Consider the following 115,343-nt stretch of genomic DNA (forward strand, 5'->3'; position numbering starts at 1 on the left):
CTGCGTTTCTTCCTGATGTCAGCCCATTACCGCAGTCAGCTGAGCTACTCGCAGGACAATATCACTCAGGCAAAATCAGCACTGGAACGTTTGTACACAGCCCTGCGCGGTGTGGATATAAACTCTGCCACTGATTTGTCTTACGGCGGTTACCTCGAGCGCTTTGAAACGGCAATGAACGACGATTTGAATGTGCCTGAAGCGATGTCTGTCCTGTTTGATCTTGCCCGCGATCTCAATAAGCAAAAAGCCGGTGCGGAAGAAGCCGGCAAACTGGCTGCTGTACTGAAAGGCCTGGGAGCGATTTTGGGTATTTTGCAAACCGCGCCGGAAACCTGGTTACAGGGCGGCAGCAATGATGATGAGAGCGCCGAAATTGAAGCACTTATCAAACAACGTAACGATGCCCGTGCTGCGAAAGACTGGCCGGCCGCGGACGCTGCCCGTGATGCATTAGCAGCAATGAATGTTGTCCTTGAAGACGGGCCGTCCGGAACGACCTGGCGGAAAGGCTGACAAGCTACAGCACCTTGCAATATGTGCTGAATGAAAGGGCCCGTCGGATTATTCCAACGGGCCTTTTGTTTGATTTTCAATGCCGGCATCAGGCACCGGCCGGTTCTTTTCAGCCAGTTCGGTTTTCCAGCGCTGCTGAGCCACATGGGCTTTCACCAACTCCAGACACTCGTTAATCACTCCCAGCACCTCTTTATCCAAATCATCTGTGACCGGTGTGTAATCGTGTAAACCGGCTTCTACAAAATGATCAATCTTGTGGGCGTCGATGTCAGAAAGTAAGTTAATAATGGATGTGGTCACGATGTCTGTAACAGCCGACTCCAGTGTGCTTTCAATGGTTTTTCCCACCACCGGAATATAGTGCAGAGTCGATACCTGCTCGTTACTTTTCACCGCTTTGCCTACCGACCGTCTGACGTGTTCGCGGATCGCTTCACCATAATGGCCGTCACTGATGGACTGACCGAAATGATTCAGCACACCGGCAACCCATTCAGTCAGAACAGGGCGGCGGGGGGCGAGCACCTGACGGGTGATATCGTCAACCAGTGGTGACCCTGCAGAAATGTCTTTTTGTGCATCGCTGAGCACTTTAACGACAATGCGGTCAGACAGCTCTTCCACAAAAACATCGTAATAAAAGCGGAAGAAACGAAAAATAGCAGTACGGTTTAAGTCGATGATGTCGAATTTATGCAGCCGGTGCAAAATCGAAAAGATACGCAGGAAACGGAAAATGCGGGTTGCCCCGAGAGGAATGAGGCCGACGATATCGTACCAGTGCAGAAAGGGGAAAAAATACCAGCGCAGATGCTCTTTCCGTACCACTGACACAACCCAGCGAAAGCAAAACTCAACAAAGAAAATACCAATGAATACCAGGTCGACAAGAATGAAATTTTTATGGATGGGGTCGTAGGTGCCGGTAAATCCCGGCAGCAGAATTTCCAGTTGCTGGTGGATGACGGCAGTGCCGTAGAGAGCATCGAAGAGCAGCCAGGCCAGGTTTACCAGCAATAAACCCAGCATAACCAAATCAAGAATTAACCAGGGCGTTTCATGACTTTTCCGTAAGTTGTCCCAGTTAATTCTCAGCATGGTGGCTTATCCTACATTTTTCAGTCTCGTCACATCCACGTGTAATTTGAGTTTCTGACCAGGCTGCAAATAGCGGTTTTTGCTCAAATTATTCCAGTTGGTGATGTCTGAGATTTTAACATTGAACTTACTGGCTATACGGGAAAGACTGTCTCCCGGTTTAACTGTGTAAGTCAGAGAGCGGATGATGGAAGCGGAGGACTTCTCCGGCGCATCGCCACCTTGCCAGATCACCAGGGTTTTACCGGGCATCAGCGGATCTGCCGGCGCCATGCCATTCCACTTCGCCAGGTCACGGGTGCTGACTTTGTATTTAACAGCTAAATCCCACAGGGTATCGCCGGAAGTGACTTTATGTGTCACTTTCACAGACGAACGGGGCTTGTTCTGTAACGAAGCCAGACGCTGATCCTGTGACAAAGAATAAGAATCCAGTTCTTTTAAAGCAACCGGTACCATGACATAGTCACCGGCGCGGATCATGTTCCCCGACAGACTGTTGACCCTTCTGATGATGTCAGCTGTCGTATGATACTTCTTTGCCAGGCGTAGCAGGCTGTCTCCGCTTTTCACTTTATGACGCACCCAGTTCAGACGGTCATGACGGTCAACGGACGCCAGTTCTGTAGTAAATTGTTCTGCTTTCTCTACCGGAAGCAACAACTGATGAGGGCCATCAGGATCGGTTGCCCAGCGGTTAAAGCCGGGATTCAGGGCATGCAAGTCTTCCAGTTCCATGTCTGCAAGATCGGCAGCAAACGCCAAATCTACCTGTGAGCCGATATCCACCAATTTTACCACTTCAACATTATCAACAGCAGGCCAGGCAAAGCCGAAGTGCTCTTTGTTTTTAAGAATGTCAGCAAGAGCGAGAAGTTTCGGTACGTAGGCGCGTGTCTCGCGGGGTAAATCCAGCGACCAGAAATCTGTAGGTTTACCGGCTTTACGGTTTTGTTTGATGGCTCTGAGTACGCGGCCTTCACCGCTGTTATACGCCGCAAGGGCATGTAACCAGTTGCCGTCGAACATGTTATTCAGGTAGGTAAGGTAATCCAGCGCGCCCTGTGTGGATGCCACCACATCCCGGCGGCCGTCGTACCACCAGGTCTGGCGGATCCCGAAACGTTTCGCTGTGCCCGGAATAAACTGCCACATACCGGCAGCGCGGCCATGGCTGTATGCGAAGGGGTCAAAAGCACTTTCCACGACAGGAAGCAGTGCGATTTCCAGCGGCATATCCCGCTTTTCAATTTCTTCAGTGATGTAGTACAGGAATGGACGTGCACGGTTAACCACACGGGCCATGTACTCAGGGTGTTTCAGATACCAGTTACGCTGGCTGGTTACCCGCTTGTCGTCGGGGATCTCAAAGGCCATTTGTGCAGCCGCGCGGGTCCACACATCATCAATGACAACGTCTTCAGGTTCTTCCGGTTCAACCGCTTCATCCAGCGCCTCGTCCACATCTTCAACAGGGTGCACAACTTCAATGACACCTTCTTTGGCGATTTGACAGTCCTGCTCGTCGTCAATGGTCGTCTGGCCTACTTCACAGGTGTCTGAGTCCTGAGGTTCGGTATACTCAGGCGGTTGCTCACTGGCAATGTCATTCTCACCGGTGGTTTCACAACCACTCAGCATGCCAGCAAGCGCGATACTGGCAATCAGGCCCAGTGCTGATTTCATTAATTAAGTGCCCCGCAAATAAACTTCGAACGTGATAGTGTAACGATTGTTGCCGTCAATTGCATCAAAACTCATCTTTCCAGCGCCGCAGCGCAGCAAATACCGCAGTATCGTCATCTAATTCTTCTCCCTGCCACTGTGATGCAGCGGCTGCCACAGAAGCTTTGTGACTGCGCAGAAAGGGGTTGATGGCCTTTTCTTTTTGCATGCTGGAGGGCAGGGTAATGTTGTCTTCAGACCGCAACTTTTCTACGAGGTTCGCATGTTGCTGTAATTCTTCGTTGTCAGGCTCTACAGCGAGGGCAAACTGCATGTTGGCCTGTGTGTATTCATGGGTACAGAACACACGGGTGTTATCGGGCAAGCGTTTCAGTTTGTTCAGTGAATGGTGCATTTGCGCCGGCGAGCCTTCGAACAGACGTCCGCAGCCACCGGAGAATAATGTGTCTCCGCATAACACCAGTCCGTGACCATAAAATGCAATATGATCGAGGGTATGGCCTGGCAGCTCCATGACCGTAAACGCACAGTTCACCACATTCAGATGAATATCATCACCTTCATCCACAGAGCGGGTAATGCCGCGAATATGTCCGCCAGCCGGGCCGATAACCGGTAATGAAGGATTGGCGGAGGCCAGTCTGGCGATGCCGCCGGTATGGTCGCGGTGGTGATGGGTGATCAACACGGCTTCCAGACTGAGTCCGTTCTGCTTACAAAATGCCAGTACAGGTTCTGCATCGCCCGGATCCACAACCACTGCATGGGTTTGATTGTGCAAACACCAGATATAATTGTCAGTAAAGGCGGGAATAGCGCTGATTTGTACACCGTCGGGAAGGGCGTCAGACATCCTGTTCATGGGGAATCCTGCTTGTTTATCAGTATTAATGCGATACTATAGAAATTAGATAGCAGTGTCGCAACTAATTGGATCAGCCTGAATATTAATGAGACTGGCATACCGTTCTAAACCGCCCGGTTACCCTGAATCCTGGGCTCAGCTACCGGCAGGTGAGGCAATTAAAGATGCTGTGCAGACTGTCAGTAACAGCTTTTCTGGCCGTATCTTCGGCTATCATCTGGTAAAGCTGGGAACACTCAGCAGTGAAATTGCGTTAAGCAAGTGCAACGTCAAACACCAAATCCGTCAGACACCCGTTCAGATCGACGCGACATCTGTGCTGAGTCTGTCTACCGAACTGCCTTACGTTGAGAACAGCATCGACGGCTTTCTGCTGGCTAACGAACTGGACTTTTGCCAGGATCCTCATCAGTTATTACGGGAAGTTGACCGCTGTATCACTCAGGACGGTTACATTATTCTGAGCGGTTTTAACCCTTACAGCCTCACCGGCATCGGCAAATATCTGCCACTGAAACGGGGTAACCTGCTGCATGATGCACGTTTCTTCTCGTCAAGCCGGGTAAAAGACTGGTTACAGTTACTGGGCTACGAAATTATTGAAACCCGCCATATTCTGTTTTCCATGCTGTTTATTAAAAAGCAGTTTTCTTTACCTGCCAGCTGGCATAACCGCATTACCCGCTATTTTCCCTGGTGCAGCTCGGTGTATGTGATCCTTGCCCGTAAACGGGTGATCCCGATGACCACCATCAAGCCCGCGTGGAAACTCAAGCCCCGGTTCTCCGCCGTGGGTGCCAGTATGCGGGTGCAGAATGCAACCCCTGCAGGCCGCGACGGAAGCCGGGGCTGACCGGCAGTTGTCAGAGGTAGAAGGGTTCTCCCTGCTGTGGAAAAATCAGCGTTAGACCATGCGAATTAAGCGCTTCCAGTTCGGATTTTATTTTCAACAGGGTGTTTTCCTGTTTGTTCAGAGACGGCTTTATGTGGGTGATAATGACCTTTAATCCCCGCAATGCGCTTGCCGGATTTTCACTGTCGGTAAGTGCTGCCAGTGTGTCCAGTTCCCGCATCAGCCATGCCGGTGTTAAATGACCGAACAGCGCGTTGTCCGCTCTGTCTGAAGGATAGGACGCTTCAATAAACACGCCTTTTAACCGGCCATTCTTTATAAGTGGTGCCGCGGATTTCCACAAGGGGGCTAACTGGCCGGTACCTTCCACTGCATCAGGCCCGGTATCTCCCAGATACAGCACAGCATTGTCATCACACTGGTATAAAAACGCTGAAGACTTGTCAGCACCGGCATGGGACAGCGGATAGGCGGTAAGCGAGCAGCCTGTGTCACCCAGTGTTTGCGCTTCACCGGCCTGCATGTAGGTATAACGGTAGCGGTTCAGTTTGTAGCCGCTTCCCTCATTGGCAAAGTTCGGCCACAGCGCCCAGTTAAATACATTTTCTTTCAGCGTTTTAATAGTGGAGGGCATGGCATAAACCGGTTTCGGCGTATCATCCGTTGCGTTAATCACCAGGCCGGCTACGTGGTCGAGGTGAGCATGGGAAAGTGCATAACCGGTGATATGACGGGTGAGCACATTTCCCTCAACAGTTAAATTCGTTTGTACAGGCAAAGTCGCAAAAGCACCGTTTGCCGCAGCCACTTTCAGGCCGGTCATTACCGAACCGGCATCGAACGCGATATAACGGTGGCTGTAACCGCGCGATATCAGATAGGACGATAAGTTGCTTTCATCCAGTCCGCCTGCCGTACCCAGCGGGATCACTTCAAATGCCGGAGCTGAAACTTTTAGTCCGGCATCAACGGAAGTGGCGGGAGAGGACGGCACTGTACTGCAGCCGCTTAAAAGAAATGTGAGAAGACATGCTGCGCCGGCCAGTACGTTGACTGAAATCCCGGCCCGTGGTTTTACAAAAATCATTGTGACTGAGGCAGAAGGGGTTTGCACAAAGCATATTATCTGCTGCCTTTGCTGTATACCTTTTTGAAAAGCAATGACCTGTGAATTTTATTCATAAAAAAACGGTGCTCATCTGAACACCGTTTTTCGTTTACTGTCGACGTCACCTTTTCAGTTGACCATAGCGCAGCGCATTATTTGACGCGCATACCCGGTTTGGCACCTTCGTGTGGCTCAAGGATATACAAGTCCTTACCACCCGGACCTGCCGCCAGTACCATGCCTTCAGACATACCGAAACGCATCTTGCGCGGAGCCAGGTTGGCAACCATCACGGTGTGTTTGCCAATTAAGTCTTCAGGGGCATAGGCTGACTTGATACCGGCAAATACCTGACGGGTTTCGCCGCCTAAATCCAGCTCTAAGCGCAACAGTTTGTCAGCTTTTTCCACATGCTCGGCATTAGCGATGCGGGCAATGCGGAAATCCACTTTCGCGAAATCATCAAACGTAATTTCTTCACTTATGGGATCTTTCGCCAGCGGGCTTTCAGGATCTAACTTCGGTGCATTTGCTGCAGCCAGGCTTTCTTTTGAGTCTTCTACCATTGCGTCAATCTTATCCATTTCGATGCGTTGCATCATGGCTTTAAATTTATTGATTTCATGACCGGTCAGAACAGTTTGAGTACTTTCCCAGGTCAGCGTATCGTTCAGGAAAGCTTCCGCTTTCTCTGCCAGCACTGGCAATACCGGCTTCAGGTAAGCCACCAGAATACGGAACATGTTAATACCCAGTGAGCACACATCATGGGTAAACTGCTGTTTGCTTTCGTCTTTAATGGTGACCCACGGCGCGTTCGCATCAATGAACTGGTTCGCTTTGTCAGCCAGCGCCATTATTTCACGTACCGCCTGATGATACTTACGGTTTTCAAAGTGCGTGGCGATACTCTCTGATGCGGCATGGAATTCTGCCATCAGCTCTTTATCCAGTACCGTATCTGACAGTTTGCCGTCAAAACGTTTGGTGATGAAGCTGGCACAACGGCTGGCGATATTGACCACTTTACCCACCAGATCTGAATTCACTTTCTGGGCAAAATCAGCAAAATTCAGGTCGATATCCGTTACACCGTCACCCAGCTTGGACGCGAAGTAATAACGCAGGTATTCCGGGTTCAGATGGTCAAGATAGGTACGGCCTTTAATGAATGTACCGCGGGACTTGGACATTTTCGCGCCGTTTACTGTCACGAATCCGTGAATATTCACACCGGTAGGTTTACGGAAACCGGCACCTTCCAGCATGGCAGGCCAGAACAGGCAGTGGAAATACGTAATGTCTTTACCGATGAAGTGATACAGCTCTGTGCCGGTGTCTTTGTTCCAGAAATCGTCAAAGTTAACGTCATTCTGATCACAGAAATTTTGGAAGCTGGCCATGTAACCAACCGGCGCATCTACCCACACGTAAAAGAATTTGTTCGGCGCGCCAGGAATTTCAAAACCGAAATAAGGTGCATCGCGGCTGATATCCCACTGCTGCAGGCCGTCTTCAAACCATTCCTGAAGCTTATTCGCCATTTCAGCCTGAATCGCACCGGAGCGGATCCACTCTTTAAGCATGCCTTCAAATTGCGGCAGGTCAAAGAAGAAGTGCTCAGATTCCTTCAGTATTGGCGTCGCGCCGGAAACTACACTGCGCGGGTTTTTCACTTCTGTCGGGCTGTATGTTGCGCCGCAAACATCACAGCTGTCGCCGTTTTGATCTTCCGCATTACAGCTCGGGCAAGTGCCTTTTACAAAACGGTCCGGCAGGAACATTTCTTTTTGCGGGTCATACAACTGATTGATGGTACGCTTGCTGATGTAGCCTGCTTCATCAAGACGGTTATAAATGGTTTCACACAACGCCTTGTTTTCCGGCGAGTGAGTCACATAATAGTTGTCGTAATCAACGTAGAAGTCCTGCAGATCCTGATGGTGCTCTGCACGGGTACGGGCGACCATTTCTTCCGGCGTAATACCCAGCTCCTGTGCTTTCAGCATAACAGGTGTGCCGTGAGCATCGTCGGCGCAAACACTGTAGCATTCGTTGCCGCGAAGACGCTGGAAACGGGTCCAGATATCGGTCTGGATATGCTCAAGTAAGTGCCCGAGGTGGATAGAGCCGTTAGCATACGGCAGTGCACTGGTTACCAGAATACGGCGTTTCGCATTGTTTCCGGCAACAGAAGTCGACGTGTTTTCAGACATAGTATTATGTTTCTGTTCTCAAGCGTTGAAAAATGGCTGCAAATACTAGCGGAATCGCGCTGCTTTTGCATTACGTAAATAGCGCGACCGCGCATTTTAAAGGTGAATTATGTTCTTTTCCCGAAAGGGTGACAAGCTGGCGCAAACCGCCGCACAGAGTCTGGCTGATTATTATGCCTTAAGCACAGAGCAAACCCAACCGTGGTGTGAGGTAGACAACGGCTGTTTGTCGGTCACACTGCCATTCTATGCGCTCACTCAACATGCCGTTATCAGAGAAACCATTACAAAAGCATTAACTCAAGCCGGTTTTCCGCTGGTGGAGCTAGCCATTTCCCAGCAGGTTCGCGGCGCTGAAACCGCTATCGCGCCGGTGACAAATATCCGTAACGTGGTTGCGGTCGCATCCGGCAAGGGTGGTGTGGGTAAATCAACCACCAGTCTGAATCTGGCATTTGCGCTGATGCAGGAAGGCGCCAGAGTGGGCATTCTGGATGCGGATATTTACGGCCCATCCGTGCCCATTATGCTGGGCAATCCGCAGGATCATCCGGTCAGCGGCGATAACAAACATATGCAACCGCTGAAAGCCTGGGGCATGGTGGCAAACTCCATCGGATACCTGGTGCCGGCAGAGGACGCGGCAGTATGGCGCGGCCCTATGGCGAGCAGGGCACTGAAACAGTTACTGGATGAAACTTTGTGGCCGGTACTGGATTATCTGATTGTGGATATGCCGCCGGGTACCGGTGATATTCAGCTGACCATGGCACAGCAGGTGCCCCTGAGCGCTGCCGTCATTGTCACCACACCACAGGACTTAGCCGTAGCCGATGCACAAAAAGGCATTTCCATGTTCAACAAGGTGAATGTGCCGGTGGCGGGTTTAATTGAGAATATGAGCTATTACCAGTGTTCTTCGTGCGGTCACACGGATTATTTATTTGCGCAGGACGGCGGTAAAGCGCTGGCTGAACGTTACAATTTACCGTTGCTCGGCGCTTTGCCGCTGGATGTGTCTATCCGCGAGCAGGCCGATTTAGGTAAACCGCTGGTGGCAGATAAACCGGACAGTGAACTGGCCGGAATCTACCGTGAAGCTGCCCGCGCATTGTCCATGCAAATGGCGCTTACATTACCTTCCCGCAGCTCTGAAAGTTACATTCGCGGTGAAACCATCGGGCTGACAAAGTTATAACTGCATAAAACGGTAGTTATGGCGGGTTGTGCGGCTTTAAGCAAAGTCGCATAATACGCGCTGTTTTCTTTCCCTCCTCAGGACATGTGTTATGCGTTTATGCGATCGTGATATTTACGATTATCTTCAGAAAGGCAAAATTAAAATCGACCCTACACCCGGGTATGAGCAAATCAGCGGTGTGACGGTGGATATGCGCCTGGGGAATAAATTCCGCGTTTTTGAAGACCATCAGGCACCTTACATCGACCTGAGCGGACCTAAAGCCGAAGTTCAGGAAGCCCTTAACTCTGTGATGAGTGATGAAATTGAGCTGCCTGAAGGCAAGGCATTCTTTCTGCACCCAGGTGAACTGGCTCTGGCCATTACTCATGAGTCAGTAACCTTGCCGGACAATATTGTCGGCTGGCTGGACGGACGTTCTTCACTGGCAAGGCTCGGCCTGATGGTGCATGTGACAGCGCACCGCATTGATCCCGGCTGGTCCGGTAATATCGTGCTTGAGTTTTATAACAGTGGTAAGTTACCTCTGGCTTTGCGTCCGATGATGAAAATCGGCGCGTTGAGTTTTGAAGTGTTGTCTCAGGCGGCAGAAAAACCGTATAACGCCCGTGCTGATGCCAAATACAAAGGGCAGGCCGGTGCCGTTGCCAGCCGAATTACATCTGATGACGATAAATAAGCCTGTAATCGTTTAATCCCGAATACTCTGTCAGTTTTCGTCTTAAAAGAAACGGAGCCCGGTAATGATAAAAAGCAGTCTCACCCTATTCATTGCCGCGCTGATAGCGTTGCTTTCAGGCTTTGGTCTGCATTTCGCCGGCCAGCCCGCTGACATTGCGTCCACAACTGCAATCACCGCTTTTGTTGCCATATTATGGGTAACCGAAGCGTTGCCTATTCCTGCTACATCACTCATTCCTTTTGCGCTTTTTCCGCTCGCCGGCGTAGTCAGCCATGCCGAAGCGGCATCAGCTCTTGGCAGCCATGTCATCATACTGCTGATGGCTGCATTTATGCTTTCGAAGGGTCTGGAAAAAGCGAATCTGCATAAGCGGTTCGCGATTTATATGTTGCGGCTTACCGGCACGGGAAGCGGTATGAAACTAATTTTGGGCTTCATGCTGACCACAGCTGTTTTGAGTATGTGGATCAGCAACACCGCTACCGTGCTGATGATGCTGCCCATGGCAATGGCCATCATCAACGCAACCAAACATACCCGCTTCGGTATTGTGCTGATCCTTGGTATTGCATACGCAGCTAGCCTTGGCGGTGTCGGTACGCCCATCGGCACGCCGCCGAATATTATCTTTATGAGCGTTTATGAAGAAACGCAGGGCAGTGAATATAACTTCATTGAATGGATGAAAACCGGTGTACCCATTGTGCTGCTGGCAATTCCGGCTATGGCCATGTGGCTCGGACGGGGTCTGGGCAGCATCGGTAACATTGATTTACCGCAGCCCGGCGCCTGGACTACCGCTGAGAAGCGGGTACTGGCGATATTCGGCACAGTGGCAATGGCCTGGATTTTCAGGCCTTTCTGGACAGGCTGGCTGGGGATCACCACCGTCAGTGACAGCACTATCGCTGTAGCTGGTGTGGTTGCCATGTTTATGGTAAACAGTGGCAAGCCGGACAATGACAAGTTGCTCGACTGGCCCACTGCCAACGATATTCCCTGGGGTATGCTGCTGTTATTTGCCGGCGGTATCTGCATCGCCAAAGCATTTAAAGCCTCAGGGTTAAGCCTGTTTATGGGCGAGTGGCTGACAGGTCTGTCTACTTTGCCTGTATTACTGCTGGTGTTTTCTATTTGCCTGTTCGTAACGTTCCTGACAGAAATTACCTCTAACACCGCTACAGCCACATTGCTTATGCCCATACTCGCTGCTGCCGGCACCGCCGTGGGCGTTGATCCGAAATTGCTGATGATTCCTGCCGCCATCAGTGCCAGTTGTGCTTTCATGCTGCCTGTAGCCACAGCACCAAATGCCATTGCCTATGCCAGCGGAAAATTCGATATTAAAACCATGGCGAGAGAAGGGATGGTGCTGAATGTGATCGTCGCCAGTGTCGTCACCGTGGTGTGTTACTTCACATTACAGGGCTAAAAGCGCAGTCCCGGCAGGGATTTGCTCATCATTTAGACGTTCAGTCTTCAGGGTGCATATTTGTCGTTGCAAAGTGAAGAAAAATAAGTAGACTTGTCGGCTCTTTCGGTCGGTGTGTGGCGCAGCTTGGTAGCGCACTGTCATGGGGTGTCAGGGGTCGGAGGTTCAAATCCTCTCACACCGACCAATCTCTCCTACTTTTCAATGACTTACCCTAATCATTGATTGCTCGTAAAAAGAGCGTCCCAAAACTGTCCCATAATTGTCACAATATCCAGTAGTCGTTAGTCTATCGATATTCGCTTTTGACTCAGTGGTTTTACTCGTAATCCAATAGTTCTGTCTTTCAGGTGTGCGAGATGTATGCGGGTTTGAATTAGGTAATTTCTCCGAGGGCGAAACAAGTTATCTCTGAGGTTTACCAACTGAGGACTTAACTATGTCTAAGAAGACAAATAAAACTGATCTGCAAATCACGTTTATACATGAATTCAAACGCAGTACACGAACTGAGTGGCCTGACAAATTTCGAATAGCTTGGTACTTCAATTCAGATACTCTTGATTACATCTATGAGCACAAAGATGAGAAGTTCAGAACGTACGGCTTTGTATTGTCAGACCGACTTGTTGAGCAATTGCCCACTGAGTTCAAGAAAAAATATTTCTTGGCGTCTTAGCGCTGTTTGCTGTTCTTGCTTTTTGAATTTCAGATAAACCAGTTCATCAATTCCGACTTAGTTGATGACTTGGAATTTGAGCGGGTGTTCGGAGTAAGTAAACGACGATACTTCTCTGAAGAAGCGATTGATGAGTAGACTGAACAGATCGAAAAACTTTGAGGGCTGCTTTGCAGCCCTTTTTTTAGTCAAATTAAGATTTTCTAATACAAATCAGGTTCTATTACATCAAAACACTTTGCATTTCGACTTGGTTCATAAGACAGCGTAAAGTCAACTTTCCTATTATTATAAGTATTTAGATCTTTTAGAGGAACAACTTTGAAACATTGCTTGAAGTTGTCAGGGTAATTATGATCTTTTTCATCGTAAACCCCTGCCCAATTAAATTCACGTAACGTTCTAGGAATTTTTTCTAATCTGAATAAAAGGCTAGAGTGAACTTTTATTGTATTTAAATCAGGATGCACTATTGTATTCATATATTTTACAATTTCTCTATTCCTATTCCGATACAATCTACCACTTAAGATCGAGTCTTCACCAATATGGGACTCCGCAAGAGGATTCTCCGGCACCTGAGTGTTGGTGGGGATAATTGGATTGTCTAATTTAGCGAGCTTTCTGAGCATCCAATTCAGTGATACACCACTTAATGATTCGACCTCTTCGTCCTTATATCCGCCTCCTACATCTGAATGTGCGCCAGCAAACCAAACTTCATCTACTCTACTGCCTAGATATTGGCCAGCAACCTTTCCGTCAATAGGTTCGCCATCTAAGTCACAATATGCTAAAAGTGCAGGAGTTGTCATTAATTCAGGGGTAAAGCTCCGCGCTCTGTTATCATCACTTGAAATAGCATGTGCGACTTGTTCGATATTACAGACTTGATCAATATAAATTTTTGAAACCGTGCCTAGCAAGTGTTCATTATTTCGTTTCAAACTTAATGCTGAAACTGAATCCCACACTCCAAGAAATTTAACTATCGGTTCAATTTTAGATTTTTTATATCCATTGACAGAGCGGATAAATTCTTTTTTTTCGTCTAACGTTCCTTTTTTAAGATACGCAGTGATTATTTCTTTTGCTAGTAAGTTAACTCTTTCATTAGTTAAACCACTAATATCTGCAAGTCCCGCCGAATAAAGAAGTCCAGCCAGAACTCTTGCGTTGTAAGCACCTCGACTGAAACCAAATAGGTATAGTGAATTGTCATTACTTTTATATTGATGTAATAAAAATTTGTAAGACTCGATCAGTCTAGGTTTAAAACCCTTCCCAAGAACACTTCCCGAAACAGAACGACCATCCTCAGTTCCCACTCCCTCAATATACATAGACGGCATGGCAGAAATTTCGTTAGATGAGACTAGCCTATAAAGCTTATATACATTTGTATTATCAGACGGAGTATTCCCTGTTCCGTCGAAAAATACAGCTATGTTTTTAGAGCTGTTAATATTATTACATTCCTCATTATCTGGGCTGTTACAATAATTTTCATATTGGTAAGTTGTTGATTTACATGAGGTGAGCATTGCGATACATAGGCACAATATCAAATATTTCATACCCTATCCTTGTGGTCGAATGGTAGATAAAATTATTTTTTGTTCATAAATTGTACTAAACACTAACTGTATTTTAGTTAAAAATCTATACTCGACTTCTTAGATTTTCCCCTCTGAACAGATTTATTTGTCAGTAAGGTTATCAGACTTCTTTTTTGACTATCACTTATATGTTTTTGAAACTAAAAAAGCTCCCCAAATCGGGGAGCTAGTGTCATTCACTTCTAAATTTTCTTGCTGCAATAAATGAAGTCGTTGCGAAAACTAAAGCTATCGTGCCAAACGCTACCAGATAGAGCCGATCGAAACATTGATGCCCGTTTACGTAATCTGTATGACCCGAGAACAGAAATGCAAGATTCCAAAGCGTATTAATCACTGCTACAGCAACGACCGTATTGCTCATCGAAACCCAGCGATTGCTCATTTTGATGCAGAAGTTGAAAAGTCTTTTGTAATTGATGTTCACATTTATCTCCTGTTATTAGTCCTGCCTGTAAGTAGGTCTAACGTCGAAGAAATGTGTCGATCTGGATGGTTTACTTAAAACGAGCAGGCGAAAGCGTGCCTCGACGTATGTCGATGCACTTTTGGTGTGTGCGCCTTGTAACGCTGAAATAAAAAGGACGGTACGCCTTATTGGATGAAGCTAAAACTTCATCTGTGTGCCGAGGTTTATAGACGCTCTGCGAAGTCTAGCCCACTAATCTAGGGGAAAGGGCCAGTACCCAAATTAATCTTTTCTAAGTCATATCATTGTTCCCGTTCGTGAAAGAAGCTAGGCGTACCGTCAAAAGTGCTGATTGTTCATGTGTCGCGACCACATGAACTCTCAACACGAAAAATTTTACTTCATCTAAAATTTCCAATGTCACTTAAACTTGAATTTTGCTAAAAAATTTCCTTAGCCTGTGACTATGTACTGATAGTTGAGTCAGCAAATCTTTTTCTTACACTGCTTAGAATTCATGAAACTGGGCGGGCACACTATTGAAAGTAATGTAAACCTCATCAGTGCTTTCCTCGCTGTCTCGATACACATGGAGGTGTGTGTATTAAAGTTGCACTGTTTATCATCGTGATACTCAATGTTTCTTGAAGCTATAAGGCATTACTAAGAGGGGAGGTTTACATTTACATCTCGTCGTTGATATCGCATAGGTGTTCTCCTTACTAAAAGAACACCATGCCGGAGCGGCGTCACTGTTTGAATGTGGGGATTACCGGACGGTTACGATAAAGTATTCGATGAAAAAAGAAAATGGGACTCACCTTTAGCGCTGGCATATAGACAGTCAATAAATAATTTATCTGTAGAAGCTCTTAATAATATTAATTTAAGAGACTTGTTGATGGCAGGGTTGACTTTAGAATATGCGATATCAGTACTAGACTATATAAAATACCCACGAGAGAAATATTGGCAGAGTTTACTTTCACCACTTGAGCCCTTTTTTACTGCATGTGATCAGCACCATCAACAAAAAGATGAAACAGAGAAAACATTAGAGTCAAGTTCTACAAGAGATAAACTTAGTGACGGCTGTGAGCTCTCGTGCTTGAAAGACACTGCTTCATCAAAATTAAATAAAAATTAATATAATTAAAATTTGAAACGTAACTTTATATAAATCATCACTATTTTGCTAAAAAAATGAGAAATAAATAAGAAAAAAAGGTGCTGAAATATATAACGGTATCTTTATTTTTGAAATAAAACGTGAGAGTTTTTCAAGAAAGCTATCTGTAATTGATTCTTTGCCATTTAGGTTGAATGAATCTAAGTTACTACTGGGTTCTAGTAAAGGTATCCAATATTTTTTCATTATTTCACAGTCATTTTCAAAGAAAATGCTATGACCTCCTTGATAGCCTCTGTTAACAAACCTTTCACTCATAAGTCCATTGAAACCAAGCCTACCACCCATGCCTGTCCCAATTACAAGAGAATTACTTAATAAAAGCGCTAAATCTTGTTTAGCACACTCATTTACTAATCTTACATTTTTTAATGACATAAGATTTCTGAAGTCATAATTTTGCTTTAGTACACTTCCTGAAAGTACGATTAAATCTAAATTATCTAGTTTACCTTTTTGTAAAATGTTCTCTAAAGATTTAATTAAGATATAGGTGCCAAAACTGTGTGCAAAGCAGACTATCCTTTTTGTTTCATTTTTTGAAATCCAAACATCTAAGTCTTCTTTAAATTTATTTACCATTTTATTTCTAAAATAAGGTATTACGAACCTAATTAAAGGAAACTTTTCGAATTTAAATTGTAGATGAGATATTCTTGCATCAGTATAATTTTCATTTATCAGTTTATGTAATTTGCTTTGCCATGAACCAGAAGTTTCAATTCCATGTATACTAACTACAGCAATATCAATTGGCATCTTGTCATAAGATTTCGCAGCATTTAAGCTATACTCTATTTGTAATAGTGCTTTCTCTAACCAGCCATAATTAGCTCTAGTGGCTTCATATAATTGAAAACCAAGAATGGAAAAACTTTCCTCCAATTCTTTTTTATTCTCTATTAGTGCGGTGAAGCCGATAACTCGATTTGGTGTTTTAAATCTCCCTCTTCTCAGTTCATCAAGTATATTAATACCTGCTTTAGGATTTATTTCTTTTTCACCACTTCTGAGCGGAAGAGCCATATCCAATAAAACAGCAAAATAATGATTTTTTCTTAAATTTATTTTGGCGGAGTTTACACTATCTGATATTTCAACTTCTAGATTTTTAAATTTTTTTAGTATCTCTCCTTTAATTTTTTCACAACGAACCGGATCGTCATCAATAATTAATACTTTATGACAGATCATCCAACAACTCCTTTAATGACTCTTTCCACTTGAAACCTGAATGTTCATAATAAACTGATCCTAAATATAAATTTCCATAATCTTCCCTCGCTTGTGAATCTATATCAGATAATTTTGAAATTTTAGAATTTTCAGAGAATGACTGATGCTGTGTTAAAAAAATAAATGGACATTTAATATTTCTTCGTTTTATTTGTCTTGCTATATCAAGTCCTCCATACATTCTTTTATCACCGCCTCCTTGACCTTTTACTTCATCAAATGTTGGTAAACTCATGTCAAGTATTGCAACATCGAAAGAATTATATATTAGTGACTTTACTCCTGAAGAGTATGAGATAGATACTGTTACTTCAATGTTCTCATATACGGATTTTAGAAAATCTTCTACTCTTTCGCTCTTATATAATCCATCTTCAACCAGTAATATTTTCATTGATTTCTCACAGATTAATAATTTGTATAAATTTATTAGGTATAACACTGACTTTAAATTCTGAATTGATATTAAAATCTTTCACAAATCTGAATATCTTATACAAGCCAGTGCCACCTTCTCTAGTCAGTAATTCCTTTTCATGGTCACTCTGGTATGAATCTACACGTTCTTCAATATTTAAAGCTTTAAGCTCATCGAAATGTTCATCTGTTATGTAGTTGCACACCATAATAGTTTTGTACTTACTTGTTTGTTCAAAATTCACCGTTATGTCCAAACCATTAAAGCTTCTTCCATGAATTAAACTGTTTTGGAAAGCAGTCGCAAGTGCTCTTGACAGTGATAACATTTTGCTTCTGTCAATGTCTATATCAAATGGCACATGATCAACTTCAAAACTTATTTGTCTTGGGCTAAATATGCCTTTTGTATTTGTAATCGCAACTTTAATAACATCAATAAGATCAACTTTACCGATATCATTAATTTCAGGTCGACAAAACCATCCTTCAATAATACTTATTGCTTCAATAGTTTTACGTCTCGCATCATTAATTTCCGTTTTTATGAGAGTTAGTTCTGGAGCTAGTGAATTTATTTTTACCAGTAACTCATCAAATATTGAATTGAAATTTGATTTTAATTCTTTATTTAGTAGGTTCTTCATTATTCTGAAACATTCGTCAAGTTTACTCCAAATAAACTCACTACAAATGTCAAAGAAGTTGTCAACGGATGTCGCTGAACTTGTATCATTTTTAAATTTTATCAAAGTTTGTATGTCGTAATAAAAATTAAATGCTACACTTCTATTATTTTTGTCTCTGGTGACTTGAGGCCAAGAGTTCGCAGTAGATATAAGCTTATCTACTTCCGCCGAAAACCAGGAAAATACTTCATCTAATTTTATATAAAATTGAGGAGTGAAATTTAGTTCGTAGATTTTTCGCCAATGTTCAGATTTTTGATAATTTTGGTCTGCACCTAGTTCTGTAACTAAGTGATGACTTTCAAGAACACTTCTTATTTGGTTAGGTAGCCATCCGTGACGAATCTCTGAGCTAAGATATCTTACTAATCCAAGGTCCTCACTAAAAATGAAGTCTTCTAATATTTCTTCATAAATTCTTCCGCAAAAGTGAAGTATAGCATTATCAGCTCTTGATAAACCATCTTCGATATTCTCTTGAAATAAGCTTAAAAGATCTTCTGGTACATTTTCTTCAAATTCACTTAATATTGAATAATATGATTCATATTCTATAAGTTTGGATTTTTTTATACCGTTTATGTTTATATCAATTTTGTTTGTTGTATGTTCTATACTTAGAGTGTCTATATATAGCTTTTCGAAAATTTTATATTCTTCAGATTCGTATATGTGTACAAGTTCATTGTTATTTTTTTCCAAATATTGAAGTAATTTGAAACGTTCAAATAATAGTTCTTGGAAACTATTTATTGTTACTAATATACTCATTATTTCCGTATTACATACATCAGATAAAAAATACAACTCCGAAGGTGATGGTTTTTCCCATTGCAAAAGTAGTTCACTAGGTAAATTACAATTTTTTGATGTTAAATAATCCTCAAAGAATTCGCTCATTTGATTCTTTGATTCAAAGCTTATAAGTCTGAAGTATTTGTAATATAAGATTACTGAATGTATGTTTCCGATATAGTAATCACTATTTTCTTGAATACTATTTATTATATTTTCAAGAGGGAAGAATAGCTGATTTTTATCATTTTGAATTAAAAGTTTTGATACAACCTCTATTATTTCATTGAACTCACGGCATTTTAATTTCGATTTGTACCATAACGACCAAAATTCACTTTCTAAAATGTCATCTTCATTTTTTAATTCATTTAAAAAATTATTTATTTGCTCAGGGTTTGAATTTTCTTTATCTATTTCGTTCTTGATCTGAGTTCTTAGTAATCTACTTTTACTTAATTCATCTGCATCGACTAATGTATCTTTAGTTTCTAAACTTGTATCTTTATCTAACAATATTCTTATGAATTTTGGGGATATGCTATAGTCACTACAGAATAGTTCAATACAAGAATTTTTCAATTTTTCCTTATTTTTAAATGGAAATGCTGAGTATAGGTGTGGCTTGATTGAATTTATAAAGTCAAAACAGATGTATTTAAATAGGAGGGTTTCAAAAAAGTCTATTGTTATTTCATAATCTTCATTAGAATATATTAATGTAAGAAATGCTTCGAAGGTCTTTTGAATGTTGTCACTATTTTTTAAATCTATTGCATTTAAAATTTCATTGTTATTTTCATAAATCTTGCTTCTTGCGGATATATCCAATATACCTAGATCAGTTGGTTTGTTTTTTAGTATTTTTTCACTTAATTCTATTGTTTCACTATAAAAACCTTTTGAGTATAACTTAATCGCCTCTTCACCTAATAAGCTTATTCTAGGTTCTAATGTATTGTTATAATAAATCGATATGTTTTTCCAAGTTTCATTATCAGATATTTCTGCAATATTTGTTACAAATTCTTTTATTTCTAATTTTAAATTATCCGTAACATTATCTATATATAGTGACCTTTTCGAGATTCTACTAAATAGAATTAATCTATCTATAGGAGTTAATCTTTGACTAAATATTATTAAATCTATTATGTTAATTTCGTCACCAACAAAGTCGGGTATCAATATGGTTGAAAGAAATTCAGCATATCTATGTACAGATGCACACCTATATTCTAATAATAAGTTTTTCAAGAACTGGTTATAGAACGTGTTTAGGGAGGTTGATTGATGTTTTCGATTTATAAGAGCAGCAATATGATTAATATCTTTATTGTTATTGAGTTCTTCAACGAATTCTTTTCGCTCTTCTACAAAGCTAGGCTTACTGTAAATGCTTATTCTTGTATCTATTGCCCATATACTTCGACCAAATTCATTCTCAATTTTGTCTAATATAACTTTAGCTCTATCCACTTCCCCTAAAACAAAATTTGTTTCTAGTTCATTTTTTAGTTCATAAAATTCATTTATTTCTTTAATGTTAGAGGTATAAAATTTTTCGAATGCTTTCAGGATAAGTTTAGTTGGTAGTATGCTCTCTTCATATTTATCAATGTAGACTTCAGAAGTCATATCACTCGTATTTAGTGCTGATAATATGATTTGGTTATTGGTTGCAACCGCAATAACATTATCTATCTCTCTACTGGGTAAATTTTCAATGTATTCAGCGAGTTTTTTTCTAATGAATGCGCGATTTGACTTTCTTCTTTTTATCGAAGATGTCAATTCTTTTAAGTCAGATATGTAGCGTAACTGCCTGAATCCTTTCAACTTATTTTCACTTTTCATTTATTCAATATAATGAAAAATATCAAAAAAGGTTATTATAAGTAAAGTGACTTTTACCCCATATTGAAGACTGTCATTTTATCTAGATGTTGAGTGCGTACCTTTATACAGTAGTTTTAGTTTAATAGCTATTGAGTAACTTACTGATATTATTATAATTCTATTTTTTCCAACACTAGCGATTTTTCATGTTTGTCTTATGCTAGCAATGTTTGTAAAGTACTGAAAAGTATATTATTTCTTTATCACCAAACCAACATGGGGTGTCAGGGTTCGGAGGTTCAAATCCTCTCACATCGACCAACTTCCTCTCTTTTAGTGATATCCCAAATCCTTGAGAATCGTCATCACCAGGGCATACGCAAACTAATCCCTAACCATCTCAATCTCTCTTATAGATAAACAAACTTTGGATTGCATCGTATTCTTTGACAGAAGATAATCAGCAACAGGATACGTATTTCTTCCCAGCGGCGACTTCTTTGAGGAAAATGCTTTTTCCAGTGATGGCACTACCAGCCAGAATTCTAATTTGTCACCCTCATAAATTTTCGTCAGAAATGACGAAGCTTTGTATAAAATGGACTCAATCTTTCTGTGGCTCAGTTTCGATTGTGCCGTAAACTTGCATTGGATGAATATCGAGCTTCCTGATTTTTTTGCGATTAAATCAATTCCGCAATCACAATAACCTTTTTCCAACCCTTGCGCTAAAACATCGTACCCTTCGTTAGTTAAAACTTGAGCGACATACTTCTCGTAAACGAAACCCCAGTCAGACTCTTTCATTTCATAGAAATAAACAAAATCCTCCTGTGAATCGGAAACAATTTTTATACGAGCAAAATCAGGCTCAATGGTTAAAGTGCCACTCCCGAGCCTACTACTTAAACCTTTCATATTTACTCACTTTAAAACCAGTCCTTTCAAACTTAAGGTATCATGCGATGCTCGAGTCGACTATGAAACGGTTTGAAGTTAAACACTTCTTATTGTCGCATGTTTACCGTCAGGGATTTCTTGCATCCCTGTACGCGCACTATTGGCAAATGGTGGAAAAGATGTAAATTGAGATTATTGAGAACCACTATTATCGGTTTTCTGGCAGCGAAGATGCACAATTTGTTAGCTTTCCCTAAGTAATAAACTCACGACAGGATGTCATATGAACCTATTACCATACTCAAAAATAGAAACTAGGAACCTGCGTATTTTGCTTTACTCAGCAAGGTTCATTGCGCTGGCCGCTGCGGCCGTGTTTGTATTGGGCGTACCGCTGATTGTTTTTAATATTGCTATGAACCTGTCTGCACCACTTCCTCTTGAGGACGACGGCAGCGGTCTTCGCGTAGTCGTATCTCATGAAGGTTTTGGTATGGCTTTCGGAGGCATTGTGGCAATTTTCGTTTCTGTACTGGCTTTTGTTTTCTCAGGTTTCTGTGCTGCTGTGGTAAGTTGGGAACACAAGTTGTCTTTAAAGTAGTCGTCGCCTTGATAGTGCAATGTTTCGCGGCTAAATACATGCAAGGTTTGTTTCATGAGTCTGGAAAGTCATTTCTGCTTACTGGCGGAATATAATCAGTGGATGAATTTAAAGGTCTATGAATCTGCCGGGCGTCTGAGCCGTGAAGATTTAACGGCAGATCGCGGTGTTTTTTTCAGATCTGTGCTGGGCACGCTGAATCATATTGTTGTAGCGGACATTATCTGGCTGAAGCGATTCGCCACACACCCATCCTGTGGGTCTTTGCTGCGCGAGATTGTTGACCTTTCAAATCCGGCAAGCCTTGATCACATTCTCTATGACGACTTTGAGGCATTGTCTGAACGCAGGTATTGGTTGGACGAACAGATAATCAAATGGACTGGCGCGTTGGCCGCTGATGATCTGAATTTTGTGCTCAGCTATCGGAACACAAAAGGCATTGCCGCTAACAAGCGGTTTGCGAGTCTGCTTCTTCATTTCTTTAATCATCAAACCCATCACCGTGGTCAGGTATCTACTTTATTATCGCAGGCGGGCGAGGATGTTGGTGTTACCGATTTACTTGCGCTGATCAAAGAAGAAATTTAAGTGGAATATCTCAGGCATCCGCAAAAAGGTATCTGATAAACCCCATGGTTTACTCAGCTAATCCGAATGAATTGCCAGATGCGTTCAGAACCGGAAACTGGTAACTTGAAGCAGAGCGCGATTAATCAGAATTCACAGATGAAGGAACCAGGCAAATGCCATTCACGGAAGAAGAAAAAAGTGGTTTACTTTCAGTCAAAGGCGTAGGTCCAACAGTGCTGAAGCGATTTGAAGAAGTCGGGCTGGATTCCTTTGAAAAACTTGCCAGCCACAATGCTTCAGAAGTCGTCGCACTGGTATCTTCCATGCTGCAATCGAGATGCTGGACAAATACTAAAGCGGTGGAGGCGGTGGATGCCGCTATCCAACAGGCAAGAAAAGAAATCAGCAGTTGAACCGTGTGAAAGCATGCCAGTTTCAGACATTACTTTAACCTCCCGGCCGCCTGAAGCAAAAGCATTTGCTGACTTGCGGGAGACTGCAGGGTGGAACAACCCTGCAATGGCAGTCATTCAGAAGAGTATTGATAATTCGTTGTTCTGGGTTTGTTTGTATTCAGAGGAAACGCTAATTGGCTGCGGGCGTCTGATTGGTGACGGGGCGATGTACTTTTACCTTCAGGATGTCATTGTGCACCCTGATTTTCAGGAACTCGGGCTCGGAGCCCGGATAATGGAATCAATAAACGCATTCATTGCAGAACATTGCCCGGCAGGCTCAACAGCGGGCCTGTTAGCAGCAAAGGGAAAAGAAGGGTTTTACGCCAAATACGGCTTCACTGAGCGAAACGGTGAGCCGCTGGGACATGGAATGTGCCGTTTTATTACTGACTAACATGGTGATGTGGCAAGGACTGATATTACTTTCAAAAGGATTTTGAACTGATTATGGGAAAAGTAAATTCAAACACTGTCGTAGCATCTTTCTGGTTCGGTTTGTCTTTCATACTTGCCTGCTGCGCCGTCATTTCTATATTTTGGGGCACAAGTCTGGTAGCTGCACCGCTGTTATTCTGCTTGTCTCTGCTATTGTTTTTTACAGGACGGCAACGAGTCTCTGCGTGGCGTCAGACAGATAAAGCGTTTAATTCAGCGCTACTTACAATATCGCTCGCTCTTGCCATGCTGTCTTCACTGAGTGTAATGCTCAGTGACGTCAATTGAGTCTGTTTCACAAGAATAAAATCTACCCATTCAGAATCCTGAAGGAAAAGGAGAGAACAATGCTGTCAGCCGGATTTTTATTAACGTGTCTGGTCGTGGTACTGATGCCGGGCACGGGTGTGTTGTACACCGTAGCAACGGGTCTTTGCCATGGAAAAAGGGCGAGCTTCTTTGCTGCGCTGGGTTGTACGCTGGGGATTATTCCTGCGCTGCTGGCCAGTAGTTTCGGTCTGGCCGCTATTTTTCATACCAGTGCGGTAGCTTTTTCGGTAGTGAAATATGCCGGTTGTGCTTATCTGTTGTATCTGGCCTGGCAAATGTGGCGTTCGTCCGGGCCATTGGCAGTGTCCGGTGAAGCGCAGGGTGAGACAGGGTATGTAAGCTTCATGATAAAAGGATTTTTGCTGAATATCCTGAATCCGAAATTGTCTATTTTCTTTCTGGCATTTCTGCCTCAATTTATCACCGGCAGCGACAGTACCATTGCCGCCAGCATGTTACTTCATGGCTCCGTGTTTATGCTTATGACCTTTGCTGTTTTTCTGGTTTACGGTGGGTTATCCGGTTTATTCAGTGCCCGGGTTTTAAAGTCTGAGAAAGTGAGTGTTTTCATACAGAAATTCTTTGCCACCAGTTTTGCTGCACTCGGGCTGAAACTCGCATTTAGTGAGCAACGCTAAAGAAAGTGGCGTCGTACCGTTACTGGGGTGAAGAAAATTCGTTCAACTTCGTATTTAATGCGCTTGTCGTACATTACCTTGCGCGAATATAGATTTAATGCAACAAATAACATGATATGACCCTGGAAACTGCAACCGGATCAGGGGTAAGGTAAGCTTGTCCGCAGGGACGGATGCGTAAACTATCACACACCACATTTACCGTATCTTAATGGAGAAAAGAATGAAGCAACTGCTCAAGACCGGCCTGATGGCAGCAGTCGTGGTTACAAGCCTGACAACCGGCAGCGTTCTGGCTCAGGAAGCTGCAATGAACGAAAAACACGCGAAAGCGGCAACTAAGTACAGACATGCGCTTTACACACTGGTAGCCAGCAACATGGGGCCTTTGGGCGGCATGGCGAAAGGCGCTATCCCGTTTGATCAGGAAGTCATTGAAACCAACGCAATGCGTCTGGAACAACTGGCTGACATGATGGCAGATTACGTAAAGGTTGATACCCGCAAGTTTGATGTAGACACCGAAGCAAAAGATGATATCTGGGAAAACTGGTCTGATTTTGAAGGCAAGATCAGCGCGCTGAAGTCTGCTGCTGCTAATTTACAGACTGTTGCTGCGGCAGGTGACGAAAGCAAATTTGCTCAGGCAATCGGTAAAGTAGGCGGTACCTGCAAGTCTTGCCACGACGATTATAAAGCTGACTAATCAATAAAAAAACGGTACGGATTATCCGTAATGTTCATTTAATGGCCGCTCATAGCGGCCATTCGCGTTTTTAGACGTCGTATTCCGGCATGATATCGCAATTTACAAACCTCTGTTTGTAGAAAAATGGTTCTTTTCCTATGCTTAAGTGGGGTGATCGCCGCAGGAAAAATTTTTAGTGATTCATGAGAGGAATGCCGGTATATGGGTGAGTCGTGGTTAACGGATGAAATAAGTCATGAAGGACGTTCCCGGATTTCGGATGTCCTGAATTCGCTTATTCAGAATACCGCCGCAGAGAACGCCTGTGTTATTGTTGCCACAGTGGCAGAGCAGGAGCATGCAGCATCCTTACAGGGGAAAATTCTTTTCTGGCAAATGAATGACACCGCGTCATTACCAGCCGCTTGTGTACTTGAACAAACCTGCGCCTCTCCCTGTCTGCCCGTAAGCTTTAAAGATAAAACGACAAAAGCATTTTTTTCACTGGCGGTTCAGGTTGTTAAACACGACGACATTGCACTTTTTGTCGCCGGTTATTTTCCGCACCAGAAAGCATCAGACTACGATATGGCCTTTCTGGAGCTTAGTGGTGAGCGTGTGGGGTTGATTGCCGAATCGGCATCGTTACACCGTGAGGGCAGCCTGAAGTTACTTCACGACAGACTGTCGCTGTTTGATGAAGTCTCCGAGATGTCGTCTACCGGCGGTTGGGATTACGATGTACAAACCCAGCAAATACACTGGACTAATGAAACCTACCGGCTGTTCGATTTCGCCAGAGATACCCGCGTTACCCTGTACCGTATTCTTTCCTGTTTTCCATCTGAAGCCAGACGCAAGCTGATTAAAGCCATACAAATGCTACTGGCCTCCGGAGTGAGTTATCAGTTTGAACTGCCTGTGATCACCCGCAAAAAACACAAATGCTGGGTGAAATTATCTGGGAAGGCCAGAAAGCAGAACGGTGAAATTGTGAAGATTTTCGGCTCTGTTCAGGACATTACTGAGCACAAGCGCCTGTCGGAAACAGAACAGAATTACATCGAATACTTAAACACGATTCTGGACAGCATGAATGATGCGGTACTGACCGTTGATGAGCTGGGCACCATCATTACTGCCAACCAGACCGTTGAAATTCTCTTTGGTTACGAGCCTAAGCAGGTTATCGGTGAAGACATTTCCTATTTACTGCCGGGGCCGCCTGATGATGAGCAGATCGAGTTTGTCCGTCAGCACTTGCGGCCGGGACTTGGCGCTATTTTCGGAAAAGAACTGTCAGCGAAGCACCGTCAGGGCAAAACCTTTCCTATTGAAGTGTCGGTGTCTGAAGTTGAGCAGGTGAGTCAGTCGCAGTTTGTCTGTGTTATCCGCGATATTACCGAGCGTAAACAGGCGGTAGACAGTATCTATCAAATCGCCTTTTTTGATGAAGTTACCCATCTGCCTAATATCAAATCCTTCGAAAAGGATTTGCGTCGTCTGATCATCGCCGCGAAAACCACTAAACGGCAAATGTACTGTTGTATGCTGGATATCGATAATTTTGCCCAGTTTAATTTGTCGTTCGGCAAAGAGACCGGTGATTACATTTTGCGTATTTTTGCCGGACGCATCAAAAAAGCTATTTCCTCCCGTTTTCAGGTATACAGCGGTCTGGGAGATAAATTTTATATTCTGTTTAAAGAACCCTTTGATGAGTCAAAAGATGCTGCCACCATGGATTTGATTGATTCTATAGAATGGGGCATGCACAGTGAGTTAGGCAAAGAGTTTACCCTTCATGGTCATTCACAACTGGTATCAACCTCGCTGGCATCGACCTATGTTCACGCGCAGGATGCCAGCTATGAGAAAATTACCGGTATTCTGGATTTCGGTACGAGGCAGGCCAAGAAGCAGGGACCGGGCGGCCGTGTCACCCTGGAGCGTAACGAGTTTAATGCCTACGACAGACACAATTACATCAGTCAGAGTTTTGCTCATGCTCTGGAATACAACGAATTCTATTTAGTGCTGCAACCCCAGTACGACAAGCACGGTCGTATTTTGTCTTCTGAAGCACTGCTGCGCTGGAATGAGAAACGGCTGGGCTTCATCAGTCCCGGTGAGTTCATTCCCATTGCAGAGGAAAGTGATGCCGTGGTGGATATTGGGTACTGGGTAATCAACGAGGCCTGTCGCCTGCTGTCAGAAATGAAATCTCAGGGACTGGAAACGACCCTTTCTGTGAATATCAGTGGCAGACATATTGCTCGTGCTGATTTTTCTGACCGGCTGCTGGAAACGATCTCAGAATGGCAGATTAACCCTGAGCAGCTGGTGCTGGAAATCACGGAAACCACACTGGTTACCACCATTGATCTGGTGCGAAAACGTATCGAAAGGCTGTCACAACTCGGCTTTGCTTTCTCCATTGACGACTTTGGTACCGGCTATTCCAGCCTGAGTTACCTTAAAGAACTGCCCATTACTGAATTGAAAATCGACCGTTACTTTGTGGATGAAATTAATTTTGAAAGTGATGACGTGCCCATCGTCAATACCATCATTGAAATGGCCAGTGCCATGGGTGTGAGAACGGTAGCTGAAGGCATTGAGAACGAAATTCAGATCCAGTACCTCACCCGCCGGGGCTGCGATATCTTCCAGGGTTTTTATCTGTCCAAACCGGTGGAAGAAGAAACCTGGCGTAACCTGCTCCTTACCTGCGCAAAAGGAAAAATTGCCCGCCTTGTGAACTGATTTCTCTGTCAGCACAAGGCAAAAATTTGCGACCCAAGTCTTATGCGGCTTTTTGTTGTTTTTATATTAATGTAAATCAAGTTAAAAGTTTTCATTAATGGTTACATTAATTGTACCGGAACAACATTCGCGAGGCCGTTATGTCGTACACCACAGAATATCAGAGGGCAATTGAATCACCGGAAGCATTCTGGAAAGAAAAAGCGCAGGCGCTGCCCTGGTCCCGTTTTCCTGAAACCATTTTGTCGAAAGACGAAAACGACATTTATCGCTGGTTTGCTGACGGGGAAATGAATACCTGCTACATGGCACTGGATTATCATGTTGAAAACGGCAGGGGCGATCAGCTTGCGCTTATTTATAATTCACCGGTTACGGGAAATAAAGCGACGTATACCTACCGCAGGTTGCATGAGGAAGTCGCAAAATTCGCCTCCGTGCTTGCCGGCAAAGGCGTAGAGAAGGGCGACAGGGTTGTTATCTATATGCCGATGATCCCGCAGGCTGTCATTGCCATGCTGGCATCGGCACGACTCGGCGCTGTTCATTCGGTAGTTTTCGGCGGCTTCGCCCCCCACGAGCTGGCTGTGCGCATTGAAGATGCATCACCGAAGGTGCTGGTGACAGCCTCCTGCGGCATTGAGGTGACGAAAGTGCTCCCCTACAAGCCGCTGGTCGACGAGGCAATCAGTCTGTCGGCGCACAAACCGGATTCAGTCATTGTGTTTCAGCGTCCTGAGCAACTGGCAGAACTCAGCGCAGACGACACAGACTGGGATACCGCAATGGCAACAGCCACACCGGCGCCCTGTACTGTGGTGCAGGCAACGGATCCTCTCTATATTCTCTACACCTCAGGCACCACGGGAAAACCAAAAGGGGTTGTGCGGGATAACGGTGGTCATGCTGTCGCGCTGAAGTATTCCATGCAGGCTATTTACAATATGGCACCGGGTGAGGTGTTCTGGGCGGCATCGGATGTTGGGTGGGTAGTCGGACATTCCTATATTGTTTACGGACCGCTTTTGCATGGGTGTACTACGGTTGTGTATGAAGGCAAACCGGTAAAAACGCCGGATGCAGGCGCGTTCTGGCGCATGACGGAAGAATATAAAATTAAGGCGCTGTTTGCTGCGCCGACGGCGTTCCGCGCAATTCGCAAAGAAGATCCTGATGCAAAGTTAGTCGAAAAATATGACATCAGTTCACTGAAGACGATCTTCATGGCGGGGGAACGGCTCGACCCGCCCACCTATCTATGGACCGTTGATAAAACCGGCAAACCGGTGATCGATCACTGGTGGCAAACTGAAACCGGATGGGCCATTTGTGCTAATCCCGCAGGACTTGAAGACTTACCGGTTAAACCGGGTTCCTCAACCGTTCCGGTGCCGGGCTTTAATGTGCAAGTGCTGGATCACACCGGTAAACCTTTACCGGCGGGAGAGCAGGGCGCAATTGCGATAAAGCTGCCAATGCCGCCGGGTTGTCTGCCGACTATCTGGGGTGATTGTGAACGGTTCAAACATGCCTATCTGGAAGCTTATCCGGATTATTACACCTCAGGTGACGGCGGTTTTAAAGATGACGACGGTTATGTCTTTATTATGGGGCGCACTGATGATGTGATTAATGTGGCCGGTCACCGTTTATCTACCGGTGAAATGGAAGAAATCGTGGCTGCGCATCAGGCAGTGGCAGAATGCAGTGTGATAGGCGTTCATGACAGTTTAAAAGGGCAGGTGCCGGTTGGGTTAGTGCTGTTGAAAGATGGTGTGGATATTGACGAAGACACACTGCAACAGGAGCTGGTGGCGATGATCCGAAAGGAAATCGGTCCGCTGGCCTGTTTTCATCGTGCGGTGGTAGTGCCCCGGTTACCTAAAACCCGGTCGGGAAAAATTTTACGTAAGCTGTTACGTCAGATTGTTGCAAACCATGAAGTGGCAGTGCCGTCTACCATTGATGACCCGGCCAGTGTGCCGGAAATACAGGAAATAATGCAAAAGCAGGGACTGGTAAAATCGTAGCGCAGCTTTAGCGCTTAATGCATGAGAGATAAAACGACAAAGCCGCCTGTGAAGGCGGCTTTGTAACATCTGGCTGTGTAGCTGAGCCAAGTAAAAGATCAGTAGTAATATTCTTCTTCTGCTGCTTCAGGCGGCGCGATTTCTACTACATAGTACACAATGCCGGCACTGATAAGCGCAACTACAACAGCAGCCAGCAGGCGTGATGACGGGATCCCGGCTTCATTAGTGCTTTTCTTTCCGTGCACCATGGCCGGTGCCAGTTTTTGCTTTTTATACACGGCATAGAAACCAATCGCTGCAATATGAAGGGCAATGACCACCAGTAGAATATTGAATACGTTATTGTGCAAATAACTCATGGTTTTAAGCGTTGAGTCTTCTACTGCGGCGCGCCAGGGACCATCAAGGAAAATGTCGTCAGTCATGAATAATCCGCTTACTGCCTGCACGGCAACCAGTGACAGCATGATGATAACAACCCAGCCACCCAGCGGGTTGTGACCTGCATGAGCTTCTGAGTCCCGCTTAAATAGGGTGCCGGCATAACGTAATACAGCCCGGGGACCATAAATAAACTGGCTGAACTTCGCGTAATCCGAACCGGCAATCCCCCAGATGAGCCGGAAAATAATCAGCCCGAGCGTAAAGTAGCCGAGATAGAAGTGCCATTGCATGGCGTTGTCCATCAGTTCAGCGGTGACATATTGCCCGGCCAGGGAGAAAACGAGCAACCAGTGAAACAGTCGGGTAGGAATATCCCAGATCAGCTTTTTTTCCATGTTGAGTCCTTTTCTGCATAAGCACGATTATCGTAGCGGATAAAGTACGGTTTTATGTTGATGCAACACAGTGTAAATGCAGATTTTCTGCGGGTAAATTGAAATGGCATGACTGCAGATGGTTATACCATATTCTACGCTAATTACCTGTGATCATTTGAAAATTGTCTGCGCTCAGGCAAAATGCCGGAAAACAGACTGAGAATATCCTGATATGAAAGTAGCTATTTTAGGCGCCAACGGGCGTATGGGACGTGTGCTGATTGAAGCATTACGTGAAAATGACGATGCAGATTTATCTGTTGCCACGGTCCGTGATGACTCACCATGGGTAGGCATCGATGTTGGCGAACTCGCCGGGATCGGTACGCAGGGCATTGCCTGCAGTGCGATTTCATCACTGAACCCTGACGATGTTGATGTGGTGATTGATTTTACCTTACCGGCCGCATTCGACAGCAATCTGGCCTGGTGCACAGAGCACAAAAAGCCGGTTGTCATTGGTACCACAGGTTTGTCGCAGGACCAGTTAAAGGCGCTGGACGAAGCAGCAAAAACAATCCCGCTGGTTTTCGCGGCGAATTACAGCGTGGGCGTAAACGTCATGCTGTCGCTGGTGAAGCAGGCGGCTAAAGCTCTGGGCAATACAGCAGATATTGAGATCCTTGAAGCACATCACCGCTTTAAGCAGGATGCACCATCAGGCACGGCTATGGCTATCGGTGAAGCGATTGCAGATACTTTAGGTCGAAACTTGCAAGAATGTGCTGTTTACGGTCGTGAAGGGAAAGAACCGCCCCGTGAACATCAAACTATCGGTTTTGCCACCGTTAGAGCCGGTGATATTGTGGGAGAACACACCGCATTGTTTGCTGATCTGGGCGAGCGTCTGGAAATTACGCATAAAGCGTCGAGTCGTTTAACCTTCGCCAAAGGCGCAGTACATGCGGCTTTGTGGCTGTCGGGTAAGCAAAATGGACGTTATGGCATGAATGATGTCATTGGACTGGCGTAATTATTCATCAGATAAATAGGCTTTTCTGAGGTTAGACGCTGAAAAATCAGTTAATGAGGTGTTTTTCATGTTTTTCTAAATTTGAATTAGACCTTTGCTGATTACTCCTATATAATACTTGGAATTTGCCAAAATTTAGCGTTCCGGCTTGTCCGGGTCGCGTTTTATTAGCTGCAAAGTATCGTAAACGGGAAGTAAAATTATTGTTACCTCCCGTTTTTTGTGGGGTTTATTCATGCCACTGAATAAACCGTCGGTTATCCTTAATCTGGAGGTTGACTTGGCTAATTCTGCCCTTTTGGTGTTAGAGGATGGTTCAGTTTTTAAAGGTACGGCAATTGGTGCCACTGGTTCTGCCGTTGGGGAAGTTGTTTTTAATACTTCCATGACAGGCTATCAGGAAATCATCACCGACCCGTCATACGCTGAACAAATCATTACACTTACTTACCCCCATATCGGTAATACCGGTACCAATTCTGAAGACGTCGAAGCAGACAAAATCTGGTCTAAAGGTCTAATCATTCGTGACCTTCCCCTCGTAGCCAGTAATTTTCGAAACCAACAAACATTATCTGAATATCTCGAAGCCAAAGGCGTAGTAGGTATTGCGGATATCGATACCCGTCGTTTAACCCGTATCCTTCGTGACAAAGGTGCGCAGAACGGTTGTATCATCTGCGGTGACGATTTAGATGAAGCCAAAGCATTAGACGCTGCTAAGGGGTTCCCGGGCTTAAAAGGCATGGACTTGGCCAAAGTAGTTAGCACTAAGGAAGTGAAAACCTGGACCGAAGGCACGTGGGTGCTGGGTGAAGGCTATGTAACGCCAGCGGAAGCGAAATACCATGTTGTTGCATACGACTACGGCGTGAAGAACAACATCTTACGTATGTTGGCAGACCGTGGCTGTAAAGTGACGTTGGTGCCGGCGCAAACGCCTGCTGCTGACGTACTGGCTCTGAATCCGGATGGTGTGTTTTTATCAAATGGCCCCGGCGACCCTGAGCCGTGTGACTACGCCATTGAAGCGATTAAAACCATTCTTGAAAAAGACATTCCGGTATTCGGTATTTGTCTGGGTCACCAGTTACTGGCACTGGCCAGCGGTGCTAAGACGGTCAAAATGAAGTTTGGTCACCACGGTGCTAACCACCCGGTGAAAGACCTTAAGAAAGGTACAGTGATGATCACCAGCCAGAACCACGGTTTTGCTGTTGATGAATCTACGTTGCCGGATAACTTAGAAGTTACTCATATTTCATTGTTCGATAAGTCGTTGCAGGGTATTCACCGTACCGACAAACCTGCGTTCAGCTTCCAGGGCCACCCTGAAGCGAGCCCGGGTCCGCACGAAGCGGCTGATCTGTTTGATCATTTCATCGACCTTATTGAACAATCAAAACAGTAGGAACTAGCCGACAATGCCAAAACGTACTGACATAAAAAGTATTCTGATTCTGGGTGCCGGCCCTATCGTTATCGGCCAGGCCTGTGAATTTGACTATTCCGGCGCACAAGCCTGTAAGGCACTGCGCGAAGAGGGTTACCGCGTCATTCTGGTAAACTCTAACCCTGCGACTATCATGACCGACCCTGAAATGGCTGATGCAACCTACATCGAGCCGATTCACTGGGAAGTGGTACGCAAAATCATCGAAAAAGAACGTCCTGATGTGGTACTGCCTACCATGGGCGGCCAGACTGCACTGAACTGTGCGCTGGATCTTGAGCGTGAAGGCGTACTGAAAGAGTTCAACGTTGAACTAATTGGTGCAACGGCTGACGCTATCGATAAAGCGGAAGACCGTGAGCGCTTTGATAAAGCGATGAAGTCTATCGGTCTGGAATGTCCCCGTGCGGAAATTGCTCACTCTATGGAGCAGGCCCACGATGTACTCAGCCGCATCGGTTTCCCTTGTATCATCCGTCCGTCGTTCACCATGGGTGGAACCGGTGGCGGTATCGCATACAACATTGACGAGTTCAATGAAATCTGTACCCGCGGTCTTGACCTTTCTCCTACCAATGAGCTGCTTATTGATGAGTCGCTGATTGGCTGGAAAGAGTACGAGATGGAAGTGGTTCGCGATAAAAACGATAACTGCATTATCGTTTGTACTATTGAAAACTTCGATGCCATGGGTGTTCACACCGGTGACTCTATCACTGTTGCGCCGGCGCAAACGCTGACCGACAAAGAATTCCAGATCATGCGTAACGCGGCCATGGCCGTATTGCGCGAAATCGGTGTTGAAACCGGCGGTTCAAACGTACAGTTCGGTGTGGATCCGAAGACTGGCCGTATGGTTATCATCGAGATGAACCCGCGCGTATCACGTTCTTCAGCACTGGCATCAAAAGCTACCGGCTTCCCGATTGCGAAAGTGGCTGCCAAGCTGGCTGTGGGTTATACCCTGGACGAACTGGCTAACGATATTACCGGTGGTCTGACGCCGGCCTCTTTCGAGCCGTCTATCGACTACGTTGTGACTAAGATTCCACGCTTTAACTTCGAAAAATTTGCCGGTGCGAACGACCGTCTTACCACACAGATGAAGTCTGTAGGCGAAGTGATGGCGATTGGCCGTAATCAGCAGGAATCACTGCAGAAAGCATTACGTGGTCTGGAAGTGGGCGCTACGGGTCTGAACCCGATTCTGGACCCGCAGGACGACGAAGCCATGAGCAAGCTCAAGTATGAGCTGCAAAACCCGGGCGCTGAGCGTATCTGGTACATCGGTGATGCTTTCCGTATGGGTATGAGCGTTGAGGAAGTGTTCTCTTACACCAATGTAGACCGCTGGTATCTGGTACAGCTAGAAGAACTGATTAAACTGGAAAACCAGGTGGCAGAGCAGGGCGTAAGCGCACTGACTGAAGATTTCACCCGTGCGCTGAAGCGTAAAGGTTTCTCTGATGCCCGTCTGGCTGAGCTGACTAACGTAGCAGAAAGCGACATCCGCGACATCCGCCGTGGCTTCGGTATCTCTCCGGTGTATAAGCGTGTTGATACCTGTGCTGCTGAATTCTCAACCAGCACTGCGTATATGTACTCCACATATGACGAAGAATGTGAAGCTGCACCAACGGATAAAGATAAAATCATGGTACTGGGCGGTGGTCCTAACCGTATCGGTCAGGGTATCGAATTCGATTACTGCTGTGTGCACGCTGCGCTGTCTATGCGTGAAGACGGCTACGAAACCATCATGGTTAACTGTAACCCTGAAACGGTTTCTACCGACTACGACACATCAGACCGTCTGTACTTCGAACCGGTAACGTTAGAAGACGTGCTGGAAATCGTTGCAAAAGAACAGCCTAAAGGCGTGATTGTTCAGTACGGTGGTCAGACACCACTGAAACTGGCCCGTGCCCTTGAAGCGAACGGTGTACCAATTATCGGTACGTCTCCGGAAGCTATTGACCGTGCAGAAGACCGTGAGCGCTTCCAGCACATGGTGAACAAGCTGGGTCTTAAGCAGCCGGCTAACGCAACGGTTACCAACATTGAACAGGCTCTGGCCCGTGCAGAAGAAATCGGCTTCCCGCTGGTTGTTCGTCCTTCATACGTTCTGGGTGGGCGTGCGATGGAAATCGTGTACGACCTGAAAGATCTGAAACGTTACCTGAACGAAGCGGTTAAAGTGTCTAACGACGCCCCTGTACTGCTGGACCGTTTTCTTGACGACGCGATTGAAGTCGACATCGACGCTATCTGTGACGGCACTGAAGTGGTTATCGGCGGCATCATGGAGCATATTGAACAAGCCGGTGTTCACTCTGGTGACTCTGCCTGTTCACTACCTTCACACTCTCTGCCAAAAGATATTCAGGACACCATGCGTAAGCAGGTTCGTGATATGGCGTTAGAGCTGGGTGTTGTGGGTCTGATGAATACACAGTTTGCTATCAAAGACGGCGAAGTTTACCTGATTGAAGTGAACCCCCGAGCTGCCCGTACCGTACCTTTCGTATCTAAAGCGACAGGTGTACCGCTGGCGAAGGTTGCTGCCCGCTGTATGGCCGGTCAGTCACTGCAGTCTCAGGGTGTGACGGAAGAAATCATTCCGCCGTTCTACTCTGTAAAAGAAGTGGTACTGCCATTTGCTAAGTTCCAGGGTGTTGACCCGCTGTTAGGCCCTGAAATGCGCTCTACCGGTGAGGTTATGGGTGTGGGTGATACCTTCGAAGAAGCGTATGCTAAAGCCAACCTGGGTGCCAGTGCGCCGCTGCCAAGAGAAGGCAAAGCGTTACTGTCTGTACGTAACAATGACAAAGCCCGTGTTGTCGACCTTGCCAAAGCAATGATCGAAGCCGGCTTTAAGATTGAAGCGACCAGCGGTACTGCGAAGAGCCTGATTGATGCGGGTGTTGAATGTACTGTAGTAAATAAGGTGTCTGAAGGACGTCCTAACATCGTTGATTCAATTAAAAACGGTGAATACAGCTATATCATCAACACCACGGAAGGCCGCCAGGCAATCACGGATTCTGTATACATTCGACGTGAAGCGTTAGTGAATAAAATCACTTACACCACAACAATGAATGCAGCATTCGCTACGATTCGTGCAAAATCTGCTGATGACCGTAACAAGGTTTCATCAGTGCAGGAACTGCATGCCCGTATTAATGCCTGATGACAGTTGTGTGAAATTGCGCTATTCTGCGCAATCAATATTTTAGAAAAGTGCGCCGGTTGGCGCACTTTTTTTAACTCAGCGATCAAAAGGTCAGCAGACCAGTCAAAATAAGTGAGAAACACCATGAGTCAGTATCCGATGACCGCTCGTGGCGCAGAGTTATTGCGCAAAGAATTAAATGAATTAAAAACAGTGACCCGCCCGCGAATTATCGCTTCTATTGCCGAAGCACGTGAGCACGGCGACCTGAAAGAGAATGCCGAGTATCATGCTGCGCGCGAAGAGCAGAGTTTCTGTGAAGGTCGTATTCAGGACATCGAAGGAAAGTTATCTAACGCGCAAATCATCGATGTTACCAAAATGGATAATACCGGTAAGGTCATTTTTGGTACTACAGTTACCATTATGAATCTGGAAACTGATGCTGAAACCACTTACCGCATCGTGGGTGATGATGAAGCTGATATCAAAAATAATCTGATTTCAGTGAATTCTCCTATCGCCCGTGGTCTTATCGGTAAAGAACTGGATGATGTGGTAAATATCCAGACACCGGCAGGCACTGTCGAGTTTGAAATCACCGAAGTGGAATATATCTGATATTGATGGCGGAAAGTCTCTGGCTTTTCGCTTCCTTTAACCAACGCCCTCAGCGGATAAAGCCGCAACGGCAAATGATGTGTAGTACGGTACCGTTCGTGAAACATTCATTATTACTTTTAGTCCTGATATTACTCAGTGGCTGCTCACGGATGGTAGCAGAGCGCATCGAATCACCCGCGCAATTAATTCACTACGAACAGGCCACACTGGATCAAATGTATGCCCAATGGGGCGTGGTTGAGAAGCAGTGGTGTAGTGAGCGCTCATCCTATTGTATTCCTTATAAAGATGGCGGTGCTGTTACCCGTCAGCTTCCCAGTATGTCTTTTACCGTATCGCGGGATTTTGGTAACCAGTTCAGCTTTTTGAAAGAAGTGACAATTACTCCCCGTGATGTCGGGCAATTTTCCGGCACCGTTGTTTTACTTCACGGTTACGGCGCAAAAAAAGAAAGCTGGATGAGTACCGGTTTCTATTTTCAGGCATTGGGATTCCGCGTCATCGAACCTGATTTGATGGGGCAGGGCGAGTCCTCTGCACCACTGGGGTTTGGTGTGCGTGATGCAGACTTACTTGCCGAGTTTATCGACCACACCGTGGATATCACTGAAGAGCCTGTTTATCTCGTTGGTCACTCCATGGGCGCTTTAGCTGCGGTGAAAACAGCCAGAAAGCTGGAGTCCGTGGCCGGACTGGTATTACTGGCCCCTATGGACCGGTTTGACCGCGCCACTATTGGTGTTGCCCATACATTTAAACCCCGTTTAAGCAAGCTGGTACCAGATTCATCTATTCGTGCCGGCGCAGAACTGGCGCTGAAACGGGCAGGGCTCTCTGTTGAGCAGACAGATATGTTTGCAGATTTACCTGCGCTGAATGTGCCTATTCTCACCTACGGTTCAGATCAGGATCTCGTCAGTAACATTCGCCGTGTTAACGGCTGGTCAAAGCTGGCAAACGTTACCCGAATCGTAAATGATGACGAAACGCATATGTCAGTCATCGGGATCAGCGATACCGAACATCAGGTGTTGATGAACTGGCTGGAGCATGCGGGTAATCACCGGCCTGCACTGTCTGCTGCACGCACTGCTCTGTAAAGCTGTCGTTTATTCTCTTTCTGTGCAGGCTTTCCCCGCCTGCACTTGTCGTCTTTTCTTCATTTAAAAAGCCTTTTTACGCATTATTTACGATATAATGCATCGATGTGGCGCAAATGGAGATGCAGAACAAATAATTACGGAAAAATAAAAGGTTTATGCCGGTGTGGAAATCACACCTTACTATGAGTTTTCTGATAAACGACGTTGTCTCAGGACTGCAGGGTTTATGAGAGAGTTTCATCCTTTTGCGCACTGGTAAGGAAGTATTGCTTTAGATGTCTGCCAGACGGAGAACCAGTCGTGCGCGACACCATCCGTATAATTATAAGTTTGTCTTTCCTGATTTCAGGAAGCGTTAATGCGTTGTCTTACACCAGTCTTGACAGTTGTCTTGCCAGTGCTGTGGACTGTAAAAATGAAACCCGTCAGTTACTGAAAAATACTGCTGCCGGAAGCCGGGACTGGTACATGTTGATGTACTACAACCTGTCTGCACGGTGGGATTTGGATAACCTGTCTCTGAACTGTCAGGAACTCAGCGGTTATGCTGACATGACGGATGCCCCTGATGTCTTCAAAATTGTGGTTTACACCATTTATGCCAAGAAGCTGTTAAGTAGCGGTGAGACAGAGCAGGGAACAGAATACGCTCATCTTGCCCGCGATTTAATTATGCGTTCGGCAGAGTATGCCCCTGATCCACGGCGTCTTGCAGAACTCATTATTCTTCACAACTACCTCAAAGATTATGACGCTGCCAGCGAGCTGGCTGACTGGGCGGTAAGGCGTACTGAAAATATTCGTAATCCTGATGCTAAAGCGCCTTTGCATATGGCAATCGCACACGTAGCATTATTTATAAAGGATTACGACAAAGCACTGCAATTCTACGGCTATGTGGCCGAAGCGCATGAGCATAAGAATGAGCCGCTACAGCTTTCTAATGCTTACAGTAGTCTGGGTGTTGTCTATCTGCACAAAGAAGAATATAAGCAGGCCCGGTATTATTTGAAGCAGGCGGGTCATGCCCTTGACCAGGCGCTGGGTACGTATGAAACGGGCGATAAAACTTATATCCGGCTGAGACTGGCGGAATTGGACTTTATCGAAGATAAGAAAGAGGCTGCTATCGCCGCGCTGACTAAGATAGATCCCGGTAAAGTGCATAAACATCATATGCCACTTTACCGGAAATTACAGACACAAGCCGGTCAGTCTCCGCCGCCGATGGAAATGCGCTGAGGCTTTTTCGCTTCTGGGATAAGACGTTGTAAATCAATATGCAGCAGGCCGAGTTCCATATCGGCCGCAATCACTTTTACGTTGTCACCTAACTGGAACTTACGTTCAAAACCCCGCTCAGAAATGCCCTTGTGCAGGAACTTGCGCTCTGCCTGTTTAGGGTCTGCCAGCTTTTTACCGGCAATCCGTAAGGTATTGTCCTGCACTTCCACAATCACGTCCTGCTGACTGAAACCCGCTACAGCCATGGTGATGCGGTACTTAAACTCGTCAATCAGTTCAATGTTGTACGGCGGATAGCTGCTCTGCTTTTCTGCGCGGTTTGCAGCTTCAATTAATGTAGCCAGATGGTCTGAGCCGATAAAAGAGCGGTAAAGGGGAGTTAAGTCGATAGTAGGCATACCTGTCCTGTTAAGCAAAAGGCGTAAGTTCCCGTAACGGGCAACATAAATGGCCGGCCTTTTAATTAAGCACCAGCCTGTAATGGTTTAATTATGTCAGAAAGCGGCACCGGCGGCGAGTGGGAAAGTTGCCGCCGGCAGGAAGGGTTACATCGCGAGGGATTTGACGATTTGTCCGTTTTTGACCACCAGGCCTACATCTTCCATCAGCGCCATGTCATCAAGGGGGTTACCTTTTACCGCAATGACGTCGGCTTTCCGGCCCGCCTCAATACTGCCAAGTGATTCCTGTTGTTTCAGTAGTGTAGCCGAATTAATGGTGGCAGCCTGAATGGCCTGCATGGGTGTCATACCCCAGGTCACCATGCGGGCGAACTGTTTACCATTGTCCCCGTGAGGGTAAACACCGGCATCCGAACCGAATACCATGTTGACGCCGGCCTTCACCGCCTTTCGGAAATTCTCCCGTTGTTTGGTGCCTACAATGCGTTCTTTTGCGAGGCTTTCCGGCAGAATACCGGCCTTTTCACCCTCGCCGAGAATGTATTCTGTGACGTACACGTCCATGGAAAAATACGTGCCGTGTTTTTTCGCCAGTTCAATGGCTTCATCATCCAGCAAACTGACATGTTCTACAGAGTCCACACCGGAACGGATTGCCGCTTTTATGCCGCTGGTGCCGTGAGCGTGCGTGGCCACGGTGAGGCCGCGTAAATGGGCTTCTTCAATCAGTGCCTGCATTTCTTCTTCGGTGTACTGCCGGGCACCGACTTTTGTACCTTTAGATAAAATACCACCGGTGGCGCAGAACTTAATAACGGTAGCGCCGTATTTGATGTTTTCACGTACTTTCTTGCGTACTTCCCACGGACCATCAGCAACGCCTTCGCTTTTATCGTGATAGCCATAGGGGAGAAGATTATTGTCGCAATGACCTCCGGTCACACCCAGTGAAGGGCCGGCCACAAACATGCGCGGTCCCTGAACATCACCGTCATTGATGGCATCACGCAGCGCCACATCAGTAAAACCGGGTGCGCCAACGTTCCGGACCGTGGTGAAACCCGCCATCAGAGTATCTTTTGCATGTTTAACACCAGTAATAGCCGCACGGGGAACGGAAACAGACAGCGATGAATAGCCGTGTTTTGTGGGGTCGCTGGTCAGATGAACGTGCATGTCCATCAAACCCGGCATTAATGTGTAATCACCCAGTGCCATGACTTCAGCGTTGTCCGGTATGGCAATTTTTTTGCTGTGGCCGGCCTGAACAATCACATCATCTTCGATAATCACCACGGCGGATTCGATAACCTTGCCGGCTTTCACATCCACCATGCGATCTGCGGTAATAACAAGGGGATTAGCCAGCGTAAACAAACTGGTAAGCGCCAGCGAACCGGCCATCAGGTATGTGTGTATTCTTTTGATTTTCATTGGTATTTCCGGAACTGTCCTGTCAACAGCCATACTTTACCCAATCAGCGGGAAATTTGGCTGACAATTATCGCAAAAAAGAGGAAGAAGAACGTGTACTTGTGCCTCAGAAAGGCACAAGCACGCAGTCAGCAGGGTTAATGAGTGCGTCTGAGATACAGCGCAACACAAAGCAGTAAACCGCTGACAAACCATACCGGTATATCTCCGGCGCGGTTGTATGGTGTAAGTCCATGTTTGGCTGCCACGTCAGACACCAGGCTGCCAGCTTCAAACTGCGGCAGGACAGAGGTTACATCGCCCTTTTCATTAATAAACGCGGTAATACCATTGTTGGTTGCCCTCAGTACCGGCCGGCCGGTTTCAATTGCCCTCATACGGGCAATATCCAGATGTTGTGCCGGACCGTGAGAGTGACCAAACCAGGCGTCATTACTTACCGTGATAATCATGTCTGTATCGCTGTGAACATTGGCCGAAACCTGACGGGGAAAGGCTATTTCAAAGCAAATTGCCGGTGCCAGGCGGATCCCGTTGGCTATCAGGTTTGTTTGTTCAAAGTCTCCGCGGGAAAATGAAGACATAGGTAAATCAAACAACGGGGCCAGTGGTCTTAATATGTCTTCAAAAGGCACAAATTCACCGATGGGCAGCAGGTGATGCTTGGCATACCGGTTGGCATGGAAATAATGGTAACGGGCCTGCGTATCGTCCTGTGTTTTGCGGCCGAGCACCAGCAGATTATTCCACGCTTCTTCAGACTCCCAGTTGTAATTAACAATACCGGTTATGAGTGCTGTGTTTGTGCTCACTGCCTGGCGGTCCATGGCTTGCAGAAAGTCTGTCGCCATCAGTTCCAGTTTGGGTACAGCAGCTTCAGGCCATATCACCAGATCGTTGTCCCACAACGGCGTGGTTAAACCACGGTATTTTTCCATGGTGGGAATATCCTGCTCCGGTACCCAGCGCAGTGACTGGGCAATATTTCCCTGTACCATGGCAACTGAGTGTACGCCGGCAGTTTCCACCCAGTTAACTTTCTTCAGCAGCCAGCCTGATACCAGGCTAACTGTAAAAATAACCGCTATCGCCGGCCATTGGGTTCTGACTTTGAATACTGCCAGTGCTGCTGCGAGGGCAATAATAATCGCTGTAATGCCGGTTTCACCGGCTACCGGCGCCCAGCCTGCCAGCGGACTGTTGATTTGGCTGTAGCCCACCGATAACCAGGGGAACCCACTCAGCATCCAGCTTCTCAGCCATTCAGCAACGACCCAGAGAAATGGCAGGGCAAGCGGCCATAACCTGGCAGGAAACCAGCGTCTTGCAGCCCAGAGCGCAATGGCAGGATACAATGCAAGATACCCGCACAGGATGAGCATGAGTCCTACTGACAACACCACAGGCAAGCCGCCAAAATCAGCAATACTGACATGCACCCAGCTGATGCCGGCACCAAACCAGCCCAGACCGAATAACCAGCCGGTTAAGAAGGGATGTTGCGTTTTTACCAGTTGGCGGATCGCCAGGGCCAGCGCCACGAACGTGACAGGCCAGAGCGAAAACGGGGCATAGGCAAAGGTTAAACTGGCACCGCTAAGCAATGCCAACAGATAGGGAATAAACGCTTTCAGGGGAGATTACTCCATGGAGGGTACGGTAACCTTGAGCTGCACCAGACGGCGCTTGTCGGAGTTGGTAATTTTGAAGTGAATATCGCTGACGGTAATTTCGTCACCGGTTTCCGGCATGTGCCCGAATGCTTTCAGTACAATACCGCCGATCGTATCCGCTTCTTCTTCATCGAATGTCGTTTTGAAAAACTCATTGAAGTCATCCACCGGCGTTAATGCTTTAACGGTGTAGGTAGATTTATTCAGCGGTTTAATGTCGTCTGTACCGTTTTCGTCGATGTCATATTCATCTTCAATTTCACCGACAATCAGTTCCAGAATGTCTTCAATGGTAACCAGGCCGGATACACCACCATATTCGTCCACAACAATGGCCATGTGGTAGCGTTGCTGGCGGAATTCTTTGAGCAGTACGTCCACCCGTTTACTTTCCGGCACAATGACCGCCGGACGAAGTACATCTTTTAACTCAAAGGCCTTATCCGGACTGAATGCATAGCTGAGCAGATCTTTTGCCAGTAAAATACCTTCGATATGGTCTTTGTCTTCGCTGATAACAGGAAAGCGGGAGTGGGCTGTGTCCAGAATTTTAGGCAGGAACTCTTCTACCTTCTGGTCGATATCAATAGTAGTCATTTGCGTTCTGGGGATCATGATATCCCGTACGCGCATTTCGTTGACACCGATAACGCCTTCAATCATTTCTCTGGTCTGGGGGTCAATCAGTTCCCGTTGTTCGGCTTCTGTAATAACGTCTACCAGATCTTCCTTACTTCTCGGCTCGCCGGAAAATGTCAGTCTTAATTTATCTAACCAACTTTTGTTCGTCGAGCCGTTGGTAGAGTGAGGGCTGTCTTCGCTCATAATCGTCTTTTGTAGTGTGTGAAATATGAAAGTTAAAGATCCCGGTAAGGATCGTCAATGGATAATTGCGCTAAAATCTCAATTTCCAGAGATTCCATTTCTTCGGCTTCCTCATCATCGATGTGGTCGTAGCCTATCAGATGCAGGATACCGTGCACCACCATGTGGGCATAATGGTTGGCTACCGGCTTATGCTGCTCTTGAGCTTCACGGCTGATAACCGGCGCACAAATGACCAGGTCACCGAGCAGATTCAGCGGTACACCCGGCGGGCACTCAAAGGGAAATGACAGTACATTGGTCGGCTTATCTTTACCGCGGTAATCTCTGTTGAGGGTTTGTGATTCTTCTTCATCTACAAAGCGGATGGTCAGTTCTTTATCGCTGATATCCAGTTGAGAGAAGATGGTGTTGGCCCAGAGAGAAAGTTGAACTTCTGTTGGAATGTGCGCCGAAACGGAGTCTTCCGGCGCATAAGCTTGCTGAAAATCGATGACTGCCGTCACGGCTTGTCCTTACTGTCGTCACCGGTATTTTGCTGCTTTTCCTGTTCGGCGGCAGCACGTTTTGCCTGACGGATTTTTTCCTGCTCACCATCAAACTTCTCATAAGCCTGTACGATTCTGGCCACCACAGGGTGACGCACAACGTCTTCAGCTTTAAAGAAGTTAAATGAAATGTCAGATACACCTTCCAGTACTTCAATACTGTTTCTCAGCCCTGAACGCACGCCACGGGGCAGGTCGACCTGGGTGATGTCACCGGTGATCACCGCTTTGGAATTAAAACCAATACGGGTTAAGAACATTTTCATTTGTTCAGTGGTGGTATTCTGGCTTTCATCCAGAATGATAAACGCATCGTTCAGTGTACGGCCACGCATATAAGCCAGCGGCGCAACTTCGATTACGTTGCGTTCCATCAGTTTTTCTACCTTTTCGAAGCCAAGCATTTCAAACAGGGCATCGTAAAGGGGACGCAGATACGGGTCGACTTTCTGAGACAAATCACCCGGCAGGAAACCCAGTTTTTCACCGGCTTCAACAGCAGGGCGGGTAAGCAGAATACGGCGTACTTCCTGACGTTCAAGGGCATCAACTGCACAGGCCACAGCCAGATAGGTTTTACCCGTACCGGCAGGGCCGATACCGAACGTAATATCATGATTAACCACGTTAGCAACATATTGTGCCTGGTTCGGATTACGGGGCTTAATGACCCCCCGTTTGGTTTTGATATTAACTTCTTTGCCGTAAACCGTTGATTCACTGCGTTCCGGGAAACGGGCTTCCTGAATGGCCAGGTGTACCTGCTCCGGCTCCAGTTGCGGGATAAGGCCTTTAACAGGCTGAGTTTCGATATACAGTAACTTGAGCAGCTCTGCTACACCGTTGGCCTGAAGGGCCTCGCCTGACACTTTAAAGGCGTTATTACGGTAACTGATTTCTACACCAAGCCTGCGTTCGATTTGTTTGATGTTGTCATCAAACGGGCCGCACAGGCTGGACAGACGTTTATTGTCAGCAGGTTCTAATATGACTTCGTTGCTTACCAGAGTACTCAAGTTATGCTATTCCTCGCTTATTCATCAATTTAAACGGCAGGGACAAACTGACCCACGCCCAGTGCATCAGGCGCTTCCCCGTGACGCTTTGCTGTAATAGATTGGGGCGAAACTGCTACACGCAAGCCCATATCCTTTTCGCGGCGAACCACATCTCCACGCAGTGAATTGGTAAAGACGTCTGTGATTTTCACATCCACAAATTCACCAATCATGTCCGGTGAACCTTCAAAGTTCACTACACGGTTATTTTCAGTACGGCCGGACAGCTCCATCGGGTTCTTTTTCGACGGGCCTTCTACCAGAATCCGCTGCTCAGTGCCGACCATATGACGGGCAATGCGTAATGCCTGCTGGGTGATGCGTTGCTGCAACAGGTGCAGGCGCTGCTTCTTCACGTCTTCGCTGACATCATCCACGGCATCAGCAGCAGGCGTACCCGGACGTGCGCTGTAGATGAAACTGAAGCTCAGGTCATAATCGATGGCCTGAATCAGATCCATGGTCGCCTCAAAATCTGCATCGGTTTCACCCGGATAGCCGATGATGAAGTCTGAAGACATGCAAATGTCAGGACGTACTTTCTTCAGCTTGCGGATTTTCGATTTGTATTCCAGTGCCGTGTGACCACGTTTCATCATGTTGAGAATACGGTCGGAACCGCTCTGAACAGGCAGGTGAAGGTGGTTTACCAGCTCGGGAATTGTCTCGTACGCGGCGATAATGTCATCGGTGAACTCCACCGGATGCGACGTGGTGTAACGGATACGGTCAATACCGTCGATGGCTGCGACCATTTCCAGAAGCTCGGCAAAGCGGCAAATGGTGCCGTCGTGATGCTCCCCACGGAATGCGTTTACGTTCTGGCCTAACAGGTTCACTTCCCGTACGCCCTGTTCAGCTAACTGCGCGATTTCCAGAATCACGTCATCAACCGGACGGCTGACTTCTTCACCACGGGTGTAGGGTACAACACAGAATGTGCAGTACTTGGAACAGCCTTCCATAATTGAAACGAAAGCCGTGGGACCTTCTGCACGGGGTTCAGGCAGTGAATCAAACTTTTCAATTTCAGGGAAACTGACATCCACCACAGAACCGGCACCGCCCTGAAGTTGCTTAATCATTTCCGGCAAACGGTGCAGAGTTTGCGGGCCGAATACCAGATCTACGAACGGTGCGCGCTGACGGATATGGTCGCCTTCCTGTGAGGCGACACAGCCACCCACGCCGATAATGAGTTCGGGTTTGTCTTTTTTCAGATTTTTCCAGCGGCCTAACTGGTGAAACACCTTTTCCTGTGCTTTTTCACGGATAGAACAAGTGTTCAGCAGGATCACGTCCGCCTCTTCTGCTTCCTGCGCAAGCGAATAACCGTGGGTAGAATCCAGCAGATCTGCCATTTTCTCCGAGTCATACTCGTTCATCTGACAGCCCCAGGTTTTGATATACAGCTTTTTGGTCATATTCACGTCACGATTTCAGGTGTTGCGGCATTAAAAACCACGGGCTAAACCCGTAAAACAGCCGGCTAGTGTTCAAAATAGCCGCGTATTTTACCTGTTGAGAAGCTGTTTGCCCAGCGGTTCCTTAAATCTGTTCCGCAGTTTAATACTGTTTAGTATAGCTTGCTGATCTATAGCAACAGTATGACATTGGCTTCATGGTAGTCGCTGCCGGTTTAGGTCATAATGCGCTATCGCTTCAGGAGATGTTATGTACGATTTTTGTATCAATGGTGGTGGAATGGTTGGCGCAGCGCTGGCATCAGGGCTGGCGCAGCAGGGATATAAAATTGCCATCATTGAAACGGTGCAGCCGCAGCCATTTCAACACGGTCAGCCGCCGGATCTGCGTTTGTCTGCTATCAGCCTGACGTCCGTGGATTTATTACGGGCGCTGGGGGCATGGGAGCACATTGAAGCCATGCGGGTGCGGCCCTACGATACCTTGTCTGTGTGGGAAAATCCGGATATGGCCACCCGCTTCAATGCACAAAGTATCGGCCAGACTCAACTGGGATATTTTGTTGAGAACCGTCTTATCCAGTTAGGCTGTCACCGTGTTCTGGCGGATTTGCCGGTGGACTGGATAACGCAAACGAGTTTGCAGTCTTATGAGGTTGATGAATCCACTGCCATCACACGGGCCACACTGGAAAACGGTGAAAGTTTGCAATGCCGTTACCTTATCGGGGCTGATGGGGCCCGCAGCCGTGTGAGAGCGCTGGCGAAAATTGGTTCCACTGGCTGGCAGTACGGCCAGCAGGCAATGGGCATTATTATCGAAGGTGCAGATGCTTTTGAGGGTGAAACCTGGCAGCAGTTTTATCCTTCCGGACCCAGAGCATTGCTTCCCATGTACGGCCAGTTTGCTTCGTTGATCTGGTACGACAGCGGCGAACGTATAAAGCAATTGCAAGGCATGAACGACAAAGCGTTAACAGAGGAAATTCTTAGTCATTTTCCCCGTCTTTCACCTGAATTCCGTATCGTCAGTAAGGCCGGTTTTGTGCTCACGCGTTCACATGCTTCAGACTATGTGCGGCCGGGTGTCATATTAGCCGGAGATGCAGCGCATACCATTAATCCGCTGGCAGGGCAGGGCGTGAATCTCGGCTTTAAAGATGTATCGGCTTTACTGGCTCTGACCGGCGACTGCAAACCTCAAAGTGATGAGTTTTACCACAGACTGAAAACAGAATATGAACGCCCGAGAATGAAAGACAACGCCCTGATGATGTCGGCGATGGACGGCTTTTACCTCTTGTTTAGTAATAAAATACCCCCAGTTAAGTGGTTTAGAAACCTGATGCTGAAAGGTGCGGATATGGCCGGGCCGGTGAAAGATCAGGTATTGAAGTATGCAATGGGGATGGACGAATGGAAGTTCTGATCTTACTGGGTGTGTTATTTCTGGCGCTGATTATTATTGTGCCGTTAATTGAACGCTCCAAAATGCGGGTGAGTCCGGAAACAGCAAGCAAAATCAGCCGCTGGATTTGGCCGCTGGTGATGATTTCTCTGGTTATTCAGCTAATAAGAATGATGATGCAGGGCTGATTCAGACTGTGTCATTTCAGGCTGCGTTATTTAATTCGCTCATCGCTCTGCTTATCAGTCGTTTAGTTTGTTCATTGTCTTCACAGACAAAAGCCTGTGTTCTGAGACCAACGAATTGACATTGCAGCCAGGCGGCCAGCTCACTGAGATCTGCTTCTTGTGATATGTTGCCTTGGTGCTGAGCATTTTCCAACACTAACAAAAATGCTGATTTCAGCGTCGCCATCCCTTCAACTACCACTTGTCTGATTGCTTCAGGCAACTGTTCCATATCTGACAGTGTTCTGACCAGCAGACATTGACGTTGGTACTGCAATTCCCCGGGACAAGTCGTCACACTGACAAAATATTTTTCTAATTCTGCAAGCGCATCCGGAAAGGCTGAACAGGCCTCTATATCACGTTTACTATCTTCAACGTACGTTTCTATCACCAGCCTGAACAAGCCGTCCTTGCTTTTGAAACGGTGATAAATACTGCCGGGTCTCATATCTAATGCGGACTGGAGTTCGCGCATACCCACGGCACTGTAGCCTTTTTTCCAAAACAGCACAGTCGCATTCTTTATCAACTCTTCATTGGTTATTTTCATTCGAATTACCTTAGAACACATTTTTTGAACAATCGTTCAAAAATGACTTGAACGGTCGTTCAAAGTCCTTATATCTTATACACAGAGCAATCACATTGCGTTGATTATTTTACTTAACGGAGAATTTTATGACTACTTATACATTGCATACTGAAGATACTGCCCCCGAAAAAGCTAAGCCACTACTGGAAAATTCAAAGAAGTCTTTTGGAATGATCCCTAACCTGCATGCGGTCATGGCATCATCTCCTGAATTACTCGAAGGTTATCAGGTGCTTCACGATTTAGCTCAGAAAACAGATTTTACTGCAGAAGAATTAACCGTCGTCTGGCAAACGGTGAACGTGGAACACGAGTGCCATTACTGCGTACCGGCGCATACAGGTATTGCCAAAAGCATGAAAGTTGATGACAAGCTGATTGATGCATTGCGTAATAACGAAGAGCTTGAAGATGCAAAGTTAAATGCTCTGAGAAATGCAGTCCTCTCTGTCACCCGCGGTCGTGGCCACATTGACGATGAGGCGATGAAAGGCTTTACTGATGCGGGTTACACCACAAGAAATATGCTGGATATCATATTAATTCTGGCCCAGAAGGTAATGAGTAATTACACCAATCATCTGGCAGAAACGCCGGTAGATGCGGCATTTGAAAAGTTTGCGTGGGCACCGGCTAAGTAGGACATAATACGGCTATCTTAAACAGATAGCCGTAGTTCGTTTACCAGATACCGTCTTCGCTTTTACCCTGAATTTTGCAGTCACCGGTTTTGTATTCCATGTCCCCGCCACGGTCGTGTTTGGCAAAATAGTCTTTACTGATGGAGACGATAGTGGGCGTCATCCAGACAATGGCGATGATGTTTATTACTGTCATTAATCCCAGAGCCATGTCAGCCATTGCCCAAACGGTAGGCAAAGCTGCCTGAGAGCCCCACAGGATCATGATAAGGTATCCGGCAGTGTAGGCAATGCGGCCCGCTTTGTTGTCCAGTTTGAACATATGCAGGTTGCTTTCGCCGTAGGCGTAGTTCGCAACCACCGAGGTGAATGAGAACAGGCAGATTGCTGCGGCAACAAAGTCTTCACCACCCATTCCGATGTGTTTCGTCATTGCTGCCTGAGTCATACCAATACCTTCCATCTGACCGGTTGCTTCGCCGCCTGCCAGTAAAATGATAAATGCTGTCGCCGTACACAGGATCATTGTGTCAACGAAGACCCCCAGCATCTGAATGTAGCCCTGAGATACCGGATGATTTGGTGTAGGTGCGGCACTGGCTGCCGCATGAGGTACACTGCCTGAACCGGCTTCATTGGAATAAAGGCCACGCTGGATACCATTTTTCACGGCAGCCCCCAGCATACCGGCACCGGCTTCCTGTAAGCCGAATGCAGACTTGATAATCGACATGAGTACGGCAGGCAATTCAGTGATGTTGAAAGCCATAATAAGCAGCGCGGCTATCACATAGCCAATAGCCATGAAGGGCACAATCCACTCTGCAAAGCGGGCAATACCCCGTAAACCACCCACAACAATGAGTGATGCCAGAGCAATAATTACCAGACCGGAATATAGCGGATTAAAACTGTAGGCGTTGTTCAGTGCATCGGTAATGGTATTTGCCTGCACCGCACTGAATACGAAACCGTAACCGAAAAACAGACAGAGTGAAAAGGCCACTGCCAGCCAGGTTTTATTCAGTCCCTGTTTAATGTAATAAGCCGGACCACCCCGGTATTCACCGTTCTCATCTTTCACCTTATAAAGCTGACCGAGAACGCTTTCGGCAAAACCGGTAGCCATGCCCAAAAAGGCAATAACCCACATCCAGAAGATAGCGCCTGCACCGCCAAGAGAAATTGCTACTGCCACACCGGCCAGGTTACCTGTACCTACACGGGCGGATAAGCTGGTGCACAATGCCTGAAATGAACTGATACCTTCTTTCGTTGTGGAAGTACTGCCTTTCATCAACGAGAACATATGGGTGAAATGACGGAGTTGTACCGCGCCGAGTTTCCAGGTGAACCAGAGACCACACCCGAGCAACATGACGATAAGGACCTGGCCGTCACCCCACAGCACATTATTTACGGCCGATACGATATCGTTTATCACATGAATTCCTTGTTATTTATAATAGATCTTCTTTATTGTCCGGCTATCTTATCAGAACAGGGCAGGGGGAAAAGGCTATACAACCCGTGTTTGCATAAATATCTCTGTTTTTTGAATTTTCAACGCACTGAAAAACAGGCATAAAAAAACCAGTCAAAAGACTGGTTTTTTTATAATATGGCTGGGGTAGCTGGACTCGAACCAACGGATGGCGGGATCAAAACCCGCTGCCTTACCAACTTGGCTATACCCCAATCAACTGGGTGTTAGCTGAATGGATTCAACATAACGAAATAATGGCTGGGGTAGCTGGACTCGAACCAACGGATGGCGGGATCAAAACCCGCTGCCTTACCAACTTGGCTATACCCCAATAATGGTGCGGAAGGAGAGACTTGAACTCTCACGCCGTGAAGCACTGGAACCTAAATCCAGCGTGTCTACCAATTCCACCACTTCCGCGCAGCTAGACATACCTGAGAGATATTGTAAGAAAGTGGTGGCTACGGCGAGATTCGAACTTGCGACCCCATCATTATGAGTGATGTGCTCTAACCAGCTGAGCTACGTAGCCTCTTTCTTTCTCTTCCCTCTCAGGAAGTGGCGCGTATTATGCGGATATGACCCCCGACCGTCAACCCCTTTTTTACTAACTTTTTTTAAGTGCTCACTATGTGTACTGAAATGCTTAATATGGCGTCAAAATGGTGGAAAAGAGATCAATTTGAGGGCATTTGCTATGAATTTCTTCCCTCAGTATTGGCGATTAATTAACCGGCTTAGCGGTCTGAATTTGCCGGTTGTGAAATCTTTTTCCCTGAAATCTGCGAATAAATCCGATAATGTGAGTAAATTGTTAAGTCAGATCTTAAAGGAAGAAGAAAAATATGATGAATAAGGTCGCTTCACCCTTCGTAAAACTCGTTGAGCGCTATCTGCCGGACCCGTATATCTTTGTTTTATTGCTTACTTTGGTGGTTTTTGCCGCAGCAGTGCTTGTAGAAGGACAATCTCCGCAGCAGGTTGTTGAGCAATGGGGGAGCGGATTATGGGGGCTACTCAGTTTTTCCATGCAAATGCTGCTCGTGCTTGTCACCGGATACATGCTGGCCAGTACGCCGCTGGTAAAAGGCGGGCTGGAGAAAATGGCCGGACTGGCAAACTCTGCACCTAAGGCGATTTTACTGGTTTCGCTGGTATCGCTGGCTGCCAGCTGGCTGAACTGGGGCTTTGGCCTGGTGGTGGGGGCGTTATTTGCCAAAGCGCTGGCAAGGAAGGTTGAGGTGGATTATCGTTTGCTGGTGGCCAGTGCCTATTCCGGATTCGTGGTTTGGCATGGCGGTCTTGCCGGCTCTGTTCCACTGACCATTGCCACGCCCGGTCACTTTTCTGTTGATCAGATTGGCGTTATCGACACATCACAAACTATTTTTGCCACCTTTAACCTTGTTCTGGTCGCCATATTGTTCGTTGTAATGCCGGTGGTAAACCGTTTAATGCTGCCATCGAAAGAAGACAGTGTCATTGTACCGGCATCAAAACTTGAAGATGAACCTGTGCCGGAAGCTGAGAATACCCGTCCGGCGGATAAACTGGAAAACAGCGTTATTCTTGCCCAGCTTACCGGGTTTGCCGGTCTGGCGTATCTGCTTATGTACTTTATAAACGGCGGCACGTTAAACCTGAATATCGTTAACGGTCTCTTTTTGTTTCTCGCCATTGTCTTACACGGGACACCACGGAAATTACTGCATAGTTTGCATCAGGCTGTGAAAGGCGGAGCGGGCATTGTTATCCAGTTTCCGTTTTATGCCGGGATTATGGCTGTCATGGTTCAGTCCGGCTTAGCGCAGAGTCTGTCGGAATGGCTTATCAGTCTTGCCAGTGCGCAGTCGCTGCCGGTCTGGAGTTTTATCTCTGCGGGCATTGTGAATATTTTTGTGCCGTCCGGAGGCGGGCAGTGGGCGGTTCAGGCTCCGGTGGTACTGCCAGCGGCGCTGGAACTGGGCGCCGATGTCAGCCGTGTTGCAATGGGTGTTGCCTGGGGGGATGCCTGGACGAATTTAATCCAGCCTTTCTGGGCGCTGCCTGTGCTGGCGATTGCCGGGCTTAAAGCCAAAGATATTATGGGGTTTTGTCTGGTGCAGTTGCTACTGACCGGCGTGGTGATTGGCGCAGTGCTGTATTGGGTTTAGCACTCTGCCTGCCTCACCGTTTAACCAGCTTTAGCCGGTATCACAGCGTAACTTCTTAAAGATAAAAAGCGCTCAAATAAAAACACCGCCATCAGGCGGTGTTTTTGAATGACAGTGCGATTACACGTTAAAACGGAAGTGAATGACGTCACCGTCTTTAACGATATAGTCTTTACCTTCCAGACGCCATTTACCGGCATCCTTTGCGCCTTGCTCGCCGCCAAACTCAACAAAATGGTCGTAGCCAACGATTTCTGCGCGGATAAAGCCTTTTTCAAAGTCTGTGTGGATCTTACCGGCTGCCTGAGGGGCTGTTGAGCCTTCAGGGAATGTCCATGCACGCACTTCTTTTACCCCTGCGGTGAAGTAAGTTTGCAAAGTCAGCAGGTTGTAGCCGGCACGGATAACACGGTTAAGACCAGGTTCTTCCAGACCCATGTCCTGCATGAATTCTTCACGCTCATCATCTTCAAGCTCAGCAATTTCAGCTTCAATTTCAGCGCAAACGGCAACAACTACAGCATTTTCAGCGGCTGCGATTTCTTTTACCTGATCGAGGAACGGGTTATTTTCAAATCCGTCATCGTTCACGTTAGCGATATACATGGTAGGTTTCAGTGTTAACATGTTCATGTAGCTGATGGCTGCCATTTCTTCTTTGGTCAGTTCCAGAGAGCGTAGCAGGTTGCCTTCGTCCAGGTGCGGTTTTATCTTTTCCAGTACTTTTAATTCGTACTTCGCATCGGCATCGCCACCTTTGGCACGCTTAGATACACGGTGAATGGCTTTTTCTGTGGTTTCCAGATCCGCCAGTGCCAGTTCGGTATTGATAACGTCAATATCATCTTTCGGGCTGACTTTACCTGCAACGTGCACAATGTTGTCGTTTTCAAAACAACGCACAACGTGTCCGATAGCATCGGTTTCACGAATATTTGCCAGGAACTTGTTACCCAGACCTTCACCTTTTGAAGCACCTTCAACCAGACCGGCAATGTCCACGAATTCCATGGTAGTAGGAATGACGCGCTGCGGATTGACGATTTCTGCCAGCTTGTCCAGACGTAAGTCCGGTACAGGTACTACACCGGTATTCGGTTCAATAGTACAGAAAGGGAAGTTCGCCGCTTCAATTCCGGCTTTGGTAAGTGCGTTGAACAGGGTAGATTTACCCACATTTGGCAGACCAACGATGCCACATTTAAAACCCATGTGCTGGACCCTTGTTAAGTTATCAGCCCTGAACGTCAGCTTTAAAACTATGCAGTCGGTTCTGGGCTTGCTTTAAATCGTTTTTAATTAAAATCTCTGTACACCGGACCGCTTCATCGATGGCATCTTCAATTGCCCGTTTTTCGTTTTCCGGTGGTTTGCCAAGTACATGGCCGGTTACCTTGCTTTTATGGCCGGGGTGACCGATACCAATTCGCAAGCGTAAGAAATCTTTGTTATTGCCCATTTTAGCGACGATGTCGCGAATGCCATTCTGACTGGAGCTGCCGCCAACTTTATATTTAGCGATTCCCGGAGGTAAATCCAGCTCGTCAAAAGCAATCAACATATTCTCTGCAGGGATACGGTAGAAGTTTGCCATTGCGGCTACCGCCTGACCACTTTTATTCATGTAAGTAGTCGGGTAGATCAGACGAATATCTTGAGTGCCTACGGTTATCCGGCCAGTGAGACCAAAAAACTTACTTTCAGGCTTAAGGGAGGTGTTAAAACGCGCTGCCAGTTCGTTCAGAAACCAGACGCCGGCGTTATGTCGGGTATGTTCATATTCCGGGCCCGGATTACCCAGGCCCGCAATCAGACGGATATCTGACGACAAGCTGATTATTCCTCAGCTGCGTCTTCTTCGCCTTCTTCTGCTTCAGGTGCTTTAGGAGCAGGCTTAACAGTAACAACTGCTAAGTTGTGTGCATCATCACCTTTAGCCAGTTCAACAGACGAAACGCCTGCAGGCAGAGTCAGGTCAGACAGGTGAACGGTAGCATCCATTTCAACTGCAGCCATATCTACTTCGATGAACTCAGGCAGATCTTTAGGCAGACACGTGATTTCGATTTCGTTTACGTGGTGCTCTGCAATACCGCCAGCTTTGATAGCAGCAGATTTTTCTTCATTGATGAAGTGCAGAGGTACGCTGGTGTGCAGCTCTTCGCCAGCGATAACGCGTTGGAAGTCAACGTGAGTGATCTTAGGCTTGTACGGGTGACGTTGCATATCTTTAACTAACGCTTCAACTTTCTGACCGTCAATGTTCAGAGTCAGAACGTGAGAGTAGAATGCTTCGAAATCAGCAGCGTTGTTCAGTTTGTTGTGATCAAGAGTCAGTGCAACAGGGGCTTCTTCGCCACCGTACAGGATTGCAGGAACTTTATCAGCATGACGCAGGCGGCGGCTCGCACCTTTCCCCAGGTCAGTACGTACTACTGCATCCAGGTTAAAAATAGCTTCAGACATTAATATGTCTCCAATATATTTAGTTTATTTTTGTGAGTTTTTGCGACCAAAACTCACGCGATAACGGCAATAAACAAGGCTCATTAACCGTACCCCGAAATAAAAGGGCGGCGAATTCTACCACCGCGAAGCAGGATATACAAACGTCAATTACATTTCACTGTGGTGCGGTGCGACAGCTGTGGCATCGGCACTGACCACTTTTTCTACTTTAAAAACGGTTCCGAACTGAGTCGTTGTCATCATACCGGTCAGCGGCTGACCTTCGACAATCAGTTTCATGCCATTCTGACGGTAAGATTTATCCAGTCCGCGCAGGGTGTAACGCTCTCCGGTGTCAGTAATGAAACCGAAAAAGCCGCCTTCATGCTGTTGATAGACCAGTTTCCCTGACAAGGTGATATTGTTTTCCATTTCAGTGGCCTTATTGTCGATATTATCAGTCACATTTTTCGTAACGTTCTCAACCACATTGAGGGTGACGGTTTCTGTTTTTGATACGTCGTCCGGCGCAGCTTCATCGTTACAGGCACTGCACAGGCTGACTAACGCTGCTAAATAAATAAGTCTGATCATATTATCTCCGCCGTAGTTATGGTCAGCAGACCTTTTTTGTCATTGTGCCGGTTTTGACCTGAACGGACAATGAACAGGTGGGTGTGGTTTATTGTTTGTGCCTTTTTATTTTATTAAAACTCAGAGGATTGAGTCTATGTCTTCAGAATTTCACTTTTACGAGCCTACAGCGGGTCATGGCCTCAAACATGATCCCTTCAACAGTATTATTGCACCCAGACCCATCGGCTGGATTTCCACTGTTGACGAAAAAGGTATCGCTAATCTGGCACCTTACAGCTTTTTTAATGCATTTAATTACACGCCGCCCATTATTGGCTTTTCCAGCATCGGCTTTAAAGACTCAGTAAGAAATATTCAGGCGACAGGAGAGTTTTGCTACAACCTGGTGAGTGTGCCGCTGGCGCAGCAGATGAATCAGACCTGTGCACAGGTCGATGCCAGTGTGGATGAGTTTGAACTGGCAGGGCTGACAAAAGGCGAGTCCCGCACTGTAAGGCCGCCTTATGTTGCGGAAAGTGGCGTGGTGATGGAATGTCGCAAAACACAAATCGTAAAATTGCAGGGCAGTAATGGTGAATTGTGTGATACATGGATGGTATTCGGTGAAGTGACCGGCGTGAAGATAAAAACATCACTGATTGAAGACGGTGTTTTTAAAACGGGCAGGGCAGACCCCCTTCTGCGGGCGGGTGGTGCAGGGGATTATTACACCATTGATAGTGAAAACCTGTTTGAGATGTTGCGTCCCCGCTGATACAAAAAAGCCGGTGCTTTTCAGCACCGGCCTTTAATAATCTGCGCACCGGCAGCTATCAGTATTCGAACATCGCTGAGATAGACTCTTCATTGCTGATGCGGCGAATCGTTTCAGCCAGCATTTCAGACAATGTGAGTTGCTTCACTTTACCGGTTGCCTGCATGTCTTTTGACAGCGGAATACTGTCGGTAACAATGATTTCATCGATAACCGACTCTTTCAGGTTCTTTGGCGCGTTGCCTGAGAAGATAGCGTGAGTCGCGTAAGCATACACTTTGCGCGCGCCATGATTTTTCAGGGCTTCCGCAGCTTTCGCCAGCGTACCGCCGGTGTCAATCATGTCGTCAACAATGATGCAGTCACGGTCTTTCACATCACCGATAATATTCATCACCTGAGAAACGTTCGCTTTCGGACGACGTTTATCGATGATTGCCAGTTCTGCATCATTCAGCAGTTTAGCCGTTGCACGGGCACGTACTACGCCGCCAATGTCCGGAGACACAACAATCGGGTCAACAAAATCACGCTGAACCATGTCTGCAAGCAGGATAGGTGTACCGAAAGCGTTATCTACCGGTACATCGAAGAAACCCTGGATTTGCTCTGCGTGCAGGTCGATGGTCAGTACGCGGTCAACACCCACGTTAGACAGAAAATCTGCGACCACACGGGCTGTGATTGGCACCCTGGCTGAGCGGACGCGACGGTCTTGTCTCGCATAGCCGAAATAGGGAATAACAGCAGTAATACGTCCTGCTGATGCACGACGCAGGGCGTCGATCATCACAATCAATTCCATCAGGTTGTCGTTGGTTGGTGCACAGGTAGACTGGATAATAAAAACGTCCGAGCCACGGACGTTTTCATGAATTTCTACACTGATCTCACCGTCGCTAAAGCGACCAACACTGGCGTTACCAAGTTTGGTATAAAGGCGTTCTGCAACCTTATGGGCAAGTTCGGGGACGGCGTTGCCTGCAAAGAGCTTCATATCTGGCACAAGTGTTTCCTCGGTGCGTTTGATAAAGGAGGTGGCTGGGGTAGCTGGACTCGAACCAACGAATGGCGGGATCAAAACCCGCTGCCTTACCAACTTGGCTATACCCCAAAAATTTAGTTCATGTCCGATGCTTCGTTCACGTATTTTAGCTTTTGTTGTAATGGCGACATATTCACACCTTTAGCAACAAAACCGGACCATTCTGCGGGCAATTTCCCGAGAACCTGTCTGGCTGAATTTTCATCACTAAATACAGAAAATACGCACGCGCCTGTGCCCGTCATCCGCGACGGTGCGAATTGTAGCAACCACTGTAATAATATTGCAACTTCCGGATGCTTTTTACAGACAATACTCTGGCAATCATTATGCGTTGCAGCGAAAGTATAATTGTGCCACTCCATGGCCGGTGTGTTGCGGGGCAGGGCAGGCTCTCTGAAAATATCAGCGGTGCCTACGTGTATACCCGGATTGACAACCAGATACCATTGTTCGTCTAAATCAGCGGGACTGATGTGCTCGCCCACACCGCCGGCGAAACCCGTGCGGCCTTCAACAAAGATAGGTACGTCGGCGCCCAGACGCAAACCTAACCCGGCCAGCTCTGCTGTACTCAGGCCGCACTGCCACAAGTAGTTCAGAGCAACCAGCACTGTGGCGGCGTTAGATGAGCCCCCGCCAATACCGCCACCCATGGGCAGTGACTTTTTCAACCGGATGTTTGCGCCTTTGTCTGTTCCCGTGTGTTCCTTTAACAGCCTGGCTGCTTTTACGATCAGATTATCTTCATCATTCACACCGGGAATCGACGGATTAAGGGTGATATTGCCGTCGTTGGTGACATCAAAAGCCAGTTCATCTCCCCGGTCCAGTAACTGAAACAGGGTCTGAAGCTGATGGTAACCGTTATCGTATTTACCGAGGATATGAAGGAATAAATTCAGTTTGGCCGGGCTGGGCCACCATTCACTGTGTTGCATTACTGTATGGTCCACTCATCAATCCGGATTTTTATCCATATTTTTGTGTTGTCTGTGCGGGTAAGCATTAACTGATGCGGTAACCACAGTCCTGCTTCCTCACCATAGTTGCTGTAACTGACTTGCCAGTTGCCGCAGGCTTCACAGCCCGGAGAAAGGGAAGCCAGTAGTTGTTTATCGTTGAGCTTGTAGTCGTCACCCAGTAAAGGCAGCCCTTTCACCCAGTTCAGCAGCTTGCCGGCGGGAATATCCCAGCCGGTTGTCTGGTAAATCAGACGTGCCGGACTGGTGTCCTGCCAGCGCTTATCGTCAGCTTCCAGTGTAGCCATGCCGTCACTGAAATCGATATTCGCCAGGGTAATACCCAGCATATTGGTTAAACGGAAATTAAAATCGGGCTCATCGGTTTTCCAGTTTACGTGAGCGCTTACAGCTTCTTTTTCATTGCGGATAGCCATCTTACCTTTCATCTGCCAGCGGGTGACGGATTTCAGCTTCTCAAGCTGTGAAGGCAGGTTTACTGCGGTCTCCGGACCATCCGGCAGAGTGGTACAGGCTGATAACAGGGCGATAAACAGACCTGCAAAAAGTATTCGGAAAATCATGAACGATTATGATCCTACGCAATGCAACGGGATGATTGCTTCAAAACTCAGGGATCTAATGGGAACACAGTTTCAGGAGTACTTTCAATCATTTTGGGTTTTTCGTACAATGCCGCTCCGACGATGCCAGCATAAATATTGATGACCCTTACTGCCCTCGGAATAAACCACAAAACTGCACCTGTTGCGTTACGCGAAAAAGTCGCCTTTACACCGGATTCTCTGGTGTCTGCGCTCGCCTCGCTGAAGCAGATAGACGGTATTGAAGAATCTGTCATCGTGTCTACCTGTAACCGCACTGAAGTCTACGTAAAAGGGGCCGGTGAGGCTGCGTTGCTGCTCGACTGGTTATCTGCCTTTCATGATGTGAAACGGGAAGATATTGAACAGAACAGCTATCTTTACCAGCAGGAAGACGCAGTAAAGCATGTTATGCGGGTAGCAAGCGGGCTGGATTCGTTGATCCTCGGTGAGCCGCAAATTCTCGGACAGATCAAACAGGCATTCAGTGACGCAAAGCATTCCGGTACTGTGGGGGCAGAGTTCGAGCGGTTATTCCAGCACACGTTCTCTGTGGCTAAAAAAGTACGCTCTGAAACAGAAATTGGTGCTAACGCAGTATCTGTGGCCTTTGCTGCGGTGCAACTGGCCAAACATATATTCAGCGCATTACCAAAGCGTTCAGTATTACTGGTAGGTGCCGGCGAAACCATTGAACTGGTTGCCCAACATTTAAAAGAGCAGGGTGTTCAGCGTCTTGCCGTTGCCAACCGTACCGTAGCCAGAGCTGAGAATCTGGCGGCGAATCTGGGCGCAGATGTACTCACACTGTCTCAGTTGCCTGAACATCTTCACGATTTTGATATTGTCATCAGTTCTACAGCCAGCCAGTTGCCATTGATTGGTAAAGGGATGGTGGAAAAGGCCTTAAAGCAGCGCCGTAACATGCCCATGTTTCTTGTTGATCTGGCGGTTCCCCGTGACATTGAGTCTCAGGTTAATGAACTCGGCGATGCCTACCTTTATACTGTTGATGATTTGCAGCATATCGTTGAGCAGAATCTAGCTTCCCGTGAAATGGCCGCGCAGGACGCTGAAAAAATCATCGATGATCAGGCTTCCGTATTTTTAAGCTGGAAACAGGCGCAGCATTCCATTGATTTGGTGCGTCAGTACCGTCAGAAAGGCATGGCATCCAGAGATGAGCTGGTCGCACGGGCGATGAACCAGTTGTCGGAAGGCCGCAACGCGGAAGACGTTGTACAGGAACTGGCCTATAAACTCACCAATGCGTTGATGCACGGGCCTACCCGTGTATTGCGGGACGCTGCACACGAAAATAATGCCGCGCTGACTCAATGGCTGGGTCAGGCGATGGATCTTGCCGGTAACGGGCAGGACAAAGAAGGGTAAAACAGAATATGAAAGAATCGGTGACCAGAAAGCTCGAGAACCTGGTGGAAAGGTTTGACGAGGTTCAGGCATTGCTTGGTGATCCCGGTACGATTTCCAATCAGGATAAATTCCGTGCGTTGTCAAAAGAGTTCAGTCAGCTGGAAGATGTTGTAAAAGGCTTTAATGCTTTTCAGCAGGCTGAAGAAAATCTTGCTTCTGCGCTGGAAATGATGGAAGAAGACGATGCCGAAATGCGCGAAATGGCGCAGGAAGAAATGAAGCAGGCAAAAGAAGACATTGCACGCCTTGAAAGCGAACTGCAAATTCTTCTGTTACCTAAAGATCCCAACGACGACCACAACTGCTTTTTGGAAATCCGTGCCGGTGCCGGCGGTGATGAGGCGGCTATTTTTGCTGGTGATCTGTTCCGTATGTACAGCCGCTATGCCGAATCAAAGGGCTGGCGCGTAGAGGTGGTCAGTCAGAATGAAGGTGAGCACGGTGGCTTTAAAGAAGTCATCGCCAACCTTTCCGGTGAAGGCGTTTACGGTATTATGAAATTTGAATCCGGCGGACACCGGGTACAGCGTGTGCCGGAAACTGAGTCCCAGGGACGTATCCACACGTCAGCCTGTACCGTCGCGGTATTGCCTGAGATCCCTGAGTCTGAAGCCATTGAAATTAATCCGGCAGACCTGCGTGTTGATACCTTCCGTGCATCCGGTGCCGGTGGTCAGCACGTTAACAAAACAGACTCTGCTATCCGGATGACTCACATTCCAACCGGTCTTGTGGTTGAGTGTCAGGATGAGCGTTCACAGCACAAAAACCGTGCTAAGGCCATGTCTGTACTGCAGGCCCGTCTTAATCAGCTCGAAGAAGAAAAGCGGGCGAAAGAAGAGGCTACCACCCGCCGCAATCTGGTGGGCAGTGGTGACCGTTCTGAGCGTATCCGTACTTACAACTTTCCCCAGGGCCGTGTGACTGATCACCGCATCAACCTGACCCTGTACCGTCTTGATGAGGTCATTGAAGGGGATCTGGCTGCGCTGGCTGATCCTATCCGTCAGGAACACCAGGCCGATCTGCTGGCTTCACTGGCAGACGAATAATGTCAGTCACCATTGCCTGTGCACTTCAACAGGCAAAAGAAGCGCTGGCAGGGGGAGAGTCTCCTGCCACCGACGCAAAAGTACTGCTGGCCCATGTACTGGGCCAGACACAAACCTGGTTGTACACCTGGAGTGATAAAGTACTTAAGGACGAGGAGCTTAACCGCTTCAGACAGCTTATCAGTGAAAGAAAAACAGGCCGGCCGGTGGCGCATCTGACCGGTAACCGCGACTTCTGGACACTGACACTCAATGTGAATCCTGCCACGCTTATCCCGCGTCCGGAAACCGAGCTGCTGGTGGAGAAAGCGCTGGAACTGCTTCCTTCTGAGCCTTGCAATGTGTGTGACCTGGGCACCGGAACAGGCGCTGTGGCGCTGGCACTGGCCAGCGAAAGACCGGACATTCAGGTCACCGGTACAGATCGCATTGAAGAGGCTGTCGACCTCGCTAAACAAAATGCAGCACTGAATCACATCACTAACGTCTCATTTATCGTCAGCCACTGGTTTGATGCCCTGAAAGATAAGCAGTTTGATATGCTGGTGACCAATCCCCCTTATGTGGAATCAGACAGTCACTATCTGCAACAAGGTGATGTCCGCTTCGAACCCCTGTCAGCGCTCACCGCCGGTGAGGACGGGCTTGATGATATCCGGCTTATCATCAGTCAGGCATCAGTCTGTCTTAAGCCAGGCGGATGGCTGCTTATTGAACATGGCAGTGAGCAGGGCGGTGCAATCCGCGGACTGTTTAATGACAGCGGTTACACCATGGCAAACACCTTTGCCGATCTTGCCGGTCTTGACCGGATAACTATTGCGAAAAGACCTGCTTGCGAATAATTCCTCTTACAGTATGCTTTAACCGGCCTTTTATAAAAATGGAATGCTGTAAATGACTGATGATTTCCTGTTTGCGGACGATGACGACGAGGAATTAACAGAGGAACTTGGCGTCTGGAAGGTGCTCATTGTTGACGATGAGCCGGAAGTACACGCGGTGACAAAACTGGCGTTGAGCGATTTTGTGCTGGATGATAAGCGGCTGGAATTTGTCAGCGCCTACAGCGGCGAAGAAGCCAAAACCTACTTTCGTGAAAATGACGACGTGGCTGTGGTGCTGCTTGATGTGGTGATGGAAACCGATAATGCCGGGCTTGAAGTCGCAGAATACATCAGAGAAACACTGGATAATCATTTTACCCGCATCATTCTGCGGACCGGACAACCCGGACAGGCACCGGAACGGGATGTGATTGTTGATTATGATATTAACGATTACAAGTCAAAAACCGAACTCACCGCGCAGAAGCTGTTTACTGTCATGATTGCGGCATTGCGATCGTATCGCGATATCGTCGTGATTGAGGAAAGCCGCGCCGGTCTTGAAAAAATTATTGATGCTTCCGCCGACCTGTTTACTTCCCGATCCCTTGAAAAATTCATGCGGGGTATCATTCAGCAACTTTCCTCTATTCTCGGATTCTCCAAAGACGCCGCCTATATCACCAATGCCGTGGCGGTGCCGCGACCCGTCACGCAGTCTTTACCGCAGGAACTGTTTGTGTTTGCCGGCAATGGCGAATATGCCGGTCAGGAAGGGAAATCGTTGATTGATGCGTTGCCCGCAGAAGCGTATTTGTTGTGCCAGCGGGCGTTAAAAGAGCAGAGCATTATCTTTGGCGAAGATTATGTGGTGGCTTACTGCTTCAGTAAGCACTACAAGGGGTCATTACTGTATTTATCCGGCATCCCCCGTAAGCTCAGCGAAACAAATATGCATTTATTGCAGTTGTTCTCAGAAAATGTGCAGCTGGCATTTGAAAATGTGCTTATCAGTCAGGAAGTGGAAACCACCCAGCGGGAAATCATTGAGCGGTTGGGTAAAGCCATGGAACGTGACAGTGAAACCAGCAAGCATATCCGCCGGATGGTCGATATGGCTGAGTTACTGGCACGATATGCCGGGCTGGGCGAAGCACAAATCATGACGCTGCGGCTTGCTATTCCGTTGCATGATGTGGGAAATGCACATATTTCGTCACAAATCCTGACAAAAACAGATGTACTGACGGAAGAAGAACGTTTTGCCATCCGCCAGCATGCGGAATTTGGCTATCAGATATTAAAAGACTCAGACAGTCCTACCATTCAGCTGGCTTCCGTACTTGCTAAAGAACATCATGAACGGTGGGACGGACAAGGCTATCCTGAAGGACTGAAAGGTGAAGAAATCCAGTTGGAAAGCCGGATCGCGGCTATCGTCGATGTGTTTGATGCACTGATGAACAAGCGCCCGTACAAAGAAGCCTGGTCGCTGGAAAAAACCGTCAGCACGTTGAAGGCGGAAAGCGGACGGCATTTTGATCCGCAGCTGGTCAGCTATATGCTGTCGAATATTGGCCGTTTCGAAGAAATTCAACGCCGGCTGGCGGACGACATATCACAATAATAAAGAGGTTGTTATGTATTTAATGGCTAAGCATTTGCACCTTACGGCCATCGCTCTCAGTGTATTTCTGTTTATTTTCAGATTTATGCTGTCCCAGTTTAACAGTGAGTTACTGACCAGAAAGTGGCTTAAAATTCTCCCTCATGTCATCGACACCTGCCTTCTGGCCAGTGCGCTATGGCTATGTTTTCTTATTGGCCAGTATCCGTTTGTGCAGGGCTGGCTGACCTTCAAAGTGGTCGGGCTGGTGGCCTATATTCTGATGGGGATGTTTGCGCTTAAATGGGGGCGGAACAAGCCACTGCGCTGGATCGGTTTTATCGGTGCATTAACCTGGTTAGGGTTAATCGCCAGGGTTGCAATATCAAAGCAACCGTTGTTTTTTTAATTTGGAAGTAAATAATGACACAGTCCCGTACTGAAATTCAGGTTGGCGATATTACTGTTGCTAACGACAAGCCGTTTGTATTATTTGGTGGCATGAATGTGCTTGAATCCCGTGATCTGGCAATGCAAATTGCTGAACACTATGTGGAAGTGACGACACGGCTGGGCATCCCATACGTATTTAAAGCCTCTTTTGATAAAGCAAACCGCTCTTCTGTAACGTCTTACCGCGGACCGGGCATGGAAGAAGGCTTAAAGATTTTTGAAGAAATCAAATCTACTTTTAATGTACCTGTGATCACCGATGTCCATGAGCCTCATCAGGCGGCACCTGTGGCGGAAGTCGCGGATGTTATTCAGCTACCGGCCTTTCTCGCCCGCCAGACCGATCTGGTGGTGGCAATGGCAGAGACCGGTGCGGTCATTAATGTGAAAAAACCTCAGTTTCTGGCTCCCCATGAAATGCGTCATATTATCGGTAAACTCGGGGAAGCCGGTAACGATAAGGTGATTCTGTGTGAACGGGGCAGTTGCTTTGGATATAACAATCTGGTTGTCGATATGCTGGGCATGGATGCAATGAAAGCGTATGCACCGGTAATTTTCGATGCTACTCATGCGTTGCAGATGCCGGGAGGCAGAGCTACTTCAGCAGATGGCCGCCGTGCACAGGCTGCGCAACTGGCGCGTAGTGGTATGGCTTTAGGTCTTGCCGGTTTATTTATCGAAGCGCATCCGAATCCGGACGAAGCGAAATGTGACGGACCATGTGCGTTGCCATTGTCAAAGCTGGAACCGTATTTACAGCAAATGAAAGCGTTAGATGAGTTAGTAAAAGGGTTTGCGGCGCTGGATACCAGTGCAAACTAGATGAAACGCTGAAAACGGTGCCCGGCAACACTGTTGCCTGGCACCGAATCAGGTGTGAAAAAAGGGCTTATTCGCTGCGGTTTTCTTCCTTAGCGTCGCGATTGTCTTTTTCGTTCATCGCGATAAGTGTACTGGCTACGTGCTGTTGCACTTCTGCGGCCAGAGCAGCCTTAACTTGTTCCTGAACACTGACCATTTCTACAGACAGTTCAAGGGTATTCATAGCAGGTACCACAGGCATAGAAGCCGGCAGTTCCTGAGAAATAGTTGGGTAAGCAGTGGTTGCCGCTAAGATAACAGCCATCTGGCTGAAGAATTTTTTGAATTTAGTCATATCACACCTAATAAAATTAATTTAAAATTCGTTAACAAATTAAGCTTTCTTGTTAACATTGCACTTGTCTAACTGATTGATTGAAAAGTGCTGTGCTTTGAAAGCGTGCGAATAATAAACAGATTTTACTCGTCTTTAAAACGAGTAAAAGTAGGGTTTAAGGATTAGAAAAACTAATGCTTTATCACGTTGGTCATTTAGCTACCGGAGGGAAGCGTGCATAGACGTTTGCCGCCGCTGAATGCGCTGAAAGCCTTTGAAGCCGCCGCCAGGCACCTGAGTTTTACCAAAGCCGCCGAAGAATTATTCGTTACCCAGGCTGCTGTCAGTCATCAAATTAAAGCGCTCGAAGAATTCTTATCAATGAAGTTGTTTCTTCGCCGAAACCGGACATTGCTCCTTACTGAAGAAGGACAGGCATATTTTCTTGAGCTGAAAGATATCTTTAAACATCTTCAGGAAGCCACAGAACGATTGCTGGCAAAAGGCAGTAAAGGAGCGATTACCGTTGCTATGCCGCCAAGTTTTGCCAGCCAGTGGCTGGTACCCCGTATCAGTCGTTTCAGCATTGAGCATCCGGATATTGATGTTCGTATTAAAGCGGTAGATTTCGATGAAGGGTTTTTAGAAGACGATGTGGATGTGGCCATTTATTACGGTAAGGGCCGCTGGAGCGGTGTGAAAGCCGATAAACTGCATACCGAGTACCTTACTCCGTTGTGCTCTCCAATGTTGTTTAACGGCCCTAAACCGTTGAACAGCCTGAGTGATTTGAAACACCATGTTCTGTTGCACGATTTAAGTCGTGAGGCCTGGAAAAACTGGTTGAAAAGTGTCGGCGTGTCCGGCGTGAATGTAAACCAGGGCCCGGTGTTCAGTCACTCCATGCTGGTGCTCCAGGCGGCTGCGCTGGGGCAGGGCATTGCGCTGGGTAACACTATTCTTGCCCGCCCGGAACTGGATGCCGGCCGTCTAATCATGCCTTTTGAAGAAAAAGTCGCCAGTCGGGATGCGTTTTATCTGGTTTGTGATGAAGCGCAGGCAGATTTAGGTAAAATCGCCGCGTTCAGAAGCTGGATATTGGCGCAGGTTGAAGAGGAACAATATGATGTCTGACATGATCACGGACCGGGCAGAGAATGAGGTCGCCGTTTTGATCCTCGCTCATGGTGCCGGTGCGGGAATGCAGTCTCCCTTTATGGCAGATATGGCTGCCTTACTGGCAGCACAGGGGATTACGGTGGCGCGTTTTGATTTTCCCTACATGCAGACCATAGCGGAAACCGGTAAAAGAAGACCACCGGATAAAATAGAAAAACTGGAAGCTTTTTATAAAGATCTGGTAGAGCAGGTGACTGAGAATAGCTCTTCGCCGGTATTTATCGGCGGCAAGTCTATGGGCGGTCGTGTGTCGACGATGATTCTTGAAGCAACAGAGGCGAAAGGCGCGGTGGTATTTGGTTATCCTTTTCATCCCCCCGGCAAGCCGGAAAAGCTGCGCACGGAACATCTGGTGAAGATGACAAAACCCGTATTCATCAATCAGGGTGAACGGGACACCTTCGGTACGCAAAGCGAAGTTGACGGTTACAACCTGTCGGGTCAGGTCACTTTGCATTATCTGGCTGACGGCGATCACAGTCTCAAGCCCCGTAAATCCAGCGGTTATACATTAAACGAACATATGCAGCAGGCGGCCTCAGCTTCAGCCGCTTTCATCAACAGGCTTATTTCATGTTAAAACCTTTTGTACTTACCGGTGCCATTGCTGCGCTGGCCGCGGTGATATTTGGCGCGTTCGGTGCGCATGCGCTGAAGTCAATACTCAGCGATTCACAACTGACATCATGGCATACCGCTGTGGACTATCAATTTTATCATGCGCTGGCGTTACTGATTTTGCCGGCACTGCGACACGCAGTGAGTAACAGGTTATTAAGTACTGCCGGTATTTGTTTTGTTGCCGGCATTGTTTTGTTCAGTGGCAGCATCTACTTACTCACCTTGCTGGAATGGCGCTTTCTCGGACCGGTAACGCCACTTGGCGGTTTATTCTTTATGATTGGCTGGGTGGCACTGATCACCGGTGTGGTAAAAGGAAAGTGGCATGAATAGTTTGCTGATTTATTGCCGCAGTGGTTATGAAGCTGATACCGCCGGGGAACTGACAGCATTATCCTCTGAAGCCGGTATTTACGGGTATCCGGTATTTGCGCCGGACCAGGGCTTCATTTTGTTTCATTTTTATGAGCAGGGCGATGCTGACCGGCTGGGTCAGCGTCTTGCTGTGGCTGATACCATTTTTCCCCGACAGATTGTGGTGGTCACCGCTCATCTTGAAGATCTCGATAAATCGAACCGGGCAGGTCCGGTACTGGCCGCCATCAGCGACGCAGACACGGATGAGTGGAAAAACACCTTATTGTTTGTCGAGCATGCCGATACTGAAGCAGGGAAAGCGCTGGCTAAATTCTGCCGGAAGTTCACTGTGCCACTGCGGCAAGGCTTAAGAAAGCAGGGAGCGCTAACATATAAAGAACGAGAAGACGGCAGGGCATTGCATGTTTTCTTCACTGATTATGACAATTGTTTCGTGGGCCATTCTTATCCGGCCATGCGAAGTCCCTTTGCTAACGGCATTTGTCGTCTGAAATTTCCGCCGAAAGCACCCAGCCGCTCGACTCTCAAGCTTGAGGAAGCCATTCTGACCATGCTGGACGATGAAGAACGCCGCGAAATTTTCCGTGAAGGCGCCCGTGCGGTAGATTTGGGGGCGTGTCCGGGTGGCTGGACGTATCAGCTGGTGATCCGCGAGATGGGCGTTGAGGCCATTGACAACGGTGCTATCGACGAAGAACTCATGGCAACAGGATTAGTGGACCATTATGCGGCAGACGGCTTTACTTATAAGCCCAAATTTGGCCGTGTAGATTTGCTGGTGTGTGATATGATAGAGCGCCCCGACAGGGTAGCGGTACTCATGAGTGAGTGGCTGGAAAAAGGTTGGGCAGATCATGCGATTTTCAACCTTAAGCTGCCAATGAAGAGACGATACGACACGGTGACGGCCGCTATCGGGGAAATACAATCGCGACTTGGCAAAAAAGCTGGCGGCTTTCGGATGAAAGTCAGACACCTTTATCATAATCGCGACGAGGTTACTGTTACTGTCATAAAAGCTTAAATAAAGCCTTGTGATGGTAATTTATTGATTTTAAATGTAAAATTAAAGGCTTGGCGCGGAACTGCTGAATAAGTTTTAGACTTTTTTCGCAAAGGACTATAAATCTGGTATTGAAATCCTTTATAATCCCGCCGTTTTTTTACTCTGAACCAACGAAAGTGAACTAATGTCAGACTTATCTCTTTACAGAAACATTGGTATCTTCGCCCACGTAGACGCGGGTAAGACTACCACTACAGAACGTATTTTGAAGCTTACCGGTAAAATCCATAAAACTGGTGAGGTACACGATGGTGAGTCAACTACTGACTTCATGGAACAGGAAGCTGAGCGCGGTATTACTATCCAGTCTGCTGCGACTACTTGTTTCTGGAAAGACCACCGTATGAACATCATCGATACTCCGGGACACGTTGACTTCACAGTTGAAGTTTACCGTTCTCTGAAAGTATTGGATGGTGGTATCGGTGTTTTCTGTGGTTCAGGCGGTGTTGAGCCTCAGTCTGAAACTAACTGGCGTTATGCTAACGAATCAGAAGTTGCCCGTGTAATCTTCGTAAACAAACTGGACCGTATGGGTGCAGATTTCTACCGTGTTGTTGGCCAGGTTAAGAAAGTACTTGCTGCTAACCCGCTGGTAATGACGCTGCCAATCGGTATCGAAGACGAATTCAAAGGTGTTGTTAACCTGCTGGACATGAAAGCGTACATCTGGGATGACTCTGGCCTGCCAGAAAACTACGAAGTCGTTGATATCCCTGCTGACATGGTTGACAAAGCGAACGAGTACCGTGAGCAACTGGTTGAGACTGCTGTTGAGCAGGACGATGACCTGATGATGGCTTACATGGACGGCGAAGAACCTTCTCTGGAAGACATCAAGCGTTGTATCCGTAAAGGTACACGCGATATGTCATTCTTCCCGACTTACTGTGGTTCTGCATTTAAGAACAAAGGTATCCAACTGGTACTGGACGCAGTAATTGACTTCCTGCCTTCTCCTACAGAAGTTGATCCTCAGGAGCTGACTGACGAAGAAACTGGTGAACCTACTGGTGAAGTTGCCACTGTATCTGTTGACGAGCCGTTCCGTGCTCTGGCGTTCAAAATCATGGACGACCGTTTCGGTGCGCTGACCTTCATCCGTATCTACTCTGGTAAGCTGAACAAGGGTGATACTATCCTGAACTCTGCTACTGGTAAGACTGAGCGTATCGGTCGTATGGTAGAGATGCACGCCGATGAGCGTACAGAACTGACTTCTGCGCAGGCAGGTGACATTCTGGCTGTTGTAGGTATGAAGAACGTTCAGACTGGTCACACCCTGTGTGATCCAAAGAACCCTTGTACCCTTGAGCCAATGATCTTCCCTGAGCCTGTAATCTCTATCGCTGTTAAGCCTAAGGATAAAGGCGCTAACGAGAAGATGTCTATCGCTATCGGTAAACTGGTTGCAGAAGATCCTTCATTCCAGGTTGAAACTGATGAAGATTCTGGCGAAACCATCCTGAAAGGTATGGGTGAGCTTCACTTAGACATCAAAGTAGACATCCTGAAGCGTACTTACGGCGTTGAGCTGGAAGTTGGTCAGCCGCAGGTTGCTTACCGTGAAACTATCACTACTCCGGTAGAAGACAGCTACACGCACAAGAAACAGTCTGGTGGTTCTGGTCAGTTCGGTAAGATCGATTACCGTATCAAGCCAGGCGAGCAAAACTCTGGCTTTACGTTCAAATCTACCGTTGTTGGTGGTAACGTACCTAAAGAATTCTTCCCGGCTATCGAGAAGGGCTTTAAAGGTATGATGGACGAAGGTCCTCTGGCTGGTTATCCGGTACTGGATGTTGAAGTTGAACTGTACGACGGTGGTTTCCACGCAGTTGACTCATCAGCTATCGCGTTCGAAATTGCAGCGAAAGGTGCATTCCGTCAGTCTATGCCTAAAGCCGGTCCTCAACTGCTTGAGCCAGTGATGAAAGTTGACGTATTCAGCCCTGAAGACAATGTAGGTGACGTAATCGGTGACCTTAACCGTCGTCGTGGTATGATCAAAGACCAGGAAGCTGGTGCGACTGGTGTACGCATTAAGGCAGATGTACCTCTGTCTGAAATGTTCGGTTACATCGGTCACCTGCGTACTATTACATCTGGTCGTGGCCAGTTCTCTATGGAGTTCAGCCACTACTCAGCATGTCCTCAGAACGTAGCTGAAAAAGTAATGGAAGAAGCGAAAGCGCGTAAAAACGCTAAGTAATTCTTCTTGAAAGCTTTAAAAAACCCGCCATCCGGCGGGTTTTTTTATGGCTGGTAAAACTGTACTAAACCTGTACTTGCGGTGACTCCGGCAGCTGATACATTTAAGCGGCTTAAAGGAGAGAGTTATGCAATGGATTGTCCACACACTAGCGACAGTGATCCCCCTCGGCTTTATCGTCTACTGGTTATGGTTCAGAAACGCCTGGTACAAGTCTATGCTTCGCAAAGGGAAGCAGGGCGGTAAAGATACCATCGCCATTTATCCTACCGTCGCCTCACTGCTCAGGCTGGAAGCGGCAGTCGTTGTACCTGTCAGCCGGGTAACCAAAGTCATCATCACAGCACGTTGCATTATATTTTATGCCGGCCCCTGTAAAATTGCTGAGTTATGGTTGCTTGCAGGGCAGTCATCAGAACTGGCTGAAGGGATCCATGAGTATTGCAGCCACGCTACTGTCAGCTATGTACCTTATTACCCGCGGCAAACTCTGGCGGAAAGCTGTCGTTTTCAGCGGTATTATGGCATGGATGTGGTCAGCTTTAATGACGGGCAGTATTTCGCACCCGCCGGCAGAGTTGTTTCGCGGCTTCACGAATCGCCGTTGCCGGAGGAGCCTGATGAGGATGATATTGATACTGTTCAAACAATCTGGTCAGACTGGCGAGATCGTTTGCTATAGCCTCCGGCACTTTATGCTTACAGTATTCATAGAATTGTCCCGGACTGCGGTTCTCCCTTCGCAGATTAAATTTTTGTTCCAGTTTCTCAACCGCGCCAAGATAGTACTTCTTTTCTCTGGCAATGTGACTTCGTTGCCATCCCGGTACAAAATAAATAACCAGCAGCGCACCTGTGAACAAGAGCAGGCCGGCGGCAAATAAGCTGAGCTTTAACGGCGTTATACCATTTAAAATACGGTCTAGAATGTCCGTTTGTTTATCGTTGTTATAGCCTAAAAACCAGCGGCTCCAGAGAAAATCCATTTGTGCACTCATGTTGCGCAATGCATCGAAGAACGCTAGCTGGCTGATACCGTTTAGCGGGTGATCGCCCTGAATTTCTGTCGAGAATCTTGCTGCCTGCTCAAAACCGTCGAAAATTCGTGAAGGCGCAACCATGGTTGTCGGATCGTAGCTTTGCCAGCTCACCCCGTCGGTTTTTGCTTCTACCCAGGCGTGAGCGTCGTACTGATACACATTGACGGTTTCATCATTGATAGGTGTGCCACCCTGATAACCTGTCACAATGCGGGCGGGTATACCGGCAAGCCGCAGTGCAAACGTCATCGCACTGGCATAATGAGCACAAAACCCCTGTTGATGGTCAAACAGGAAACTGTCTACCGGATCATTAAGCATGGGCGGTGGTGTTAACGTGTAACTGAAAGGCTTGTCATTAAAATAACGCATCAGTGCTGAAACAAATGCACGGTTATCAGGATGCATCTCTCTGAGCCCGTGTACCCATTCCCTGGTTTTCTCATTACCTCTTTCCGGCACTTGCAGGTTCAGCGTATTGTCCAGCGCCGCATTCCCCTGACTTCGCGGGGAGTCAGGGTAGGAGGCAACATAATAAGCATAGCGGCTGAACAGTGGCTGTCTTGATGTTAGCTGGTATTGCCAGCCCTGCCACAATTCCCGTTGACTGGCTGCACTGTCCGGTACAGCTGTGTCTAATGCAAATAACCAGGATTTTTTGGTGGGTTCGGCAATGACTTCATAGCGGACAGGCTCACCGCTGAGGGCCGGCCGGAACGGCTTATTCATATACCGCAATTGGGTTTCTGCGTATTGCCTTGTTTCACTGACTGACCACGATTTTCCGTCAAAATGTTCCAGCGTCAGTGCACGCCAGTAAAGCTGTTCTCTGACCGGAACAGGCGTTGAGAATGTGGCACTGAATGCCAGCTTTTCAGACTGTGCGAGATTGGCAATGTCACCCGGCGTAATGGTTTCTGCCAGCCCGGTTTCTGTGGATTTGCCTTCCGGCATTTTCCATAAAGGGGGAAGCCGGGGCATAAACACAAACAAAATAACAGCAAGAGGCAACGCCTGAAAGAACAGAATAAAGGTTTTCTTTTGTCTGAATTGTCTGGTTGACGACGGTGTGTGAGCAGACAACAGAATATACAGTAAGAACAGAAACAGGATGCCGTAAAATAAGGTACGGGCCAGCGACTGATAGAAAATGAAACCGCAGGCCAGCAGGAATATGGCGCAGATAAAAAGTTGATAGAAATCCCGTCGCTTACTTAACAACATTAATTTTAGCGCACAGGCCAGCAGCAGCAGGTTAACCATAATATGCAGGAAATCCATACCGTCACTGGTGGTGATCAGTGCTGTTCCCGCCAGCAGGGCAAGTAAGTTGACCATACGCTTTCCGGGCATATGGTTGTACCAGCCGAGAAACAAAAATCCTCTGACAATGCCGGCACATAAACAAAGCAGTAGTACCCACAAATGAATATCGCTGAACAGGGAGGCTGCCAGCACCACAAAGAAAACGGAAGTCAGCATACTTTCACGGTTCCCCGCAATCGGCAGGCTTACAGGCATCATGACGGTGTGTCCTGACGGAAAAGGGCCAGAGCTTTTAAACAGGCCTGTTTGTGCTGTTGTCCGCAGCCCGGCTGAATAACCAGATTGTCCAGTTTCAGGCCAAATTGTGTGCCGGTTGCTGACAGCTGAGTGACCTGCCAGCTCAGCACCGACAGCGCCGTCTCTGTATCCGTGCGTAACTGATGGATATCCAGATAGCCGCTGACCGGCTGTTGATCGGTGAAAATCTTATTTACACGGTCACCGCCTTTGGCGACCCGTTTCCATGCAACGCGGTTTAACGGCTCTCCGCTCTGCCAGGGCTGCAGTGCAAAGAAGTCATCGGTGCCATTTTGCACCTGCTTGCCGGTACCGCTGCGGGCATACCATTGAGACAGATCGGCGTGCTCGGGCTTTTTCTGCGGATAGACTAACAGCGTCTGATTAAAATCAGGATGGGTCCAGCATTTCACCAGTCCGAGGGGAAAAGAGGAGGTGACGGTCACTCTGGGCAATCTCATGATGCCCCGTTTATCTGCCTGTATTGCCAGAAGATGAGATTTTTTTTCCTGTTCGAGATCCAACGTGCTGCGGTCAATATCACCGTACCATCTTATTTCCATCAGTCCCCGCAGAGATTTCCCTTCAGCGGCGTTAATGTCTACTGTCATAAATCCATTTTCGCCGGCGAACACCGGCTTTAGCTCCCTTGCTGACAATCGTATCCCTGAGATATTTTTGTAGGCAGTGAACAAAGTGATAAGGAAAAGGCTTAACAGAAACTGACAAAGAAAAAGCAGAAGATTATTCTGATAGTTAACCGCAAGCAGAAACAGACAGGCGGTCATCATCAGGTAAAACCAGCCGAAGGTACCCGGGAAGATGAAGATATTACCATGATGTAACTGATGAATAGTGTCCGGCGGCATTCTCTTAGCCAGCCATTTTAACGACCATGCTCCGAAAGTTTTCCTCATCATCCGCTTTTCAGGCTGCCAGCGGGTCCACACTGTTCAGCAACCGCTTACTCAGTGTATTTTCTTCGATGGATTCGTGATGAGTACCCCGTAATCTGTGTTCCGCCACAGCGGCAAAAATAGCCTGAACATCTTCAGGGACGATGTAGTCGCGGTCGTGAATGAATGCCCAGGCTTTTGCTGCGTTTAACAGGGCACGGCTTGCCCTGGGGGAGAGGGGTTGCGGATAACCACTTTGTTCCCGGCTCTGATTTACCAGGTTAAGCACGTATTCCAGTACGACTTCACTGCAATGCACATCGTTGACCTGCTGCTGATAGCGGAGCAGTGAGCGGGGATCAATTTTTTCCGCCAGCGGACCTTGTTCTCTGCCACCTTGCTGCTGCAACATGGCTTTTTCCGCTTCTCTTGAAGGGTATCCCAGAGATATACGCATGAGGAAACGGTCCAGCTGTGACTCCGGCAAGGGATACGTTCCGCTCTGATAGCCCGGGTTTTGAGTGGCAATAACAAAAAAGGGGGAGGGCAGCGGATAAGTGGTGCCGTCGACGCTGACCTGGTTTTCTTCCATGGCTTCAAGCAGCGCACTTTGTGTTTTCGGTGACGCGCGGTTAATTTCATCTGCCAGGATCAGTTCGTTGAATACCGGACCGGGGTGAAACCTGAATTCATGCTGCTGCTGATCGAACACGTTCACCCCCAGCATATCTGCGGGCAGTAAGTCTGACGTGAACTGAATACGGGAATAAGACAAGCCGAATACATTTGCCAGCGCATGAGACAAAGTGGTTTTGCCCATGCCCGGTAAGTCTTCAATCAATAAGTGACCTTTTGCCAGCAGGCAGGTTACAGCCAGCTTCAGCTGTTGAGGCTTGCCAATAATATGCCCTGACAGTGCGTCTGTGATCGTCTGAAATTCTGTTCGCATGGGGTTTTCCCGCAACCGGTTTGTCCTTATTTATACATGCTAGCAATTCTGAAGGGAATTGCTGTTATCCTGTTGATACCTGAGTATAGACACGGTGTCTGCGCCGGGTGATATAAATTACCTGAGTGAACCTGATTTAGTGCTGTTATCAATATCCTTGTTGTCTATAATGGACCGGTTTATTAAGGAAGTACCATATGAAAATCATTGAAATTGATGATGAGCTGTATACGTTTATAGCAAGTCAGACAAAACACATCGGCGAAAATGCGTCGGACATTCTGCGTCGCTTACTGCTGGGTGATGCTGAAAGTAACGAAGTAAAAGCAGCACCTGTAAAGGCGGCTCCCGCGGTGAAAAAAGCGGCTCCTGTTAAAGCCCGTCAAACGAAAACACCGTCACAGTCAACAACGGTTTCTGCCCCCCTTGCTGTAGAGCACGGCAGCGGAGATATCGAAGCCAGACTCACCAGTGCTGCACTGGCGCAGTACACCAAACGGGTTGATCTGTTTCTGTTTATTCTGTCTGAACTTCATGATTTGCACAGCGATGCCTTTGCAAATGTTGAACAAATTAAGGGTAAAAATCGTATTTATTTCGCAACCAGCAAAGACGCGTTGCTGAGTACGGGAAGCAGTACTAACCCTAAATCTATTCCTGACTCACCCTACTGGGTAGTAACAAATAACAACACTGCTAAGAAAGTAGCGATGTTGGAACAGGTAATGAAAACACTGGGATACAGCGACGAAGCCACGCAAACGGTTATCGCTAAATTTGCTTAATACCCCTGGTTAGCAAGACGCTCACTTAAATAAAGGACGAAAAATGGCATTACATCCGCAGGCAGGAGAACCCGCAGCTCCGGAGCAACTGATTAACGTTGCAGAACTTATCACCCAATATTTTACCTATGTTCCTGATGCTGACTCGCCGGCAGAAGCTGTCAGTTTTGGTACATCAGGTCACAGGGGCACAGCAGCAAATACAACGTTCACAGACACGCATATTGCTGCAATTTGCCAGGCGTTGGCAGAGTACCGTCAATCAGAAGGCATCGACGGCCCGCTGTATATTGGTAAAGATACCCATGCATTGTCAGAACCGGCAATGATCACTGCGATTGAAGTATTAAGTGCCAACGGTGTTGATGTAGTGATCCAGCAGGCAGATAACGCCAGCCGCGGCTACACACCCACGCCGGTTATTTCCCGCACCATTATTCGTTATAACCGTGGACGTTCTGCGAACTTAGCTGACGGTATTGTCATTACGCCTTCTCACAATCCGCCTTCTGACGGTGGCTTCAAATACAACCCGCCCCATGGCGGACCCGCTGATGGCGATGTGACATCTGTCATTCAAAAACGTGCTAATGCACTTATCGCTGCGGGCAATAAAGACGTGAAGCGAATGAATGTGCAACAGGCACGGGCAGAAGGGAAGTTTGTGGAAGCGGATTTCATGGAAGCTTACATAGACGATCTCGCTGAAGTTGTGGACATGGAAGCGATTGCAAAAGCCGGGCTTAAACTCGGTACCGATCCCTTAGGCGGAGCGGGAGTCGGTTACTGGGAGCGTATCAGCGAAAAATATGGCCTTGATATCACGGTTGTGAACGACAAGGTTGATCCTCAGTTTGGCTTCATGCGTCGTGACAAAGATGGCAAGCTGAGAATGGACTGTTCTTCTGCCTATGCAATGGCCGGTCTTATCGATCTGAAAGACAAGTTTGACCTTGCCTGGGGTAACGATCCTGACTTCGACAGACATGGTATTGTTTGTCCTGCTGCAGGCCTTATGAACCCTAATCACTATCTGGCCGTAGCTATCAATTATCTGTACAGCCACCGCCCTGACTGGCCGGAAAGCCTGAAAGTAGGTAAAACTCTGGTATCCAGCTCAATGATTGACCGAGTCACCGCGAACCTGGCTCGTGAACTGGCAGAAATGCCGGTGGGCTTTAAGTGGTTTGTGGGTGGATTATCCGACGGTGAAATCGCCTTCGCAGGCGAGGAAAGTGCCGGCGGTATTTTCCTGCAGCGCAACGGTCAAACCTGGGCCACGGATAAAGACGGTTTTATTATGTGTCTGCTGGCAGCAGAAATACTTGCTGTCACCGGTAAAGATCCCGGTGAGCATTATGAAGCGCTGACTGAGAAATTCGGTTCGCCTGTGTATCAGCGGGTCGACGTTGCTGCAAGCCTGGAAGAGAAAGCGAAACTGTCCGCCATGGATGCGTCTGTGGTGACCAGCGACTCCCTCGCCGGTGAGTCAATTACTTCAGTGCAAACTCATGCTCCCGGCAATAATGCTGCCATCGGGGGAGTGAAGGTATCCACTGAAAACGGATGGTTTGCCGCACGACCTTCCGGTACTGAACAAATTTATAAAATTTACGCAGAGAGTTTTAATGGTGAAAGTCACTTACAATCTCTCATCAAAGAAGCGGAAGAACTGGTAGCGAAAATTATTAAATAAACGCGAATGTTTAAATTTGACGTTTAAAGTGTAAATTTATTGTTAATGAATGGGCTGTATTTTTAAATGCAGCCCATTTTTTTTGAAAATTAACAAACATTTTACAAAAAATCGTTTTTAACGCTGCTATATTGCTGCCATATCGATATTTATTGTGTAATTTAATTACAGTGTAAGGCTAATTTGTAGCCAGTTTACATCGCCATAGTAAAGTGAGAACTGATATGAACGCGAAAACCACTAAAGCGAAAACGGTTGCCCCTGTGGCCGTCAGCGCCGGTAGTAAAAACGAATTTAAATCAGCTGTTATCCGTCACCTGCATTGCACGCTGGGAACAGATGAAAACAAAGCGAATAATCACGCCTGGTGGAAGGCGACCTGTGCTGCTATGCAGGAACAGGTTCTAGAAGGTTTACGTAAAACCCAGAAAACCCATTACTTAAACGATACACGTGCTGTTCATTATTTCTCTGCAGAATTCCTGATGGGCCGTTTACTCTCCAACAATCTACAGAATTTTGGTCTGTATGATGTTGCAAATGAAGCGCTGAAAGAGTTAGGCGTAGAACTTGCTGATGTTATGGAAGAAGAGCCTGACATGGCACTGGGTAATGGTGGCCTGGGCCGTCTCGCTGCTTGCTTTATCGACTCTCTGGCGACCATGGAATTACCGGCAATCGGTTACGGCATTCATTACGAGCACGGCCTGTTCCGTCAGGAAATTCAAAACGGCGCACAGATTGAGCGTCCGGACAGTTGGCGCGACTTTGGTAACCCGTGGGAAATTTGTCGTCCTGAATCGATTCAGCAAGTGTCTTTATATGGCTATGTTGAAACTAAGTACGGTGACAATGGCCGCATTCAAAAAGAATGGCACCCGGGTTCAATTGTAAAAGGTGTACCGTGGGATATCCCGGTTGTGGGCTACGGCGGTAATACCGTTAACGTGCTGCGTCTGTGGAAGAGTGAATCATCTCATTACTTCAACTGGGACGTATTTAATGCCGGTGGTTATGTGGATGCCCAACGTGAGAACGTACAGGCAGAAACCATTTCGAAAGTGCTTTACCCCAACGATGAAACAGAAGCGGGTAAAGAACTGCGTCTTATCCAGCAGTATTTCTTCTGCTCATGTTCATTAAAAGACATCATCCGTCGTTACAAGCGTGCCCACGGTGATGACTGGAGCCGTTTTGTTGATCAGGTCGTTATTCAGCTTAACGATACCCATCCGGCTATCGCGATCCCTGAATTAATGCGTATCTTAGTTGACCGTGCAGAGCTTGACTGGGATACCGCCTGGGGCATTTGTACTAAAGTGTTTGCTTATACAAACCACACTCTGTTGCCGGAAGCGCTGGAAAAATGGCCTGCACGCATGATCGAGAAGATCCTGCCCCGTCACCTTGAAATCATTTACGAAATCAACCACCGCTTCATGGCTGAAGTTGACAAGAAGTGGCCGGGTGATAATGCGAAAAAAGCGAAATTGTCCATTATCGAAGAAGGTAATGAGAAAATGGTTCGCATGGGTAATTTGTCTGTTATTGCCTCGTTCGCAGTTAACGGTGTAGCTGAAATTCACTCTAAGCTGGTGAAAAAGAACCTGTTCCCTGAGTTTGATGCGCTGTGGCCGGGTAAACTCACTAACGTGACCAACGGTATTACACCACGTCGCTGGTTGAAGGCGTGTAACCCTGCGTTATCTAACCTTATCGATAAAAAAATCGGTGAAGACTGGCCGCTGGATCTGAAAAAGCTGGATGGTTTGTCTAAGTATGCTGACAACAAAACATTCCAGAAACAGTTTATGAAAGTGAAGCTGGAAAATAAGAAGCTGCTGGCACAGGAAATCAAGCAATCGCTGGCCATCGATGTTGATGTGAATGCTATCTTCGACGTGCAAATTAAACGTCTGCACGAGTACAAGCGTCAGCACCTGAACCTGCTTCATATCATGGCGCTGTACCGTCGTTTGCTGGAAAATCCGGATTACGACATGCACCCGCGTGTATTTATTTTCGGTGCGAAAGCAGCGCCCGGTTACAAACTGGCGAAAGACATCATCTACGCTATCAACAAAGTGGCTGATAAGATCAACAACGACCCGCGGGTGAACGGTAAGCTCAAAGTGGTATTCCTGCCGAATTACCGCGTATCGTTAGCTGAGAAAATGATTCCGGCTTCTGACTTATCAGAGCAAATCAGTACTGCTGGTAAAGAAGCATCCGGTACCGGTAATATGAAGCTGGCTCTGAACGGTGCACTGACTATTGGTACGCTGGACGGCGCGAATATCGAAATCGCCGAAGAAGTGGGTGACGACAATATCTTCATTTTTGGTCTCACCGTTGATGAAGTGCATGAGCTGAAAGAAAAAGGCTACAAGCCGCTGGATTATTATTACCGTGATCCAGAAATCAAAGCGGTACTGGACTGGCTGGAGACTGATTACTTTACTCCGGGCAAGCCGGGTGCCTTAGTGTCCATCAAGCAGAGCTTGCTGGATCACGGCGACCCGTACATGGTACTGGCTGATTTCCGTGCTTACTCCGACGCGCAGATCCTGGTGGATGAGGCGTACCGTGACAAAGAACGCTGGGCGAAAATGGCCATTATCAATACAGCGAAGATGGGTAAATTCACTTCAGACCGTTCAATTAATGATTATGTCGAGCGTATCTGGAAGCTTTCATCCTGTTCTGTAAAGTAAATTTATAGAACGAACAACAACGAAAGCCCGGGATCTGAAAAGATGCCGGGCTTTTTTGTTTTAACGGTTTGGCCTGCTCAGCAGGCGGCTGCGGCCTTACGCTTTCTGGTGAAAAATGACGCGGGCAGGTTACTTACCAGTGTGCCGGCTAATATCATCACCAGGGCAACAGACAGGCCAGTTGTCCATTGTTCATTGAACATGGGTACAGCCAGCGTACTGGCAAATACCGGCACCAGTGCCATTAAGCCACCCATTTTGGTTGCGCCGAGAATATGCACGGCGCGGGCATACAAAACCATTTGAACGGTTGTAGCCATGACACCCTGATAAAAAGTCTGCAGGCCCAGCATTTCAAAACTTTGCTGCGCAATATTATGTGGCAGAAACAGAATGTATACCGGCACGAACAGTATGGTCGTGGTCGCAATGATACCCAGCGTGGCGTGCCACGGCGCGAACTGCCACCGTCTCAGCAATACCGTAAAAATTCCCCAGAATAAGCAGGCAATGACAAAACTCAGATCGCCGGACAAGTAGTGACTGTCTGCGAGCAACGTTTCAGCTAGCAGAGCAATAATTCCGGTGCTGCTTAGTGCTATACCGATTTGTGATGAAAGACGATGTCTCTCATTTGCGATGAAATAGGCAAGTACTGCAATCATGACTGGCATTAATCCCGGTAGCAATAATGCCGCGTGGGTGGCCGGTGCCAGGGCGAAACCGGTGAAAACCGATACGCCGTATGCCACGCCGCCAATCGCGCCGAGCACAAACATACGCCACTGGAATATTACCTTGCGGTGCTTATAGATAAACGGCGAGAACAGCAGGCAAGCTGTACCGAAGCGCACCATCAGCATATCCGGCACTGCCATGGATGATACGGCTCCTGCTTTACTGATGAGTATGAATCCTGTCCATATGAGGACGGCAGCAAGGGCATAACCTAACCCCTTCAGTGTGTTCTGGCTGGCGCTGTTTAGCGCTGTCATGGTGGTTCTCCGTGGTGCAATTTTCCGGTATCAGGCAATCATTACCTTAATGCTTGTGCAAAAGTATAAGGGATTAGTTATTTCATTAATAATGAATAAATGAGAAAATTTCTTTCATATTAATTGAATGACAAGGTTTGCTGATGGACATTTCAGATCTGGTGGTGTTTAAGGCTGTTGTGGAGCACAAGGGCGTCAGCAGGGCGGCAGAATCTCTTCACCGGGTACCGTCCAACGTCACGGCAAGGTTAAAGAAACTGGAAGGGGAGCTGAATGTAGATTTGTTTCTGCGGGAAGGTAACCGTTTAACAGTAACTTCTGCCGGTCTCAGATTGTTGGACTACACCGGTAAGATATTGCAACTTCAGAAACAGGCCATCGCTGAATTAACCCTTGCAGAGCCGGGCGGTCTATTGCGGCTGGGTTCAATGGAAAGCAGTGCCGCTTCCCGTTTACCCGGTATTCTTGCGCGCTTTCATCGCCAGTATGATGCGGTACAACTTGAGTTGACAGCCAACGCTTCGATGCCGCTGGTGGAGAAAGTACTCAGCGGTGAACTTGACCTGGTGATGGCATCGGATCCGCCCGACGATCCAAGGCTGGAACGGGTGAAGTGCTTCGAAGAAGAGTTAGTGCTCATCTTGCCCCGTGAGTGGGAAAATAACACTGCATTGCCGGAAACGTTGACCATGGTTGGCTACAGCCGTGGCTGCTCGTATCGCCACCGGTTGGAAAAATGGCTCGCCAGACATAATCACATTTGCGAAAGGGTCACGGAGATCCCCAGTCATTTCACCATGATTGGTTGTGTTATCGCAGGTATGGGACTGGCCATGGTGCCCCGTTCTGTACTGGCATTGCATCAAACCGAAGGGTTAACGTTGAAAACGGTAGATGAAGATATTGCCTTTGCACCAACCTATCTGGTGTACAGAAAAGACAATCCATCCAGCGCCATTTCTGCGTTCATTGATTGTGCATTAGCTGCGCCCGGTGCGGTAAACTAACCATTCCATTATTCCCCTTCATTTTTATCGAATGCAAACACCAGCCTGACAGGCTGGTTAATAAAGGACTTTCGTCAATTGCAAAATAAACCGGTTAACAAAGAGCTTTATGCTCATACACTTCTTATTGTCGTCACGCTATTAGCAGCCTCTGGCTGGTTATTTTCAAAATTTGTTATTTCTGCCATGACACCCATGTTTTTCCTGGCTATACGATTTGTCATTTCGGGTCTGATGGTCGGAGGATTGAAGCCCCGTCAAGTGTTGAGTACCTCCGTGCAGAAGCGCCGGCGGGCACTCATGACAGGATGTTTGCTGGGCGTGCAAACCGCAGTTTGGGGAGCGGGTTTGTTATTGTCTGACGGATTGGGGGCAGGCGCATTTTTGCTTAGCCTGAGTTTTCTTCTCATACCGGTGACGGGATTATTTTTTGGTTACCGTGCCAAAAGGCACACATGGACTTCTGTAGCAATTGCGGTGCCGGGGCTGATCTTTCTTGCGTTGAGAAACGGCTTTGTACTCGTGCCTTCTGATATTTTGTTTCTGGTTTCAGCTGTACTTTATGCACTGTATTTTAACGTAAATGGCAAATATTGCTCAGATATACCACCAGTCACACAAACGTGCTTTCAACTTATTTCAGCCGGCGCAATTTGCTTTATCGCCTATCTGGTCACCGAGCAGAGTGCGACACAAACCGTCACAGAAGTGTGGCAATGGCTGGTGTTAAGCATTGTGCTTGCTACCTGTCTGCGTTTTTTCTTTTTATTGAAAGCACAGAGCATGTCTCCGGAAGGGCAGGGAGCGATAGTGATGACCCTCGAACCGGTTTGGGTAGCTATTCTCAGTGCCTGGTGGCTCAATGAGTCGTTAAATACAATGGCTTTAACAGGTATGGCAATTATATTTCTTGCGCTCGTCGTCAATGCGATTGGCAGCATGCTAGCGGGCAGGAAGCAAAAACTTGCTGCTTTGGGACAAGCCCCGATTGTCTGAATAAGTAAACTCAGCCAAAGAGTAAAATAAGTCAATTACAGTGGAAGAAGTGTTTTATACTAAAGTTTAAACATTTATGTCTATCTAACTTGGTAAACACACCATTTGTCTGATTAAATGTTCATGTGCTTTCTTATATATGCGTTAATACAAAACAATGGTTGCGGGTCTGGCTCCCGCATGTTTTTATAGATAAATAATAATAAAAGAAAATTTCAGTGACCGGATTGCCTCCTTATATGAGCCGTCTACATCAAAGTTTGGCGACAATTCCAAACCGCTATGCCTTTATCGATACCATAGAGCAATGTGCGGAAAAACATAAGCATGTCTCCCTGATGCTTATCGATGTGGTGCGTTTTTCCGACGTGACCACCAGTCTTGGTATCAATGTCGCAGACCAGTTTTTGTTGGAAATCGCGAACCGGATCATTCTGCTCTTTGATGAACCCCTGCGTTTCGGCCGCATCAGCGGTGATGTTTTCGGTATTGTTTTTCCTGACAAAATCAAACAGAAAGAACTCCGTGCTACGTTTGAGCATATCGTCGAACACTTCAAAACCCCTATGCATCACGGCAATCATGCTTTTATTGCTGATTTTAATGTCGGGGCGGTCAGTGGTAAGCAGGACAAGTTCGATATTACTGCGTTTGTTTCCCGTGCAGAGGCTGCCCTCAAGCAGGCGAAAGAAAATAAGTATGAAAACTTCCACGTTATGTCCATGGATGAAAAGGCGGAGACAGGACGCAGTCTTGCACTGAAAGCCGATCTCAAGCGGGCACTGCAACAAAATGAGCTGGAATTGTATTTCCAGCCTCAGGTCGATCTGAATACGCTGCAAATTACCGGTGCAGAATGTTTATTACGCTGGAATCATCCCCTGGATGGTGTGTTGTTTCCGGGCCCGCTGATTGAAGCCGCAGAATCCTACAACATGATGAATGAACTGGCTTACTGGACCTTCGAGCAGGCATTTCAGAACATGGTGAAACTGGATGCGCAGGGTCTGAGCGTTTCATTGTCGGTAAACATTTCGCCGACACAGCTGTACGACAGTAAACTCATTCCCGCGTTGGTCCGTCTCAGAGATAAATACGCGCTGGATCTCAGTCGTTTTGAACTGGAATTGACAGAAGACGTTGCCCTGTCGAACTCATTGATGGTGAAAAAGCAACTGCATGAGCTGGGTGCGCTGGGTATTGGCATTGCGGTGGATGATTTCGGAAAAGGCTATTCCAACCTGGCGTTTATCCGGGAACTGAACATTGATGCTCTCAAAATTGATAAGTCTTTTGTGATGGAACTGGGGGATAACCCGGTGAACCGTGCCATTATTGAAGCGGCTAAAATTATCGGCAAAGCAAAAAATTGCCAGGTGATTGCAGAAGGGGTGGAAACAACGGAACAGCTGCATACCTTAAGAGAAGTAGGCATTCTGACAGGCCAGGGGTATCTGTTTTCCCGTGCTGTACCGCTTAATGAATTTATCAGTCTTGCCCACCAGGATATTATGATTGGTGACTCTCCTTTACGCAGGATGCTGGTATAAACCGGTCATGTTTGGCTTTTTAGCTGCACAATAGATAGAATCCTGCGGTATTAATTGCATAAACGACAGGATATCCATGCGTACCCGCTTGCTCGCCCACGGCGATTTTCTCAATCTCTCCCGTTTTTCTTCTGATATTGTTAAACCTCAGACTTTGAAACTTGAAAACGGTGTGCGTGTTCACATCGTTGCGCCCGGCATTGTCGCTTTTTACCCTCAAACACTTAATGCTGACAGTAAATACATTGTGCTTTCCTCCGGTGTTCACGGCAATGAAACCGCCCCCATTGAAATCTGTGATGACATGGTAAAACGCCTGTTCACCGGTTCTCTTGTTCCTGCCCATGCGGTGCTGTTCCAATTCGGGAACCTGGATGCTATGGCCAATGCGAAACGCTTCACCGAAGAAAATATGAACCGGCTGTTTTGTGGCGCGCATTCAGCCGGAGAAGGGCTTGTGAATGATGAGCGTATCAGAGCGAAGCAACTTGAAGATACCATGGCGGCATTCTACGCTGATGCCGGAGATAACGCTGAGAAACTGCACTATGATTTGCACACCGCTATCCGTGAATCTAAAAACGAAAAATTCGCAGTGTATCCGTTCCTCCATGGCAAACCCTATAGCCGTGAACAACTGTCGTTTATGAAGGCCTGTGGTGTAAAAACGATTTTACTTTCAGAGTCTCCGACCACCACCTACAGCTATCACTCGTCACTGAATCACGGCGCCCATTCGTTTACCGTTGAGCTTGGAAAAGTGCAGCCCTTTGGTCAGAACGACATGGCGCGGTTTGAAGAGGCGAGAAATGCGCTTATCTCGCTGGTGTGTGAGCAGCAAATATCATTGAATGACGATTTATCTGATATGGTGATTTACCGGGTTAATCAGGTGATCAACAAGCAGGCAGACGATTTTGTACTGCATTTTGCAGACGATACACCCAATTTCATGGATTTTGCAGAAGGCGATAAGCTGGCATCTGAAACCGGCGCAGAATATTTTGCTGAACAGGACGGCGAAGCGGTGGTGTTCCCCAACGCCAATGTGGCTATCGGGCAGCGTGCTATTCTCACGGTCGTTCCGGCTTCACTGGAGTACATTAATGTTTAAACTTGACGAGCGCTTACAAAACGATACGGTGCTGGTAACCGATTTACCACTTTGCCGCGTGCTGCTGATGAATGACAGTCAGTTTCCCTGGCTTATCCTCGTTCCCCGTGTCGAAGGTCTGGCAGAGTTACACGAGCTTGATGACTGGCAAATGCAGCAGTATGTGCAGGAGTCCCGCTTATGTTGTAAGGTATTATCCTCATTGTATGCGCCTTATAAACTGAACATTGCTGCACTGGGTAATGTGGTCAGGCAACTGCATATTCATCACCTTTGCCGTTATGAAGAGGATATCGCCTGGCCTGCGCCTGTGTGGGGAAGGCAGCCTGCTATACCTTATGGTGACAGTGAACTGGCAGCACGCATTGAAGCATTGAAAAACGCTTTTTCAACGGAGGAAAAAAGATGATTTTAACAACAACACCCGGTATTGAAGGTAAAACCATTTCGCAATATCACGGTATCGTCATCGGCGAGGCGGTCATGGGCGCGAACATTTTTAAAGATTTGTTTGCTTCAATCCGCGATATCGTCGGCGGGCGGTCAGGTTCCTATGAAGACGAGCTCACCAAAGCACGTAAAATGGCCTTTGCAGAGCTGGAGCAGGAAGCCCGTGCCATGGGCGCAAATGCGGTTGTGGGTATCGATATCGACTATGAAGTAATCGGCGAAAAAGGCAGTATGCTGATGGTCAGTATCAGTGGCACTGCCGTACGGGTTAACGGGTAATAATGAGAAGATGACGATTATTTGTCTTCTTCATCTTCCCATTTTCGCGGCGTGAAGTCTTTCGGTACTCTGAACTTTGACGACGACTTAAGCAGTAAAATGTTGCCGATGATAAAGCCGGCGGCCAGTAAAATGATGAGAATTAACCATCCGGTACTCATCTTATCCCCTTATTCAGTACATAACGCTCAAACAGTGAATCAATGCGTTTGAGCACTGCTTCTTTGCCTTCCATGTCTGCCTGTTTCAGGGCGTCTGCCAGCGCATCTGCGCGGCGTTGTTGTTCAAATGTGCTGGCTGTTGACGTGTGAGTCAGATGCCATAATTCCACAGCCACGCCGCCTCTGTCTTCCAGAAAAGGGCGTGAAAAACCGAAGCGGTGCAAATTTTCATCCATCCAGCAGGCCAGTCCGAAGCAGGGACCGGATTCACGGTATTCACTGTCCACCAGTTCGAAGGGTTGTCCCCATTCATTCACTGCGTGTTTATCAAATACGTCAATATCTGATCCCCAGTGATGACGGCTGCCGCCGGGCAATGCTGACCAGGTCAGGATAGCATCAATTTTTTCATCATCGGACAGGGCGCTGTGATTGAGGGCCTTTCCCTGCGCATCATACAAGGTGGCTTCACCACGCCATTTTCTGTTCCAGATCGCCAGCTGACGGGTAAAGTCACGGTGACTGCTGACCAGCTGACAATCGAGCCCTTCCTCCTGTGCGGCCCGCTGCAAAGCAAGCCATGGTTCCTTTACCTCACGGTGTATGGAGAACTTATCATCAAGAGGAACCAGAAAAGGATTATCAATACCCAGCCATGCCGTCATACTCATGCCAGCAACCTGACCATGATGTCGTAATAAATATCAGTCAGCGTTTCCAGATCGGCCATCGATACGCATTCGTCGATTTTATGGATGGTGGCATTCACCGGACCCAGTTCAACGACCTGTGCGCCGGTTGGCGCTATAAAGCGGCCGTCAGAGGTACCGCCGGCAGTGGATAATTCCGTTTCTCTGCCGGTTACGTGACTGATGGCAGCCTGTGTAGCCTCAACCAGATCCCCGGAGTCTGTCAGGAACGGCTGACCGTTAAAGGTCCAGTCGATATGGTAATCCAGTTCGTGACCATCCAGGATGGTGGTGACCCGCTCAATTAATTCCCGGTCGGTGACTTCTGTTGAGAAGCGGAAGTTAAAGCACACTTCACAGGTGCCGGGAATGACATTGCCTGCACCGGTTCCTGCGTGAATATTGGAGATTTGAAAACTGGTGGGCGGGAAGAATTCATTGCCGTTGTCCCAGTGTGCCTGACTCAGGCTGGCCAGCGCAGGGGCGGCATCGTGCACCGGGTTTTTAGCCAGATGCGGATACGCCACGTGACCCTGAATACCTTTCACTGTCATATCACCGGTAAGAGAACCACGGCGGCCGTTTTTCACCACATCTCCCACCTGTGAAGTGGAGGAGGGTTCGCCCACGATGCACCAGGTAATTTTCTCGTTCCGGGCTTCCAGCGTGTCGATAACTCGGGTGGTGCCGTTAATAAATGGTCCTTCTTCGTCACTTGTAATGAGGTAGGCGATGCTGCCTTTGTGATTTGGATAGTCAGCAACGAATCTGCGGGTAGCGACCATCATCGCTGCCAGACTGCCTTTCATATCAGCTGCACCGCGGCCATGTAGATAGCCGTCTTTTTCAGTGGCGATAAACGGCGGGGTTTGCCAGGCTGATTCCGGCCCGCTTGGGACAACGTCGGTATGACCGGCAAAGCACAAAAGAGGAGCTTCAGTTCCCCGTCGGGACCATAAATTCGTCGTATCGTCGAAAACCATGGTTTCATGGTTGAAACCTGACTCGTCCAGCCAGGCTTTCATGTAATCCTGACAACCGGCATCTTCAGGTGTGACTGAGCGGCGGTTGATCAGATTTTTGGCAACATCGATAACAGTACTCATCAGGCAAAAATCTCCTCATACTGAGCAGGTTTAAAAGCAAGATGGTAGCTGTTGTTGTGAATAAGCACCGGGCGTTTGATCATCGACGGATTTGCCAGTAACAGGCTCAGAGCCTTATCACGGGTTAAATCTGTTTTGTCTTCTTCCGGCAACTGACGAAAAGTAGTGCCCCGTTTATTCAGCAGGTTTTCCCAGCCCAGATGACTTTCTGTTTCTTTAAGCCAGGCTTCGTCCAGACCGTCTTTACGGTAATCGTGAAAAGTAAAAGGGATATTTTGCTGTTCAAGCCACTTTCTGGCTTTTTTGATGGTATCGCAGTTACTGATACCGTAAAGAGTAGTGCTCATAGTGTTCATCGTGATAATACGTTGCCGGTCAGTCTAATTAACTGTGCTGGCCGGCGCAACCGGCGCAGGAGCAAACGGTCATGACAAAGCGTATATTTGCCTCATTTTTGCCGGCTCGTCGTTGCGTTTTGCAAAGGTTTCTGGCAATTTCCGATGCTCTTTTTTTGCGGACATTATTTTATGAACACCGGCTTATTGTCTGTTTTTATTCCCACCTTTTTCTTTGTCTCTGTGACGCCGGGTATGTGTATGACGCTGGCGATGACACTGGGCATGAGTATCGGCGTTAAGCGGGCACTGTGGATGATGCTGGGAGAACTGGCCGGCGTCGGTCTGGTGGCAACACTTTCTGCCGCCGGTGTGGCAGCACTGTTACTAAATTATCCGGATGTGTTCACCTTACTGAAATATGCCGGCGGGGTTTATCTGGCCTATACCGGCATACAAATGTGGATGTCACGGGGCAAAATGGCCATCAGCACTGACAGTGCGGCCCAGGCCACGGAAAAAGCGTTAATTATGCAGGGGTTTATCACGGCCATTGCTAACCCCAAAGGGTGGGCATTTTTTGTTGCGCTGTTACCACCGTTTCTTGATACCGGCTCACCGCTGGCAGCTCAGCTGGTCAGCCTGATTGCGATTATTCTCCTGCTCGAATTCACCTGCCTGCTAATTTATGCATCCGGTGGCCGCTCGTTGAGGTCGCTGTTGATGAAGAGCGGAAATGTCAGGTTGATGAACCGGATTGCCGGCACGCTGATGATCGGTGTGGGGATCTGGCTGGCAGCCGGCTAAACCGTTCTTTATTTACATCCGGCGGCACAACGCTGAAGCACCGGATGACCGGTGCTACAGCAGACGCCGGGCGTTTGACTTCACTTTTTTGTGAAAAGGCTGAACCAGCTTCTCTGTCATTTTCGTACCCGCCGCAGGCCCGTAGCGAAGCATTGCCTGTGCTGCGGTTTGCGGGATGAGCGCAGGGGTCATGGCATTACTGACAACTGCGGAAAAAATCTTTGTCTGAAAACGCATGGATTCTGCCGTTACAGCCTGACAGGCACTGACTACGGCCTGTACCTTTTCTGTCCACATCTCATTCATTTCACGCACTTCGGATTTTTTTGCCGGGTACGACGTGGTGGCCATTTGCATTAACCGGGTGGCGATAACCTGAGGTGCCAGTGTCCACAGCTCAAATAATTGCATAGGTAATGGTTGTTTCACGGTATTCTCCTGAGTGCTGCTTCTGATACGGCACAATTGAGGGTTGGTTCAAACTGAAAAGGGTTTAATATAGCCGGTGTAATCCGCCATACTGAATTAACAGTACTAAGATGCAGAAAACTATGAACTTAACCGGGGGAGCAGGTATGCGGGTGATAGTCAGTATTATAGCCGTTTTATTATTAAGTGGCTGTGACAGAAATGAAGTTGGCGATGTGTCGCTGGGTGTTTTCACCACCAAAGATATAAAGCTGGACGCCTTTACCGATCCTGTGGTCACCGGTGTGACTTGCCATGTATCCAGTATTGAAGCCAATCTGGATTTCTCCGACCCTTCAGACAGTTCCATTGCCTGCCGTCAGACCGGCCCGATTACCCGTGAGATGATAGATAAAATCGACAAGGGAAAAGACGGCGATGTGCTGTTTACCAAGTCTAAAAGCATACTGTTTAAGTCAATGAAAATCCGGCGCATTCTCGACGCGGAAAACCAGACATTGATGTATCTGGCATATTCTACGAAAGAGACTTCCGGCAGTTTCAAACATAGTTTATCCACTGTGCCGCTGTGGGGTACGCAGGCGCATGTAGCTGCAGCAAACAGCAATGAAGGCGGGCGCTGATTTTCCGGTGCTTCACCTTTCCGGACACCTTATCAGATGCTGGGTTAGTGCAAAGTCATGTTGAAAATTCGCCACCTCAGTAAGCGGTTCGGTGACGGCAACAAGCCTGTTATTGACGATCTCAATTTATCAATGGACACCGGGCAGTCTGTCAGTATCCGCGGCGCATCCGGTTCCGGCAAGTCTACATTACTCTCGCTGATTGCCGGTTTTGATGAACCGGACAGCGGCTCCATTGCTGTTCACAACGTTACTCTGCCTTTTAAGGGCGAGAAGCAGGCTGACCGGTTTCGCAGAGAACACTTGGGAGTGGTTTTTCAAAGTTTCAATCTGCTGGGTTGTTTATCTGTTGAAGATAACATTGCCTTTACCGCCAGGTTAAAAGGCAATGTGGATACTGATTATCAGCAGCACATTATGGAACGGCTCGGGATTAGCGCGCTGGCCGGTAAGTCTGCCGCCTTACTTTCAGGTGGAGAGCAGCAACGGGTTGCCATTGCCCGTGCTCTGGTTCATAAACCTTCCCTCATTCTGGCAGATGAACCTACCGGCAATCTGGATGAAGACAACAGTGAGAAAGTATCTTCTGCTTTATATGCATTGTGCCGTGAGCTGAATACTACGCTGGTTGTGGTAACACACAGTAATGAAGTGGCCGCTCTCGCGCAGCGGCAATGCTGGTTACGTCACGGAAAGCTGGAAGACTGAGGGATGCACGGTTTGTTTCCGGTGCTTCACGTTTTTCTGAGAATGGCACTGACCCGGCCATGGCAGCCGTTGCTTATTCTCATGGCATTACTTGTCGCCACCGGCGGGCTCTCTGCCGTCTGGTTAATTAATGAAGGCGCAAGGCAGGGGGAGCTGGCTTCCGGTAGTCGCGGATTTTTTGCTGCCGGTACGGTGTCGCCGCGCTCTGACGTTGAGCCGTTAACCAAACAAGACTATGTCCGGTTAAGAAAGCAGGGGTTTACCGGTCTGATTGGTATCAGTCAACGGGATATTACACTTTCCTGCGGTGATACCGGGGATGACAGAAAGCAAGGTAAAAACGCAAAAACTGTCACTCTGACCGGTATTGATGAAACGGCCCTGATGTCGCTACCTGACACGACTGTTCAGTCCCGCACATTCAACAGTGCTTCCGGTGGTTCTGCATTATTTGAACCCGGCAACCGGGGAAATTCATCAGGCATTGTCAGCTATGCTGCACCGGGGTTTATTACAGGCTTTACCTGTGACAATCAGGAACTGTACGGCGATGGGACGCCTGTCCGGCAGCCTGTCTCTGTGCAGGGGCTGCCAGAGGATATACTGGTAACTGGTCTGCAAAACTTTTACCGGAAAGAGATTTCGCCTGACAACACTCCTCTGTCTGCACTGATTGTTGCAGGCGACCCGGATGATCAACAAATCGCACAGCTAAAGTCTGCATTACCTGCTCATCTTACTTTTATACCGCCGCCGGTTCAGGCAGAAACCGGTACGTTGTCAGCCAGCTTCAGATTAAATTTGCAGGCCATGGGTATGCTCATGGCGGTAGTGGCTTTGTTCATCATTTTAAATGCACTCATGCTGATGTACCGCGCCAGGCTGGCAACGATTATACGGCTGAGGCAACTGGGTACAGCAAAGCAGACAATACTCACGGCACTGTTTGCAGAACTTATTCTGTATTGTTTTATCGCCGCGCCGGCGGGCGTGTTTTGCGGGCTCGGGCTTACCAGAGGTTTGACTCCGGTGTTGCAGTCTGTGTTTGCCGGCCTGTTCGACGGGGTATTTATTTCGCCTTCACCTTTTATCGTTCAGATGGTGCTGCTGGCCTGGCTCATCAGCGTGATTGCGCTGGCGATTTTTTTTGTTATTCCGGTTAAACAGCTCACCGGTGCCCTGTCTCTGCGCCGTTTCAGTGAGGGTCAGTCAACACTGTCTGTTGCCGGGCGCCTGTTTATTACAGTAATAGTCACTGGCATTGCGGCAGGTTTTGCTTTTAATGCCGGCAGTACGCTGACCGCGCTGGTGAGCACCGGCGCAGTGTTATTAAGTGGCTGTGTGCTGGTTATCCTGTGGTTGCCGGCACTCACAGCAATGGTTTGCAGGCTGGTGCCGTCTTCAATGCCGGTATTGTCTTATGTGGCAGCGGGCACGCACAGACTTTCTGCAAAGAGTAAACTGGCTGTTTGTGCATTTTTTATCGCCCTCACCGCGAATACCGGCATGAATGTGATGACAGACAGTTTCAGGCAGGCCACTGAAGACTGGCTGATGCAGCGGTTGTCCGCACCGGCATACTTTTATTCAGACGCTCCGTCACCTCCGGAACTGATTAACGATGAGGTTCAAACCCGTTCAGTCTATGAAGGGCGGGGCTTTATTCGTATTAATGTACCTTCAACGGAAAGACGCCTGGCGGTCTCAGTGAAGAGTTTTCCGGTTGACGACATTGCCCGTAAAAGCCTTGCATTGTATTCATCCGCTGAGCAGGCGTGGTCACAGTTTAGATCCCGGGAAGGGATTTTTGTTAATCAGCAACTGGCATTCCGGCTAAATATCAAGCCCGGCGACACTGTGGTATTAAGTGACATTCAAACTGATGATAGCACCGTGGTCAGCCTCTCTGACAAAACATCCGGTGACGCTTTCTTGATTGCAGGGATTTATCCGGATTATGGCAATCCTGAAGCGCAGCTTCTGTTACCACTTACGGTATTTTCTCCGGCGTCAGGGTATGCCGGATTGTCGGCGATTTATTATGATAATCATGCACTCTCCGGACAGAAACCGGATTTGAGCGTACTGGCCAGTGCCGGAACACTGTATTTTACCGGCGAACTGATCACCCGTTCTATGGCCACCTTCGACCGTACTTTTGTCGTTACCGATGCGCTGAACGTGGCAACCCTGCTGGTGGCAGGTCTCGCCTTTGCCATTTCTGTCAGTGTGCTCACTCTTGATCTCCGTCCTGAACTGAATGTGCTGAGGGCCATGGGGGTTGGTCAGTGGCGGTTAAGACTGGTACTGATATTCCAATATATGTTGCTGTGCTTGCTGGCCGGGTTAATGGCACTGCCGGCTGGTATTGTACTGGCTCATGTATTTATTTTTCAGGTAAACCGTTACGCGTTCTACTGGGTTTATCCGCTGAATGTGTCGGTGGACGTTTTGCTGTCCGGTCTTATGCTTAGCATGGCTGTAGTGTTTATTATTCTGTTATTGCCTCTGGGAAAAATGAACGCAAAAGTGGATCTCAGGCAGGAGGAAGGGCTGTGAGAAAGCAGGCTGCACTTGTGCTGATAATCAGTTTTGCGTTGTTTCTGGTCACCCTGCCAGCGTTTCAGATGATAACCCGTTCCGGTGATTCAGGTGCTGAGGAGGACGGTAACACAGCGAAAGCCGGTGGCATTTTCAGCGGTCTGAATATGCCTGAAAGCCGGAAACTTCCTCAAAGTGCAACAGTCAGCGCTGACAGGCCTGTCGTTCTGCCTGATGATCATGGCAGTCACCCGGCATTTCGCCTCGAATGGTGGTATCTCACATTCATATTGGAGGACGCAAAACCTGAGGCCGGCTCCGGACCGGACGAATACGGGCTGCAATTCACACTCTTCAGATTCATTAATGACGGATTTGAGCCAAATAACTGGGCGGATAACCAATGGTGGATGGGGCATGCCTCCCTGCACAGTGCTGCCAGTCATGAGTTTAAAGAGCGTTTCGCTGCCGGTGGCACCGGTATGGCCGGTGTCACAACAGCACCGTTCAGTGCCTATATTGACAACTGGCGATGGCAGGCAGAAGGGAGTGCTCTCACCCCGTCTGAGCTTAAGTTCACCATTAACCGGCATACGGATATTACCCTCAGCCTGACCGCAAATGGTCCCCCCGTGCTTCACGGACAGCAGGGCTACAGCACCAAATCAGCCAGTGAGCAATACCGGTCTTATTACTACAGTCAGCCATTTATTCAGGCAAACGGGGTGATAAACCGTCACGGTGAAAAGACGGAAGTGACAGGGGCTGGCTGGTTCGATCATGAATGGAGCAGCCAGCTGGCCAGTGACGATGCCTTAGGCTGGGACTGGTTTTCACTGCATCTGGACAATGGTGATAAAGTGATGGCGTTCAGAATGCATGTTAACAATCTGGCCCCTTATGTTACCGGCACCTATATTTTTGCTGACGGACGCTCTGAAACTTTGTCGCAGGATGATTTATCCCTGGTTCCGGACGGATCCGAAATGTTCCATGGCCGTACGGCTCAGGTTCGATGGAACATGAAGAGCCCGTCAAAAAATCTTGATGTGACAATCAGTCCGTTCAAGCCCGGTCAGTGGAACGAAGGACGCTTTTCCTACTATGAAGGCAGGGTGAATGTAGAAGGTACACATTCAGGGCAGGGATTTATGGAATTAACGGGGCAAAACCCGTAAATTAGATTATTCGTTAATCATAATTGAAATACGATGTCTGTAAAACGAACTGAGTCTCAAGGTGTCCTGCGTAAACTCTACTGGCACATTTTCGATTACATCGCCGCCGTCAGGCTGAAAAAAAACGACCTCGATCCCAGAGTTATCCACGCGCATCTTATTACCGTGTTGTGCACCGGTGTTCTCATGTGGGCTTATGTCGCAGTGTCATTCATTTTTATGAGCAGCACGGCCCCTAAGGTTATCAGCCTTGTCGCATCCATCGTGCATTTGATCAGCCCGTTATTTTACCGGTTCTCTAACCGCGTCTTTTTAATTTCTAACATCATGTTGCTGGCAGGCATGAGCCATCAACTGGTTTCAGCGTTTTATTCAGGGGGATTCAACAGCCATATTTTGATCTGGTTCGGAATTTTGCCAAGTCTGGCAGGGATCATCTCCGGTATGCGGGGCTTGGTGCTTTGGGCAACACTCACCACCAGCGTATGCCTGGTGCTGCTTCTTATGGACATTAATGGCTTTAATTTCCCGGGCAGTGGTGACGGTATCATGTCGCCGGTTTTCCAGTCGCTGATGGTGTTCGGCTGGATATTTATCAACACCACCATGATGTATGCCCATCTGATCATGCAGCAACGATACGAGCGGAAATTGTCTGCCCAGAACGCCAACATCAGTATGTTACTAAAGGTACTAACTCACGACATGAGCACGCCGGTAGCCAGTATCAATGCAGCCAGCTGGGCGCTGAAAACCCGCCAGGGAGAACCGGAACATTATATTGATAATATTGATGTTGCCTGCCAGTCACTGACCGATATGACAAAGCGTGTTCAGCAAATGTATTTGCTGGCCAATGAATCCCTTGAAATTAAAAAGCAGCCCTGCAGCCTGGCTGATTGTGTCGGCCTGTTATCATCGTTGTTTGAGATGAAACTGCAGCATAAATCCCTCACGTTTACCTATGACGAAGAGAAGTTGTCGAAAATCCGGATTAACGTGGATCCCGGTTTGTTTACCCATCAGGTTATGGCGAATTTGCTGTCCAACGCAGTGAAGTTTTCCTATCACAACGGCACCATCAGGCTGGATGCAGAAGAGAAGGGCGATACCGTTGCCATTACTCTGGAAGACGAAGGAACCGGCATTGAGGGAGAAAAACTTGCCCGCTTGTTCACCGTGGAAAAGAACGTGTCTTCTATGGGAACAGAGTCTGAGCTGGGCATTGGCTACGGACTGAATATTGTGAAAACCTTTGTCATCAGTTTCGGTGGAAAGATCACCGCCGAATCGCCGCCATCGGGACGGACAGTACAAACACCTTTTAAAGGTACCCGCTTCACAATAACTCTGCCGGCGGGCTGAAAAGACCACACCGGCAGTGATTGATTAATCTTTGTTACCACGCCAGCGCGGTTGCTTCACGGCGCATATCTGCACCGGTACGCAACACGCCATTGGGTAAACGGCGGATAATTTGCAGACTACCAAAATTGGCCACCCAGCTTTCACTCAGTGTGATGTAGTGACCCTGTTCAGTCAGGGAGCGGATCACACTGTCAGGCAGGCGTTCATCTAAAGTCACGGCAGTACCGGAGCCAATGCGGTAGCGGGGGGATTCGATGGACAGTTGCGGTGACATATCAAAAACATAGCTGTTGATAAGCGCCTGAGTAATAAACTGTGGTTGTCCTGAACCACCGGGCGTGCCTATGGTCATTTCAAACTTGCCATTGTCATCAGTTACCATGGCAGCCATCAACGTATGGAAAGGTCGCTTACCCGGCGCAATCTGGTTCGGATGTCCGTCTTCCAATGAAAAACCGGCCCCCCGGTTGTGCAGTACAATACCTGTTCCCGGCACCATAAGGTTTGAACCAAAACTGGAGTACAGGCTTTGAACCCAACTCACAGCATTGCCTTTCTCATCCACGACCATCAAAAATACAGTATCGCCGTCTTCGTTCAGTAAGGCTCCTTTATCATCGGGAACAGATAAACCTGAGATATAATCTGCGCTCGCTTTGTCACTGATAAGCGCAGCCCGATTTTTCAGGTAAGCAGGATCGAGTAACCCGTCAACAGGTACGTCAGCATACGCCGGATCAGCCACCCAGCGGTCCCGGTCGGCAAAAGCAATTTTGGTGGTTTCAATTAAATTATGTAACAGCGGGGCTGAATTCTGGCCCATCTCTTTAAGTGGCATGTTGCCGGCCATTGTCAGCATTTGCAAAAGCACAATGCCCTGGGAGTTGGGCTTTACCGTGTGCACGTTTTTACCCTGAAAAGGCATACTCACCGCGGTTGTCCATTCAGGTTTGAAACTGGCAAAGTCTGGAGCGCGCAGCGGACTGCCTTCGGCTTCCAGAAACGCTGCCATTTTTTGTCCGAGCTTACCTTCGTACATCACTGAGGCGCCGTCTTTCGCTATCGCAGAAAGGCTGCCGGCTAAATCAGGGTTTTTCAGTATTGAACCAGCTTCTAATGGAGCACCGGCGGGATAAAATACCGCTTTGCCCGCTTCATTCAGTCGCGGGCCGGCTTTGGCGAGATCTGCAGCTAACGTTGTGCTGACCATAAAGCCGTCCCGTGCCACTTCGATAGCCGGTTGCAGTGCGTCACTCAGACTGATTGTACCGTAACGTTTAAGCGAGGCTTCCCATGAAGCCACTGTACCCGGCACGGTCACTGTGAGCGGACCGGTAAACGGCAGTCTATCGAGACCCTGCGATGTGAAAAATCCCGGTTCTGCAAGTCCTGCGGCTTTGCCTGATGAGTTCAGTGCCGTTATTTCACCGGTTTCAGCGTCATAAAACAAAGCGAAAGTGTCGCCGCCCACGCTGTTCATGTGAGGTCTGACAACCGACAGCATCGCAGCCATTGATACGGCGGCGTCTACGGCATTACCACCGGCTTTCAGTACGTCGTAGCCTACCTGAGAAGCCAGCGGGTGCTCAGATACCACTGCACCGTTCAGGCCGCCTTTTTCCGGCCGGATTTCCTGTAACACCACGTTCTCTGATGTCTGAATTTCTGTGGTTGCAGCATATACAGCTGTGGTGAATAAACTGGCCTGAACCATTGCAGATAAAATGACATGCCTGAGATTCAGTCCGCTTCTGATGATTTTCATATTTTTGTTCCTGGTAAAACTGTTTTAGGAGAATTCACACTGTTTAGCGGGATTTACCAGCCTACTGCATATGCGGCACGTCGTGGATCTGCGCCGGCCGTCACAGTGCCAAAGGTCTGGTGACGCAGAATTGCCTGAATGCTGCCAAGTGAATAAGAAGGCGCCAGAGTGACATCATGACCCCGCTCTTTGAGGCCTTCAAACTGAGCAACAGGGATGCGGTCTTCAATACGCATGGTAATTTTTGCACCTGCTTTATAGAAATTAGGTTCAGCAAACATGCTGAATCGCGGTGCTTCAATGGCTTCCTGAACACCCATACCAAAATCCAGCACATTTACCAGCACCTGAAACTGTGTCTGACCAATGGTTTCACCGCCCGGTGTGCCAAGTGCCATCAGAAATTTTCCATCTTTCATGACAATAACCGGGGAGTTATTCAGAATAGGGATCTGACCACCACGGGCGTAGTTAATATCGTCAGGGTAGGGTGACGTGGAGCCGATCCGCGTGCCGTTGTTAAATGTTAAACCTGTAGAGCCTACAACAACGCCCGTTCCGAACGCACCGCCGTGGGTAGGCGTCATTGCAACGACGTTGCCTGCTTTATCCATGACTGAGAAACTTGTGGTACTTCCGGCGAAGGATTTCTCGCGGCTGGCATCTACCAGTAACGGCCCTTCAAGAGAAGCCAGATAAGCTGATGACTGCGCATTCCCCGGCGGTGCACCGTGATCAGGAAATGTCATTGCTTCAGCAGGCTTCAGTAAAGAGACGCGTGAGGCGATATATTCATCAGAGAGTAAACCTTCCAGCGGAATCGTAAATTTGTTCGGGTCGGCCACGAAATGATAAACATCACTTTTCGCCAGCTTAATGGCTTCAGCAAGAATGTGGGTAACGCGGGGGTCATCCGGGGCATATTGACTGAGGTCAAAAGCTTCAACCAGTTTCAGTTGCATGGCGACTTCAAGACCTCCCCGTGAGGTCGGAGTGGAGGTGTAAATATCATAGCCACGGTAATTCACATGCACGGGGTTTACCCATTGTGGTTGATAGGCAGCGAAATCCTCTTCAGTGAACTCACCGCCATTTTGCTGATAAAAACGGGCCATTTCCTTAGCGATATCGCCCTTATAAAAACGGTCAAAAGCGGCCTGAAGTGCTTCAGTTCTGGATTTTCCCTGTGCCAGTGCCGAGGCTTCTGCTGCTGTGACTTTTTTGAAAGTGGCGGCGAGATCTTTCATGTAGAACAGTTCGCCCGCTGCCGGCACTTTCCCGCCCGGCAACAACATATCCGCACTGGTAGGAATGGTGCGGTACAAATCTTCATCGTAACTGATTGCTTTGGAAACCGATGCTTCCAGCGGATGCCCCTTTTCGGCATATTCAATAGCCGGCGCCAGCACTTCAGCAAGGCTCCTGGTGCCGTATTTCTGCAGCATGCTGATCCATCCGCCAAAAAGGCCGGGAACAGCCCCTGCGTGGATCCCTTTATTTAACTGTTCCGGTTCAAGTGAAGCTGCGTCCAGTGCAAGGGGGGCTGCGCCAGTGGCACTAAGCGACCACACTTTATCTGTTGCTGCATCATAGTAGGTAGCAAATCCATTGCCGCCGGCGCCTGACATTTGCGGGCGTACCACATTTAAAGTAGCGAGTACCGCAACAGAAGCATCAACCGCATTGCCGCCATCCATGAGAATTTTCAGTCCTGACATGGATGCCAGAGGGTGTCCCGCTGTCACCAGGCCGTTTGGTCCCGGCACTTCCGGACGGTGGATAGTGCGGGAACTGCTCATCTGCAGCGGATAAGCCGCTTCCTGAGCGTTTGCGGGAGTTACGACTGTGCCGGTTAAGCCGATTGCCAGTGAGAGAGTCAAAGTACGGATGAGTTGGCGCTTTGGAAAGCGGAATGAAAACAATTTTTGCCTGGCTGTCATGGTTGAAGGTTCCGGTTACCTGGAGAAAATGGCTATAACGTCTGTGCCGGTAATTCCGGAACCACTCAGTGTGAATAAATGTGTGTGTTTGCAGACGGGCGTTATCTGTTCATTCGTTATCAGCACTCAGAAATCACCCGCTATGGATGCAGAAAGACCTTGACCCCGCAGTGGCCTGCATGCAAAAGTTATCAGGTAATCAGAAACTTGCCTGCTTCTGAATAATAATCATTGTCCGTTTTATCCTCTGCTAGTCTCCGTGTACCGGCATACTTTCTTTTCAGGACATATCCGCAACTGTGTTGACGGATTTTCACTTTTTTTCATAAAAAAGTTCCGCTGACCGGGACATCACCGTCTTAGTCATTGTCCGTTATAAACTGAGAAGAAGGCGCTTATGGGAAGAGCCATAGAAAAACACGAACTGGAAGAAGCTGCGCTACCTTGTCAGAAAGCCATCACAGGTCAGAAAGAAATCATTGCTGACTTGTTCAGGCAGCATAATGATACGTTGATCAAGTTTCTCAGAGCCAGGCTTCGCTCCGATGCCGATGCCCACGAAGTGGCTCAGGAAGCTTATGTAAAACTGCTGGATCTCGATAAACCGGATGCAATCAGCTACCTCAAAGCCTATCTATTTAAAATTGCATCTAATCTGGCTATCGACCGTCTGCGATCCAAGCAGCACAACACTGTATTCAAACCACTGACGTTTGTTGAAAGTAATCATCCGTCCGAAGAGCAATATGCGTTAAAAAAAGAACAGCTCAAGCTGATGACCGGATTTATCAATGAATTGCCTCCCAGGTGCCGGAAAGCGTTTTTGCTCAGCCGGTTACACGGGCTGTCATCCGCTGAAATTGCCAGTCTGATGAATATTTCAGACAGGATGGTAAGAAAATACCTTGTCCGCGCCACGGAATATTGCCGTGACAGACTGGACAGCCATCAAGGAGATATTTGAAGTGAATTTTGAAAACAGGACACGTTTTGAGATCGCTACCGAATGGTTTTATGAATTGCAGGACCCGAATATTGCCGTGGAAAAGATTCATGAATGGCAAAAGTGGCTGGCTGAATCGCCCGATAATATTCGCGAATACGAACGGGTTGAAGAGGTGCTGAACCTGTCAGGTGATATGGAAGGCCTGGTGTGGCCGGACGACAGAGATTTGCTGGCTGATGATTACGACGGAGAAGAAAAGATAGAAAGCTGGAAAAAACCGGCAAAAAAACGCGCCTTCAGTCCGTTCAGCGTTTTCAGTCTTGAAAAATTATATGACTGGCGGCCGTTTCAGGTATCCACCTTGTCTTTGGTGTATGCCGCACTGTTCTGTATCGCTATCGTCAACCTTTCTGATTTCAGCGGTAACTATCCCGTTGACGTTGCTGTCTATGAATCTGCAACCGGGCAAAACCGTGAAGTGCTGCTGGAAGACGGTTCGATCATTACTCTTGGTGGCCAAAGCCTGGTTTCGGTGGCATACAGCAAGAGCCGCCGTCAGATCGTGCTGGAAAGAGGGGAGGCTTATTTCGATGTGGCAAAGGATGCTGACAGACCATTTTCTGTGGTCACCGGTAACCGTGTTGTTACTGCGGTGGGTACCGAATTCAATATTTCCAAACAGGCTGAGCGGGTTGTTGTCATTGTGGCTGAGGGCAAAATCAGTATTGCACCGGAGCAGAATGAAACCAAAACCGGTAATACCATCGATGCCTACCTTACGGCAGGGCAGCGGGTCTATTACGACAAAGAATACCTTTCTGATATTGCGGAGTCTCCTGTGAATGCATCCCTGGCATGGAAAGACGGCAAGCTTCAATACATGGAAGAAAAGCTCATGTATGTGGTTGAAGATATTAACCGTTACTCGAAAATTAAAATCCGTTTCGCCGGTGAGGAAGCCAAGGAGTTTCTTTACTCAGGTACTGTTTTTACCGGCAATCTGGAGCAGTGGGTCGAAGTGCTGCCCCATGCTTTTCCGCTTAGTGTGTCTTATGTCGGTGACTCGGAAATCGTGTTATCTGTACATGCCGGGGCGATATAACGTGACTTTCCCCGCTGTTAACTGGATGCATGACGCGTTTTGCCCTGTTCATCTAAGGGGTACCGGATGAGGAAAAGAAAATTCCGGCTGACAGGTTTACTGCCAGTGTTGTCAGCCGGTCTGATCTGTCACAGCGTCGATGCCGCAGACAGGCGGATTGCCTTTGATATTCCGTCGCAACCTATGAACGCTGCATTGATCGAATTTTCTGAGCAGTCCGGATTACAGGTCGCGGTGAATGCCAGTCTCATCAAAAATATCAAAAGCCGGTCAGTGTCAGGGATGTATGAAAGTGCAGGCGCTATTGAACATTTACTGGGTGAAAATGCACTCACATTCGAAAAAATTGGAGAAGAAACCATTGTCATCAAAAAGGCTTCTTCTGAGGGAAAGTCATCTCTGACGTCCGCTATTAACCGTTCTCAGCGACGGGCGTCAGCAAAAAATGAGCATGATTCAAAAACGACGGGTATTGCCGGCGAAGACGAAAGCCATGAGGTACAGTTTGAAAGGATTTCTGTTGTCGGTACCGCCATTGCCAGCCATCGTTTGAAGTCCGCTTTGCCTGTCGCTGTTTACGGTACGGATGCGTTTGATGCCACCGGAGTGACTGACGGCAACGAACTGGTCAGAGCGATCCCGCAGATGGGCGATATAACCTGGAATGAGTCATGGATCCCGGGAAGCAGTAACGCAGCGAGGGGAGATACCGCTTCGCTGAATCTGAAAAATCTTGGCGCGTCCAACACGTTATTGCTGATTAACGGCAGGCGTTCCGTCATTCATCCCACTACCTCAACCGTGGACGACAGTATTTCCACTACTACATTTAATACCAATGCCATTCCACTTTACGGTTCGGACAGAGTAGAGATCCTTCTTGACGGTGCTTCGGCGATTTACGGTTCAGATGCCATTGCCGGCGTGGTAAATATTGTTACCCGAAAAAATATTGAAGGTGCGGGATTAAAGATCCGTTATGGCAAAGCAGAGGGCACAGGCCGGACAGACTCAGAACTTACCGGCTTTGCCGGAACGGATTTTGACAATGGAAGGGGAAATGTGTCTTTGATGTTCAATGTAGTCAAAAGAACTCCCCAATATGCCGCCGATCAGTGGTACACCGCAACATCAGACCACCGCAACTTTTTTGCTAACACCGATTTGGAAAATGCCGCTTCGCTGGATGGTCGCAGTGTTTATACCCCTTGGGGAAATTTTGTCGCGCCAACGCAAGTTAGCGCTAACGGTCAGCCACTCACCAGTGCCGCCGGCTACTTTCATACTGAGGCAGAAAGCAGCAATAACTGCATCGCTGAAGGTTACAGCGGCACATGCTATGCGTCCGGTAGTGCAGAAGGTGACTATTTGTATGACTTTGCCGCTGCAGGTACTTACATTACGCCCGGTGTAGAACGGATTAATCTTTTTTCCACATTCAACTGGCAATGGCTGCCTGACACGGAAATCTTCGGCGAAATTGCCTTATACAAAGCGGCATCGGATTACGTGACCAGTCACGGTTTTTTTTCAGTGAATACGCCGGTTTATGTGCCTGCTGACGCCTATTACAATCCCCTCGGGGCATTGACTCTCGCTGACGGCACCATAAACCCAAACCGGATAAGCGGGCTGGATAATGTGCCTGATGATGGCGTGCCTGTTGAAATCAGGCAATACCGGTTTACCGGTGGTGGTTTGCGCACTGTTGACGTACATAATACACAATCGCGGTTTCTCGCCGGATTAAAAGGACTGACATCCGCGGGTCTGTCCTGGGAGTCTGCGCTCCTCTATTCAAAAGGCCATGCAGCCGATACGTCAGACGGCTACAGTGTGTCGGCATTTGCTGAAGCCATTTCCGGGCGCAGCAGCGATGCATATAATCCTTTTTCCGGCGGTTTGAATGTTCAGACAGACAGCTCTGATTTTGCAGTAAAAGCACACCGCAACAGCGTGTCTGAAATTGCGTCATGGGACGTGAAAATAACATCACCTGATTTGATAAAACTCCCTGCGGGGGAGCTGGGTTTCGCTACCGGTGCTGAGTTTCGTTATGAATCCCTGAAAGACGACAGAGATCCGCTGGTGGACGGAACGCAAACCTATACCGACTGGTATACCGGGTATGAGTACTTCAGTGATCTGGCAGGAACCAGTCCTACACCGGATTCGGCAGGCAGCCGGCAGGTGATGTCAGTCTATGGTGAACTGGCTATGCCGCTTGTTTCCCCTGAATTTGATTTGCCCTTCGTAAACGCTCTGGATCTGCAAATTGCCGGCAGATATGAGCGTTACAGTGATGTCGGGAGTATCGCTACGCCGAAAGTGGCGGCAGTGTGGCAGGTCAATGATTCTTTACTTATCCGTGGTTCGTGGTCTCAGGGATTCAAAGCGCCTAATCTGGAAGTGCTCAATGCCAGTGAAATGGCCAGGTACAACAATCATACCGACTATATTTTCTGTGAGGCGGCTGAGCGTCAACAATATATTGAAAGCTACGCCGGTTGTTCAGCTACTTACGCAGTGACCTGGCATATTGCGGGAAATGAAAACCTGAAGCCGGAGCGCTCGGTAAACCGCACAGCCGGCCTGGTTTACAGAACCCCGGGCGTGAACAGTGACAAGGGGAACCTGTCATTTTCAGCTGATATCTGGCAAATCGACATCACCGACAAGGTTGGCGTGGCTCCCGTGGAAGACGTCATTGCCCGTGATTTGTATCTGCGCACTACCATGCAGTCGCAGGATAGCCGCATTGTGCGAAACGATGCGAATAGCGAACAACAAAGCCTTTTTATTAATACCGGTTTGCAGGCGGCAGGACAGATCCTCTTTATCCAGACCGATTATCAAAACCAAAACTCACTGTCAGTAAAAGGCGCCGATTTCGCGATGGACGGCGCATACAAATCATTGGAGTGGGGCGACTTTTCTTTTCATCTGGCCGCATCGAAGCTGATCAGTTATCAGCAGGCACTGACGGCAGAAATGGAAGAAGTGAAGGCCGCACAGGAAAACGGACTTATCGACGGGTTTGTTGTAATTGGCAATGGCAATGAAACAGGTGTGAACGGTAAAAAACCTGAATGGAAAGGCCTTGCCAGATTTACATGGCAATTCCGGAAACTGATATGCAGATTATCAGCGCAATATACCCACCATCTTAATGACGGGAGATACGCCGACGGCTCTGATTTTAAAGTGCCTTCGATGACGACATGGAATGCGTCCGTCAAATATACCTTTGATGACAGTCCTGCAGGTGCTGTTGATGCAGAATTAGGGGTACGGAATATGTTCCGTCAATCCCCGCCTCTTAATGCGTCCGGTGATTATCTTGCAAACCTCTACTTACCTTTTTCACGTTACTTTTACGCCAGCGCAGAGGTACGTTTTTGATGCGCTACTTTTTTCTTTTATTATTTTTCACAGGATGAACACATGAATATCGCGAAAGGCGCGTTGCTTTGCTGCCTGTTAGTGTCAGCGGGACTGACTCTGCCGGCTGCTGCAACAAGCGGACAATCTGAGAGTATCACCGTGACGGAAGGCACCGCCATGGCTGCCAGTGTGTCTCCTGACGGGCAAACTATCGTGATGGATTTACAGGGCAGTTTATGGACTTTACCGGTTAGCGGCGGTGATGCTACGCGTATTACCGGTGAATATCAGGATGCGAGGCAACCGGTGTGGATGCCTGACAATCAGACCATTGTATTTTTCTCTTTTAAAGATGGCGGTTATGATCTCTGGTCGGTAGACAGTAGCGGTGAAAATATGACCGCCCTGACTTGGGGGCCTTATGATGACAGGGAGCCCGCTGTGTCGTCTGACGGGAAGTTTGTGGCTTTTGCTTCAGACCGCAAAAACAGCTTTAACAGTTACGACATATACAAGCTGGAGCTTGCTTCCGGTGTCATCACCCAACTGACTGACGATAAGTACGAGAACCGGATGCCAGTGTGGAAATCGACCGGCGATGCGCTGACTTACACAACAATGCGGGAAGGACGCCATTTACTGGTCACCATAGATGCCAAAGGCAACGAAACCATCGAACAGGAAGCGGAACATGCGCTCACTCCTATGCTCTGGGATAGGGGCGAGCTGGTTTATGCCGCTGCAAGTGGCGACAATCAAACCGTGATGAAAAGAGGAAGCAGGGTAATTGCGTCCGGTGAAGAAGTATTTGAGTTCAAAGCCAGTCTTTCAGCTTCCGGTAAGGTAACTTACGTTGCCGGCGGTAAGATTAAAACATTGGCCGCTGACGGTGCTGCTTCTGACATTCCGTTTACTGCAAAACTGACCATTTTCACACCGGAATATGCCAAAGCAGAAAGAGATTTTACATCAGACAAGCCGCGCCCTGTTTTAGGGATCATGCGGCCGTCTTTATCTCCGGACGGTAAATACGTCGCTTTCATCGCTGTGGGAGACCTGTATCTCATGAAGATTGGTGAAAAGCCCGTAAACCTTACCCAAGACCACTATATGGAAGCGGATCCTGCCTGGTCTCCTGACGGCAAGTCACTGGTTTATTCTTCGGATCGCGGTGGCGATAAAATGCAGTTGTGGGTACATGACATTGCTACTAATAAATCTGAGCAGCTAACTGAACTGGATACTCAACCTCTCGGACCGGCATGGTCACCGGACGGGAGTAAAATTGCCTATCTGAGCGTAGATAAAATGTGGGGCGAAGCCAGTCTTGGCATGTACGATCTCGACGCAAAATCCGCTTTTCAGATGAGCCAGACGCTTAAGCAGCCGGGAAAACCGTCATGGTCCGCTGACAGCAGCCGGATCATGGTCGCTCTGCCTGATCAGTTTTCTGCAAGCTTCCGTGAAGGGACTAACCAGGCCTATATATTTCCGGTAAACGGTGAAAAGCCATACTGGAGTACGCCGGTGGAGAATTTGTCAGTGGATACCAGAGGGGGAGGCGGGCCAGTATGGTCGCCGGACGGAACAAAAATGGCGGGTATCTACGGCGGTGAACTGAATGTGTGGCCTGTTGACGATAAAGGCGAACCTCTGGGCCCGCCAAGAAGTTATACATCGGAAATTGCGCACAATCCCACCTGGTCGGGTGACTCAGCAACTATCCTCTACCAGTCAGATGATAAGTTAAAAATGGTAAATCTTTTCACCGGTAACATTGAGACGATACCCTTCGACATGACGTACGTGCTGGCAAAGCCGGCAAGCAAAAAAGTTATACAAGTCTCTTATGTGTTTGACGGCGAATCGGATATTTTGCAAAAAGACAGGGACATCTTTATCAGCGGCAATACGATCACAGATATTGTCCCCCGCAACAGTAAATCCACATCCGGCTATGAAATTATTGACGGAACAGGCAAATATGCCATGCCCGGTTTGATTGAAAGTCATGTGCATCCGCAGAAAGACTTCGGACAGGGGGCGCACAGAGGCTGGCTGGCTTATGGGATTACAACTCTCAGGGACCCGGGTAACCAGCCTTATCATGGTGTGGAAGATCGTGAGGCCAGTGAAGCCGGTGTGAGAGTAGGCCCGAGAATTTATACCACCGGCCATTTGATGGAATGGCAACGGGTTTACTACAAAATGGGTGTTGCGATTGCCGGGCCGGCGCATCTGGAAAAAGAACTGCAGCGGGCAAAAGCATTAAAGTACGATCTGCTTAAAAGTTACGTCAGACTACCCGATGCCCAGCAAAAACGGGTAACGGATTTTGCCCATGATGAGATGGGCGTGGGAGTGACCACCCATGAGATCTATCCTGCTGCGAAAAGTGGCGTTGACCGCCTTGAACATCTCGGCGCAACAAGCCGCCGCGGGTACAGCCCCAAGCAAATAGGTGGCAGGGCTTATGACGATGCATTGCAACTGATGAATAAGGTAGTTACACCTACCATGTTCGGGTCATTAAATATGCTGATTGCACAGCATCCTGAACTGAAAAAGGATAAAAGGTTGTCGCTTTATCCTTTGTGGACGCAAAAAGGTGTAGAAAACCCGATGGTGTTTCCTGCCAGCTATCTTGCCAGCCTGAAAGAGCAGGCGAAAACCTTAAAAACACTCTATGACCGGGGTGCAATCATCACAGCGGGTACAGATTTGGTACTGGCGATGAATCTGCACGGCGAGCTGGGTTTTTATGTGAATGAAGCGGGTTTCACTCCTTATGAAGCACTGAAATCTGCAACCTCGGTACCGGCTGACGTACTGGGGCTCAATGCCGGCAGGATCAAGGCGGGCAGTCTGGCTGATATCATTCTGCTCGACGCTGATCCGCTTGCAGATGTTTACAATGCATCAAAGGTGAACACGGTTATCACCAATGGCCGCGTATATACGCAGGAACAGTTGCTGGATATGACTTATCACGGAGAATAGCCGTGTTTAACCGGTGATGCCGTCCGGCATCACCGGTTTTCTTTGCTGTTTTGGTAAGTTTTAAGGTTCCGCATAAGTCAGGTTTTCCGTTATAGCAGGAGACATCACTTTTACGGACTACAAAGATGCAAACCTTCATTGCTTCACACCGCCCGGCCTCTCCAAAATTTAACGCTTTCAAAACGCTTGTATACTCAATTTGCCTGTGTTTAGCCGTACTTACTCCTGTCACGGCACGTGCTGAAAATCTGACCCTCATCAGAAATGTTAATGTGTGGGACGGCACCAGTGATTCCCTTAAGCAAGACTACAGTGTGCTGATTACCGGTAATCTAATCACTGCCGTCGAAAAAGAAATCGACACACCAGAGGATGCGGTCATTATCGATGGCAAAGGCAAGACGCTGATCCCCGGCTTGTCTGATGCGCATACCCATTTTGCCCAGACGTCGCCGTCAATTACCGGGATGCGCAACGACGAGAACTGGATGTACGTGGGGATCAAATCTGCACTGACGGCTAAACATTTTCTTATGCTGGGCTTCACCACTGTCAGAGATCTCGGCGGTCCCTCTTTTGGAGTAAAGCAGGCTATTGATGAAGGACTTATTCCCGGTCCGCGTATTTATCCTTCCGGTGCGTTTATATCGCAAACATCCGGCCATGGCGATTTCCGCAATTACAATGAACCTAACCGTGTCATCGCCGGTGGTCCTGTGATGCCAATGGACCAGCAGGACTGGTTCTATCTGGTGGACGGTAAGGCGGAGGTTCGCAAAGCTGCGAGAGAAAATCTGAGAAAAGGTGCGACTCAGCTTAAAGTGATGGCTGGTGGCGGCATCGCCTCTGATTATGATCCTATTCATTCGGTGCAATTTGCGCCGGAAGAAATAAAAGCAGCAGTGGAAGCTGCCAAAGACTGGGACACATATGTTGCTGTGCATGCGTATACCGAAAAAAGCATCATCCGTGCATTGGAAGCCGGAGTGAAAAGTATCGATCACGGTCAGCTTATTTCAGAAGAAGCGATGAAACTGGTCAAAGAGAAAGATGCCTGGCTGGTGCCGCAAAGCCACTGGGGTTTAAGGCCTGCTCCGGATTTAAGCAAAAAATTATCTGACCGGGAAAAGAAATCGCTCATGGTCAGAGAGGGCATAAACAGAGAAATGACGTTGGCAAAGAAATATAAGGTCAATCTGGCTTATGGCACCGATGTTTTCGGATCTTTAGGAAATGAGAAAAGGGCGCTGAATGAGTTTACGTCACGGGTGAAATGGTTCACGCCACTGGAAGTGCTTAAACAGGCCACGTCGGAGAATGCCCGTCTGTTTGCCATGTCCGGTAAATTAAATCCTTACACAGAAGGAAAACTGGGTGTCATTGAGCCCGGAGCGTACGCAGATATTCTGATTTACAGTGGCAACCCGTTAATTGATGAGCAGGTTGTTGTGAATTACAGCCAGAATCTTAAGTTCATTATGAAAGATGGTGAAATATTTAAGAACGTTCTGGACGACTAAGTGTTGCCGTTGAAATGTTAAAATTAAACTTTTTCGTAACAAATGGCGGCATTTCGTGAGTTTTAGTGTTTTTTGAAAGAAGTTAGTTCCGTTAATTCAAAGTGGTTCGTCTTAGTGAGTGAAGTGTGAATCCCGCAATATCACACACAGATAAGACAATAAAATCATTCAACGGGAACTAATCATGCAGATACAGGAACTCAGAGGTTTCAGAAAGCTGGCACTGTCAACAGCGATAATTTCAGCGATGAGCGTGCAGGCTTATGCCCAGGAAGCACCGGCCGGCGACGGGCAGGAGAAGATTGCTGAAGAGCAGCGGATAGAAAAAATAGCTGTTGTAGGTTCTAAAATCGGCAGTGAAAGAACGGAGGCAGCATTACCGGTTGCGGTTATAGGGCAGGAAGCCATCGAAGCACTTGGCTCTGTAGACGGTAACGAACTGATAAGAAGTATGCCTCAAATGGGGGATATTACCTGGAACGAGTCTTTTATCCCGGGAAGCAGTAACGCCGCCCGCGGCGACATGGGCTCGATGAACCTGAAAGGGATGGGGGCGTCAAATACCTTACTACTGGTGAACGGACGTCGTTCTGTTATTCACCCCACAACCGCTACGGTTGACGGCAGTGTGTCGACAACCACATTTAACTCCAACGCCATCCCCATGTATGGCCTGGATCGCATCGAAATCTTACTTGACGGTGCCGCAGCGATTTATGGTTCAGACGCCATCGCAGGGGTTGTGAACGTTGTTACGAAAGATAATTTGCAGGGCGGGGCCGTTAAACTGAAATATGGTCAGGCGCAGGGCTCTAATCGTTCTGATCTGGATTTAACCGGCTACTACGGCACAGATATCGACGACGGCAAAGGTAATTTCTCGTTGATGTTTAATGCCTTTCACAGAACAGCGCAGAAAGCTTCCGATATGTGGTTTACTGAAACCTCTGACCGGCGGGATTTCCTGCCGGGCACCGATCTCGCCGGCACTGCTGCGCTGGATGGGCGCAGTTCCTATACGCCATGGGGTAATTATCTGGCGCCCTATCAGATTTATCAAAATGGCGAAGCGATCACCACAGCTTCTGGTTATTTTCACTCAGAACTCGCCTCATCCTCTGACTGTCTGACAGAAGGCAGCACCAGTGAAACCTGTTATGCCTCCGGCACCGTTCCCACAGATTACCGTTCAGACAGTGCACGTGAAGACAGTTATGTGACCCCTCAGGTCACACGGATGAACCTGTTCTCAACCTTTAATTACTTTATCAACCCTGATCTTGAATTCTTCGGCGAAGCCGGGATCTATGCCGCGGAAAGTAAATACATGAGCGGACCGTCTGTGTTTTCAAGTTCCCAGGTGGTTTATATTCCTGCCAATGCGTATTACAACCCGCTTGGTGCGACCTATTTGGAAGACGGTACGCTAAATCCCAACCGTATTGCCGGCCTGGATAACGTGCCGGAAGAAGGTCTCGATTTACGCATTCTGGCTTACCGGTTCACCGACATCGGCAATATGGAAGTTAATGTGGAGAATCGTCAGTACCGCCTGCTTTCCGGTTTGAGAGGATGGTTTGGCAACAACTTCGAGTGGGAATCTGCCGTTCTTTATTCGCAGGGTAAAGCCCGGGATGAATCTGAAGTGATCAATGTAAATGATATGGTGACTGCTATTTCAGGTACAACAGCAGATGCCTACAACATTTTCTCCGGCGGTAATACTTCCCACGTGAACTACGGCCACAGCGGATTTAACAGCGAAGAAGTCATTAACTCATTTATCGATATCTCTGTACGGGAGAGCACCTCTCAACTGGCATCCTGGGATTTTAAAATCAATAACTCTGAACTGATGAGTTTACCAGCAGGTGATCTCGGATTTGCCGCCGGTATAGAAGTGCGTTACGAATCATTGAAAGATGACCGCGATCCTCTGGTTGATGGTACAGACCCTTATATTAACTGGTACACCGGCGAGTCCTTCAACAGTAATCTTGGGGGATCCAGCCCTACGCCGGATTCTTACGGAAGCCGTAATGTAAAATCGGCCTATGTTGAACTGGCGGTTCCCATTGTCGGGCCTGATTTTGGTATTCCGCTTATGCAAACCCTTGATATGCAGTTAGCCGGACGCTACGAGAGCTATAGCGACGTAGGCGATATTTCTACCCCTAAAATTGCGCTGGCCTGGGGCGTCGATGAAAACCTCACTCTGCGGGGTTCGTGGTCAGAAGGGTTTAAAGCACCGAACCTGGAAGTACTGAACGCTTCTGAAATGGCGAGATACAACACCCGTACTGACTACATTTACTGCGAAGCTGCGCTGAGACAAGGTGCCATCGAAAATTATTCTGCCTGTACTGACAGCTATGCGGTGACCTGGCATATGGCAGGTAACAGTGAACTGAAACCGGAAACATCAACAAACCAGTCATTTGGTTTCCAGTTAATTCCGCAGTTCCTGCCAGAAGACTGGGGGAACTTCCGTGTCACACTGGATTTCTGGGAAATTCAACTGGATGACCAAATCGGTGTCGCTCACTCTCAGGACGTATTGATTTACGATCTTTACTTACGCACCGTTGAAGGCACATCTGATCCGCGGATAATCCGTGCTGACCCGACGCTGGACGATGTAGCCCGCTTCGAGGGGACAGGGCTGGATCCTGTCGGCGAAGTGCTTTACATGAATACCAACTACTCCAACCTGAACTCATTGAAAGCTAAAGGGATGGACTTTACGTTTGACTGGCGAAGTGTGGCGACAGACTTTGGCCGGTTTAACCTGAACTTCAGTGCTTCCCAGCTGCGCAGCTTCCAGCAGGAACTGACACCGCAAATGCAAACAGCCAAAGCAGCACAGGAAGCGGGTTTGCTGGACCCTTTCATCTCAATTACATCCTCTGATGAAGTGGGTCAGGACGGCATGAAGCCTGAGTGGCGGGCAACCACACGTTTTAGCTGGAATTACGAAGATTTTGCATACCGTATTTCAGCCATTTACACCGACAGCGTGGTAGATGGCCGTTACGCCAACGGTGATGATTTCGTTGTACCATCAACAACGTTGTGGAATACGTCGTTCCAGTACGAACTGGATGAATCCACCTTTGGCGGATTTATCGTGGAAGCCGGTGTGAAAAACCTGTTTGATAAAAATCCGCCGTTAAACTCATCGGGCAATTATCTGGCTAACCTGTATTTGCCTTACAAACGTTACTTCTATGCCAGTATCGAAAAGCAGTTTTGATAACGCTGCCTCATAAGGTGTTATAACCTGAAAACCCTCAACCGGGGGATTCATTCCCCCGGTTTATTCCTGTCGCGTAAAAGTTACACAATTTCCACTATCCATCATTAATGCAGTCGTCGTCTTAATACCTGATACTTTTCTTAAATGTTTTTTAACACATTGTAACTACTAGCTTTAATGACTTGCCCAGATAGGGCAGTCCGCTATTTCCAGGTTTGGCATTTACCGTGCATCTGTTAGGTATGCACTGCGTAAGCAGCGTACTTTATGTTCAGTCAGCGGAGGTTATTATGACGATCAATCAGTTACCAGCTACAGCACTCGAAGAGCTCGAAGCCAGAAGACGGGCTGAAGAGCGGGGCGTGAGTGAGACGTCATCAGTTGTCTCTCCGGCTGAGCGGGCTGAAGAGGTCCGCGACAGTGAGCGCGAGGCGGATGAACGTCAGCAGGAAATACGCCGCGAAGAGCGACTGGAACAGGAGTATCGTCAGGAAGCGCTGCAGGAAGAGCGTCAGCGTGAAGCATACAGGCGCGAGGAGCGTACGGCAGTGATTGAAGAACGCCAGCTCCGGCGGGAAGAGGACAGGGAAGCGTTGTTGCGTGAAATAGAAGCACGTCGTGAAGAAAGACGGCAGGAAGCATTACTCCAGGAAGAACGCCTGGCCTCATTGCAGGAAGAACAGGTTCAACTCAGAGAGCAACGTTTACAGCTGCAGCAACAGTCGCAGACCCAGCAGCAGGATGCATCAGAGCAAGCTGATATTGAGAGTTCGCAGGCGGATGAGCCGGCATCACAGGAAGAAATTAACGAAACGATTCAGTTGCTCCGGGCTGAGGTGGCCGTGCTGCG

The 115,343-nt window shown here is 47.8% G+C and carries 99 protein-coding genes and 6 tRNA genes (2 of these 105 cut by a window edge); 60 read left to right on the forward strand and 45 right to left on the reverse strand.

The genetic code is table 11. The annotated features are described in order from the left end of the window. Positions 1-516 carry the 3' portion of a cysteine--tRNA ligase gene (gene cysS / locus ACXAH4_RS10970; protein WP_474881881.1) on the forward strand. It extends 864 nt beyond the left edge of the window, so only the last 516 of its 1,380 coding nucleotides appear in the window; the start codon falls outside the window, past its left edge; the stop codon is at positions 514-516. A 48-nt stretch (positions 517-564) separates the two neighbouring features. Here cysS and ACXAH4_RS10975 read toward each other — a convergent pair whose 3' ends face one another. The 3 genes from ACXAH4_RS10975 to gloB form a co-directional block, all read right to left on the reverse strand. After that, the gene (locus tag ACXAH4_RS10975; RefSeq protein ID WP_474852816.1) at positions 565-1,617 is read right to left on the reverse strand and encodes an ion transporter; all 1,053 of its coding nucleotides are present in this window, start codon (positions 1,615-1,617) and stop codon (positions 565-567) included. A gap of 6 nt (positions 1,618-1,623) precedes the next feature. Then, positions 1,624-3,303 (reverse strand): lytic transglycosylase, encoded by a 1,680-nt coding sequence (locus ACXAH4_RS10980; protein WP_474881883.1) that lies wholly within the window; start codon positions 3,301-3,303, stop codon positions 1,624-1,626. Between the two features lie 64 nt (positions 3,304-3,367). Then, positions 3,368-4,165: a hydroxyacylglutathione hydrolase gene (gene gloB, locus ACXAH4_RS10985; RefSeq protein WP_474881884.1), complete on the reverse strand. Its 798-nt coding sequence runs from the start codon at positions 4,163-4,165 to the stop codon at positions 3,368-3,370. An 88-nt stretch (positions 4,166-4,253) separates the two neighbouring features. Here gloB and ACXAH4_RS10990 point away from each other — a divergent pair, with 88 nt between their 5' ends. After that, complete coding sequence (locus tag ACXAH4_RS10990) at positions 4,254-5,021, forward strand: methyltransferase domain-containing protein (protein WP_474881885.1); 768 nt, start codon at positions 4,254-4,256, stop codon at positions 5,019-5,021. A 10-nt stretch (positions 5,022-5,031) separates the two neighbouring features. Here ACXAH4_RS10990 and ACXAH4_RS10995 read toward each other — a convergent pair whose 3' ends face one another. Together ACXAH4_RS10995 and metG are read right to left on the reverse strand one after the other, a co-directional pair. Further along, the gene (locus ACXAH4_RS10995; RefSeq protein ID WP_474881887.1) at positions 5,032-6,108 is read right to left on the reverse strand and encodes an MBL fold metallo-hydrolase; all 1,077 of its coding nucleotides are present in this window, start codon (positions 6,106-6,108) and stop codon (positions 5,032-5,034) included. 173 nt (positions 6,109-6,281) lie between these two features. Further along, positions 6,282-8,345, reverse strand: coding sequence for a methionine--tRNA ligase (gene metG / locus ACXAH4_RS11000; RefSeq protein WP_474846586.1), 2,064 nt, complete (start codon positions 8,343-8,345; stop codon positions 6,282-6,284). 109 nt (positions 8,346-8,454) lie between these two features. On the opposite strand from metG, the gene apbC reads away from it, so the two are divergent. From apbC to ACXAH4_RS11020, 4 genes are all read left to right on the forward strand, one after another. Continuing rightward, a complete protein-coding gene (gene apbC, locus ACXAH4_RS11005; RefSeq protein WP_474881888.1) occupies positions 8,455-9,543 on the forward strand; it encodes an iron-sulfur cluster carrier protein ApbC in 1,089 nt (362 codons plus the stop codon). A gap of 91 nt (positions 9,544-9,634) precedes the next feature. After that, complete coding sequence (gene dcd / locus ACXAH4_RS11010; RefSeq protein WP_119501791.1) at positions 9,635-10,225, forward strand: dCTP deaminase; 591 nt, start codon at positions 9,635-9,637, stop codon at positions 10,223-10,225. A 64-nt stretch (positions 10,226-10,289) separates the two neighbouring features. Further along, complete coding sequence (locus ACXAH4_RS11015) at positions 10,290-11,660, forward strand: SLC13 family permease (RefSeq protein ID WP_474881890.1); 1,371 nt, start codon at positions 10,290-10,292, stop codon at positions 11,658-11,660. 110 nt (positions 11,661-11,770) lie between these two features. After that, positions 11,771-11,847: transfer RNA gene (locus ACXAH4_RS11020), tRNA-Pro, on the forward strand. Between the two features lie 695 nt (positions 11,848-12,542). Here the strand turns inward: ACXAH4_RS11020 and ACXAH4_RS11025 are convergent. Together ACXAH4_RS11025 and ACXAH4_RS11030 are read right to left on the reverse strand one after the other, a co-directional pair. Further along, a complete protein-coding gene (locus ACXAH4_RS11025) occupies positions 12,543-13,916 on the reverse strand; it encodes a phospholipase effector Tle1 domain-containing protein (RefSeq protein ID WP_474881892.1) in 1,374 nt (457 codons plus the stop codon). 214 nt (positions 13,917-14,130) lie between these two features. Further along, positions 14,131-14,385, reverse strand: coding sequence for a hypothetical protein (locus ACXAH4_RS11030; protein ID WP_474881894.1), 255 nt, complete (start codon positions 14,383-14,385; stop codon positions 14,131-14,133). A 742-nt stretch (positions 14,386-15,127) separates the two neighbouring features. Here ACXAH4_RS11030 and ACXAH4_RS11035 point away from each other — a divergent pair. Continuing rightward, a complete protein-coding gene (locus tag ACXAH4_RS11035; RefSeq protein ID WP_474881896.1) occupies positions 15,128-15,514 on the forward strand; it encodes a hypothetical protein in 387 nt (128 codons plus the stop codon). Positions 15,515-15,562: 48 nt separating this feature from the next. Here the strand turns inward: ACXAH4_RS11035 and ACXAH4_RS11040 are convergent, their stop codons facing one another. The 4 genes from ACXAH4_RS11040 to ACXAH4_RS11055 form a co-directional block, all read right to left on the reverse strand. Continuing rightward, positions 15,563-16,750, reverse strand: coding sequence for a response regulator (locus ACXAH4_RS11040; RefSeq protein WP_474881898.1), 1,188 nt, complete (start codon positions 16,748-16,750; stop codon positions 15,563-15,565). After that, positions 16,737-17,186 (reverse strand): response regulator transcription factor, encoded by a 450-nt coding sequence (locus ACXAH4_RS11045; RefSeq protein ID WP_474881899.1) that lies wholly within the window; start codon positions 17,184-17,186, stop codon positions 16,737-16,739. Before ACXAH4_RS11045 ends, ACXAH4_RS11040 begins: the two co-directional genes overlap by 14 nt. A 7-nt stretch (positions 17,187-17,193) precedes the next feature. Further along, a complete protein-coding gene (locus ACXAH4_RS11050) occupies positions 17,194-20,550 on the reverse strand; it encodes a hypothetical protein (protein ID WP_474881901.1) in 3,357 nt (1,118 codons plus the stop codon). A 366-nt stretch (positions 20,551-20,916) separates the two neighbouring features. Then, positions 20,917-21,450, reverse strand: a complete 534-nt coding sequence (locus ACXAH4_RS11055; protein ID WP_474881903.1) for a YraN family protein — start codon at positions 21,448-21,450, stop codon at positions 20,917-20,919. A 265-nt stretch (positions 21,451-21,715) separates the two neighbouring features. On the opposite strand from ACXAH4_RS11055, the gene ACXAH4_RS11060 reads away from it, so the two are divergent. The 9 genes from ACXAH4_RS11060 (at position 21,716) to ACXAH4_RS11100 (ending at position 29,951) form a co-directional block, all read left to right on the forward strand. Beyond that, entirely contained in the window at positions 21,716-22,033 is a 318-nt protein-coding gene (locus ACXAH4_RS11060) for a hypothetical protein (RefSeq protein WP_474881904.1), read from the forward strand. Positions 22,034-22,087: 54 nt separating this feature from the next. Further along, positions 22,088-22,624 (forward strand): DinB family protein, encoded by a 537-nt coding sequence (locus ACXAH4_RS11065; RefSeq protein WP_474881906.1) that lies wholly within the window; start codon positions 22,088-22,090, stop codon positions 22,622-22,624. A gap of 155 nt (positions 22,625-22,779) precedes the next feature. Continuing rightward, on the forward strand, positions 22,780-23,019 hold the full coding sequence (locus ACXAH4_RS11070) for a helix-hairpin-helix domain-containing protein (protein WP_474844519.1): 240 nt from the start codon (positions 22,780-22,782) through the stop codon (positions 23,017-23,019). 13 nt (positions 23,020-23,032) lie between these two features. Next, the gene (locus tag ACXAH4_RS11075; RefSeq protein WP_474844518.1) at positions 23,033-23,458 is read left to right on the forward strand and encodes a GNAT family N-acetyltransferase; all 426 of its coding nucleotides are present in this window, start codon (positions 23,033-23,035) and stop codon (positions 23,456-23,458) included. Positions 23,459-23,511: 53 nt separating this feature from the next. Then, positions 23,512-23,787 (forward strand): hypothetical protein, encoded by a 276-nt coding sequence (locus tag ACXAH4_RS11080; RefSeq protein ID WP_474881908.1) that lies wholly within the window; start codon positions 23,512-23,514, stop codon positions 23,785-23,787. A gap of 59 nt (positions 23,788-23,846) precedes the next feature. Beyond that, positions 23,847-24,467, forward strand: coding sequence for a LysE family translocator (locus tag ACXAH4_RS11085; protein WP_474844517.1), 621 nt, complete (start codon positions 23,847-23,849; stop codon positions 24,465-24,467). 223 nt (positions 24,468-24,690) lie between these two features. Then, positions 24,691-25,173 (forward strand): c-type cytochrome, encoded by a 483-nt coding sequence (locus ACXAH4_RS11090; RefSeq protein WP_474881910.1) that lies wholly within the window; start codon positions 24,691-24,693, stop codon positions 25,171-25,173. Between the two features lie 204 nt (positions 25,174-25,377). Beyond that, on the forward strand, positions 25,378-27,921 hold the full coding sequence (locus ACXAH4_RS11095) for a sensor domain-containing protein (RefSeq protein ID WP_474881912.1): 2,544 nt from the start codon (positions 25,378-25,380) through the stop codon (positions 27,919-27,921). Between the two features lie 140 nt (positions 27,922-28,061). Then, entirely contained in the window at positions 28,062-29,951 is a 1,890-nt protein-coding gene (locus ACXAH4_RS11100) for a propionyl-CoA synthetase (protein ID WP_474881914.1), read from the forward strand. Positions 29,952-30,049: 98 nt separating this feature from the next. Here ACXAH4_RS11100 and ACXAH4_RS11105 read toward each other — a convergent pair whose 3' ends face one another. Continuing rightward, on the reverse strand, positions 30,050-30,733 hold the full coding sequence (locus ACXAH4_RS11105) for a cytochrome b/b6 domain-containing protein (RefSeq protein ID WP_119501778.1): 684 nt from the start codon (positions 30,731-30,733) through the stop codon (positions 30,050-30,052). Positions 30,734-30,947: 214 nt separating this feature from the next. Between ACXAH4_RS11105 and dapB the strand changes: the two genes are divergently transcribed. From dapB to ACXAH4_RS11135, 6 genes are all read left to right on the forward strand, one after another. Then, entirely contained in the window at positions 30,948-31,748 is an 801-nt protein-coding gene (gene dapB / locus ACXAH4_RS11110; protein ID WP_474844514.1) for a 4-hydroxy-tetrahydrodipicolinate reductase, read from the forward strand. Positions 31,749-32,028: 280 nt separating this feature from the next. Further along, on the forward strand, positions 32,029-33,159 hold the full coding sequence (gene carA / locus ACXAH4_RS11115; protein WP_474844542.1) for a glutamine-hydrolyzing carbamoyl-phosphate synthase small subunit: 1,131 nt from the start codon (positions 32,029-32,031) through the stop codon (positions 33,157-33,159). Between the two features lie 13 nt (positions 33,160-33,172). Further along, positions 33,173-36,394: a carbamoyl-phosphate synthase large subunit gene (gene carB / locus ACXAH4_RS11120; RefSeq protein WP_474844513.1), complete on the forward strand. Its 3,222-nt coding sequence runs from the start codon at positions 33,173-33,175 to the stop codon at positions 36,392-36,394. Positions 36,395-36,520: 126 nt separating this feature from the next. Then, positions 36,521-36,997 (forward strand): transcription elongation factor GreA, encoded by a 477-nt coding sequence (greA, locus tag ACXAH4_RS11125; RefSeq protein ID WP_119501775.1) that lies wholly within the window; start codon positions 36,521-36,523, stop codon positions 36,995-36,997. Between the two features lie 98 nt (positions 36,998-37,095). Then, a complete protein-coding gene (locus ACXAH4_RS11130) occupies positions 37,096-38,100 on the forward strand; it encodes an alpha/beta hydrolase (protein WP_474881915.1) in 1,005 nt (334 codons plus the stop codon). A gap of 303 nt (positions 38,101-38,403) precedes the next feature. Continuing rightward, entirely contained in the window at positions 38,404-39,345 is a 942-nt protein-coding gene (locus ACXAH4_RS11135) for a tetratricopeptide repeat protein (RefSeq protein WP_474881917.1), read from the forward strand. Here the strand turns inward: ACXAH4_RS11135 and ACXAH4_RS11140 are convergent. From ACXAH4_RS11140 to miaB, 7 genes are all read right to left on the reverse strand, one after another. Beyond that, entirely contained in the window at positions 39,315-39,746 is a 432-nt protein-coding gene (locus ACXAH4_RS11140) for an Hsp20 family protein (protein ID WP_349587512.1), read from the reverse strand. The two genes, ACXAH4_RS11135 and ACXAH4_RS11140, sit on opposite strands and share 31 nt — an antisense overlap. Before the next feature lie 147 nt (positions 39,747-39,893). After that, complete coding sequence (locus tag ACXAH4_RS11145; RefSeq protein WP_474881993.1) at positions 39,894-41,153, reverse strand: Xaa-Pro dipeptidase; 1,260 nt, start codon at positions 41,151-41,153, stop codon at positions 39,894-39,896. 167 nt (positions 41,154-41,320) lie between these two features. Then, positions 41,321-42,787: an apolipoprotein N-acyltransferase gene (lnt, locus tag ACXAH4_RS11150; RefSeq protein WP_474881994.1), complete on the reverse strand. Its 1,467-nt coding sequence runs from the start codon at positions 42,785-42,787 to the stop codon at positions 41,321-41,323. Between the two features lie 36 nt (positions 42,788-42,823). Continuing rightward, positions 42,824-43,681, reverse strand: coding sequence for an HlyC/CorC family transporter (locus tag ACXAH4_RS11155; RefSeq protein ID WP_119501769.1), 858 nt, complete (start codon positions 43,679-43,681; stop codon positions 42,824-42,826). A 32-nt stretch (positions 43,682-43,713) separates the two neighbouring features. After that, complete coding sequence (ybeY, locus tag ACXAH4_RS11160) at positions 43,714-44,127, reverse strand: rRNA maturation RNase YbeY (RefSeq protein ID WP_474844538.1); 414 nt, start codon at positions 44,125-44,127, stop codon at positions 43,714-43,716. A 56-nt stretch (positions 44,128-44,183) separates the two neighbouring features. Then, positions 44,184-45,245, reverse strand: a complete 1,062-nt coding sequence (locus ACXAH4_RS11165; protein WP_474851186.1) for a PhoH family protein — start codon at positions 45,243-45,245, stop codon at positions 44,184-44,186. A 29-nt stretch (positions 45,246-45,274) separates the two neighbouring features. After that, positions 45,275-46,711 (reverse strand): tRNA (N6-isopentenyl adenosine(37)-C2)-methylthiotransferase MiaB, encoded by a 1,437-nt coding sequence (miaB, locus tag ACXAH4_RS11170; protein ID WP_303575582.1) that lies wholly within the window; start codon positions 46,709-46,711, stop codon positions 45,275-45,277. Positions 46,712-46,961: 250 nt separating this feature from the next. Between miaB and ACXAH4_RS11175 the strand changes: the two genes are divergently transcribed. Together ACXAH4_RS11175 and ACXAH4_RS11180 are read left to right on the forward strand one after the other, a co-directional pair. Beyond that, a complete protein-coding gene (locus ACXAH4_RS11175; protein WP_474851187.1) occupies positions 46,962-48,140 on the forward strand; it encodes an FAD-dependent monooxygenase in 1,179 nt (392 codons plus the stop codon). Then, the gene (locus ACXAH4_RS11180; RefSeq protein ID WP_474844509.1) at positions 48,128-48,307 is read left to right on the forward strand and encodes a hypothetical protein; all 180 of its coding nucleotides are present in this window, start codon (positions 48,128-48,130) and stop codon (positions 48,305-48,307) included. The genes ACXAH4_RS11175 and ACXAH4_RS11180 overlap by 13 nt, the downstream gene beginning before the upstream one ends. Before the next feature lie 16 nt (positions 48,308-48,323). On the opposite strand, the gene ACXAH4_RS11185 is transcribed toward ACXAH4_RS11180, so the two are convergent. Continuing rightward, entirely contained in the window at positions 48,324-48,899 is a 576-nt protein-coding gene (locus ACXAH4_RS11185; protein ID WP_474844507.1) for a TetR/AcrR family transcriptional regulator, read from the reverse strand. Positions 48,900-49,027: 128 nt separating this feature from the next. Between ACXAH4_RS11185 and ACXAH4_RS11190 the strand changes: the two genes are divergently transcribed. Beyond that, a complete protein-coding gene (locus ACXAH4_RS11190) occupies positions 49,028-49,582 on the forward strand; it encodes a carboxymuconolactone decarboxylase family protein (protein WP_474844506.1) in 555 nt (184 codons plus the stop codon). 40 nt (positions 49,583-49,622) lie between these two features. Here ACXAH4_RS11190 and ACXAH4_RS11195 read toward each other — a convergent pair whose 3' ends face one another. The 5 genes from ACXAH4_RS11195 to ACXAH4_RS11215 all read right to left on the reverse strand — a co-directional run bounded on the left by ACXAH4_RS11195 (position 49,623) and on the right by ACXAH4_RS11215 (position 51,600). After that, on the reverse strand, positions 49,623-51,026 hold the full coding sequence (locus tag ACXAH4_RS11195; RefSeq protein WP_474844505.1) for an alanine/glycine:cation symporter family protein: 1,404 nt from the start codon (positions 51,024-51,026) through the stop codon (positions 49,623-49,625). A 178-nt stretch (positions 51,027-51,204) separates the two neighbouring features. Continuing rightward, positions 51,205-51,280, reverse strand: a tRNA-Gln gene (locus tag ACXAH4_RS11200). Positions 51,281-51,323: 43 nt separating this feature from the next. Continuing rightward, positions 51,324-51,399: transfer RNA gene (locus ACXAH4_RS11205), tRNA-Gln, on the reverse strand. A 4-nt stretch (positions 51,400-51,403) separates the two neighbouring features. Continuing rightward, positions 51,404-51,488 (reverse strand) — tRNA-Leu (locus tag ACXAH4_RS11210). A 35-nt stretch (positions 51,489-51,523) separates the two neighbouring features. After that, positions 51,524-51,600 (reverse strand) — tRNA-Met (locus ACXAH4_RS11215). A 313-nt stretch (positions 51,601-51,913) separates the two neighbouring features. Between ACXAH4_RS11215 and ACXAH4_RS11220 the strand changes: the two genes are divergently transcribed. Then, positions 51,914-53,221 (forward strand): short-chain fatty acid transporter, encoded by a 1,308-nt coding sequence (locus ACXAH4_RS11220; RefSeq protein WP_474844504.1) that lies wholly within the window; start codon positions 51,914-51,916, stop codon positions 53,219-53,221. A 120-nt stretch (positions 53,222-53,341) separates the two neighbouring features. Here ACXAH4_RS11220 and ychF read toward each other — a convergent pair whose 3' ends face one another. The 4 genes from ychF to ACXAH4_RS11240 form a co-directional block, all read right to left on the reverse strand. Continuing rightward, on the reverse strand, positions 53,342-54,433 hold the full coding sequence (ychF, locus tag ACXAH4_RS11225; protein ID WP_474844503.1) for a redox-regulated ATPase YchF: 1,092 nt from the start codon (positions 54,431-54,433) through the stop codon (positions 53,342-53,344). Positions 54,434-54,455: 22 nt separating this feature from the next. Next, complete coding sequence (pth, locus tag ACXAH4_RS11230; protein ID WP_119501758.1) at positions 54,456-55,052, reverse strand: aminoacyl-tRNA hydrolase; 597 nt, start codon at positions 55,050-55,052, stop codon at positions 54,456-54,458. A 5-nt stretch (positions 55,053-55,057) separates the two neighbouring features. After that, on the reverse strand, positions 55,058-55,687 hold the full coding sequence (locus ACXAH4_RS11235; RefSeq protein WP_119501757.1) for a 50S ribosomal protein L25/general stress protein Ctc: 630 nt from the start codon (positions 55,685-55,687) through the stop codon (positions 55,058-55,060). 150 nt (positions 55,688-55,837) lie between these two features. Then, positions 55,838-56,263 (reverse strand): hypothetical protein, encoded by a 426-nt coding sequence (locus ACXAH4_RS11240; RefSeq protein WP_474844501.1) that lies wholly within the window; start codon positions 56,261-56,263, stop codon positions 55,838-55,840. Between the two features lie 136 nt (positions 56,264-56,399). Between ACXAH4_RS11240 and ACXAH4_RS11245 the strand changes: the two genes are divergently transcribed. Further along, positions 56,400-57,020 carry a flavin reductase family protein gene (locus ACXAH4_RS11245; protein WP_474844500.1) on the forward strand — a complete coding sequence of 207 codons (621 nt, stop codon included), beginning with the start codon at positions 56,400-56,402 and terminating at the stop codon, positions 57,018-57,020. A gap of 58 nt (positions 57,021-57,078) precedes the next feature. Here ACXAH4_RS11245 and ACXAH4_RS11250 read toward each other — a convergent pair whose 3' ends face one another. The 4 genes from ACXAH4_RS11250 to lolB all read right to left on the reverse strand — a co-directional run bounded on the left by ACXAH4_RS11250 (position 57,079) and on the right by lolB (position 59,611). Then, positions 57,079-58,026 (reverse strand): ribose-phosphate pyrophosphokinase, encoded by a 948-nt coding sequence (locus tag ACXAH4_RS11250; protein ID WP_119501754.1) that lies wholly within the window; start codon positions 58,024-58,026, stop codon positions 57,079-57,081. Between the two features lie 32 nt (positions 58,027-58,058). Beyond that, positions 58,059-58,134, reverse strand: a tRNA-Gln gene (locus tag ACXAH4_RS11255). Between the two features lie 5 nt (positions 58,135-58,139). Further along, a complete protein-coding gene (ispE, locus tag ACXAH4_RS11260; RefSeq protein ID WP_474844499.1) occupies positions 58,140-59,021 on the reverse strand; it encodes a 4-(cytidine 5'-diphospho)-2-C-methyl-D-erythritol kinase in 882 nt (293 codons plus the stop codon). Beyond that, entirely contained in the window at positions 59,006-59,611 is a 606-nt protein-coding gene (gene lolB, locus ACXAH4_RS11265; RefSeq protein WP_474844498.1) for a lipoprotein insertase outer membrane protein LolB, read from the reverse strand. The genes ispE and lolB overlap by 16 nt, the downstream gene beginning before the upstream one ends. 141 nt (positions 59,612-59,752) lie before the next feature. Here lolB and hemA point away from each other — a divergent pair, with 141 nt between their 5' ends. Genes hemA through kdsA form a run of 6 tightly spaced genes read left to right on the forward strand, consistent with a single transcriptional unit; the run spans position 59,753 to position 65,829 of the window. Next, a complete protein-coding gene (hemA, locus tag ACXAH4_RS11270) occupies positions 59,753-61,024 on the forward strand; it encodes a glutamyl-tRNA reductase (protein WP_303574159.1) in 1,272 nt (423 codons plus the stop codon). Positions 61,025-61,032: 8 nt separating this feature from the next. Then, the gene (gene prfA, locus ACXAH4_RS11275) at positions 61,033-62,118 is read left to right on the forward strand and encodes a peptide chain release factor 1 (protein ID WP_119501750.1); all 1,086 of its coding nucleotides are present in this window, start codon (positions 61,033-61,035) and stop codon (positions 62,116-62,118) included. Next, a complete protein-coding gene (prmC, locus tag ACXAH4_RS11280) occupies positions 62,118-62,963 on the forward strand; it encodes a peptide chain release factor N(5)-glutamine methyltransferase (RefSeq protein WP_474844497.1) in 846 nt (281 codons plus the stop codon). The genes prfA and prmC overlap by 1 nt, the downstream gene beginning before the upstream one ends. A 52-nt stretch (positions 62,964-63,015) precedes the next feature. Further along, positions 63,016-64,572, forward strand: coding sequence for a DUF3369 domain-containing protein (locus ACXAH4_RS11285; protein WP_474844496.1), 1,557 nt, complete (start codon positions 63,016-63,018; stop codon positions 64,570-64,572). Between the two features lie 13 nt (positions 64,573-64,585). Then, complete coding sequence (locus ACXAH4_RS11290; RefSeq protein ID WP_303574140.1) at positions 64,586-64,960, forward strand: SirB2 family protein; 375 nt, start codon at positions 64,586-64,588, stop codon at positions 64,958-64,960. Between the two features lie 14 nt (positions 64,961-64,974). Beyond that, positions 64,975-65,829, forward strand: a complete 855-nt coding sequence (gene kdsA / locus ACXAH4_RS11295; RefSeq protein WP_474844495.1) for a 3-deoxy-8-phosphooctulonate synthase — start codon at positions 64,975-64,977, stop codon at positions 65,827-65,829. Between the two features lie 67 nt (positions 65,830-65,896). On the opposite strand, the gene ACXAH4_RS11300 is transcribed toward kdsA, so the two are convergent. Next, positions 65,897-66,163, reverse strand: coding sequence for a hypothetical protein (locus ACXAH4_RS11300; RefSeq protein ID WP_474844493.1), 267 nt, complete (start codon positions 66,161-66,163; stop codon positions 65,897-65,899). Between the two features lie 216 nt (positions 66,164-66,379). Here ACXAH4_RS11300 and ACXAH4_RS11305 point away from each other — a divergent pair, with 216 nt between their 5' ends. From ACXAH4_RS11305 to fusA, 5 genes are all read left to right on the forward strand, one after another. After that, entirely contained in the window at positions 66,380-67,279 is a 900-nt protein-coding gene (locus ACXAH4_RS11305; protein ID WP_119501744.1) for a transcriptional regulator GcvA, read from the forward strand. Next, the gene (locus tag ACXAH4_RS11310) at positions 67,272-67,904 is read left to right on the forward strand and encodes an alpha/beta family hydrolase (protein WP_349587459.1); all 633 of its coding nucleotides are present in this window, start codon (positions 67,272-67,274) and stop codon (positions 67,902-67,904) included. The genes ACXAH4_RS11305 and ACXAH4_RS11310 overlap by 8 nt, the downstream gene beginning before the upstream one ends. Next, positions 67,898-68,278, forward strand: coding sequence for a DUF423 domain-containing protein (locus ACXAH4_RS11315; RefSeq protein ID WP_474844492.1), 381 nt, complete (start codon positions 67,898-67,900; stop codon positions 68,276-68,278). The genes ACXAH4_RS11310 and ACXAH4_RS11315 overlap by 7 nt, the downstream gene beginning before the upstream one ends. Then, a complete protein-coding gene (gene rlmM / locus ACXAH4_RS11320) occupies positions 68,271-69,347 on the forward strand; it encodes a 23S rRNA (cytidine(2498)-2'-O)-methyltransferase RlmM (RefSeq protein ID WP_474844491.1) in 1,077 nt (358 codons plus the stop codon). Before ACXAH4_RS11315 ends, rlmM begins: the two co-directional genes overlap by 8 nt. Positions 69,348-69,513: 166 nt before the next feature. Beyond that, positions 69,514-71,601, forward strand: a complete 2,088-nt coding sequence (gene fusA / locus ACXAH4_RS11325) for an elongation factor G (RefSeq protein WP_474844490.1) — start codon at positions 69,514-69,516, stop codon at positions 71,599-71,601. A gap of 542 nt (positions 71,602-72,143) precedes the next feature. Here the strand turns inward: fusA and ACXAH4_RS11330 are convergent. The 3 genes from ACXAH4_RS11330 to ACXAH4_RS11340 are packed head-to-tail and all read right to left on the reverse strand — an operon-like array spanning position 72,144 to position 76,049. After that, the gene (locus tag ACXAH4_RS11330) at positions 72,144-74,165 is read right to left on the reverse strand and encodes a transglutaminase TgpA family protein (RefSeq protein ID WP_474844489.1); all 2,022 of its coding nucleotides are present in this window, start codon (positions 74,163-74,165) and stop codon (positions 72,144-72,146) included. Next, complete coding sequence (locus tag ACXAH4_RS11335; protein WP_474851201.1) at positions 74,162-75,124, reverse strand: DUF58 domain-containing protein; 963 nt, start codon at positions 75,122-75,124, stop codon at positions 74,162-74,164. The genes ACXAH4_RS11330 and ACXAH4_RS11335 overlap by 4 nt, the downstream gene beginning before the upstream one ends. 7 nt (positions 75,125-75,131) lie before the next feature. Continuing rightward, on the reverse strand, positions 75,132-76,049 hold the full coding sequence (locus tag ACXAH4_RS11340) for an AAA family ATPase (RefSeq protein ID WP_474881918.1): 918 nt from the start codon (positions 76,047-76,049) through the stop codon (positions 75,132-75,134). A 197-nt stretch (positions 76,050-76,246) separates the two neighbouring features. On the opposite strand from ACXAH4_RS11340, the gene seqA reads away from it, so the two are divergent. From seqA to ACXAH4_RS11355, 3 genes are all read left to right on the forward strand, one after another. Further along, positions 76,247-76,834 (forward strand): replication initiation negative regulator SeqA, encoded by a 588-nt coding sequence (gene seqA / locus ACXAH4_RS11345; RefSeq protein ID WP_119501736.1) that lies wholly within the window; start codon positions 76,247-76,249, stop codon positions 76,832-76,834. A 43-nt stretch (positions 76,835-76,877) separates the two neighbouring features. Further along, entirely contained in the window at positions 76,878-78,530 is a 1,653-nt protein-coding gene (gene pgm / locus ACXAH4_RS11350; protein WP_474881920.1) for a phosphoglucomutase (alpha-D-glucose-1,6-bisphosphate-dependent), read from the forward strand. A gap of 224 nt (positions 78,531-78,754) precedes the next feature. Continuing rightward, positions 78,755-81,244 carry a glycogen/starch/alpha-glucan phosphorylase gene (locus tag ACXAH4_RS11355; protein WP_474881922.1) on the forward strand — a complete coding sequence of 830 codons (2,490 nt, stop codon included), beginning with the start codon at positions 78,755-78,757 and terminating at the stop codon, positions 81,242-81,244. 77 nt (positions 81,245-81,321) lie between these two features. On the opposite strand, the gene ACXAH4_RS11360 is transcribed toward ACXAH4_RS11355, so the two are convergent. Continuing rightward, entirely contained in the window at positions 81,322-82,239 is a 918-nt protein-coding gene (locus ACXAH4_RS11360; RefSeq protein ID WP_474881924.1) for a DMT family transporter, read from the reverse strand. 143 nt (positions 82,240-82,382) lie between these two features. On the opposite strand from ACXAH4_RS11360, the gene ACXAH4_RS11365 reads away from it, so the two are divergent. From ACXAH4_RS11365 to ACXAH4_RS11390, 6 genes are all read left to right on the forward strand, one after another. Next, complete coding sequence (locus ACXAH4_RS11365; RefSeq protein ID WP_474881926.1) at positions 82,383-83,246, forward strand: LysR substrate-binding domain-containing protein; 864 nt, start codon at positions 82,383-82,385, stop codon at positions 83,244-83,246. 78 nt (positions 83,247-83,324) lie between these two features. Next, positions 83,325-84,242 (forward strand): DMT family transporter, encoded by a 918-nt coding sequence (locus ACXAH4_RS11370; protein WP_474851205.1) that lies wholly within the window; start codon positions 83,325-83,327, stop codon positions 84,240-84,242. 239 nt (positions 84,243-84,481) lie between these two features. After that, the gene (locus ACXAH4_RS11375; protein WP_474881927.1) at positions 84,482-85,792 is read left to right on the forward strand and encodes a putative bifunctional diguanylate cyclase/phosphodiesterase; all 1,311 of its coding nucleotides are present in this window, start codon (positions 84,482-84,484) and stop codon (positions 85,790-85,792) included. Between the two features lie 76 nt (positions 85,793-85,868). Then, complete coding sequence (astE, locus tag ACXAH4_RS11380; RefSeq protein WP_474881929.1) at positions 85,869-86,906, forward strand: succinylglutamate desuccinylase; 1,038 nt, start codon at positions 85,869-85,871, stop codon at positions 86,904-86,906. Then, positions 86,899-87,315: an HIT domain-containing protein gene (locus tag ACXAH4_RS11385; RefSeq protein WP_474864187.1), complete on the forward strand. Its 417-nt coding sequence runs from the start codon at positions 86,899-86,901 to the stop codon at positions 87,313-87,315. Before astE ends, ACXAH4_RS11385 begins: the two co-directional genes overlap by 8 nt. Further along, positions 87,312-87,635, forward strand: a complete 324-nt coding sequence (locus tag ACXAH4_RS11390) for a heavy metal-binding domain-containing protein (protein WP_119501728.1) — start codon at positions 87,312-87,314, stop codon at positions 87,633-87,635. The genes ACXAH4_RS11385 and ACXAH4_RS11390 overlap by 4 nt, the downstream gene beginning before the upstream one ends. Before the next feature lie 17 nt (positions 87,636-87,652). Here ACXAH4_RS11390 and ACXAH4_RS11395 read toward each other — a convergent pair whose 3' ends face one another. The 4 genes from ACXAH4_RS11395 to ACXAH4_RS11410 are packed head-to-tail and all read right to left on the reverse strand — an operon-like array spanning position 87,653 to position 89,938. Continuing rightward, on the reverse strand, positions 87,653-87,796 hold the full coding sequence (locus ACXAH4_RS11395) for a DUF2897 family protein (RefSeq protein WP_474864183.1): 144 nt from the start codon (positions 87,794-87,796) through the stop codon (positions 87,653-87,655). Next, entirely contained in the window at positions 87,793-88,467 is a 675-nt protein-coding gene (locus ACXAH4_RS11400) for a M15 family metallopeptidase (RefSeq protein ID WP_474844477.1), read from the reverse strand. Before ACXAH4_RS11400 ends, ACXAH4_RS11395 begins: the two co-directional genes overlap by 4 nt. Next, complete coding sequence (gene dapE, locus ACXAH4_RS11405) at positions 88,464-89,591, reverse strand: succinyl-diaminopimelate desuccinylase (RefSeq protein WP_119501725.1); 1,128 nt, start codon at positions 89,589-89,591, stop codon at positions 88,464-88,466. Before dapE ends, ACXAH4_RS11400 begins: the two co-directional genes overlap by 4 nt. Next, the gene (locus ACXAH4_RS11410) at positions 89,591-89,938 is read right to left on the reverse strand and encodes an ArsC family reductase (protein ID WP_119501724.1); all 348 of its coding nucleotides are present in this window, start codon (positions 89,936-89,938) and stop codon (positions 89,591-89,593) included. Before ACXAH4_RS11410 ends, dapE begins: the two co-directional genes overlap by 1 nt. 180 nt (positions 89,939-90,118) lie before the next feature. Between ACXAH4_RS11410 and ACXAH4_RS11415 the strand changes: the two genes are divergently transcribed. Next, a complete protein-coding gene (locus ACXAH4_RS11415) occupies positions 90,119-90,733 on the forward strand; it encodes a LysE family translocator (RefSeq protein ID WP_474881931.1) in 615 nt (204 codons plus the stop codon). Between the two features lie 54 nt (positions 90,734-90,787). On the opposite strand, the gene ACXAH4_RS11420 is transcribed toward ACXAH4_RS11415, so the two are convergent. Continuing rightward, positions 90,788-91,162 (reverse strand): hypothetical protein, encoded by a 375-nt coding sequence (locus tag ACXAH4_RS11420; protein ID WP_474881932.1) that lies wholly within the window; start codon positions 91,160-91,162, stop codon positions 90,788-90,790. A 146-nt stretch (positions 91,163-91,308) separates the two neighbouring features. On the opposite strand from ACXAH4_RS11420, the gene ACXAH4_RS11425 reads away from it, so the two are divergent. Genes ACXAH4_RS11425 through ACXAH4_RS11445 form a run of 5 tightly spaced genes read left to right on the forward strand, consistent with a single transcriptional unit; the run spans position 91,309 to position 97,577 of the window. Then, positions 91,309-91,785: a CreA family protein gene (locus ACXAH4_RS11425; RefSeq protein ID WP_303574158.1), complete on the forward strand. Its 477-nt coding sequence runs from the start codon at positions 91,309-91,311 to the stop codon at positions 91,783-91,785. A 57-nt stretch (positions 91,786-91,842) separates the two neighbouring features. Further along, positions 91,843-92,493, forward strand: coding sequence for an ABC transporter ATP-binding protein (locus ACXAH4_RS11430; protein ID WP_474881933.1), 651 nt, complete (start codon positions 91,843-91,845; stop codon positions 92,491-92,493). A 3-nt stretch (positions 92,494-92,496) separates the two neighbouring features. Continuing rightward, entirely contained in the window at positions 92,497-95,052 is a 2,556-nt protein-coding gene (locus ACXAH4_RS11435) for an FtsX-like permease family protein (protein ID WP_474881935.1), read from the forward strand. Then, entirely contained in the window at positions 95,049-96,212 is a 1,164-nt protein-coding gene (locus ACXAH4_RS11440) for a lipocalin-like domain-containing protein (RefSeq protein ID WP_474881937.1), read from the forward strand. The genes ACXAH4_RS11435 and ACXAH4_RS11440 overlap by 4 nt, the downstream gene beginning before the upstream one ends. 33 nt (positions 96,213-96,245) lie before the next feature. Continuing rightward, positions 96,246-97,577, forward strand: a complete 1,332-nt coding sequence (locus ACXAH4_RS11445) for a sensor histidine kinase (RefSeq protein WP_474881939.1) — start codon at positions 96,246-96,248, stop codon at positions 97,575-97,577. 34 nt (positions 97,578-97,611) lie between these two features. Here the strand turns inward: ACXAH4_RS11445 and ggt are convergent, their stop codons facing one another. Together ggt and ACXAH4_RS11455 are read right to left on the reverse strand one after the other, a co-directional pair. After that, the gene (gene ggt / locus ACXAH4_RS11450) at positions 97,612-99,345 is read right to left on the reverse strand and encodes a gamma-glutamyltransferase (protein ID WP_474881941.1); all 1,734 of its coding nucleotides are present in this window, start codon (positions 99,343-99,345) and stop codon (positions 97,612-97,614) included. 53 nt (positions 99,346-99,398) lie between these two features. Beyond that, entirely contained in the window at positions 99,399-101,285 is a 1,887-nt protein-coding gene (locus ACXAH4_RS11455) for a gamma-glutamyltransferase family protein (RefSeq protein WP_474881942.1), read from the reverse strand. Between the two features lie 397 nt (positions 101,286-101,682). On the opposite strand from ACXAH4_RS11455, the gene ACXAH4_RS11460 reads away from it, so the two are divergent. The 7 genes from ACXAH4_RS11460 to ACXAH4_RS11490 all read left to right on the forward strand — a co-directional run. Beyond that, the gene (locus ACXAH4_RS11460; protein ID WP_474844465.1) at positions 101,683-102,249 is read left to right on the forward strand and encodes an RNA polymerase sigma factor; all 567 of its coding nucleotides are present in this window, start codon (positions 101,683-101,685) and stop codon (positions 102,247-102,249) included. After that, positions 102,215-103,333 carry a FecR family protein gene (locus ACXAH4_RS11465; RefSeq protein WP_474881943.1) on the forward strand — a complete coding sequence of 373 codons (1,119 nt, stop codon included), beginning with the start codon at positions 102,215-102,217 and terminating at the stop codon, positions 103,331-103,333. Before ACXAH4_RS11460 ends, ACXAH4_RS11465 begins: the two co-directional genes overlap by 35 nt. A 66-nt stretch (positions 103,334-103,399) precedes the next feature. Then, positions 103,400-106,735 (forward strand): TonB-dependent receptor domain-containing protein, encoded by a 3,336-nt coding sequence (locus ACXAH4_RS11470; RefSeq protein ID WP_474881945.1) that lies wholly within the window; start codon positions 103,400-103,402, stop codon positions 106,733-106,735. Between the two features lie 42 nt (positions 106,736-106,777). Then, positions 106,778-109,717 carry an amidohydrolase family protein gene (locus tag ACXAH4_RS11475; protein ID WP_474881946.1) on the forward strand — a complete coding sequence of 980 codons (2,940 nt, stop codon included), beginning with the start codon at positions 106,778-106,780 and terminating at the stop codon, positions 109,715-109,717. A gap of 125 nt (positions 109,718-109,842) precedes the next feature. Next, positions 109,843-111,237: a metal-dependent hydrolase family protein gene (locus tag ACXAH4_RS11480; protein ID WP_474881948.1), complete on the forward strand. Its 1,395-nt coding sequence runs from the start codon at positions 109,843-109,845 to the stop codon at positions 111,235-111,237. A 184-nt stretch (positions 111,238-111,421) separates the two neighbouring features. Continuing rightward, a complete protein-coding gene (locus ACXAH4_RS11485) occupies positions 111,422-114,490 on the forward strand; it encodes a TonB-dependent receptor plug domain-containing protein (protein ID WP_474881950.1) in 3,069 nt (1,022 codons plus the stop codon). Between the two features lie 293 nt (positions 114,491-114,783). Then, positions 114,784-115,343 carry the 5' portion of a hypothetical protein gene (locus ACXAH4_RS11490; RefSeq protein WP_474881952.1) on the forward strand. It continues 148 nt past the right edge of the window, so the window shows 560 of its 708 coding nt (coding positions 1-560); the start codon lies at positions 114,784-114,786; its stop codon lies beyond the right edge, outside the window.

The sequence above is a fragment of the Alteromonas sp. ABV2_168 genome, from assembly GCF_056161165.1.

Coding starts and splice junctions, on each gene's coding strand:
- ACXAH4_RS10975 (WP_474852816.1), bottom strand. CDS start 1,617: ATGCTGAGAATTAACTGGGACAACTTACGGAAAAGTCATGAAACGCCC.
- ACXAH4_RS10980 (WP_474881883.1), bottom strand. CDS start 3,303: ATGAAATCAGCACTGGGCCTGATTGCCAGTATCGCGCTTGCTGGCATG.
- gloB (WP_474881884.1), bottom strand. CDS start 4,165: ATGAACAGGATGTCTGACGCCCTTCCCGACGGTGTACAAATCAGCGCT.
- ACXAH4_RS10990 (WP_474881885.1), top strand. CDS start 4,254: ATGAGACTGGCATACCGTTCTAAACCGCCCGGTTACCCTGAATCCTGG.
- ACXAH4_RS10995 (WP_474881887.1), bottom strand. CDS start 6,108: ATGATTTTTGTAAAACCACGGGCCGGGATTTCAGTCAACGTACTGGCC.
- metG (WP_474846586.1), bottom strand. CDS start 8,345: ATGTCTGAAAACACGTCGACTTCTGTTGCCGGAAACAATGCGAAACGC.
- apbC (WP_474881888.1), top strand. CDS start 8,455: ATGTTCTTTTCCCGAAAGGGTGACAAGCTGGCGCAAACCGCCGCACAG.
- dcd (WP_119501791.1), top strand. CDS start 9,635: ATGCGTTTATGCGATCGTGATATTTACGATTATCTTCAGAAAGGCAAA.
- ACXAH4_RS11015 (WP_474881890.1), top strand. CDS start 10,290: ATGATAAAAAGCAGTCTCACCCTATTCATTGCCGCGCTGATAGCGTTG.
- ACXAH4_RS11025 (WP_474881892.1), bottom strand. CDS start 13,916: ATGAAATATTTGATATTGTGCCTATGTATCGCAATGCTCACCTCATGT.
- ACXAH4_RS11035 (WP_474881896.1), top strand. CDS start 15,128: ATGTGGGGATTACCGGACGGTTACGATAAAGTATTCGATGAAAAAAGA.
- ACXAH4_RS11040 (WP_474881898.1), bottom strand. CDS start 16,750: ATGATCTGTCATAAAGTATTAATTATTGATGACGATCCGGTTCGTTGT.
- ACXAH4_RS11045 (WP_474881899.1), bottom strand. CDS start 17,186: ATGAAAATATTACTGGTTGAAGATGGATTATATAAGAGCGAAAGAGTA.
- ACXAH4_RS11050 (WP_474881901.1), bottom strand. CDS start 20,550: ATGAAAAGTGAAAATAAGTTGAAAGGATTCAGGCAGTTACGCTACATA.
- ACXAH4_RS11055 (WP_474881903.1), bottom strand. CDS start 21,450: ATGAAAGGTTTAAGTAGTAGGCTCGGGAGTGGCACTTTAACCATTGAG.
- ACXAH4_RS11060 (WP_474881904.1), top strand. CDS start 21,716: ATGAACCTATTACCATACTCAAAAATAGAAACTAGGAACCTGCGTATT.
- ACXAH4_RS11065 (WP_474881906.1), top strand. CDS start 22,088: ATGAGTCTGGAAAGTCATTTCTGCTTACTGGCGGAATATAATCAGTGG.
- ACXAH4_RS11070 (WP_474844519.1), top strand. CDS start 22,780: ATGCCATTCACGGAAGAAGAAAAAAGTGGTTTACTTTCAGTCAAAGGC.
- ACXAH4_RS11075 (WP_474844518.1), top strand. CDS start 23,033: ATGCCAGTTTCAGACATTACTTTAACCTCCCGGCCGCCTGAAGCAAAA.
- ACXAH4_RS11080 (WP_474881908.1), top strand. CDS start 23,512: ATGGGAAAAGTAAATTCAAACACTGTCGTAGCATCTTTCTGGTTCGGT.
- ACXAH4_RS11085 (WP_474844517.1), top strand. CDS start 23,847: ATGCTGTCAGCCGGATTTTTATTAACGTGTCTGGTCGTGGTACTGATG.
- ACXAH4_RS11090 (WP_474881910.1), top strand. CDS start 24,691: ATGAAGCAACTGCTCAAGACCGGCCTGATGGCAGCAGTCGTGGTTACA.
- ACXAH4_RS11095 (WP_474881912.1), top strand. CDS start 25,378: ATGGGTGAGTCGTGGTTAACGGATGAAATAAGTCATGAAGGACGTTCC.
- ACXAH4_RS11100 (WP_474881914.1), top strand. CDS start 28,062: ATGTCGTACACCACAGAATATCAGAGGGCAATTGAATCACCGGAAGCA.
- ACXAH4_RS11105 (WP_119501778.1), bottom strand. CDS start 30,733: ATGGAAAAAAAGCTGATCTGGGATATTCCTACCCGACTGTTTCACTGG.
- dapB (WP_474844514.1), top strand. CDS start 30,948: ATGAAAGTAGCTATTTTAGGCGCCAACGGGCGTATGGGACGTGTGCTG.
- carB (WP_474844513.1), top strand. CDS start 33,173: ATGCCAAAACGTACTGACATAAAAAGTATTCTGATTCTGGGTGCCGGC.
- greA (WP_119501775.1), top strand. CDS start 36,521: ATGAGTCAGTATCCGATGACCGCTCGTGGCGCAGAGTTATTGCGCAAA.
- ACXAH4_RS11140 (WP_349587512.1), bottom strand. CDS start 39,746: ATGCCTACTATCGACTTAACTCCCCTTTACCGCTCTTTTATCGGCTCA.
- ACXAH4_RS11145 (WP_474881993.1), bottom strand. CDS start 41,153: ATGGCCGGTTCGCTGGCGCTTACCAGTTTGTTTACGCTGGCTAATCCC.
- ACXAH4_RS11155 (WP_119501769.1), bottom strand. CDS start 43,681: ATGAGCGAAGACAGCCCTCACTCTACCAACGGCTCGACGAACAAAAGT.
- miaB (WP_303575582.1), bottom strand. CDS start 46,711: ATGACCAAAAAGCTGTATATCAAAACCTGGGGCTGTCAGATGAACGAG.
- ACXAH4_RS11175 (WP_474851187.1), top strand. CDS start 46,962: ATGTACGATTTTTGTATCAATGGTGGTGGAATGGTTGGCGCAGCGCTG.
- ACXAH4_RS11180 (WP_474844509.1), top strand. CDS start 48,128: ATGGAAGTTCTGATCTTACTGGGTGTGTTATTTCTGGCGCTGATTATT.
- ACXAH4_RS11185 (WP_474844507.1), bottom strand. CDS start 48,899: ATGAAAATAACCAATGAAGAGTTGATAAAGAATGCGACTGTGCTGTTT.
- ACXAH4_RS11190 (WP_474844506.1), top strand. CDS start 49,028: ATGACTACTTATACATTGCATACTGAAGATACTGCCCCCGAAAAAGCT.
- ACXAH4_RS11220 (WP_474844504.1), top strand. CDS start 51,914: ATGATGAATAAGGTCGCTTCACCCTTCGTAAAACTCGTTGAGCGCTAT.
- ychF (WP_474844503.1), bottom strand. CDS start 54,433: ATGGGTTTTAAATGTGGCATCGTTGGTCTGCCAAATGTGGGTAAATCT.
- ACXAH4_RS11235 (WP_119501757.1), bottom strand. CDS start 55,687: ATGTCTGAAGCTATTTTTAACCTGGATGCAGTAGTACGTACTGACCTG.
- ACXAH4_RS11240 (WP_474844501.1), bottom strand. CDS start 56,263: ATGATCAGACTTATTTATTTAGCAGCGTTAGTCAGCCTGTGCAGTGCC.
- ACXAH4_RS11245 (WP_474844500.1), top strand. CDS start 56,400: ATGTCTTCAGAATTTCACTTTTACGAGCCTACAGCGGGTCATGGCCTC.
- lolB (WP_474844498.1), bottom strand. CDS start 59,611: ATGATTTTCCGAATACTTTTTGCAGGTCTGTTTATCGCCCTGTTATCA.
- hemA (WP_303574159.1), top strand. CDS start 59,753: ATGACCCTTACTGCCCTCGGAATAAACCACAAAACTGCACCTGTTGCG.
- prfA (WP_119501750.1), top strand. CDS start 61,033: ATGAAAGAATCGGTGACCAGAAAGCTCGAGAACCTGGTGGAAAGGTTT.
- prmC (WP_474844497.1), top strand. CDS start 62,118: ATGTCAGTCACCATTGCCTGTGCACTTCAACAGGCAAAAGAAGCGCTG.
- ACXAH4_RS11285 (WP_474844496.1), top strand. CDS start 63,016: ATGACTGATGATTTCCTGTTTGCGGACGATGACGACGAGGAATTAACA.
- ACXAH4_RS11290 (WP_303574140.1), top strand. CDS start 64,586: ATGTATTTAATGGCTAAGCATTTGCACCTTACGGCCATCGCTCTCAGT.
- kdsA (WP_474844495.1), top strand. CDS start 64,975: ATGACACAGTCCCGTACTGAAATTCAGGTTGGCGATATTACTGTTGCT.
- ACXAH4_RS11300 (WP_474844493.1), bottom strand. CDS start 66,163: ATGACTAAATTCAAAAAATTCTTCAGCCAGATGGCTGTTATCTTAGCG.
- ACXAH4_RS11310 (WP_349587459.1), top strand. CDS start 67,272: ATGTCTGACATGATCACGGACCGGGCAGAGAATGAGGTCGCCGTTTTG.
- ACXAH4_RS11315 (WP_474844492.1), top strand. CDS start 67,898: ATGTTAAAACCTTTTGTACTTACCGGTGCCATTGCTGCGCTGGCCGCG.
- rlmM (WP_474844491.1), top strand. CDS start 68,271: ATGAATAGTTTGCTGATTTATTGCCGCAGTGGTTATGAAGCTGATACC.
- fusA (WP_474844490.1), top strand. CDS start 69,514: ATGTCAGACTTATCTCTTTACAGAAACATTGGTATCTTCGCCCACGTA.
- ACXAH4_RS11330 (WP_474844489.1), bottom strand. CDS start 74,165: ATGATGCCTGTAAGCCTGCCGATTGCGGGGAACCGTGAAAGTATGCTG.
- ACXAH4_RS11335 (WP_474851201.1), bottom strand. CDS start 75,124: ATGATGAGGAAAACTTTCGGAGCATGGTCGTTAAAATGGCTGGCTAAG.
- ACXAH4_RS11340 (WP_474881918.1), bottom strand. CDS start 76,049: ATGCGAACAGAATTTCAGACGATCACAGACGCACTGTCAGGGCATATT.
- seqA (WP_119501736.1), top strand. CDS start 76,247: ATGAAAATCATTGAAATTGATGATGAGCTGTATACGTTTATAGCAAGT.
- pgm (WP_474881920.1), top strand. CDS start 76,878: ATGGCATTACATCCGCAGGCAGGAGAACCCGCAGCTCCGGAGCAACTG.
- ACXAH4_RS11355 (WP_474881922.1), top strand. CDS start 78,755: ATGAACGCGAAAACCACTAAAGCGAAAACGGTTGCCCCTGTGGCCGTC.
- ACXAH4_RS11360 (WP_474881924.1), bottom strand. CDS start 82,239: ATGACAGCGCTAAACAGCGCCAGCCAGAACACACTGAAGGGGTTAGGT.
- ACXAH4_RS11365 (WP_474881926.1), top strand. CDS start 82,383: ATGGACATTTCAGATCTGGTGGTGTTTAAGGCTGTTGTGGAGCACAAG.
- ACXAH4_RS11375 (WP_474881927.1), top strand. CDS start 84,482: ATGAGCCGTCTACATCAAAGTTTGGCGACAATTCCAAACCGCTATGCC.
- astE (WP_474881929.1), top strand. CDS start 85,869: ATGCGTACCCGCTTGCTCGCCCACGGCGATTTTCTCAATCTCTCCCGT.
- ACXAH4_RS11385 (WP_474864187.1), top strand. CDS start 86,899: ATGTTTAAACTTGACGAGCGCTTACAAAACGATACGGTGCTGGTAACC.
- ACXAH4_RS11390 (WP_119501728.1), top strand. CDS start 87,312: ATGATTTTAACAACAACACCCGGTATTGAAGGTAAAACCATTTCGCAA.
- ACXAH4_RS11395 (WP_474864183.1), bottom strand. CDS start 87,796: ATGAGTACCGGATGGTTAATTCTCATCATTTTACTGGCCGCCGGCTTT.
- ACXAH4_RS11400 (WP_474844477.1), bottom strand. CDS start 88,467: ATGAGTATGACGGCATGGCTGGGTATTGATAATCCTTTTCTGGTTCCT.
- dapE (WP_119501725.1), bottom strand. CDS start 89,591: ATGAGTACTGTTATCGATGTTGCCAAAAATCTGATCAACCGCCGCTCA.
- ACXAH4_RS11410 (WP_119501724.1), bottom strand. CDS start 89,938: ATGAGCACTACTCTTTACGGTATCAGTAACTGCGATACCATCAAAAAA.
- ACXAH4_RS11415 (WP_474881931.1), top strand. CDS start 90,119: ATGAACACCGGCTTATTGTCTGTTTTTATTCCCACCTTTTTCTTTGTC.
- ACXAH4_RS11425 (WP_303574158.1), top strand. CDS start 91,309: ATGCGGGTGATAGTCAGTATTATAGCCGTTTTATTATTAAGTGGCTGT.
- ACXAH4_RS11430 (WP_474881933.1), top strand. CDS start 91,843: ATGTTGAAAATTCGCCACCTCAGTAAGCGGTTCGGTGACGGCAACAAG.
- ACXAH4_RS11435 (WP_474881935.1), top strand. CDS start 92,497: ATGCACGGTTTGTTTCCGGTGCTTCACGTTTTTCTGAGAATGGCACTG.
- ACXAH4_RS11445 (WP_474881939.1), top strand. CDS start 96,246: ATGTCTGTAAAACGAACTGAGTCTCAAGGTGTCCTGCGTAAACTCTAC.
- ggt (WP_474881941.1), bottom strand. CDS start 99,345: ATGAAAATCATCAGAAGCGGACTGAATCTCAGGCATGTCATTTTATCT.
- ACXAH4_RS11455 (WP_474881942.1), bottom strand. CDS start 101,285: ATGACAGCCAGGCAAAAATTGTTTTCATTCCGCTTTCCAAAGCGCCAA.
- ACXAH4_RS11460 (WP_474844465.1), top strand. CDS start 101,683: ATGGGAAGAGCCATAGAAAAACACGAACTGGAAGAAGCTGCGCTACCT.
- ACXAH4_RS11470 (WP_474881945.1), top strand. CDS start 103,400: ATGAGGAAAAGAAAATTCCGGCTGACAGGTTTACTGCCAGTGTTGTCA.
- ACXAH4_RS11475 (WP_474881946.1), top strand. CDS start 106,778: ATGAATATCGCGAAAGGCGCGTTGCTTTGCTGCCTGTTAGTGTCAGCG.
- ACXAH4_RS11480 (WP_474881948.1), top strand. CDS start 109,843: ATGCAAACCTTCATTGCTTCACACCGCCCGGCCTCTCCAAAATTTAAC.
- ACXAH4_RS11485 (WP_474881950.1), top strand. CDS start 111,422: ATGCAGATACAGGAACTCAGAGGTTTCAGAAAGCTGGCACTGTCAACA.